Below are 115,343 nucleotides of genomic sequence, written 5' to 3'. Positions count from 1 at the left end.
GTATTAGGCGGTGATGAAGGTTTATCTTTGAGCAGTATTATGAATAACCTCTATAGCAATCCATTAAGCTATGGGCTGGCTTTTGGCGGGGCAATTATCTGGGCGATTTACTGCGCGGTGACAAAGAAAATTGCTAACGGCGCAAACGGTATTACCCTCTTCTTTATCCTGACGGCATTAACGCTGTGGGTTAAATATCTACTCGCTCCTCAACCTGAATTTATTATCAGCACGCCTGTTATCATCAGTTTGATTCTCGCCGCCGGTGCGATGGGGTTTGGTTACGCTGCGTGGAATATCGGTATTCTGCACGGTAATGTCACCGTTCTGGCGACCGCGTCTTATTTCATCCCCGTTATTTCCGCTGCGCTTGCGGCATTTATTCTTAATTCGACGTTAACCGTGGCCTTCTGGCAAGGTGCGGCAATGGTCAGTCTGGGATCGCTGCTGTGTTGGTGGTCAACCCGCTCCGCTACATTGAAAAACGTCTCGGAGCAGGCTAATTAATGCGCCAAGATGCAGGGCAAACTAATACGAATATCCCGGTTTTTTCGGCAACGTATCCAACTGCGGTTTGATGAACGGGTCGTAAACGTCATCTTTCCAGCGCTCCGGCTGGATTTCATTTAACGCGACAGAAAGCGATTCGTCGGAAGAACCGAAATGCTTCTTCAGGACCGCAGCAAGATCTTCCGCGACGGCTTTCTTCTCTTCTTCAGACAGATTCCTTGGGAAGTGTTTGACATCGATATGGGGCATGGAATGGTCCTTTTCATTGATGAAACAGCACGTTGGTTAAGCTAGCCAGTGAGTTAAGATAGCTAGTGTGCATGAAGACGGCAATAGGATAGTTCGCCCGATGATAAACAACCCGCTTGAGACAAATTGGCCTAAACTCATCGAAGTGTGTCATTCAGGCCACTGTTAACGATCTGCCAGATTCTTATACTGCTCCTGTTTGGCGCGTAACAGCGCTGCCAGTTAACCGGATATGGGAGCAATAAGATGAAAATAATGCAGATTCGCAATGCGACATTACGACTGGAATTTGGTGGGAAAACGTTTCTGATTGACCCGATTAACGCTGATCAAAACGTCTGGCCAGCACGGTTCTGATGAAACCTATGCTAATCCACAGATGGCGGAACGACTGGGTGACGTCTGCGGGATTATCTTCCAGCATGCGCATGAGAGATCGTTTTATCTGGCTGGTGATACCGTCTGGAATCAGCATGTTATTGCTGCACTGACGCATCACACGCCCGATGTGGTGGCGCTGAATATCGGCAATGCGGTCATTCCCGGCTTCGGTTCCATTATCATGGGAAAAGAGGATGTACGGCGTGTGCATCAGCTCGTACCCAATGCGGCGATAGTCGCAACACATATGGAAGCGGTGAACCATTGCCTTCTGAGTCGGGCTGAACTGCGTGACTATTTGCATGAAGAAAAGCTTCAGTCCGTCGCGCACGTACCGAACGATGGCGAAAGCGTGCAATTCTGAACCGGACAGTAACCGGAACCTATTGATGATTTGATGAGGGCTATTATGGCTGTGCTAACCGTCGCGGTGGTTGTCTCCGAGAATTTTAGCCCGTTTCATTTATCTATACCGGGTATGGTTTTCAGCGACATGCTCTATGAAGAAAAACAATTTGAGCTTTTTTTCTGTGCGGAAAAACCGGGTATGGTGGCATCAGAGCACGGGTTTTCTATCAACGTTGATCACGGATTTTCCGCATTAGAAAACGCCGATTTGATCGTGGTTCCCTACTGGAGCCATCCAGAGACGCGCCCTTCTGCACCGCTTCTGGATGCATTACGCGCTGCCGCAACCCGCAAAGCACAGATCGCCGGTTTGTGTCTGGGGACTTATGTGCTGGCTTATGCCGGATTGCTAGATGGCCGCCGCGCCTCAACACATTGGGCGTTTGAGCAGGATTTTATCGCCCGCTTTCTTCATGTGCAGTTGGATACCAACGCGCTCTATGTCGAAGATGAACATCTGATTACGTCTGCGGGTACGGTGGCGGCAATAGACTGCTGCCTTTATCTGGTTCGTCAACATTGCGGCAGCGCTATCGCTAACCGCGCCGCCCGTCGTCTGGTGATCCCGCCTTACCGTGAAGGTGGGCAGGCTCAGTTTATTGAACATCCGGTGCCGGAAAATACGCGAGATAGTAAAATCAATCAGCTGCTGGACTATCTGCGCAGCCATCTCCGTTCGCCCCACTCTTTGGATGCGCTGGCAAGCCGCGTGCAGATGAGCCGCAGGACATTTACCCGACATTTCTTCCGGGCCACAGGCATGACGGTTAGCGACTGGCTAACGGCGGAGCGACTCCATCATAGCCAGGCATTGCTGGAGTCGACCTCTCACTCCATCGAAGCGATTGCGGATAGTGTGGGTTTTCAGTCAGCGGTAACCTTTCGCCAGCAGTTCAAACAGCGTTTTAGCGTGAGCCCGACCGACTGGCGTAAAACGTTTCAGGATAAAAGCACCACTCGCTGATATTCATCGTCTGCCAAAAAATAGCCAGATCATTATATTATTGGTGAAGATACAGATTGCCACCTATCTTTAAAGTGTGATGATGATCACGGTCATCAATACTACAAACACAACACCTCACTGACAAACACGCGCCCTTTCTGACTAACGTTAATCGTCCATCGTTACTCTCTGTTTATCCAAGATAAAACATGGAGAACCCATGCAAACGCGTAATAAGAAGCTGATTATTTTCAGCGATCTCGACGGATCGTTGCTCGATCATGAGACTTACCGGTGGGATGCCGCGAAACCGTGGCTGACACGGCTGGCGAATGAGGGAATTCCACTGATTATCACCACCAGTAAAACGGCGGCTGAAGTTGAGCCCTTACGGCGAGCGCTCGGGCTGGAACCGTATCCCTATATTGCGGAAAACGGTGCGATTGCCGTGCTACCGCCGACATGGCAATCACATCCCAATTATCCAAGGAAGAGGATGGGTGCAGGGTATTCCGTTATCCGCACCCAGTTGGAATCGCTGCGCGCATCCGGTTTCTGCTTCAGAGGCTTTGGCGATATGAGCAGTACGGAAATAGCAGAGATGACGGGATTAACCGTGCAAGACGCCCAGCGAGCGCAACAGCGAGAAGCCACTGAACCGCTGCTGTGGCTGGACGAGCAAAATGCCCTACCGCGTTTTTGCCAGTCATTGACAGAGGCGGGTTTGACTCTGACCCAAGGTGGTCGCTTTTATCACGCCATGAGTGCCCAAACGAGTAAGGGATTTATGGTTAACTGGATAAAAACACAGTATATCGAGAAGTACGGTACTGACGTCAAAACGCTTGGTCTGGGTGACGGTCCGAACGATATATCCCTGCTATACGAGGTGGACTACGCCGTATTAATTAAAGGCAAAGGAAATCAAATTGTTAACCTGCCTGAATCGTACAGCGGCAAGCAATATTGCACGCAGAATTCAGGGCCTCAAGGCTGGAGTGAAGGACTGGCGCATTTTATTGGCAACGATCATTTCTCGGCATGACATAGCCGCAATAGGGTATGGGAGCATAGGATGAGCGAATTTTATCAAGATGGCATCATTACCAATTTTCATAATCTCACTCAGAGAAGCACGGAAGAGCTAGAGTATGAACTTAAGGTATTTTCCGGGCAAAACAGTATGGGGCTGATTCTGCCCTCTCTGTACTCGGAGCTGGAAGGCCCTGCGCTGAGCCACATTGTCGATCAGCTATCTCAGGTTTCTTACCTTGGCGAAATTGTGATTGGGTTGGATCGCGCCGATCGGGAACAGTTTCTTTACGCCCGAAAATTCTTCTCTCGCCTACCGCACCGACATCGCATCCTATGGAACGATGGCCCGCGCCTGAAAGCACTCAGCGACGAACTGGCAGAAAAATCGCTGGCACCAGAGGAACCCGGCAAGGGCCGGAATGTCTGGTTTTGTGTCGGCTACACGCTGGCATCGCGTCGTTCTGCCTGTGTTGCCTTACATGATTGTGACATTGTCACCTATGACCGTGCGATGCTGGCTCGCCTACTCTATCCCGTGGCGAATCCGCACTTTAATTACGACTTCTGCAAAGGCTATTACGCCCGTGTTGCAGAGGGAAAACTGAATGGCCGCGTGGGACGTTTGCTGGTCTATCCGTTACTGAAATCGCTGCAAAAAGTCTACGGCAATTCCGACTATCTGGATTACATGCGCAGTTACCGCTATCCACTTTCCGGCGAGTTTGCGATGCGCACCACCATTCTGAACAACCTGCGCATTCCCGGCGATTGGGGACTGGAAATTGGCGTGCTGTCAGAAATTTATCGCGGCACCGCAACCCGCCGCATTTGTCAGGTAGATATCGCCGATTGCTACGACCATAAACATCAGCCAATGTCTGAAGACGATCCTAACGCGGGATTGCAGCGCATGGCGGCGGACATCACAAAAGCCCTGTATCGCAAGCTGGCGATACTCGGCGTGAATATCACCACAGATTCTTTCCGCGTCCTTCGGGCGACCTACTATCGCACCGCGCTTGATATGATCGATGCTTTCGAGCATGACGCACGTATGAACGGCCTGAGTTTCGACCGTCATAAAGAGGAGTCAGCGGTGGAATTATTTTCTGATGTCATCACCTTTGCAGGTCATGCCTATAGCGACGTCCTGGGTGATAAACCGTTTGTGCCAAGCTGGAACCGCGTGCAGTCTGCGTTTCCCGATATCCTTGAGCGGTTGTATGCAGCGGTCGAAGCCGACAATCAGGAAACGTGATGCCTTCCGCTATGTACTTGCTATCTCATAGGGCAAACGCATCATGATGCATCATTGCATGCGTCATGATGGCTCCCTTGCATAAGTAATTCATATCATTCGATTTAATCACTCAATGAATAAACCAATTTTTCTTACCTTTAATCGATACATCAGAAAACGCAGCATTTCCCGCCAGACGGACATACTTGTCGTAAGAAAATGTTATTTCACCTATTTGACAAGGCATTAGCGTTCAGTCGATTAATGAAGTTGGCGCGCTTTATGCTTTAGCTCTCCTGTCATTATGTAACTAAGGAGAGTGTTTTGATGAATTTTTTAATCAATGAAAGCGACGTGTTAAACCCAAAACGCAGAGCATTATTAAAACTTTCGGGCGCCCTGCTGGGAACGGCGGCGGTAACCACAGGGTTAAGTTCGCGGGTTTTTGCCGAGACTCAACCTGAGAACGCTGCATTTACCGCACCGTCGGCCACTAACCCAATCCGTATTAACTTCAATGAGAACCCACTGGGCATGTCGCCCAAAGCGCAAGCCGCCGCGCGCGAGGCTGTCGTGAAAGCCAATCGCTATGCAAAAAATGAAATTTTACTGCTTGGCAATAAGCTGGCGGCGCATCATCAGGTCGAGGCCCCTTCCATCTTGCTGACGGCCGGATCGTCCGAAGGCATCCGGGCGGCCATTGAAGCCTACGCCTCGCTGGATACACAGCTGGTGATTCCTGAATTAACCTACGGCGACGGCGAACACTTTGCGAAAATTGCCGGCATTCGTGTCACGAAAGTCAAAATGCTCGACAACTGGGCATTCGATCTTGAAGGGCTGAAAGCCGCCGTGGCAGGCTACAGCGGCCCTTCCATCGTTTATCTGGTTAATCCCAATAACCCAACGGGCACGATTACGCCAGCGGATTTAATCGAACCGTGGATTGCCAGCAAGCCAGCCAATACGATGTTTATCGTCGATGAGGCTTATGCCGAGTTCGTCAATGACCCACGTTTTCGCTCTATTTCACCGATGATCACGCAGGGTGCAGAGAACATTATTTTGCTCAAAACGTTCTCCAAAATACACGCCATGGCTGGTATGCGCGTTGGGTATGCCGTCGCCCATCCCAACGTTATTGCGTTGATGGGAAGGTATGTCGCAGGCGAAAAAATCAACTTTAGCGGCGTGGATGCCGCATTGGCCTCCATGGACGATTCGGCATTCATTACCTACAGCAAAAAGAGTAATGATGTGTCGCGCCAAATCCTGCTGAAAGCGTTGGATGACCTGAAACTCCCTTACTTACCGTCAGAGGGAAATTTTGTGTTCCACCAGTTGGTCGTGCCGCTTAAGGATTACCAAAAGCATATGGCAGACGCGGGCGTGCTGATTGGCCGCGCGTTTCCTCCGGCGGATAACTGGTGTCGTATCTCGTTAGGGACACCGCAGGAAATGCAGTGGGTCGCGGATACTATGCGTGAATTCCGCAACAAGAACTGGATTTAATCCTCCGCCATACCAACCTTGTCGCACCGTCGTGGCCGACATTCGCCTCTCGTTCTGAGGGGCGATGATTCCTGAACCGCATCGTTGAAACCGGAGTAACGCTTGACCCACGGGGAATTGCGCGGCTAAATGATCGTATGCCTTTCATTATTTATATTGATATCAGGCACAAGCAAAATATGAAAACGGTCAGGGAGAAATAAGAGCATGATTATTTTTGTTACCGGTGCAACGGCTGGGTTTGGTGAGTCAATTACGCGTAAATTCATTAGTGCGGGCCATAAAGTGATCGCGACCGGCCGCCGTCAGGAACGTCTGGATGCGCTGAAGGCGGAACTGGGTGATGCGCTGTATCCGTTAAAACTGGATGTGCGCGACCGTCAGGCGATCGAACAGGCCGTTGCTGCCCTGCCAGCCGAATGGCGGACCATTGATGTGCTGGTTAACAACGCTGGACTGGCGCTGGGTCTGGAGCCTGCGCATAAAGCCTCGGTAGACGATTGGGAAAACATGATCGATACCAACAACAAAGGACTGGTGTTCATGACGCGCGCGCTGCTGCCCGCCATGGTGGAGCGCAATATCGGTCATGTCATCAATATCGGTTCTACCGCAGGAAACTGGCCTTATGCGGGCGGTAACGTGTACGGAGCCAGCAAAGCGTTCGTGCAGCAGTTTAGCCTGGGCTTGCGTGCCGATCTGTCTGGCACCCGAATCCGCGTAACGAATATCGAACCGGGCTTGGTCGGTGGAACGGAGTTCTCGGCCGTGCGCTTCAAGGGTAACGACGACAAAGTCAGTAAAACCTATGACAACACGACGCCGCTGACCGCCGAAGATGTGTCTGAAGCCGTTTTCTGGGTAGCGACTCTGCCAGCACACGTCAATATCAATACGTTGGAAATGATGCCGGTCAGCCAGTCTTTTGCTGGGTTAAGCGTACACCGCGAAGGTTAATCATTACTGAAACACAAGAATTAAGGGCATGAACGCAGTTTCATGCCCTTTTCTATTGGTTCACAAACCGCTTTTACCAGATGCTGCACGGTTATAGTGCCGTTGAAGCGAAGGATGTATACTTCTCGTTATAGGTAACCTTCCTTTTTGCACAAAGCTCGGGGGTTACAGGGAACGGCGATCGCCTTTTGTTGTCTATCGCTTGCCGTGCGCTTTATCGTTCTGCTGCACCGGCGTTTGTTTTTATCATTCGTTCTGTCAAGGTGAAACATGAACCACTACTCTTTCTCTTCTTTGATTCGGGCCTTCATCCCGCTTTCTCTGGTTATCGTTTCCGCTGCCTGGCAGCCTGCCGCACTGGCAGAGACACGCCACATCATTGTTGATTCCGGCGACAGCGCGCTGTCGAAAGAAGCCGCGCGTCAAAGCAAAGAGCAATGGGACTCAACTCGCTCACTGCGTAATAAAGTGAACAACCGCGTTGAGAAAGAATTCGATAAAACGGAAAAAGCGATTGATGGGCGTGAAAAATGCAACGCCAGCTATAACGTCAATGCTTACTGGGAAAACACGACAGAACGCTGTCTCGACCGCCGCAGTGGCCGCCCCGTTACCCCCTGATTTTTCACCCACGCCTTCTGGCGTGGGTTTCCCCTTTTCTCTTCATATTGCAGCAAAATAGTGCAGCAAATTAGCCTGCACCCGAGGGGACATCACCGTTAAACTCAACGATTATCGCTGTATCGTACCAACACGCATTGTTATCCAAAATGGAGTGCATCAGGATGAATATGGATCTCGTGCAGTTACTTTCACGCCCTTTTCACATTAAACTGTGGGGTGTGTTTATCATGTGTCTATTGGTCAGTTCGTGTGCAAGCACCTATCCGAAGACGGATAACATCACGAATATCACCAATGACAATGGGATGCTTATCGCTGAGTCTGCTACTTACGTTTATAAATTCTCTGACGCCCGCGCTCAAAAAGAGTATCAGGACTATTACGCGTTTTATCGTGATTACAAAGACATCATCACTGGCGTGAGGGTCGATTTTTCTCTCCGTAATGGCCAGGTCTACGCGAGATATAAAAACGTGATTGATACTCGCCGATTGACCCAAAAGCAGGAAGTGGATTTACGCGAACTCTACGCGGCGCAAATTCCTACGACAATGGGAAAAGGTGAAGTCACCTTTAGTGCGAACGGCACATTCAGTGAGAAAGACGGCTCATTGATCAGCCCGACAACAAACGGTCGCCTGCCACAGCCCATTCCGGTAGTGATCAACAGCAGTGATAACTCTGGCAAAGAGGTGCTGCTTGCGCCCCTCATGATTCCAGCCGTTGCCCTTTTCCCGCTATTTATGATGTATGGCTGTGCGACCGGGCCCTGTGTTTAACCTTCTCCGGGCCATCACTGGTGGCCTGATTTCGCGGCTTTTTCGCGTTATCGTCATCGTTTGATATACTCAAAGGGACTTTTTTCAGAGAAAAGGATCGAAAGATGAAAAAAACCGTCATTTTTGGTGCCGCGTTATTCCTGGTTACTCCGCTGGCTGCACTGGCATCTTGCGAGAGCGTGAAAACGGATATTGCCCAGAAAATCATCGCCAATGGTGTACCAGAATCCGGTTTTACGCTGGATATCGTCCCGAACGATCAGGTGAATCAGGCCAGTGGTCAGGTGGTTGGTCACTGCGAGAGTGATTCATACAAAATTGTTTACACCCGCCATGCTGAGGGCGACGCCAATACGGAAAGTGCGCCAGCGCCAGCAGAAGGTCAGCCGACGACCACACCGTAACCCTTCCTCTGGATGTTCAAAAGGCGCTTTCGCGCCTTTTCTTTTGTCTTATTTTTGTCGGGTTTCAGCCTGCCCCGGTCGCTGGCTTGCCGGGATCATTCTGGCGGAAAACAGCGTGATAGCCGCGATCAGTGCAGAAACGATAAATACGCCGTGGATAGACGAGGCGACTTGCGATGCCAGCGTATCGAGCTGGTTGACGCTCAGCAGGATACGCTTGGCTGGATCCATTAGCGTTTGGAGTGGATCGCTCACGTCCGGCAATCGCCAGTGCAGACTGATGTTCAGCGTCGCACCAAGGATTGCCGTTCCCAGCGCGGAACCCAGCATGCGGGTAAACATGGCGGAAGCCGTTGCAATGCCGCGGATGGAATAGTCCACCGAGTTTTGTATCGATACCAGAAACGTTGTGCTGCTTAGCCCCATTCCCGAACCGATCAGAAATGCCGCGAGCCGCGCCCACATAAGGTTGCTGTCCGGCTGAACGGTTAGCAGCGTCAGACTGCCGATAATCAGTACAATACCGCCGAGCATTGCTGTAAAGCGATAAGACGTCCACAGCATTAAGCGCCCGCTCAGCGTGCTGGCCAACGGCCAACCAATCGACATCATCGCCAGTATACTGCCCGCTTCCAGCGGCGTTTTACCCATTACGCCCTGAATAAACGTCGGCAAAAAGGCGCTCACGCCCATCATGGCGGCACCGACGACCAATCCGCCGAGATTACCGGCGATAATGACCCGATTGCGCCACAGCGCCAGCGGAAACAGCGGCTCCGGCGTGCGTTTTTCCTGTCGAACTAACAGAATGCTGCCCACGGCGGAGATCGCAAGCAGCGGGATCACCCAGTAACCGAACACCTCAGCCTGTAGCAGCGCCATCAGCAAACTGGCGACGGACACAATCAGATAGAACGCCCCCATCCAGTCCAACTGATGCTGGCGCACGGCATTCATCGTCGGCAGATAACGAGCCAGCAGGAAGATGGAGAACAGCCCAATCGGCACGTTGACCCAGAAGACCAGCGCCCAGTTGAAATGTTGCACGATAAACGCCCCCAGCAGCGGGCCGATAATCGCGGAAAAGCCCCACACGCTGGACAGATAGCCCTGTATTTTCGGGCGCTCGGTCGAGCTGTACACATCGGCAACAATGGTGAAGGCAATCGGCGTAATCGCGCCCGCGCCCAGCCCTTGTAAGGTGCGGAAGACGATCAGCCAACCCATCTGCGTTGAGAATCCGCACAGAATCGACCCCAGCAGGAACACGATCATGCCGAAGAAGAATATCTTTTTGCGTCCATACAGATCGGCCAATCGGCCATAAATTGGAATACTGATCGACTGCGTCAGCAAATAACCCGCAAAGACCCAGCCCAATAGGGAAAACCCGCCTAAATCCGCGATGATGGTGGGCAGCGCGGTGGCGACAATCGTCACTTCAATCGCAGCCGTGAACATAGCCAACATACAGGCAATTAAAATCCAATGGCGATGTGGGACAGGTGTTTGCTGCAGGTTATTCTCTGTTTTCATTATATTTTCAGGATAAGAAGAAAAACTGCCTGTGAGTATAACAGGTGGCGTGACGGAGAAAATTTATTCCCGCAGAGAAGCGGGAATAGAAGACAAAAGAAATTAATAGCTGACAGCAGAAAGATCGATATAAGACGAGAGATCCCGCTGTTCGGCGCGTGGCAAGTAAGGCAATTCACCCAGCTGTGGTGCCGGAATTTTTTTCCGCAGAACGTGAATGATTTCTGCGTAATTTGCCAGTCCGGGGTTAATACGGTTAGCAACCCAGCCGACCAGCGGTAAACCATCGTTGATGATCGCCTGTGCCGTCAGCAGCGCATGGCTGATACAGCCCAGTTTGATGCCAACAACCAGCACGACAGGCAGCTGTTCCTGCACCACCCATTCGGAGTACGGACGCAGATCGTTCATAACAGTTCGCCATCCGCCTGTTCCTTCAACCACCACGATATCCGCCGTCTCGCCCATGTGGCGCAGGCCTTGCGTCATCGTGCAGTAATCAATGGTTCCTTCACTGGCGCTGATTTCATCTTCCCGCAGTGCGATAGGATTAACCATGTTATAGGGCAATTCGAGTGTCGAAGCCGCTTGTAGCAGCAGCGCGTCTTTATTACGCAGGCCCGCTTCCGTCTCTTCGCACCCTTTTGCTATCGGTTTGTAGCCCGCAACCGATTTGCCTGCCAGCGCCATTTTTTGCAGTAGCGCCTTGGATACCACTGTTTTGCCAACGGCGGTATCAGTACCAGTGACAAAAATACGTTTCAACATGGGATAACTCCAGACCACCTGAATACCAAAAAACAAGCACAGCCAAAATGCTTTCCAAGCGTGAAAGTCTAGGCTATGCCTCATTCAGGCAGTTTGCGTTAGCGCAATGTTTTGTTGCTCTACGCCTTTATGGTTATCCCTGTAGCAGTTTAACCAGCAGCGATCCGTTATAGAGCGCGTCTTTTACCAGTGCCGCACCAGGCATCGTGCCCTGATTGTAGAACTGGGTCGCCTCCACCTGAATGTTGTGGCTATAGGGCGGAAATGATTGCTGTTGAATACAGCCTAAAATGGCGGGATGTAAAATGCTGGCCGCTTTATTCAGGGGGGAGCCCACCAGAATTTTATCGGGATTGAAGAGATTCACCATGATGGCGACAATGCGGCCTACGTTATGGCCGACATCGTTAATGATATCTTTGGCTAACTGATCGCCTTTGAGCGCGGCATCACACAGATTCTCAACGCTGAGTGGTGAACCGTGCAGGAGTGAACTCATAGACGTATTCATGCGTTGCTGCGCCAGTTCCAGCATATTTTCCGTGCTGGCGACCGTTTCCAGACAGCCGTGATTGCCGCAATAACAACGCTTGCCATAAGGATCGACCTGCGTGTGCCCGATTTCGACCAGATTTCGGCTTCCTGCGTGCAGGATACGGCCACCGGTAATCACGCCCGCGCCGACGTTATGGTCGATCACCACTTGAATCACATTTTGGCAATCGCGCGATGTGCCGTATAGCGCCTCGGCCATCGTCCAGGCGCAGATATCGTGCTGCAAATACACGGGCAACCCCGTGCGCTGCTCCAGCGCGGGGCCAATCGCCATTTCCTCAACGTCATAAAACGGCATCCGGTGAATCATGCCCTTGCTGGCATCAATCATGCCCGGCGCGGTAATTGCGATTGCGGTTAGTCGCTCCAACCGCTTTTGGTGCCGAATAAAAAACTGGTCGATTTCATTCAGAATACGCTCAAGCAGCGGCTGTGACGACGTCGCGGGAAGCGGGATTTCCTCTTCCACAACCAGCTTGCTGCTGAGATCGCGCAGCGCCAATAACAGAGTATTGTGGCTAATGCGTGCGGAAAGATAGTGCCAGGCCTCGGTATCGAGAATCAGGCCGATAGCGGGACGCCCTCTGCTGCCCACATCCTGATATTCAGTTTCCTGTACCAGATGGGCTTCCAGCAGTTCGCGGACGATTTTGGTAATACTGGCGGGCGCGAGCTGAGCACGTTTGGACAGTTCGATACGTGATATCGGGCCGTACTTATCGATCAACCGATACACTGCACCGGCATTCATTTGTTTGATTTGATCGATGTGTCCTGGTTGACCGTCGGTTATCACAAACCTGGCTCCTACTGATTCGCATTATTGCTGGCACTGCTGTTGAAAAATTTATCTTTATTATTACGGCATGACTATTTTTCACGCTGCAAAATAAAAAAACTGCGGGTATGGTGGGGCTTTTCACTAAACTCGTCAAATATTTGATTCGTTATGTGATTTAGCGCGCATATTTTAACGATTATCCGCCCAGCATCAGCGACATCAGCACTTTCGCTGCTGCACTTTGCGGCTGATGTCGTGCCGTCACCAGCCAGACTTCAGTTGTAGCGTCCTCTTCTTCCAGCAGCAAATATTTCACGCCATCGACCCGAATACGCAAAAACGACGCAGGCAAGATAGACACACCCAATCCCGCGGATACCAGCCCAACAATGGTCATCGCCTCGCCCACTTCCTGCGTAATGTAGGGGCTGATGCCATAGCGTTTCAGCAGCGTCAGCGTGTCGTCATACAGCGCCGTTCCGACCGCACGCGAGAAGAAAACGAACGGCTCATTTGCCAGCTGTGTGATGTTGATGGCCCGCCCAGTGTCCTGCTGCGCTAACGGATGGGATTCCTGCACGACAGCAATCAGCGGTTCACGCAGCAGCAACTGATGATCCAGCGCGTCCGGCAACGGGTTATTGCGCATAATGCCGATATCGAGCTTACCGTTCAGCAGCGGTTCAATTTGCTGTTTGGTGTTAAGCTCCATCATCTGAATATGCACTTCCGGGTAGGTTTGGCGAAAACGCAGCAGGCTGCTGGAGATCTTTTTGATAAACGGCGCGGAGGACGTAAAGCCGATCGTTAATTCCCCAATCTCGCCACGTTGAATGCGGGACGCCCGTTCCGCCGCCTGATCGACCTGACTGATAATCGACCAGGCCTCTTTCAGGAACATCTCGCCTGCTGGCGTGAGTTGGACATTCCGGTTGTTGCGCGCCAACAACTTTGCCCCCACCTGCTCTTCCAGAATTTGAATCTGTTGGCTCAGTGGCGGCTGTGAAATGCGTAATCGCTCTGCGGCTCGGCCAAAATGCAGCTCTTCCGCGACCGCAATAAAATAGCGAAGGTGACGTAGTTCGATATTCATACTTTAAACATATCAATCATGATTATTAATATATTATACAAAATAATATCACTCTTCTATGATCCTCTCATTGTTGTTTTACGCCTGATTTACCCTTTCCGGTAAGGAATTATTGTGAGTAACCTGCCATCTTCTGCACCGAACGACTGGCCTCTTTCTACGGCCGACGATGCAGATGATATTGCCCCGAAACATTCTGGTAAAACGCCTTATATTACGCGTGGTACGCCACAATTTATGCGCGTCACGCTGGCGCTGTTTTCTGCCGGGTTAGCAACGTTTGCCCTGCTGTATTGTGTTCAGCCGCTGCTGCCGGTGCTATCTCAGGATTTCGGTATTTCGCCAGCGACCAGTAGCCTGTCGCTTTCCGTCTCGACGGTGATGCTGGCGTTTGGGCTGCTGTTTACCGGACCGCTCTCCGACACCATCGGTCGTAAGAATGTGATGGTCGTGTCCTTGATGCTGGCTGCGATCTGTACCGTGATTTGCGCTTTTATGACCAGTTGGAACGGCGTATTGATCATGCGGGCGATGATGGGCCTGTCTCTAAGCGGTGTTGCGGCCGTCGCCATGAGCTACCTGAGTGAAGAAATTCACCCCAGCGTGCTGGCGTTTTCGATGGGGTTATATATCAGCGGTAACTCAATCGGCGGCATGAGCGGACGTCTGGTCAGCGGGGTCTTAACCGACTATTTCCCGTGGCGAGTCGCCATCGGTACAATCGGCGTACTGGCGCTCATTGCCGCGATTACGTTCTGGCGTATCCTGCCGGAATCACGCCATTTCCGACCCGGTTCGCTGCGCCCAAAAACGCTGCTGCTGAATAGCAAACTGCACTGGCGCGACGCGGGCTTGCCGCTGCTGTTCCTTCAGGGATTTTTGCTGATGGGCGCGTTCGTTACCCTGTTTAACTACATTGGGTATCGGTTGCTGGCACCACCTTATTTACTCAGTCAGGCGGTGGTCGGCTTACTTTCCGTCGTTTATCTCACCGGAAGCTACAGCTCGCCGAAAGCCGGCGCATTAACGGCCCGCTACGGACGCGCTCCGGTGCTAAGCGTCGCAATCCTCCTGATGCTAGCGGGACTGGGAATGACGGCACTGAGCCCACTCTTCGCGATCTTTGGCGGGATGATGCTCTTTACCGCCGGTTTCTTCGCCGCCCACTCGGTAGCCAGCAGTTGGATTGGCCAGCGGGCGCGGCGCGCGAAAGGTCAGGCGTCATCAATGTATCTCTTTTCTTACTATCTGGGCTCCAGTCTGGCCGGCACGCTGGGGGGATTCTTCTGGCATTCATTCGGCTGGATGGGGATCACCGTGTTCCTGAGCGCCCTGTTACTTCTCGCGCTGGTCGTTAGCCTGATACTCAAGCATCGCCTTTAAACTCCTTTCTTACCGGAGTTTGCCTGAATCAGGTAAACTCCGCGTTGTTTCCGCTTACACCCTCAATGTCCCCGTCAAACCTGCTTGAAATAATGACGATCACGATTGCTGAAGTGTCCATTTATCAGTATAAAGATAAGTATGTTGTAACTAAAGTGGCTTTTACTATGAACCGCTATACGCTAATCGATCGCATGAACCACTGTTTCCGGACGTTAGAGCAGAAACTTGCGCTGATGCAGCAACAGTTTGCCGAGTATCGACTGCTGGCCGGGCGCGTCTATTCCCTTCCGCATGTGGAAAAAGGAACGGAGCACGACCCTATCGAACATATCGCCGTCACGCAGTACGTTGGGCAGGAGGCGCGCGATAAAGGGTTAGCGCACTTTCAGCGTCTGTTCATTCACCACTACCCCGAAACACTCAGTAGTAAAAGCGCGATACGCTTACCGGGCGCACTCTGTTTTTCCGTCAACGCCGCGCAGTATCAACAGGCACAGTTGCTCATCGCGGAAATTAACGCGCTGAAAAAAGAGCTGGAACAGATTATTACCGTCGAATCGGGGCTGGAACCGGAACAGCGCTTTGAGTTCGTCCACACGCATTTGAAAGGATTGATCACGCTGAGCGCTTACCGTTCGCTGACGCTCATAACGAACCCCGCGTCAGTCCGTTTTGGCTGGGCGAATAAGCACATCATTAAAAATATGACGCGTGTGGAATTACTGGAGAAACTAACCAAGAGCCTGAATGCGGCAAAAAACGCAGCACCGTATACCAAAGCGCAGTGGATTGAGCATGTCGAGCAAGAGATTGACGCGGTATTGTCGCTGCCGGAAGACGCCGTTTTGAAGATCAAACGCCCGGTCAAAGTACAGCCTATCGCCCGCGTGTGGTATCCCGAACAGCAGAAACAGGTTCAGCATCCATGCCCGTCTCCCCTGCTCGTGCTTTGTCAGCAGGAATCCGGCGGCGACATCCCTATTATTGGCGAACTCAATCCTTATGACGCCAACAACATCAAGCATAAACACAAGCCGAAAGCAGCCGAACTTCGCCTGCTCATTCCGCGTTTACATCTGTATACCGATGCACCTGAATGAAAAAGAAAAAGCCTGCCGGTGTTTACCCGCAGGCTACAGGATAAAACGCTGACTATCGCGCCATTACTTTTTCAGGCTACCGACCATCTCTTCCGGTCGAACCCACTCATCAAACTGTGCTTCGGTTAGGTAGTTCAGTTTGAGCGCTGCGGCCTTCAGCGTCAGCCCTTCTTTGTGCGCTTTTTTAGCAATTTCTGCCGCTTTGTCATAGCCAATATGCGTATTCAGTGCCGTCACCAGCATCAGCGATTCGTTCAGCAACTGATTGATGCGATCGCGATTCGGTTCGATACCTACCGCACAGTGCTCATCGAAGCTCTTCATGCCATCAGCCAGCAGGCGAATCGATTGCAGGAAGTTATGAATCACCATCGGGCGATATACGTTCAGCTCAAAGTTACCAGACGCGCCGCCGATATTCACCGCGACATCGTTGCCCATTACCTGACAACACAGCATCGTCAGCGCTTCGCACTGGGTCGGATTGACCTTGCCTGGCATGATGGAGCTACCCGGCTCGTTTTCAGGAATGCTCAGTTCGCCGATACCACAGCGCGGGCCAGACGCCAACCAGCGTACATCGTTAGCAATTTTCATTAACGATGCGGCCAGCCCTTTCAAGGCACCGTGCCCGTGAACTAACGCATCACAGGTCCCCAGCGCTTCGAATTTATTCGGCGAAGTCACAAACGGCTGACCGGTCAATTTCGCCAGCTCGGCCGCCACGCGCACCGCATATTCGGGATGCGTGTTTAATCCCGTACCGACCGCAGTACCGCCCAGCGCCAGCTCGCAAATGTGTGGCACGCTGTTTTCGATATGCTTCAGGTTATGCTGCAACATCGCGGCCCAGCCGGAGATTTCCTGCCCCAGCGTCAGCGGCGTGGCATCCTGTAAATGCGTACGGCCAATCTTGACGATATCCTTAAACTGCTCAGCCTTCGACGCCAGCGTGGCGTGTAGCGCCTTCAATTCAGGAATCAGGTGTTCGTTGATCGCGACGACAGCGGCGACATGCATCGCCGTCGGGAAGACGTCGTTGGAACTCTGACTTTTATTGACATCGTCATTGGGATGAACCAGACGATTGTTGCCCCGCTCTCCCCCCAGCAGTTCGCTGGCGCGGTTAGCCAACACCTCGTTCATATTCATATTGCTTTGCGTGCCAGACCCCGTCTGCCAGATCGCTAACGGGAATTCCCCAGCATGCTGACCAGCCAACACTTCATCCGCCGCCTGAATAATCGCATTTCCCCGATCGGCAGGCAGAAGCGTGAGATCCATGTTGACGCGGGCCGCCGCTCGCTTGGTTTGCGCCAGCGCATAAATCAACGCGCGGGGCATTTTCTCTTCAGAAATACGGAAGTGTTCCAGCGATCGCTGTGTCTGTGCACCCCATAACCGTTCAGCAGGAACATCAATCGGTCCCATTGAGTCTTTTTCACTACGCGTCGTGCTCATTACCTTTCCTCCTTAAAACACACATTCAAATAGTAGAAGACATCGAATCACATCGCTGGGCCTATTCTGATAACACTCACTGGCCTTATCACGCTTATTGGTCGACTAACACTGTCTGGCATCGCGCTACATAAAACATTACCATGAAGCGAAGAAGATGCAGTGTATTCATAATCACTCAAGTAATTAACAGCCAGCATCACAGAAATTAACAATTAATGTAATAGCAGGGAGCCGACATGCAAAAAATGCTCAATTGCGTCCAGCACTACGCCTGGGGCAGCAAACACGCCTTAACTGAGCTATATGGCATTGATAACCCTAATGATTTACCGATGGCGGAACTTTGGATGGGTGCCCATCCTAAAAGCAGTTCGGCGATTATTGATGAAAAAGGCAACACCCGCAGCCTGCGAGACGTGATTGCCGAAGACGCGACCGCCCATCTTGGCGCAACGATCGCGCAACGTTTTGGCGAATTGCCCTTTTTGTTTAAGGTATTGTGCGCGGAACAGCCACTTTCCATTCAGGTTCACCCCAGTAAATCGTCGGCAGAACAAGGCTTTGCGAAAGAAAATGCCGCGGGCATCCCGCTCGATGCAGCAGAAAGAAACTACAAAGATGCCAATCACAAACCGGAATTGGTCTACGCATTAACGCCCTTTCAGGCTATGAATGGGTTCCGAGAATTATCTGAAATTGTACAGTTGCTGGAGCCCGTCGCCAGCGCACATCCGTCCATCACCGCGTTTTTACAACAGTCCGATGCAAAGAATCTCGCCATGCTGTTCACCAACCTGCTGAGCATGGAAGGTGAGCAAAAATCGCGCGCGCTCGGCGTATTGAAGGCCGCGCTAAATAGTCAAAATGACGAGCCCTGGGCGACCATCCGTGCGATCACCCAATACTATTCCGACGACAGCGGATTGTTCTCCCCGCTGCTGCTGAACGTCATTACGCTGCAACCCGGCGAAGCCATGTTCCTGTTTGCGCAAACGCCACATGCTTATCTGAAAGGTGTGGCATTAGAAGTCATGGCGAACTCAGACAACGTGCTGCGTGCTGGGCTAACGCCGAAATACATTGATATTCCAGAGCTGCTGGATAATGTCGTGTTCGAAGCCAAACCCGCAAACCAGCTGCTGACGACGCCACACCGTCAGGGTAATGAACTCAGTTTCCCGATTCCTGTTGAAGATTTCGCTTTTTCGCTGCACGAACTGAGCCAGAGCCCGCAGACGCTCAGCCAGAATAGTGCCGCCATTGTATTTTGTATTGACGGCCATGCCGTCCTGCAAAAAAATGAGCAGCGGCTCTCGCTACGTCCGGGAGAGTCCTGCTTCATTTCCGCCAGTGAGTCACCGATAACGGTTGAGGGACAGGGGCGTCTCGCTCGCGTATTTAACCGATAACTTGTTCCATACGCTGCGGTTACCTGTGGGAAGTTGCCAGCGTTTCGCGTTGAAAACGCGCATTTTTTTACTAAAGGATGAATAAAAATGAAGAAGTCGTTAGTCGCCGTAGGCGTTATTGTTGCTCTGGGTGCCATCTGGACCGGCGCATCCTGGTACACCGGCAAGCAGATGGCTCAGCAAATTGATGGTTTTACCGATACGCTGAATACCAAGCTCAAGGAAGCCTACCCGAACGCGGGCCTGAAAGTCGTCTATCGCGACTATAAGGGCGGCGTATTCAGCAGCACCCTATCCTATGTGCTGCAAGCAGATGGCTCGATAGGCACAGCAGAAGGCGCGAAGATCCTTGCGCCAGGTGAAGAACTCGTCTTCAACGAAACCGTGTCTCACGGGCCGTTTCCGCTAGCACAACTCAAGAAATTCAACCTCGCTCCGGCGATGGCGTCTGTCCATACCGAGTTAGCCAACACGCCGGCCGTCAAAGCCTGGTTTGAGCTGACGAAAGATAAGCCGTTCTTTACGGCCGAAACTCGCGTCGCTTATAGCGGTGATACGCAGTCACTCGTTACGCTGGCCCCTATCGACCATCAGACGCCAGAACAGAAATTCTCCTTCAGCGGCGCGGAAGCCGTGGTAGATATTGGGCACGACTTGCGCAGCAGCAAGCTGGATACCACCATCAGCAGCGTGAAGATGGAAAGGAAAAATGCCTGGGGCCAAACAGAGAACGTCGATCTCACCGATTTCTCGATCAAGGGAACCAATCAAAAAGGCAAATTCGACCTTGATTTAGGCGACGGTAACCTGTCCTTTAAAGCGATGACGTTTATCGTAGAAGGTGGCGATGCTGTTACCTTGAACGACTTCTCTCTGCAAAGCAGCGCCACGGAAGATGATAAGAATCTGGCTGGCAAACTGGCCGTAACGCTGGGATCGTTAATCATCGGCGACCGCAATCTGGGTTCTGGTAACGTCAGCATGTCCATTTCGCAGCTTGACGGTGCGGGCACCAAACAGTTCCTCACCGCCTATCAGGAAAAAGTGCAGAAAATGTTGCAGGATCCGACCGCTATCAATCCTGACACTTACCAGCACGACGTTGCCATGTCGGTTCTGCAATATCTGCCACAGCTGCTGAAAGGCAACCCGAGCATTGCCATCTCCCCGATCAGCTGGAAAAACAGCAAGGGTGAAGGCACGTTCACGCTGGCGCTGGATTTAACCGATCCGTTGCAGAGCACGGATAAAGCGAACGATGCAACCCAGTCAGATGAAGAAAAAATCATTCGTCAGTCGGTCAAAAAACTCGATGCCAAACTCAATCTGCCGCTGGATATGCTAGCGGAATTGATGGTACAGAGCGGGCCAAAAACGACCACTGCGGAAGAGCAAAAACAGCTTGCGGATATGGCGAAGCAACAGGTTGAAGCGATGGCCCAGATTGGTGAAGGTAACCAACTGAGCGTCACAAAAGACAACGCCATTACCAGTTCACTGCACTATGCCGATGGTCAAATTGATTTCAACGGCAACAAAATAGCGCTGGCTGATTTCATCGCACCGTATTTCTCCGTTCCAACGGAACAAGGTGAAGAGTCTCTGCCTGGCGCACCGCAAGAGCCGATCGTTCCACCGGCACAATAATTCGGTAGCATTACGCCCTAAAACACACGGTGGCCGCTCCAGCAGCCACCGTTTTTTCTGCCCTACACGTTCTGCTTCATATTGAGATGACACCATGTCCGCGTTGAAACCCTTCATGGAAGCCCATCAGACTGCGATCTATTTTGTTGCCGTGATAGCGGCAGTGGCAACCGCCCTCGTGCTGCCGGGAACGGAGCAATGGGATGCCGTGATTAATCCGGCGCTAGCGCTGATGCTGTTTGTCACATTCCTGCAAGTGCCGCTGACCACGATCGGAAAGAGCATCACTCAGGTCAGATTTATTGGCGCGTTGCTTGTGGCCAACTTCATCGTGATTCCTTTACTGGTCGCGGCGCTGCTGCCCTTTCTCCCCGCCGAACCGCTGGTGAAGCTGGGCATCATATTGGTGTTACTCGCTCCCTGTATTGACTACGTGGTGACATTCGCGCACCTGGGGCGCGCAGATGCAGCCCGCCTGTTGGCCGCAACGCCTATTTTATTGATGCTGCAAATGTTGGCGTTGCCTTTCTACCTGACGCTATTTCTCGGCCACGACGCCGCCGGCCTTATCGTCTTCGCGCCCTTTATCGACGCGTTTATCTGGCTGATTGCCGTGCCTTTAGCGCTGGCCGCGCTTCTGCAATGGCTAGCGGCGCGACAGCGTACAATGGCAACATTTTCGGATGCATTGAGCTATCTTCCCGTTCCGGCTACCGCTCTGGTGCTGTTTATCGTCGTTGCGGCGGTCATTCCTCAACTGCGCACCACCTGGGCAGCGGTATTACTCGCGGTGCCATTTTATGTGCTCTTCGCTCTGCTGGCACCGCTACTCGGCTGGTTCACTAGCCAACTGTTCCAGTTAGATTCGGCTGGCGGGCGCGCCGTGGCCTTTAGCGCCAGTACGCGAAATTCTCTGGTTATTCTGCCGCTGGCGTTGGCAATACCCGGCGCACTACCACTACTTCCAGCCGTTATCGTAAGTCAAACGTTAGTAGAATTGCTCAGCGAACTCATTTATATCCGCGCGATTCCTAAGCTGAACGCCCGTTCTACGGGTCAGAAAAAGCAATAACAGGTTGTTTTTGCTCAAGGATTGTTCAGGACGGTTGAGTTTTGACGCTAACTGTTGGCTATTTACCTCGATTTCTTTTTATACTTTGTCGTACGAAAAACAGTAATCAGACAATAACATTATGATTGATTCACTCCTGCCGTTGACGGATATCCACCGCCATTTAGATGGTAATATCCGCGCCCAGAGTATTCTGGAACTAGGGCGCCAGTACAATATAGCGTTACCCGCCAGCAATCTTGACGCGCTCCGCCCTCACGTCCAAGTCACCAAGAACGAACCTGACTTACTGAGTTTTTTACAAAAGCTCGACTGGGGCGTGGCCGTGCTCGGTTCACTGGATGCCTGCCGCCGCGTGGCTTACGAGAACGTTGAAGATGCCGTGAAAGCCGGGCTGGATTACGCCGAGTTGCGTTTCTCTCCCTACTATATGGCAATGAATCATAAACTGCCGGTTGCTGGCGTTGTAGAAGCGGTGATCGACGGCATTACCGCAGGTTGCCGTGATTTCGATACCGATATCCGTCTGATTGGTATCATGAGCCGGACATTCGGCACTGAGGCCTGCCAGCAAGAGCTGGATGCCCTGCTGTCCCAGCGCGATCGCATCGTTGCACTCGATCTGGCAGGTGATGAATTGGGTTATCCCGGCGCGCAGTTTACTTCGCATTTCCGACAAGCCCGCGATGCTGGCTGGCACATTACGGTTCACGCGGGTGAAGCGGCTGGGCCAGAAAGTATCTGGCAGGCGATTAACCATCTGGGTGCTGAGCGCATCGGACACGGCGTCACCGCCATTATCGATCCTCGCCTGATGACACACATGGCGGAGCATGGGATCGGCATTGAATCCTGCCTGACGTCTAACATTCAAACCAGCACCGTGGAATCACTGGATAAGCATCCGCTCGTCCACTTCCTGCGTTATGAAATTCCCGCCACGATTAATACGGATGACCCGGCGGTTCAGGGCATAGAGATCCGTCACGAATATGAAATTGCGGCGCCACTTGCTGGCCTGACGGCGGTAGAAACCCGCAAAGCGCAGGAAAATGGCCTGAACATTGCGTTTATCAGCGAGCAGGAAAAGCAGCAGTTGCGTGAAAAGGTTCTGCGTAAACACGGTACTACGCAGTAATTTTTATCATCAGCACATAAAAAACGGCTAACTTTTGTTAGCCGCTTGATGCGTAATTGTTAAAAATAAATTACAGAGATCAACTGGCAGGGTTCGCTGAGGAGTGGTGCGACGTAATCAACCACTTCTTCTGTTTCACGTCCCAACCGTAAGTGTAGGTATAGCGCGCTTTGGCTACGCTACCATCACCGAATGTGAAGGTGTAGGTTCCGGTATCAACGGCCTTATTACAGCCGATACGGATCGTGCTGGTGTCAATCTTACCAACCGGCTTTTTCGCCAGGAAATGTTCGAAGTAATCAATGCGCTCTGCGTCAGTCGTACGCGGTTGATCGGACAGCGTTGGCAGCAGCACCGCGTCTGACGCATAGTTTTTCGCAACTTGCTTCGCATCGCCCGTTTTCAGCGATGCATTCCAACGGTCAAATAACGACGCTATCTCTTTTTGACTGGTTTTTACACATTGTGCACTCTGAGCAGCCTGCACAGATGCAGAAGCCAGCGTCCCTAACATCGCTAAAGTTAACACCGTTTTTTTAAACATATTTCCCTCGATCTCAAAATAATAATTATCATTAACTGTGTCTTGCTCTATCGCAAACACATCTCGATGAGCGATTATTGTTATAACGTAACGCAACAAAAAAGTAACACCACAATGAAACTATCACTGTAATAGATTATTTCTTGTGTTTCCGCGGAGTTACAAGTGTTTGTTACAAATGACAACGCCCTCGGCCTGTGTAGACCGAGGGCGTTTTGTATGATGCGAGAGACCGATAATCTCTTACTGGCGAGGCGTATCCTGTTCCTTGTTTATACGCTTGGCATAGCGCTGAGCCAGTGCAGCGCAGACCATCAGCTGAATTTGGTGGAAAATCATCAGCGGCAGCACCATCGCACCGACAGCGGCGGCAGGAAATAGCACGTTTGCCATCGGAATCCCATTCGCCAGGCTCTTCTTCGAGCCGCAGAATACGATGGTGATCTCATCGGCGGTATTAAAGCCCAGCTTCCGAGCAACCAGCGTATTCACCACCAGCACAATCGCTAGCAGCACTATCGAACAGCCGACAACAGCGAGCAATGACCAAACGTTGATCTGTCCCCAAATCCCCTGCACAACCGCTTCGCTGAAGGCGACATACACCACCAAAAGAATCGATGACCGGTCAGTAATATTAATCAGCTTACGGTTGCGTTCAACCCACTTGGCAATCAATGGACGAGACAGATGTCCAATCACGAAAGGCACCATTAACTGCATGATAATAGAACCAATAGCGTGCAGCGTGTCCGTTTCGCCCCCTTGCGTATGCATCAGCAAACCGACCAGAATCGGCGAGAGAAATACGCCCAAAATACTGGATGCCGAGGCGCTACAGATCGCCGCCGCGACGTTCCCCCCCGCCATTGAGGTATAAGCAATCGCCGACTGCACCGTCGCCGGTAGCGCACACAGATAGAGGAAACCCAGATACAAGGTCGGCGTCAGCACAACGGGCGACAGCAGACTCATGCCGATTCCCAGCAGCGGGAACAGAATAAACGTGCTGGCAAACACCACCAGATGCAAACGCCAGTGCCCCATACCAGCACTAATCGCTTCACGCGATAGCTTCGCGCCGTGCATAAAGAACAGCAGAGCAATCGCCGCAGTGGTCAAGTGCTCAAAGAAAACCTTCACGGAGCCTTCAGCAGGAAGAACCGACGCCGTCACCACCACCAGAATCAGAACCAATAAGAATTTATCAATGCGTAACCGTTGTAACCACCCCATGCCCGACACCTTTCCCCTAGCCTGTTATTAGCCGAATGAACACCCTAACAAGACGGGCGATCCGAGGATCGCCCAAAGTTATCTATGACTAAATGTAAATCTAGAAATCTGAGCCGATAAATCTGTTTACAGACAGAAAACGGTAGTAATGAGATAAAGGCATCAGAAGCGCCTTCCGAACATCGTAAATTGAGCGTAAAAGACGCATGTACCGCATTTTTACCCTCGACCATTATCACCGTTCGATTGATTTTCTCAGCAGTCTAGGGCGATCCTAAGATCGCCTGTTTAAACAAACCATTAACTATCTGGAATAAAACGCGGTAAATCTAGCTATTTTTCACCGTGACGGCTTTTTTCTGCTCGTGGGAAAGCAGCCCCAGCTCAATCAGTTCCATCACCTGAATCGCCTGATGCACGCTGACGGGGTTTTCGCCTTTACCCGTCAGCGCATCGCGCACTGCCGCATAGTAGGCCGGATAATTACCCGGAATCGTGGCGATCGTTTGTTCCGCCGTTATGCCATCGCGAGACAGCGTCAGCACGCCATCGTGCTTATCCTGCCCCCAGTCGGCCAGCGGTGGACGTTCACCCGCCTTCAGGCGATCTTCCTGTGGGTCAAGGCCGTATTTTACAAAGCTGCCGCGTGTGCCATGCACGATATAGCGGGCAGATGCGGCTGCCACCAGCATACTGGCATGCAGGACAACCCGGCGTTGCGGGTAAATCAGCGTTGCGTGGAAATAATCTATTGCCTTACTGCCAGGTCTCAACCGTGCCATATCAACCTGAATCGCCACCGGCAAGCCAAACAGCTCCAGCGCCTGATCCAGCAAGTGCGGCCCAAGATCGTACCAAATCCCGCTGCCTTCACTGCCATCTTCACGCCAGCGCTGGCGCACTTCGGGGCGGAAGCGATCGAAATGCGATTCCATATACACCACATTTCCTAACGTTCCCGCCGCCAGCAGCTGTTTGAGCGTCAGAAAATCGCTGTCCCAACGGCGGTTATGGAAAACAGAAAGCATCTTTCCGACACGGTCGGCGATGGCGCCTAAGTCGTATGCTTGTGACAACGTCACCGTAAAAGGTTTGTCAACGACGACATGCTTGCCCGCTTCCAGCGCCTGTTTCGCCAGCGGGAAGTGCGTGTCATTGGGGGTAGGAATAACAATGAGGTCAATATCGGGATCGTTAAATAACGCCTGAGGGTCTTTCTCTACTCGCAGATTTGCCCAATCTGCATGCACTTTTTCAGCACTGCTGCTGGACACGGCCACCAGCTCCATACCCGTCGTACCTGCAATCAACGGCGCGTGGAATGTCTTACTGGCATAGCCATAGCCCAGCAGTCCAACACGAACGGTCTCACTCATGACGATTCCCCTTAGCTTATTTTGACTTTGTGATTTCTCACTCAGTATATACCCGTCATCCGCCAGATTGCAGAGAGGGATAATCGCCAGGGGAATCTGATGCGTTTTAGTTCGCTAGCCGCTCACGGCGCTGGGCATCCGCTCTCCCCATGCCACGGGCAGCGTTTTGGCGGCCGGATAGTTGATTTCACTGCTGCGGCGGCGGAAATCGCTGGGGCTAACGCCGACCCGCTTACGGAACACGCGTGAGAAATACAGCTGATCGTCATACCCCACCACGCGACCGATGTTGGCGATAGATTCCTGCGTCGTCTGCAATAACAGCTTGGCGCGAATCACGCGCTGATCTTCACGCCAGCGCAGAATATTAATGCCCACTTGTTCGCGGAACAGATGCGCCAACCGCGAAGGCGACAGACAAACGTGCCGCGCGACTTCGTCAATACGCAGCTCTCCTGCCAGATTGCTGGTAATAAACTGGCAGGCCTCTATCACACGCGGATCCATAATCTTCTGCGGGCTTTGCGGATCTTCTTCCATCGCGCGGAGCAACAGCCGCTCCAGCAGATTCATACCCAGCTCTTCCGAAAAACGACGTCCGGAACGCTGCGTCTGCTCAATATTGGCAAACAGCCTGTCGAATTCCAGCAGCAGTTGGTTATTCGGCAGGCTCATGCGACCAATGCCGCTGCTTTTGGTGTGCCATTCCAGCCAGTCAGCCCAGTAGGCGCGCGGGCGAAAATAGACCCAACGGTGATACCAGCAATCGCTGCTCGGCGATCGACCATAAAAATGCTTCGATTTCGGCGGGAACAACAGCAGGTCACCGGGATTACAGAAAAAGGTCTCATCGCCATCAAAGACCTGACCCTGTCCTTTCATGGTGAGGTTAATGATGTAGCCTTTCATGCCATCGGGACGATCGATAAAGAAGTCGAGCGGCCCTTCTGCCAGAATCGGCGTCAGGCCAGCCACAAGATAAGCGTTGAACGAATATCCCGGCAGCAGCGGATTAGGCTGAGATTCATGCGCCATACGGTGATACATCGAGCCTCCGGTACACGCTAGTAATGAGAGAAAGCGGCAGGGCAATTCACCTGCCGCGAGGCATTTATACCGTTTTCTTCGCCAGCTGTTTGTAGCGGTCGAAGATAACCGCCGCCAGCAGAATCAGGCCGCGTACCACATACTGGGCAAACGGAGAGATGTTCAGCAGGTTCATCGCGTTCTCCACCGTCCCCAAAATCAGCACGCCGGCCACCACGTAAGAAATTTTACCGATCCCGCCTTTCAGCGACACGCCACCCAGCACGCAGGCGGAAATCACGATCAGCTCATACCCGATGGAGGTCATCGGCTGGCCGCTGGTCATACGCGATGCCAGAATGATCCCCGCCGCCGCCGATACCAGACCGGACAAGGCGAAAATAATGATCTTGGTGCGTACCACCGGCACCCCAGCCAGACGCGCTGCCTCTTCATTGCCGCCAATCGCCAGCGTGTTGCGGCCAAAGGTGGTTTTGTTCAGCAGCAGGCCAAACAGAATCATGCAGCCGATGGTGATCCAGATTGGCGCAGGCAAACCCAGCCAGTTGGCATAGCCCAGTTCGAAGAAACGCTCATCCTGAATCCCTACCGCTTTACCATCGGAAATGATGTAAGCCAGACCACGGGCGATCTGCATCGTCGCCAGCGTGGTGATCAGTGCATTAATCTTCAAACGGGCAATCACGAAACCGTTGAGCAAACCGAACGCCACGCCCAGCAGCAGCCCGGCACTGACCCCGATCCACAGGCTTTCACTGATGTTGATCACCACCGCCGTCGCCACGCCAGCACAGGCAATGATTGATGCGACCGAGAGGTCAAAGTCACCGGAAGCCAGACAGAACAGCATCCCACAGGCCACCATACCGGACATGGAGATCGCCAGCCCCAGTCCTTTCATATTGATAAACGTCGCGAAGTTCGGGACAAAAATCGCACAGCCAAGAAACAGCACGGCAAACACCACCAGCATGCCGTAGTTATCCCAAATGCGGGACAATCCCATACCGCTTTTCTTCTTTTCTGAGGTTGTAGACGTAACCGTTGACATTATTTTGCTCCTTCGCGGTCAGGCAACCGCAGATTCGATATCGGGGGTTCGTAACATAGCCAGACTGAGCACCTTCTGCTCTGTGGCATCGGTATGCAGCAGTTCGCCAGAGACGGCACCTTCGCGCATGACGATAATCCGGTCGGCCAGCCCAAGCACTTCTGGTAAATCGCTGGAGGCAAACAGCACCGCGATCCCCTGATTCGCCAGTTCATAGATGACATGATAAATTTCGTGCTTCGCGCCGACGTCGATGCCGCGCGTAGGTTCATCGAGCAAAATGACCTTCATCTCTTCGGACAGCCAGCGGCCAAGAATGGCTTTCTGCTGGTTTCCCCCGGAAAGATTCATAATCAGCTGTTCATCGGACGGCGTTTTGATGTTCAACGCCGCAATGCGCTTCGAGGCGTTATCCGCTTCCCACTGATTATTAATAATAAAGCCGGCTTTCAGGCTCTTACGCCTTGCACTGATATTGATGTTGTCACGTACCGAGTGCACCGGGATGATGCCGTCTGCCTTACGATCTTCCGGACAAAGCATCACGCCCTGCCGAATCGCATCGATGGGGGAATTCACCACCAGCGGTTTGCCATCCAACAGCACCTGGCCACTGGTGATTTTGGTCGCGCCAAACAGCCCTTTCATCAGTTCGCTGCGGCCAGCGCCTACCAGACCAAATAGCCCGACAATTTCCCCCTGCTTCACGTTCAGGGAAACCGTGGATTTCACGCCCGGCGCTTTTACGTCTTTCAGCGTCAGACGTTCTTCGCCGTGCGGACGCGGCGTATAGCCATAGATATCCCCCAGGTTACGCCCTACCATCGCCTGTACCAGCGATTCATGGTTCACCTGCTGCATATCGTCGAACGTGCGCACGTAGCGGCCATCTTTAAACACGGTAATGGCATCGCTCAGCGCAAAAATTTCTTCCATCCGGTGCGAAACGTACAAAATGACCCGGCCTTCACTGCGCAATTCCGTAATCACGCGGAAAAGCTGCTCGATTTCACGGGCAGACAGCGAACTGGTCGGTTCATCAAAAGCAATAACCTTGGCGTTACGGGCCAGCGCTTTGGCGATTTCCACCATCTGCCATTGCCCGATAGAGAGGTATTTCAGCGGGGTATCAGGATCGATATCCAGTCCCAGATGCTGCAACTGAAGTTTGGCTTCATAGCGCAGTATCGAATTGTTCACCATGCCGTATTTATGCGGCAGCTGACCTAAATAGATGTTCTCGGCGACCGTCATTTCCGGCACCAGATGCAGTTCCTGATAAATGATGGCAACGCCCGCATTCAGGGCATCCATCGTGTTGTTGAACTGTACAGGTTTACCCTGAATATGAATTTCGCCCGCTGACGGTGAATAGTTACCGCTCAGGATCTTTAACAGCGTCGACTTGCCCGCCCCGTTTTCCCCCATCAATGCATGGATCTGGCCGGCATGGCAGGAAAAACTGATATCCGAAAGCGCCTTAACACCGGGAAATTCTTTACCAATCCCATGAAACGACAAATAGGGTGACTGTGCTGTCATGTCTGTTTCCTCATAACGATGCAGGTAGAGCGCGGATAACTTCGATCAGGATAACGTCGACCAGCGTCATGCTGACCGACGTTATCCGCGTCTTTACGAAATCAGGCGTGATTACATCAGGCCTTTTTTCTCCAGTTCGACCTTAAAGTTGTCACGAGTGATCAGCACCACGTCGGTCACTTCGGTGAATTTCTCCGGCTCAACGCCTTTGGTCACCCAGTCATTCAGCATCTGGATACTCTTGTAACCGTGGATATCCGGGCTCGGGAGCAGTGAACCAAAGAAGCCCGTTGCCTGACCTTTAGACAGCTCGCTCACCGCATCCACGCCGTTGATACCGATACCAATGACGTTTGCGGCTTTAAAGCCCTGACCTTCCGTTGCACGCACGCCACCCAGCACGGTGTTGTCGTTCATGCCGATAATCAGCCAGTTTTTCACGCCCGGATGCTGCACCAGCATGGAGTTAGCGGCGTCAAATGCACCGGGGATATCGTTAGATTTGGTCGGCACTTTGTAGATCTGTTTTTCCGGGAATCCTGCAGTTTTCAGCGCGTCCATGGAGCCTGTCGTGCGGCGACGTGCGGTATCCAGCTCATCAGCGGTAATCGCCATCACGGCGGTTTCCTCTACTTTCCAGCCGCGTTTGGTCATCTCTTTATACAGTTCCTGACCCTGACGCTCGCCAATTTTGGTGGCTGCCATCATCACCAACGGCACCGTATCCATCGGTTGGCCTTTGGCATTCACGAACTGGTCATCAACCGCGATCACTTTCAGATCGTAGCTGCGCGCTTTCGCCATAATGGCTGGCCCCAACTTCGGATCCGGCGTACAGATAACGAAGCCTTTCGCGCCACTGGCCGCCAGACTGTCGATCGCGTTCAGAGTCTTCTCACCATCGGGAACCGCAATTTTTATCACATCAAAACCAAGGTCTTTTCCTGCTTTATCAGCAAACTTCCATTCCGTCTGGAACCACGGTTCCTCCGGCTGTTTAACCAGAAAACCCAGCTTCAAGTTCTCTGCCATAGCTGATTGTGACATAACAGCGGCCAACCCGATTGCTGCCAGCGCCTTAGTGAATTTATGCATGATGTTCTCCGGTGTAATTATCTTTTCATTCGTCAGCAACGCTGAAACGAGTTCGAGTTCCTGGTAGGGTATTTCCGGTCTGGATAAAGGAAAAACACAGACTTAGCACGATTCCTTTACTCAGTAGCATTCAGACGCTTTATGTTTTAGTCGTTATTCCCGGCAAGAATGTAGAGCTTTATCACAGTCCGGAACAATGACAGGTTTGTGCATACATTTAGCGAATTTAACCAATCATTAACCTTTGACCAGCTTCACAAAATGGCTGCTGGCGACAGAAAAATACATACTTCCAGCTAACCGCTCCTCACCGCCTCTCGTTATCCCTGCCATCGTAAACACCAACGATCTGGGATTAATGAGGAGCAAAGCATGAGTGCGGGCGCTATTACGATTGGTCTCGACTTCGGCAGTGATTCGGTGCGCGCCTTAGCCGTTGACTGCCAAAGCGGACAAGAGCTGGAAACAGAAGTGGTCTACTACCCCCGCTGGCGCGAGGGGAAATATTGTCAGCCTGCCAACAACCAGTTCCGACATCACCCACTGGACTATATTGAATCGCTGGAACAGGCGGTTAAGGTCGTGGTTTCACGCCTGACGAACGAACAGCGGCAGAGCATCATCGGTATTGGCGTGGATTCAACCGGGTCAACTCCCGCTCCGATTGATGAGCAAGGTCAGATCCTCGCACTACGTCCCGAGTTTGCCGACAACCCCAATGCGATGTTCGTGCTGTGGAAAGACCACACGGCAATAGAAGAAGCAGAAGCCATCAACGCGCTGTGCCGTAGCGGCCAATTCCCGGATTACACCCGCTATATCGGCGGCGTTTATTCGTCCGAATGGTTCTGGGCCAAAATCCTGCATGTTTCCCGCGACGATGCGGCGGTGCGTCAGGCCGCCGTTTCCTGGATCGAACTATGCGACTGGGTGCCCGCCCTGCTTTCCGGTACGCAAGCACCTGCCGATATTCGCCGCGGACGGTGCAGCGCCGGACACAAATCACTTTGGCACCCGAGCTGGGGTGGACTGCCGCCGAAAGATTTCTTACACGCGCTCGATCCTTGCCTGACCGAGACATTGCAGTACCCACTGTTTACCGATACCTGGACCGCCGAACAGCCGGTCGGCACCATCACCGCCGAGTGGGCACAGCGGCTTGGCATCCCCGAAACAGTCATTCTCTCAGGCGGCGCGTTTGACTGCCACGTCGGCACCGTCGGCGCGGGCGCACAGCCTTATACGCTGGTCAAAGTGATTGGCACGTCCACCTGCGACATTCTTATCGCCGACGACGCACGCATTGCCGATCGCACCATCGCCGGTATCTGTGGGCAGGTCGACGGCAGCGTTGTTCCTGGTTATATCGGCCTCGAAGCCGGACAGTCCGCCTTCGGCGACATGTACGCCTGGTTTGGGCGACTGCTGGGCTGGTCGTTACAGGAAGCCGTGAAAGATCATCCTGAACTCAAAACCTCATTACAGGCGATGGAAGCCAAACTGCTGGAGCGACTGACGCACAGTTGGGCGGAAAACCCGACGCTGGATCACCTGCCTGTCGTGCTGGACTGGTTCAACGGCCGCAGAACGCCGTTTGCCAATCAGCGACTGAAAGGCGTGATTACCGATCTTAATCTGGGCACTGATGCCCCCACGCTGTTCGGCGGTTTCATTGCTGCCACGGCCTTTGGCGCGCGCGCGATTATGGAGTGCTTTGAAGATCAGGGCGTTCCCGTCGAGAACGTGCTGGCGCTGGGCGGTATCGCCCGGAAATCCCCCGTCATCATGCAGGTGTGTACCGACGTGATGAATCGTCCCTTGCAGATCGTCGCTTCCGATCAGTGCTGTGCTCTGGGTGCCGCGATCTTTGCCGCCGTCGCCGCTGGCGTTCACGGCGATATCCCAACGGCACAGCAGCATATGGCCAGCGGCATAGAACGCACCTTAATGCCGGATAGCCAGCGCGTTGCCCGTTATCAGCAGCTTTATGAGCGCTATCAGCAGTGGTGCCGCCTCGCGGAACCGGCCTATAGCCCAACGTCTACGGCAAAAAACTAATTTTTATCCCTCTGGGGATCACGTTACAGGAGTCATCATGGATCATTTTAAGCAGCTTGAAGTCTGGTTTGTCATCGGTAGCCAACACCTCTACGGGCCGGAAACGTTACGTCAGGTAAAAGAAAACGCGGAAAAAGTCGTCGCCGGATTAAATCAACAGGCCAACCTGCCAGTTAAGCTGGTGCTGAAACCGCTGGTGAAAACGCCGGACGAAATTCTGGCACTGTGTCGCGATGCCAACTATCAGGATAACTGTATCGGCCTGCTGACCTGGCTGCATACCTTCTCTCCGGCCAAAATGTGGATTGGCGGCCTGAGCGTACTCAGTAAACCCCTGCTGCAATTCCACACCCAGTTCAATGCCGAAGTGCCGTGGGACACCATGGACATGGATTTCATGAACCTGAACCAAACCGCACACGGTGGACGTGAATTTGGCTTCATCGGTGCCCGAATGCGGCAGGCGCATCAGGTTGTCGTCGGCCACTGGCAGGATAAGAACGCCCATGCCCGTATCGGCAAATGGATGCGGGTTGCCGCCGCCATTCAGGAAAGCAAACAGCTGAAGGTTGCGCGCTTTGGCGACAACATGCGTGAAGTCGCCGTCACTGAAGGCGATAAAGTCGGCGCACAGATCCAGTTCGGCTACTCCGTCAGCGCCTGGGGTCTGGGCGATTTAACCGCCGTGGTTGATGCCGTATCCAAAGGCGATATCGATGCGCTGATCGAAGAGTACGAAGCCAGCTACCAGTTGACGGATGCGGTGAAACTCAACGGCGCGAACCGTCAGAACCTGCTGGATGCGGCACAGATTGAACTCGGGATGAAACGCTTTCTGGAACAAGGCGGTTATCACGCGTTCACTACCGATTTTGAAAACCTGTATGGCCTGAAACAGCTACCAGGGCTGGCGGTGCAGCGTCTGATGCAGCAAGGCTACGGCTTCGGTGGCGAAGGCGACTGGAAAACCGCCGCGCTGCTGCGCATTATGAAAGTGATGGCCGGCGGGTTGTCGGGCGGGACGTCCTTCATGGAGGACTACACCTATAACTTCCAGAACGGTAACGATCTGGTCGTCGGCTCCCACATGCTGGAAGTCTGCCCGACGATTGCGAAAGAACAGAAACCGATTCTGGATGCGCAATACCTTGGTATTGGCGGCAAAGCCGACCCTGCCCGTTTGATTTTCTCAACGCCGGCTGGGCCGTCCCTCAACGCCAGTGTGATCGATATGGGCGACCGTTTCAGAATGCTGGTTAATCTGGTCGATACCATCGAACAGCCGCGCCCGCTGCCGAAACTGCCGGTTGCCCGTGCTATCTGGAAAGCCCAGCCGTCGCTGGAGGTGGCGGCCGAAGCCTGGATTCTGGCTGGCGGGGCGCATCACACCGTCTTTAGTCAGGCGTTGGATCTTGAACACATGCGGCTCTACGCTGAGATGCAGAACATTGAACTGCTGGTGATCGACAACGAAACCCGACTCCACGAATTCAAAGATGCGCTGCGCTGGAACGAGGTGTATTACAAACTTTGTAGCCGCTAAGCCCGCTCTCAGGGGCCGGTTGTCTATGGATAAGTCGTCCGTGAACAGTCTGCCCCTTTATCGGTACTTTTTATCTATAAGCCTTTTCCATCCCACGCTCTGATTTTCCATCGCCCTGTTGCCCGACATTGCCCAAAACGCCATCACATTTTTCTGTCAATCCGTTATTTTTCATTTTCATTTGTTTGTTGTTGAAAAATAAGCGTACTTTATTACATCGCCCTCTAGACAGGCTTTTTTGCTTGAATATACTTAGTCATCTCAATCACATAACTATTAGACCAATCACGATGACCGTTCATGACTATTTGCTCAAATTCAGGAAAGTCAGCTCAACAGAAAGTCTGGAAAAACTCTTTGATCACCTCAATTATTCTCTGACAGACAGTCAGGAAATCATCAACATGTATCGTGCTGCGGACCATCGGCGGGCTGAGTTGGCATCCGGCGGGCGCTTGTTCGATCTCGGCTGCGTGCCAAAATCCGTCTGGCATCACGTTCTGTAGTTGTTCGCAACAAAAAGAATAGTTATGCAATAATTTCCTTCCGGGATATTACGCAGAACGCTCCGCTCGTTACTGTATAATAGCCCGGCGCTTCTGTTATTAAGCGAATCTGATCTTCCGCCCCTTGAAGGGGACGGCGATAACCCTACTTTGGGTATGTTGTCGAAAACCCAACAATGCCTGATAATAGTCCGGTTTTGTTTTCTAGGCACCGTAATGACCGAATACGCATTGCTCTTTGTTAGCATCCTTCTGGTAAATAATTTCGTCTTAGTGAAGTTTCTTGGGCTGTGCCCCTTTATGGGCGTGTCCAAAAAACTCGAGGCGGCGATTGGCATGGGCATGGCGACCACGTTTGTGATGACGCTGGGCTCCATGTTCTCTTGGCTTATCAACGAATTTATTCTCGTTCCGCTCGATATTCTCTATTTGCGCACCATGGCCTTTATTTTGGTGCTCGCCGTGGTGGTGCAGTTTTCCGAGATGTTCGTGCGCAAAGTCAGTCCTGAGCTATATCGCCTGCTGGGGATCTTCCTGCCGCTGATTACCACCAACTGTGCGGTGCTTGGCGTGGTTCTCCTCAACATCAACCTGTCACACGGTTTCCTGCAATCGACGATTTATGGTTTCGGCGGCGCGGCCGGCTTCTCGCTGGTGATGGTACTTTTTGCCGCCATTCGTGAACGCCTTGCCGTGTCGGATATTCCTGCGCCGTTCCGCGGTTCGTCTATCGCGCTGATCACCGCTGGCCTCATGTCGCTGGCGTTTATGGGCTTTACCGGACTGGTGAAATTCTGATGACCGCTATCTGGATCGCCATTGCGGCATTAAGCGCCCTCGCGCTGGCATTCGGTCTGGTGCTCGGCTACGCCTCCCGTCGGTTTGAAGTCGAAAACGATCCGATCGTGGAAGAAGTGGAAGCCATGCTGCCACAAAGCCAGTGCGGTCAGTGCGGCTACCCTGGCTGTCGGCCGTACGCCGAAGCGGTCGCGCTGAACGGTGAAAGTATTAATAAATGCGGCCCTGGCGGCGAAGCGATGATGCTGAAGCTGGCTGAAAAACTCAATGTCGATCCGCAGCCGCTGGAAGGTGACGCCGATGTTCAAGCTCCCGCACGCCATGTTGCCTGGATCGATGAAAGCAACTGCATCGGCTGCACCAAGTGCATTCAGGCCTGTCCGGTTGATGCCATCATCGGCAGTACCAAAGCGGTACACACCGTCGTCAGCGATTTGTGCACCGGCTGCGATCTCTGCGTCTCCCCTTGCCCGACGGACTGTATCGAATTACGTCCTATCGCGCCGACTCCCGCTAACTGGAAATGGGATCTCGATACGATTCCAGTACGCGTTATTCAAGTAGAACGACATGCTTAAGCTGTTTTCCGCCTTTAAAAAAGACAGGATCTGGGATTTCGACGGAGGTATTCATCCGCCGGAAATGAAGACGCAGTCCAGCCAGACGCCGCTGCGCCAGATCCCGCTGCCAGAACAGTTCATTATTCCGCTCAAGCAGCATCTTGGCCCAGAAGGCGAGATCTGCGTCAGCGTCGGCGATAAAGTCCTACGCGGCCAGCCGTTAACGCGGGGAAAAGGCCGCACGTTGCCCGTTCACGCCCCGACGTCGGGAACGGTGAACGCGATTCGTCAGCACACGACGGCACATCCGTCTGGTCTGTCCGAACTCAGCATCATCATCGTGCCGGATGGCGACGATCGCTGGTGCGAACGCCAAACCTTGACGGATTACCGTGAACAAAGCGTTGATACCCTGCTTGCCCATCTGCATCAGGCTGGCATTGCGGGCTTAGGCGGCGCAGGTTTCCCTACCGCGGCCAAGTTACAAGGCGGGATGCGCGGGATTGAAACCCTGATTATCAACGGCGCAGAGTGTGAACCCTATATCACCGCTGACGATCGACTCATGCAGGAGTGCGCCGAAGAGATTATTCAGGGCGTCGAGATTCTGTCATTCCTGTTGCAGCCGAAACGTATTCTGATTGGGATCGAAGATAACAAACCGGAAGCCATCAGCGCCCTGCGACTGGCATTGGGTGAACGCAGCGACATGCAGTTGCGCGTCATCCCAACCAAATACCCATCAGGCGGTGCCAAGCAGCTCACCAAGATTCTGACTGGCAAGGAAGTCCCATTCGGTAAACACTCCGCCGCCATTGGCGTACTGATGCAGAACGTCGGAACGGCTTTCGCCATCAAACGCGCCGTGATCGACGGCGAGCCGCTCACTGAACGTGTGGTCACACTGACCGGCGAAGCGTTGCGCCAGCCCGGCAACGTCTGGGCACGACTGGGGACACCGGTGCGCCATCTGCTCAAACAGGGCGGCTTCCACGTCAATAAGCAGCCGATGGTGGTGATGGGTGGACCGCTGATGGGCTTTACCCTGCCGTCGCTGGATGTCCCTATCGTTAAAATCAGCAACTGCCTGCTCGCGCCGTCACATACGGAAATGGAGCCGGTTGCTGAAGAACAATCCTGCATTCGCTGTAGCAAATGTGCCGATGCCTGTCCGGCAGGACTGTTACCGCAGCAGCTTTACTGGTTCAGTCGCGGGCAAGAACACGAAAAAGCCCGCAATCACCATCTGTTTGACTGCATCGAATGCGGTGCCTGTGCTTACGTCTGCCCCAGCAATATTCCGCTGGTGCAGTATTACCGTCAGGAAAAGGCCGAAATTCGTGCCATCGACGAAGAGGCACAGCGTGCCGCGCAGGCCAAAGTGCGCTTTGATGCCAAACAGGCTCGTCTGGAGCGGGAAAAAGCGGCACGCGAACTGCGCCACAAAAAGGCGGCGGCTAGCGTCTCCACCACGGATAAAGATGCCGTTCAGGCCGCACTGGAGCGCGTACGCCGTAAGCAAACCGCCGCAACAGAGGTCGGTTCGCCAATCGAGGTCATCCCCGATGCACAGCCGGATAACAGTGCCGCCATCGCCGCGCGTGCTGCCCGCAAAGCACAGGCTCGTGAAGAACAGTTACGCGAAGAACGTTCACGTGAACAACAGACGCAGCAGGAAGCGCCTGCGGTCGAGGTTCCCTCTGCCGAGCTTGACGATCCCCGCAAAGCCGCCGTGGCCGCTGCCCTGGCACGGGTTAAAGCGCGTAAGGCTGCACAGCAATCTGAGGCCGTGAGCCCAGAAAGTACGGACGAAGCGGCAACTCTTGCGGTTTCCAACGTGGTGGCAGAACCTATCGCCGCCGTTGAAGCACAAGAACCAGAAGATCCGCGTAAGGCTGCTGTTGCCGCTGCTATCGCACGCGTTAAAGCCCGCAAAGCCGCACAACAGCCTGCAACAACCAAGGAAGAGCCTGTTTCGGCGGCTGCTCCTGACGTAGTCGCAGAACCGACTGCTGTTGTTGAAGTACAAGAGCCGGAAGATCCGCGTAAAGCTGCCGTTGCCGCCGCTATCGCTCGCGTTAAAGCTCGCAAAGCCGCGCAGCAAGCTGCAACAAATATGGAAGCGCCTGTTTCGGCGGCTGCTCCTGACGTAGTAGCAGAACCGATTGCCGTTGTTGAAGTACAAGAGCCGGAAGATCCGCGTAAGGCTGCCGTTGCCGCCGCTATCGCTCGCGTTAAAGCCCGTAAAGCCGCGCAGGCATCGTCATATCAAGAGGAATAAATGGCTTTTAGAATTGCGAGTTCACCGTTCACACATAACCAGCAGCGCACGCAGCGCATCATGCTGCTGGTCATTCTAGCCTGTCTGCCGGGTATGTTGGCGCAGTATTACTTCTTTGGCTACGGTAACCTGATTCAGGTCGGGCTGGCGTCTGCCACCGCGCTTGTCGCAGAAGGTGTGACACTGTCACTGAGGAAGTTTGCCGTACGCACCACGTTGGCAGACAACTCCGCACTATTGACCGCCGTGCTGCTCGGCATCAGCCTGCCGCCACTTGCTCCCTGGTGGATGGTGGTCATGGCAACCGTCTTCGCTATCATTATCGCTAAACAGCTGTATGGCGGCTTAGGGCAAAACCCTTTTAACCCCGCGATGATTGGCTATGTGGTGCTGCTGATCTCTTTCCCGGTTCAGATGACAAGCTGGCTGCCGCCCGTTCCGCTGCAAACCATTCCCGTCGGTTTCCATGATGCGTTAGTTATCATTTTTACCGGACACACGCCTGACGGGTACACCATGCAGCAGCTGATGCACAACGTTGATGGCGTCAGTCAGGCTACCCCGCTGGATACGTTTAAAACCAGCCTGCGCTCTGGCCAAACGCCGCAAGACATTCTGCAACAGCCGATGTTTGCTCAATCGCTGTCCGGTATTGGCTGGCAATGGGTGAATATCGGTTTTCTTATCGGCGGACTGTTTTTGCTGATGCGCGGCACCATTCGCTGGCATATTCCGGTCAGTTTCCTGCTGTCGTTGATGTTCTGCGCCTCGCTAAGCTGGATCATTTCGCCAGAGAAATTCGCGCCACCGATGCTACATCTGCTGTCCGGGGCAACGATGCTCGGCGCATTTTTCATCGCAACCGATCCCGTTACCGCATCAACCACCAACCGGGGGCGCCTGATTTTCGGGGCACTGATTGGGTTACTGGTTTGGCTGATTCGTACCTACGGCGGCTACCCGGACGGCGTCGCGTTTGCCGTTCTGTTGGCAAATATCACCGTACCGCTGATCGACTATTACACCAAGCCACGCGCTTACGGCCACCATCGCTGAGGAGACGCCCATGATGACGACAATGCGCCGCCACGCGACAACACTGGCCCTGTTTGCTGCTGGCACGACAGCATTAACCGCCGTGGTGAACATGTTAACGGAACCGACGATCTCGCATCAGGCGATGCTGCAGCAAAAAATGCTGTTGGATCAGGTGGTTCCTGCCGAGTTATACAACAGTGACATGCAAAAAGAGTGTTACGTTGTCACTAATCCTGCACTCGGATCGTCAGCGCCGCACCGCGTGTTCATCGCCCGTCAGAATGGTGAACCGGTTGCCGCCGCACTGGAAAGTACCGCGCCGGATGGCTATTCTGGTGCTATTCGGCTGCTGGTCGGGGCTGATTTTCACGGTAAGGTACTCGGCGTTCGCGTTACCGAGCATCATGAAACGCCGGGGCTGGGTGATAAAATCGAAGTACGAATTTCTGACTGGATCACCCGATTCAGCGGACAAACGGTACAGAACGAGCAGGATGCCCGCTGGGCAGTGAAGAAAGAAGGCGGAATGTTTGATCAATTTACCGGCGCCACCATTACGCCGCGCGCCGTCATTAACAGCGTAAAACGCAGCGCCCTTTACCTGCAAACGCTGCCGTCACAAATCAACACGCTGTCCGCCTGTGGAGAGAACCAATGAGTCAGACCAAAGCACTTTTCATTGAAGGGTTATGGAAGAACAACTCGGCACTGGTTCAATTGCTGGGCCTTTGCCCCCTGCTGGCCGTGTCATCAACCGCGACTAACGCGCTGGGATTAGGGCTGGCAACCACGCTGGTTCTCACCTGTACCAACATGGCCGTCTCCGCGCTGCGTCGCTGGGTACCGGCGGAAATCCGTATTCCCATTTACGTCATGATCATCGCCTCGGTGGTCAGCACCGTACAGATGCTGATCAACGCCTACGCCTATGGCTTATATCAATCGCTGGGGATTTTTATCCCGCTGATCGTGACGAACTGTATCGTTATCGGCCGGGCAGAAGCCTTTGCCTCCAAGAATGCAGTTTTCCCTTCCGCCATTGACGGTCTGGCAATGGGTTTGGGCGCGACCAGCGCACTGGTGGTGCTCGGTTCTTTGCGCGAAATTCTGGGTAACGGCACGCTATTCGACGGCGCAGATTTGCTGCTGGGCAGTTGGGCTAAAGCGCTGCGCATTGAGGTTGTTCACCTCGATTCCCCTTTCCTGCTGGCGATGCTGCCACCGGGCGCGTTTATCGGTCTGGGACTGTTGCTGGCGGTGAAATATTTGATCGATGAGAAAATGAAACAACGCCGAGTCCGTGCCGCTGCCGCCGAAGGGAAAACCACGCCAGTGACGGGTGCCGTAGGGGAATCGTTGTGAATAAGACCAAGCGGATTGAGATTTTAACGCGTTTACGCAACAACAATCCCCATCCGACGACTGAATTACATTTCAGCACGCCGTTTGAACTGCTCATTGCCGTGCTGCTTTCCGCTCAGGCAACCGATGTCAGTGTGAACAAGGCAACCGCAAAGCTCTACCCTGTTGCCAACACGCCGGAAGCCCTGCTTGAGCTCGGCGTAGACGGCGTGAAAGGCTACATCAAGACAATCGGCCTGTTTAACAGCAAAGCGGAAAACGTCATCAAGACCTGCCGTTTATTGCTGGAAAAACATCAGGGACAGGTTCCTGAAGATCGCGCCGCGCTGGAAGCCTTACCCGGCGTAGGACGAAAAACGGCAAACGTCGTCCTGAATACCGCGTTTGGCTGGCCGACGATTGCCGTTGATACGCACATCTTTCGCGTCAGTAACCGGACAGGATTCGCTCCGGGTAAAAATGTCGAACAGGTAGAGGAAAAACTGCTGAAAGTGGTTCCGGCAGAATTTAAAGTCGACTGCCATCACTGGCTCATCCTGCATGGTCGTTACACCTGTATTGCCCGTAAACCGCGCTGTGGTTCCTGCCTGATTGAAGATTTATGTGAATTTGGCGAAAAGGTCGACGTCTAATCTACTGTGGTCTGGTGGAATCTCTCTCACCAGACCTTCTTCTCCGTTATTCCTCACTCCGCCTCGTCTTTTACTCTCTCACTCGCAAAGCGAGCCACGTGCTGTCCGCATCTTACTGCTCAAACAACGATGCGCTCAGGCGGTTTATTCGATGTGCTGTAGCGTATTCTTCTATCAAAAAACCTGTATAAAAGTACAAGTAACCACTATTTAAGGCTAATAAGTTATTTTTAATAGAAAATTTAGTGATTGAAAATCACATGAAGTGATTATATCGATATTTATCTTATTGCTTGCTATTGATGTATTTTTATACTCACTGCATATTTAGTGATATGCAAAAGATTAAACCGCATATTCATTCATAGTTAATGATATTGTCTTGATTTTAAGTAAAAGGCAGATTATATCCCTTTTATGAAAAACAAATAGGTAAAACCAATATAATCATTTGAAGCAAAAGAAAGTTATGAAATTAAACTCTGCATAATATTTAATTTCTAGTTTTATCCAACAACCAAAACCACTTGTAACAAAACATGTCAAATGACTTGCCTGTCCGTAAAATCACGTCAATATAGCGCCGTTTTTCCTCCCCATAACTAGTCAAAAGAGGTGGCAGTTTCACTGTTTCACTCTTGTTATTTTCTCGTTAAAAAAAACGAGATAGGTAAAATCAGAGGTCTTTGTGTCAACAGCAAACAACAACAGCGAATCCCCTGAAAGCGTCAGCATGAACGCTTTCAAACAACCAAAAGCGTTTTATCTCATCTTTAGCATCGAGCTGTGGGAGCGTTTTGGTTACTACGGTCTGCAAGGCATTATGGCGGTTTATCTGGTCAAAATGCTGGGCATGTCCGAAACCGACTCCATTACCCTTTTCTCCTCATTCAGTGCGCTGGTATACGGTTTCGTCGCCATTGGCGGCTGGCTGGGTGATAAAGTCCTCGGCACGAAACGTGTGATCGTACTGGGTGCCATCGTGCTGGCGATCGGGTACACCATGATTGCCTACTCAGGCCACAGCGTGACGTGGGTGTATATCGGTATGGCGACCATTGCCGTCGGTAACGGATTGTTTAAAGCCAACCCGTCAGCCCTGCTGTCTACCAGCTATGCGAAAGACGACCCGCGCCTGGACGGTGCTTTCACCATGTACTATATGGCGGTGAATATCGGCTCCTTCTTTTCTATGCTGGCGACACCGGTACTTGCCGCGAACTATGGCTGGAGCGTGGCCTTCTCCCTGAGCGTAGTGGGTATGATTCTGACGCTGGTTAACTTCATGTTCTGCCGCAAGTGGGTCAGAACACAAGGTTCTCAGCCAGATTTCCAACCGATCAATCTGCCGAAGCTTGCGGTCACGCTCGCGGGTATTGTCGCGCTGGTCGCCCTTTCCACCTGGTTGCTGCACAACCAGAGCATCGCACGTTGGATTCTGACACTGATTTCACTGGCCGTTGTCGCCATCTTCATCAAAGAGATGCTGGCGGTGCGCGGAGCAGAACGCCGGAAAATGATTGTCGCGCTTCTGTTAATGCTGGAAGCGGTCGTCTTCTTTGTGCTGTACAACCAGATGCCAACATCGCTGAACTTCTTTGCTATTCGCAACGTTGAGCACTCGATCTTAGGCTTTACCTCTGAACCAGAGCAGTATCAGGCGCTCAACCCGTTCTGGATTATGGTTGCCAGCCCGATTCTGGCTGCGGTTTACAACAAAATGGGCGACCAGCTGCCAATGGCGCACAAGTTTGCGATTGGTATGGTGCTGTGCTCTGGCGCGTTTCTGGTGCTGCCGTGGGGCGCTAGCATGGCAAACGAACACGGTATTGTGTCCGTCAACTGGCTGATCCTCTGCTATGGCCTGCAAAGTATCGGGGAGTTGATGATCTCCGGTCTGGGTCTGGCGATGGTCGCTCAACTAGTACCACAGCGTCTGATGGGCTTCATTATGGGTGCCTGGTTCCTGACGTCAGCCGGTGCCGCCATTATCGCAGGCTACGTTGCTAATATGATGGCCGTACCTGAGAACGTCGTAGACCCGCACGCGTCTCTGGAAATTTATAGCAATGTCTTCATGCAGATTGGTATCGTCACGGGCATCATCGCCGTTCTGATGCTGCTGACTGCGCCGAAACTGACGCGCATGACGCAGGATGTCGCCACTACGACAGCATCCGCCTGATAACCAGCCTGAGCCCCTCACGCCGATATGTGCGTGAGGAGTGATGAGCAAAGCGTTTGAATGATAAAAAGCCAGACAGTGTCTGGCTTTTTTACGTTGGTTGGTCCGTCCTGAATGACGTTTACTTCACGGGCAGCGTCACATCTTTGAACATCGCTTCAATTTCATCATTCGAACGCAGCGCAACGGCAGAATCGACGACGTCACGCGTTAAGTGCGGCGCAAAGCGCTGGATGAAATCGTACATGTAACTGCGCAGGAACGTGCTGCGGCGGAAGCCAATTTTCGTCGTGCTGTAGCTGAAGATGCTGTTCGCGTTGATGGTCACCAGATCGGTTTCCGTCTGCGGATCGACCGCCATATTCGCAATAACCCCGACACCCAACCCTAAACGCACGTAGGTCTTAATCACATCGGCATCCGTGGCGGTAAAGACAATGCGCGGCGTAAGGCCAGCGCGGTTAAACGCGGTATCCAGCTCAGAGCGCCCGGTAAAACCAAAGGTATAGGTGACGATAGGATAAGCGGCCAGTTCTTCGATGGTGATATCGGTCTTAGACGCCAACGGATGATCCGGTTTGACCACCACCGCGCGATTCCAGTGGTAGCACGGCAGCATGATCAGATCGTCGTACAAATGCAGCGCTTCGGTCGCAATAGCAAAATCCGCAGAGCCTTTCGCAACGGCCTCAGCAATCTGCGTCGGCGAGCCCTGATGCATGTGCAGCGACACGCGAGGATAGCGATCGATGAAGCCTTTAATGACGCTTGGCAGCGCGTAACGCGCCTGCGTGTGCGTGGTCGCTACATACAACGACCCTTTATCGGGATAGGTGTGCTCTCCGGCAACCGCTTTGATGGCATCGACTTTCGACAACACTTCACGCGCGATGCGGATGACTTCCTGTCCGGCTGGTGTCACCTGTGTCAGGTGTTTTCCACTACGGGCAAAAATCTGAATGCCCAACTCATCCTCCAGCATGCGGACCTGTTTACTGATCCCCGGCTGGGAGGTGTACAACCCTTCTGCGGTAGAAGACACATTCAGGTTGTGATTAACAACTTCAACAATATAACGAAGCTGTTGTAGTTTCATAATTTATCCCATTCCCAATTGAAGTGTGCGCGTGGCATCTCACAACGTTCTGACGACGTTCCGTTTTATTGATTTTGATTGCGTCTTAACCATCTGGCGCATATTTCCATCAATTAATGTCATTTAATCATAAAAACTATTTTTATATAACCATTTCTGCATGGCGGCAGCGATAAAGAATGCGGTGCAGGCGATTATCACCGAGGTAAACCGCATCATTCTCTATCACGGATCAACAATCGTCATGCTACCGCAGGACAATCTTCATACATCTGTTTTATCTGGATATTTTCTGCGATCAAAAAAGCCAGCCTCGCGGCTGGCTTGATGTAGCGATGTTTTACACATAACTCAGTATGCGCAAGGTTACTGAAAAGAAATTACTTCTTCCCTTCAACCCATTTTCCATCGATGTAAAACGCTGACCAGCCCGTTGCCTTACCGTCTTTCTCGGACGAGACATATTGCTGTTTGGTCTTACGGCTGAAACGCACCTGCGTTTTGTTGCCGTCTTTATCGACCGCTGGCGCTTCCGCCAGATAGCGCAGTTTTTCCGGTAAACGATCTTTGAATCGCATCAGTTCTTCTACCAGCGGAGCCCGCGTTTCGCGAGATTTCGGGAACGTATTGGCCGCAAGGAAAACCCCTGCTGCGCCATCACGCAATACGAAATAGGCATCAGACTTCTCGCAAGGCAGCTCAGGCAACGGCACCGGATCTTCTTTCGGTGGCGCAACATCGCCATTACGCAGGATCTTACGCGTGTTACTACAGGTCTCGCTGGTGCACGCCATGTATTTACCGAAACGACCCATTTTGAGATGCATTTCGGAGCCACACTTCTCGCACTCAACAATCGGGCCATCATAGCCCTTGATGCGGAACTCACCAGCTTCGATCTCATATCCGTCACAGGCTGGGTTATTCCCGCAAACATGCAGCTTGCGCTGATTATCAATCAGGTAGCTGTCCATCGCCGTACCACATTTTTCGCAGCGACGACGGGCACGCAACGCGTTGGTTTCGGCGTCGTCGCCTTCCAACACGTTCAGTACTTCAGTTTCCGGTATCAGGTTGATCGTGGTCTTACAGCGCTCTTTCGGCGACAGTGCATAGCCGGAACAGCCCAGGAACACCCCGGTACTGGCAGTACGGATACCCATTTGACGAGAGCAGGTTGGGCAATCAATGCTGGTCAATACCATCGCATTGGGGCGCATACCGCCTTCTTCAGGATCCTGCTCTGCTTTTTCCAACTGCTGGCTAAACTCGTTGAAGAATTCATCCAGTACCGCTTTCCATTCTGCCTGATTATTGGCGACCTGATCGAGGCGGCTTTCCATCCGTGCGGTGAAATCGTAATTCATCAGTTCGCGGAAGTTTTCTTCCAGTCGATCGGTAACGATTTCCCCCATTTTCTCGGCATAGAAACGGCGGTTTTCCACTCGAACGTAGCCGCGATCCTGAATGGTGGAAATAATAGAAGCATAGGTAGACGGACGGCCAATCCCACGTTTTTCCAGCTCTTTAACCAGAGAGGCATCGCTGTAACGTGCCGGTGGTTTAGTGAAGTGTTGCCCTGGCAGCAGTTTCTGCAGCGACAGAGGCTCGCCCACTGCCACGGTCGGCAACGTGCGATCTTCATCATTCTTACGCAGCGCAGGCATGACTTTCGTCCAGCCATCGAAACGCAGCGTACGGCCTTTGGCACGCAACTGATAATCGGCAGCTTCCACGATTAACGTGGTGGAATCGTATTGCGCAGGCGTCATTTGGCAGGCGACGAACTGACGCCAAATCAGCTGATACAGCTTCTGCGCATCGGCTTCCATATCTTTCAGATTGTCAGCCAGCACGCCGACATCAGAAGGACGAATTGCTTCGTGCGCTTCCTGCGAGTTTTCTTTGCTGCTGTAAAGGTTCGCTGACTCCGGCAGATAGCGCTTGCCGAACTCTTCGCCAATATAACCGCGCACCATCGTCAAGGCATCCTGACTGAGGTTCGTTGAGTCGGTACGCATGTAGGTAATGTAACCCGCTTCGTACAGACGCTGCGCCATCATCATGGTCTTTTTCACGCCGAAGCCAAGGCGCGTACTGGCAGCCTGTTGCAGCGTGGAGGTGATGAACGGCGCGCCCGGTTTGCTGCTGGTCGGCTTATCTTCACGATCGGCAACCACATAACGCGCGTTTTCAAGCAGGCTGACCGCTGCATGCGTTTGTTCTTTATTAACCGGTTTAAACGGCTTGCCGTTGTGGTGCGTCACCTGCATTTGCAGTTGAATATCGCTGCCGGCTAGCAAATCAGCGTGCAGTTCCCAATATTCTTCCGGCACGAACGCTTTGATTTCACGTTCGCGATCGACAATCAGACGCACTGCAACCGACTGCACGCGCCCAGCGGACAGGCCACGGGCAATTTTTTTCCACAGCAGCGGGGAAACCATGTAACCCACCACACGATCCATAAACCGGCGCGCCTGCTGGGCATTCACGCGGTCAATATTCAACGTATCGGGTTTTTCAAACGCCTGTTTAATGGCATTTTTCGTGATTTCGTTAAACACCACGCGGCTGAAACGCTGATCGTCACCACCAATGATTTCCCGCAGGTGCCAGGCAATGGCTTCCCCTTCGCGGTCAAGGTCGGTTGCGAGATAGATGTGGTCGGCATTTTCCGCCAGCGTTTTTAATTCGGAGACAACCTTCTCCTTACCCGGCAGTATTTCGTAGTTGGCTTTCCAGCCATGATAAGGGTCGACGCCCATACGATTAACTAGCGCGGATTTCTCATCCTTTTTGACTTTCTTTTTCGTTTTATCTTTAGTCGTTGAGTCCGCGCTCTTTTTACTGACTGAGCCACTCGTCGGCAGATCGCGCACATGACCGACGCTGGATTTCACCACGTAGTCATTGCCTAAATACTTATTGATCGTTTTGGCTTTTGCCGGGGACTCGACGATAACGAGAGCTTTACCCATATGTACTATTACCTGCTGAATTCTTCTGAAAATCAGATATTTTTCGGGGCATCCAGAGCGGATTCTACTGACTGCGCAAAATCCCACACTCTACCTGATAAATATTGCCACGCAACCTAATTAGCATGGAAACCCTGTTTTATCCGCCTCCTGCCACACTGAATATCGGCAGGTAAGCACCTAAAATGTAGTCCATTTGTATCATAATCTACGCTTTACGCTGAAACCGTATCGCAGTACCCTTTCTCTTGATGCGACTTTGAAATAACCGCATTGCGTTTTGAAATCGCGGTATTGATTTTAGAAATAGCCTTGTTGATATAGTGCAACGCCCCCTTTTTTCAAGGGTGAGTACAGGAGTAACAATCATGTCACCTGAACATCAGGTTAACGAAGAAAAGCGTCCTATTGACCGCCAGAGCTTATTAATTGAAGCCAATGACATCATTAAGCATCACGATGATTATTTGCATGGCATGGTCGCTGATAGCGTAGAACAAAAAAACGGCGTGCTGGTTTTTCGCGGTGAGTTTTTTCTCGATGAGAACGGAATACCGACCTTAAAAAGCACCGCGGTATTTAACATGTTCAAGCATCTTGCGCATGTTTTATCCGAAAAATACGACTTGATCGATTAAATAGCTTATCGATTAAATGCAAATGCCCGCAAATTCGCGGGCATTTGATTGTTTACAGCTTAATATTTTATTCATTACAGCAGAGGTTTCGAACCACGTTGCCACCAGCGCAACATCAGTCGTTCTGCGGTATCGCCAGCGCTGCCCGTCAGACGATCCAGTAGGCGTTTACGCCGCGTATAGCGAACGCTTAGCACTTCATGGTTGGCCATTTCAGCAATCAGCAGATCGTCACTGGTACCGATAGCGTCAATCAATCCCAGATCTTTCGCCTGAGTACCAAACCAGTGCTCTCCCGTCGCCACCGAATCAATATCCAGCGAAGGACGCATCTGCTGTACAAAATCCTTAAACAGCGTGTGCGTGACATTCAGATCTTCACGGAACTTCTCACGACCTTGTTCGGTGTTCTCACCAAACAGCGTCAGCGTACGTTTGAATTCACCTGCGGTGTGCAGTTCCACATCAATGTCTTTGTTTTTCAGCAAACGGTGGAAGTTGGGGATTTGCGCCACAACGCCAATAGACCCGACAATCGCAAACGGTGCCGCTACGATGCGGTCAGCCACGCAGGCCATCATATACCCGCCGCTGGCAGCCACTTTATCCACGGAGACCGTCAAGCGTACGCCGCCCTGACGTAAACGTTGCAATTGCGAGGCCGCCAACCCATAACCGTGAACCACACCGCCGGGGCTTTCCAGACGCAGCAACACCTCATCTTTCGGTTTTGCCACGGCGAGCACGGCGGAGATCTCTTCACGCAGCGAACTGACTTCGCCCGCATCCATACTGCCGTTGAAATCGAGCACGTACAGACACGGTTTAACACTCTTTTCTTCACCACGTTTGGCGCGCTGTTTATCTTGCTTCGCGGTTTCTTTTTCTTTCTTCTTTTCTTGTTTCGATAACAGCTTACGCTCGGTGTCGCTCATGCAGGCGGTCTGCATTTCACGCTGCATTTCCTGATATTGTTCACCCAGATTCGTGACCTGCAACTCACCTTTATGTGGGCGCTTACGCTGCGTCATCCCGAATGCCAGAACGACTAATGCACCAATAGCCACCACGATGGTGAGTACTTTAGCCAGGAATAAACCGTACAGAGAAAGTAATTCCACAAACACCGTCCTCATTGACTGCGTATTAATTAATGTTGGTTTACTCACCAACCATGGCGTTGACGTCGTGCGCCATTCCCTTCCTATAACCTAACTGATGGCACGCAATATGGCGATGTTATTCCTGCGGTTTTTACGCCTGTTGCTGCTTTTTACAACAGGACGGGGATAAATAGAGGCAGTCTCATTGAAAACAGTCGAAATTTGAGGCATAACACCCCCATTCACCCTGCCCGGATGCGCCATTATCTGACGTTCCGAGCGGCACGACCGACGCACCTCGTCGTGCTGACACACGATAGCAGGTCTATTATCTGAAGCGTGGCTGCTTTGCGCCACGGCAAGAGGAATTCATTGTGCATTACCAGCCTAAAATCGATTTACTGCAAAACCGCATCATTCTGGTTACCGGTGCTGGCGACGGCATTGGCCGGGAAGCCGCGCTGACCTACGCTCGCTACGGCGCGCACGTCATCTTATTAGGGCGGACAGAAAGTAAACTTCAGTCGGTTAAACAGCAGATCGAGCAGGAACACGGTACGCCAGCGCACGTTGTTGTCTGCGATATGCTGGCCTTATCCTCCGCGCAGTGCTTTCAACTGGCTGACGAACTGGCGCAGGTAGTACCGCACCTGGATGGTGTTCTCCACAACGCCGGATTACTCGGGGAAATCACCCCTATCACACAGCAAACGCCTGAGATCTGGCATCAGGTTATGCAGGTCAACGTCAACGCGACCTTTATGCTGACACAGGCGTTGCTGCCTCTTTTATTGAAATCGCCTTGTTCTTCTCTGGTTTTCACCAGTTCCAGTGTGGGCCGCGAAGGTCGCGCCGGCTGGGGAGCCTATTCCGTATCCAAGTTCGCAACAGAAGGTCTGATGCAAGTGCTGGCAGAAGAGTATCGTTCACACAATCTGCGCGTGAACTGCATTAATCCTGGCGGGACGCGTACCGGAATGCGTGCGTCAGCCTTCCCCAACGAAGATCCGATGAGACTGAAAACGCCAGCAGATATTATGCCGCTGTATCTCTACCTGATGGGCGATGACAGCCGCCGTAAGACGGGGATGAGTTTTGACGCACAGCCGGGCAGAAAAGCCGGTCCAGCAGAATAATAGAGAAGAGCACGCACGATGAGCGATGAACGCCACCAGCAACGCCAACAGCGCCTGAAAGAAAAGGTCGACGCCCGCATTGCCGCCGCGAATGAAATACGCGGTATCCTGATCGTCTTCACCGGTAACGGGAAAGGCAAAACCACGGCGGCCTTTGGCACCGTCACGCGAGCGATAGGCCACGGATTACGGGCAGGCGTGATCCAGTTTATTAAAGGTGAATGGCCTAACGGTGAGAAGAATCTGCTGCAACAGCACGGCGTGGAATTTCAGGTCATGGCGACGGGCTTTACCTGGGATACGCAGAATCGCCAGACGGATACCGAAGCGGCACAGCACGTCTGGCAGCATGGCAAACGGATGCTAGCCGATCCACAGCTCGATCTCGTCGTGTTGGACGAACTGACGTATATGATTAGCTATGATTACCTGGATTTAAGTGACGTTGTCACTGTATTAAAACAGCGCCCTTCTGGGCAGACGGTCATTATTACCGGACGAGGTTGCCATCGTGATTTGTTGGAAATGGCCGATACCGTGACGGAAATGCGTCCGGTAAAACATGCGTTTGATAGCGGGATTCAGGCGCAGCAAGGCATTGACTGATAGTCGTTAGACTTATTGCTGACAAAGGCCGGTGCGCGGGAGTAACGGATAGATCGTAAAGACGCTGCAAGTACGTCCATGTAAGCTCGGATTGCGCAGATATGAATCTCATCCCTGAGATTCACCCTTTCAGGGCCGTCGCTAGCGACGTTCAAAAGCGTTCCTTACGCTTTTGTCCATGGCGCAAACGCTTTACTCTTCTATTCCGTTACTCCCGTTTTCATTCGGTAAATAACAACCTATTCGGGCAGCGAAAGCTGCCGGTGAAGCGTAGAGATAACGATATTAGCCGTTGCGCTTAGGTTTTGGCGAGGTACGGCGTGCCGGCGCAGTATTGGTCTGGCTGTGACGTTTTACTGCACGACGGATCTGGTTCGCTTTCACCCGGCGGCGCTCGCGCTCAACCGGCAGTTTCGATACCGTTTCTGCCGGAAGCTGCACTAATTCACGCAGATAGTTCAGCTGTTCCAGTGGCATTTCTGTCCAGCCACCGCGTGGAATACCTTTCGGCAGCGTAATGTCGCCGTAGCGCACGCGAATCAGGCGACTAACCTGCACGCCAACCGCTTCCCACAGACGGCGAACTTCACGGTTGCGCCCTTCGGTCAGCGTCACGTTATACCACTGGTTCAAACCTTCACCGCCCTGGTAGCGGATAGTGCGGAATGATGCCGGGCCGTCTTCCAGCTGTACGCCTTTGCTCAGCTGTTTGATTTTTTCGTCGTCAACTTCACCGAAAACACGCACGGCGTATTCACGCTCAACCTCACGGCTAGGGTGCATCAGGCGGTTGGCTAACTCACCGTCGGTCGTGAACAGCAGCAGGCCGGAGGTGTTCACGTCCAGACGCCCTACGGCAACCCAGCGAGAACCCTGAATCTTTGGCAGACGGTCAAATACTGTCGGGCGGCCATCAGGATCGTTACGGGTGCATAACTCACCTTCCGGTTTGTAATACATCAGTACGCGGCACACAGACTCTTCGGTTTCCTTAACGGTAACCACATGACCATCGATACGGATTTTGGTGGCTTTCGTCACTTCAACGCGATCGCCCAGAGTGGCAATCTTACCGTCAACGCTGACGCGTCCAGCCTGAATGATAACTTCAATTTCGCGGCGCGAGCCATGTCCGGCACGCGCCAGAACTTTTTGTAACTTTTCGCTCATTGAGCAACCTCTAGTGTCGCCTTCCCAGGCGTCGGGGGGGAGTCATAACTGCTTATAAAATTCAGCTAGTTACGTAAAAATAGTGTGTACGTAAAAATCATTCGTCGTAGTAAAAACTGGCGCGATTATACCGATCTTCGCGCCATTTGTATTCCGATTGTTACCGCTCGTCGCTGCGTTTATAGGAACGGCGTGACATCACCGGTACCTTCACGGGCGACGCGTGGCACGGACTCGGTCAAATCGATAACCGTCGTCGGCTGTTGACCCAGCGAACCGCCGTGAATAATCAAATCCACCTGTTTTCCCAATCTGTCCTGAATTTCTTCTGGATCGGATTCGGCGAAATCATTTCCCGGCAGCATCAGCGTCGTCGACATCAGCGGTTCATTCAGCGCGGCCAGCAGCTCCAGTGCGATAGGATTGGACGGCACGCGCAGGCCGATGGTTTTACGCTTTTCATTCATTAAACGGCGAGGCACCTCTTTCGTCGCTTTCAGAATAAACGTGTAATTACCGGGTGTGTTATTTTTAATCAACCGGAAAGCCGAGTTATCAACATGGGCATACGTCGACAGTTCGGACAGGTCGCGACACATCAGCGTGAAGTTATGATCGCTCCCCAGATCGCGAATCCGGCAGATGCGTTCCAGCGCGTTCTTTTCGCCCAACATACAGCCCAACGCGTAACCGGAATCCGTTGGATAAACAATCACCCCACCTTTATGCAAAAATTCCACCGACTGATTGATCAATCGCGGCTGCGGATTCTGTGGGTGAATATAGAAAAACTGGCTCATGACCCTACCTCGTACGTCTGACATTTCGCGGCGCTGTTCATTCCAGCCCGCTTCATCGTGCAATAAGGATTATTATAGAACGTGTTGGCGGTAAAAGATTGTTATTCCATGAATTTGTTATTTCAAAAAGAGCATCATGACATCAACGCGGCTATGCGTTGCCAGCCTCCACCAATAGCGGATGGTGCCAAACGGGTTCGACATCGGCAGGTAGCCACAGTTTGCGGCCCAGTTCAATCCAGGCGCACGGCAGGTGGAAATCCGATCCTTGCGACGCCATCAGGTTGAAGTCGCGCGCATAGCGCCCCAGTTGCGTACGCTCATCCGGTGCCTGTTGGCATTGCGCCACTTCCATCGCGATCCCGCCGCTTTCTGCGAAGGTAGCTAGCAGACGCTTTAGCCATTTGGCCGTCAAATCGTAGCGCCCCGGATGCGCCAACACCGACACACCGCCGGATTGATGAATCGCCTCAATCGCTTGCGGGATGGTGCACCACTGCGGTGGCACGTAACCGATTTTGCCTTTCGCCAGATATTTTTTGAACACCTGATTCATATTCGCTGCGATGCCCAGTTCGATCAGATAACGTGCAAAATGCGCGCGTGTAATCTGCCCTCCCGTCGCCAGACGCTGTGCGCCCGCCAGCGCATCGGGAATGCGGTTTTTTTCCAGTCGAGCCGCGATCTGCTCCGCTCGACTCTGCCGACACGCCGCCTGCTGTTGCAGCAACCCCGTTAACGCTGGGTGTGCACTATCCATCCCCAATCCGACAATATGAATCTCATGATTTTCCCACAGCGTGGAGATCTCCACGCCGGGAATCAATCTCAGCGGCAGCCCTTGTTGTGCAATTGCATGTTGCGCTTCGTCAAGCCCAGCCGTCGTGTCGTGATCGGTAATAGCCAGCACGCTCACCCGCATGTCTACCGCCCGGTTGACCAGCGCCGTCGGCGTTAAAAGGCCATCAGATGCCGTAGTATGGCTATGCAAATCATAAAGTGGGAACGACGATATCGGTTGAGAGTCTTCTGGCACAAGCCTATCCATTAACAAGAATAATGCGAAGGCCGCATGATGCCATCAATAGGGCGTAAATGGTAATGCCCGCCGTTTCCCTGAGTAATAAAATAATCATATTGAAGGTGTTGACATTTTATCGCCGAACCAGTTAACTAGTACGCAAGCGCAGTGCGCGGACAGTAATCAGTATACAAACAGTGAGATGATGATAATGGCAACGCAGAAAATGATGAAGCATGGTTGGTGGCGCTCTTCCCTCTCGCGGGTGGACTAATCACGCATCGCTGTTATCACACATGCAGATATTCCCAGGCCCGCTTAACTAAGCGGGCTTTTTATTTGATGGGCACAACATTAAACGGGTAGCAAGAATGCAAACAACACAACCTAAACTGGAACTGCTGCGTATTGAGGCCGTTTACCGTAACGACCCCAGCGCCATCTTCCATCAGCTCTGCGGTGCCAGACCAGCAACGTTGTTGTTAGAGTCGGCTGAAATCGACAGCAAGGAAAACCTGAAAAGCCTGTTGATCGTCGATAGCGCGCTGCGCATCACCGCACTGGGTCAGCAGGTTTCTATTCAGGCACTAACGACAAACGGCGCCAGCCTCCTGCCGCTTCTGGATGCCGCGTTGCCAGTGGAGATTATCAATCAACCACGTCCGAACGGTCGTGAACTCACGTTCCCACTGGCAGACGCCATGCAGGACGAAGATGCTCGCCTGCGTTCGCTGTCCGTGTTTGATGCCTTACGTCAGATTCTGACGCTGGTCGCCTGCCCGACAGATGAGCGTGAAGCTATGTTTCTCGGCGGCCTGTTCGCCTACGATCTGGTCGCTGGGTTTGAAGAATTACCTGCGCTGAGCCAGCAGCAGCGCTGCCCAGATTTTTGCTTCTATCTGGCAGAAACGCTGCTGGTGCTTGACCACCAAAAACGAGTGACCGCTCTACAAGCCAGCCTGTTTACACCGAACCACAGCGAAAAGCAGCGTCTGCAACAGCGTCTGGAACAATTGCAACATCAGCTTACTCAGCCCGCGCCTGCACTGCCGCGCCAGTCCATCGAAGACATGACGCTGAGCTGCAATCAGAGCGATGAAGCCTTCGGGGAAGTCGTCAGCCAGATGCAGGAAGCTATCCGCATCGGTGAAATTTTCCAGGTCGTGCCGTCACGTCGTTTCTCTCTGCCGTGTCCTTCACCGCTAGCTGCCTACCAAACGCTGAAGGATAGCAATCCAAGCCCTTACATGTTTTACATGCAGGATCAGGACTTCACGCTGTTCGGTGCCTCACCGGAAAGCTCGCTGAAATACGATGCCGACAGCCGCCAAATCGAAATCTACCCTATTGCCGGTACTCGCCCGCGCGGTCGCCGTGCCGATGGCTCATTGGATCGCGATCTCGATAGCCGTATTGAGTTGGAAATGCGTACCGACCATAAAGAGCTGGCTGAGCATTTGATGCTGGTCGATTTAGCCCGTAACGATCTGGCGCGCATTTGTCAGCCGGGTAGCCGTTACGTTGCTGATTTGACCAAAGTTGACCGCTATTCCTTTGTTATGCATCTGGTCTCCCGCGTCGTGGGCACATTGCGTGAAGATTTAGATGTTCTGCACGCCTACCGCGCCTGCATGAATATGGGCACGCTGAGCGGCGCACCGAAAGTCCGGGCCATGCAGCTGATTGCCGAGAGTGAGAAAACCCGACGCGGCAGCTACGGCGGCGCGGTGGGCTACTTCACCGCTCACGGCGATCTGGACACCTGCATCGTCATTCGCTCCGCCTATGTCGAAGACGGTATTGCCACCGTTCAGGCCGGTGCGGGCGTGGTGCTGGATTCTAACCCTCAGGCCGAAGCCGACGAAACGCGTAATAAAGCCCGGGCCGTACTGCGAGCCATTGCCAGTGCGCACCATGCAAAGGAGATTTTCTGATGGCCGACATCCTGCTGCTCGATAACATCGATTCATTCACCTACAACCTGGTGGATCAGCTGCGTGCCAGCGGTCATCAGGTCGTGATTTACCGTAACCATCTGCCTGCCGACGTCATCATCGCGCGGTTACAGCAAATGGAAAAACCGATCCTGATGCTCTCCCCCGGCCCCGGCACGCCAGCCGAAGCGGGTTGTATGCCGGAGCTGCTGCAACGTTTGCGCGGTCAGTTACCGATTATCGGCATTTGCCTCGGCCATCAGGCCATCGTGGAAACCTATGGCGGCCATGTTGGTCAGGCAGGTGAAATCCTGCACGGCAAAGCGTCTGCCATCGACCACGATGCCAGCGGCATGTTTAGTGGTTTACCGCATCCGCTGCCCGTTGCCCGTTACCACTCGCTGGTCGGCAGCAACATTCCGTCGACGCTGACCGTCAACGCACACTTCAATACGATGGTCATGGCCGTGCGGAACGATGCCGATCGCGTCTGCGGTTTTCAATTCCACCCTGAGTCGATCCTGACCACGCACGGCGCTCGACTGCTGGAACAAACGCTGGACTGGGCGTTGGCTTAACGAGGGATACGATTATGCAACTGTCTTCTACACAACAGTCTTTTAAGACACAGGAACCGTCTACTGCTCAGGATGTCATGACCATGCAACACATATTGGAAAAATTATACGGCGCGAACCCTATCAGCCGTCAGGAAAGTCAGGCGCTGTTTGGTGCCATTATTCGCGGTGAACTGGAAGCCAGCCAGCTAGCAGCGGCGTTGATTAGTATGAAAGTGCGCGGCGAACATCCCGATGAGATCGCCGGTGCGGCCACGGCTCTGCTGGCCGATGCGCAGCCGTTCCCACGCCCTGACTATTTATTTGCCGATATCGTCGGTACAGGCGGTGACGGCACCAACAGTATCAACATTTCGACGGCCAGTGCCTTCGTTGCCGCCAGCTGTGGTCTGAAAATCGCCAAGCACGGCAACCGCAGCGTCTCCAGTCGTTCCGGTTCCTCTGACTTACTCTCCGCTTTCGGTATTAAGCTGGATATGAGCGCGCAGGATTCCCGTCAGGCGTTGGACGACCTAGGCGTGTGTTTCCTGTTTGCTCCGCAATACCATCTGGGCTTCCGTCATGCCATGCCGGTACGTCAGCAGCTCAAAACGCGTACCGTCTTCAACGTGCTGGGGCCGTTGGTTAACCCCGCTCGCCCGCCGCTGGCGCTGATTGGGGTGTATAGCCCCGAATTGGTTCGCCCTATCGCCGAAACGCTGAAAGTGCTGGGCTACCAGCGTGCCGCGGTTGTACACGGTGGCGGAATGGATGAAGTCGCGATTCATGCACCGACGCAGGTTGCCGAGTTGAACAATGGCGAGATCGAAACCTACGAACTGTCGCACCGCGATTTCGGGCTGGATGCGTATCCGCTGTCGGCATTACAAGGCGGTACGCCAGAAGAAAATCGTGACATTCTCGCGTCACTGCTACAAGGTAAAGGTGAACGCGCGCACGCCGCTGCGGTTGCCGCCAACGTTGCGCTGCTCCTGAGATTATTCGGACAAGAAGATCTGCGCCAAAATGCGCAACAGGCGCTTGAAGTCATTCATAGTGGACAGGCTTATCAGCGCGTTATCGCCCTGTCCGCCAGAGGATAATGGAACCATGCAGGAAACCGTATTACATAAAATTGTGCGTGATAAAGCGCTTTGGGTTGCGGAACGAGAAAAAGCACAGCCGCTGGCCTCTTTTCAGCATGAGATCGTTCCCAGCCAGCGTGATTTTTATCAGGCGCTGAAACAAGATAAGCCCGCCTTTATTCTTGAATGCAAAAAGGCTTCACCGTCGAAGGGATTGATTCGCGATGATTTCGACCCGGTAGCGATAGCTCAGGTCTATAAAGATTACGCGTCTGCTATTTCCGTTTTGACTGACGAAAAGTATTTTCAGGGCGATTTTGCCTTTCTGCCGCAGGTTAGCGCAGCAGTACATCAGCCAGTGCTGTGCAAAGACTTTATTATTTCGCCTTATCAGATCTATCTGGCTCGCTACTATCAGGCCGATGCCATTCTGCTGATGCTGTCCGTGCTGGACGACGAGCAGTATCAGCAACTGGCCGAGGTGGCTCACAGCCTGAAGCTGGGCGTGTTGACAGAAGTCAGTAATGAAGAAGAGTTGCTCCGAGCCATTCAGCTCGAAGCACGCGTCGTTGGGATCAACAACCGCGATCTGCGCGATCTCTCTATTGACCTCAACCGTACCCGGACGCTTGCACCGCGTCTGCCCGCTGGCGTCACCGTGATCAGCGAATCCGGTATAAACTGCCAGGCACAGATTCGTGAACTCAGCGCCTTTGCTCAGGGCTTCCTGATCGGCAGTTCACTGATGTCTGAGCCGGATCTGAACGGCGCGGTACGCCGCGTTATTCTGGGTGAGAACAAAGTCTGCGGCCTGACGCGCGCAGCAGATGCACAGGCCGCCTATCAAGCGGGTGCACTCTACGGCGGTTTAATCTTCGTCGCCAGTTCTCCACGCTATGTTGACGCCAAACAAGCCGCCGACGTTATGACAGGCGCCCCACTGCGCTATGTCGGTGTTTTCCGCAATGCGCCCGTCGAACACATTGTTGCCATCACAACGCAGTTAGGGCTAGCGGCCGTTCAGTTGCACGGTGATGAAGATCAACAGACCATCGACCGACTACGTCAGCAATTACCAGCGACCTGCCAGATTTGGAAAGCGCTGAGCATCGCGGATGTGCTGCCGGAACGTAATCTCACCCACGTCGATCGCTACGTGTTTGACAACGGTCAGGGCGGCAGCGGGAAAACCTTCAACTGGTCGCTGCTGGCGAATCAGTCATTGAATAACGTGCTGTTGGCCGGTGGCCTGAATAGCGATAACTGCGCACTAGCGGCACAGCAAGGTTGCGCAGGACTGGATTTCAATTCCGGGGTAGAAAGCGAACCGGGAAAAAAAGACTCACATAAAATTGCTGCGGTTTTTGCGACATTACGTCAGCCGCAACACTAAAACAGACGGGAAAATTATGACATTACTCAACCCTTACTTCGGTGAATTCGGCGGACAGTTTGTTCCGCAGATCCTCATCCCGGCGTTACGCCAGCTGGAAGAGGCTTTCGTCAGTGCACAAAAAGATCCTGAATTTCAGGCCGAATTTACCGATCTGCTGAAAAACTACGCGGGTCGCCCGACAGCGTTGACCCTGTGTAAAAACCTGACGGCTGGGACGAAAACCAAGCTGTACCTGAAACGCGAAGATCTGCTGCACGGCGGTGCGCACAAAACCAATCAGGTACTCGGACAGGCGCTGCTGGCTAAGCGCATGGGTAAAAGTGAAATCATCGCCGAAACCGGTGCGGGCCAACACGGCGTCGCGACGGCACTGGCTTGCGCCCTGCTCGGCCTGAAATGCCGCGTTTATATGGGTGCCAAAGACGTTGAGCGCCAATCGCCAAACGTGTTCCGCATGCGTTTGATGGGTGCAGAAGTCATTCCCGTTCACAGCGGTTCTTCCACGCTGAAAGATGCCTGCAACGAAGCGCTACGTGACTGGTCCGGCAGCTATGAAACGGCACACTATCTGCTGGGAACGGCCGCAGGCCCGCATCCTTATCCAACTATCGTGCGTGAGTTTCAACGCATGATTGGTGAGGAAACCAAAGCGCAGATTCTGGAAAAAGAAGGTCGCTTGCCGGATGCGGTACTGGCCTGTGTTGGCGGTGGATCTAACGCGATTGGGATGTTCGCTGATTTCATCGACGATACTAGCGTCCGTCTAATCGGCATTGAACCAGGTGGCTTGGGCATTGAATCCGGACAGCACGGCGCGCCGTTAAAACACGGTCGCCTCGGTATCTATTTCGGTATGAAGTCTCCAATGATGCAAACGTCTGACGGGCAAATTGAAGAATCTTACTCGATTTCTGCCGGACTGGATTTCCCGTCCGTAGGGCCGCAGCACGCCTACCTGAACAGTATTGGCCGTGCCGACTATGTCTCGATTACCGATGATGAAGCGTTGGATGCTTTCAAAGCACTCTGCCGTAGCGAAGGGATTATTCCCGCGCTGGAATCCTCCCACGCGCTGGCACACGCCTTGAAGATGATTAAAGCGGAGCCAGAGAAGGAGCAACTGCTGGTGGTCAACCTGTCCGGCCGTGGTGATAAAGACATCTTTACCGTGCACGATATTTTGAAAGATCGGGGAGAAATCTAATGGAACGCTATCAACAGTTATTTAACCGCCTGTCAGAGAAAAAGGAAGGCGCGTTCGTTCCGTTTGTTACGCTGGGCGATCCCTCTCCCGAGCAGTCCCTAAAAATTATCGACACGCTGATTGCGGCCGGTGCCGATGCGTTGGAGCTGGGCGTGCCCTTCTCTGACCCGTTGGCGGATGGCCCGACTATTCAGGATGCCAACCTGCGCGCCTTTGCGGCAGGCGTCACACCAGACCAATGCTTCGAAATGCTGGCAGCTATACGTCAAAAATACCCGGAAATCCCGATTGGCCTGCTGATGTATGCCAATCTGGTCTTCAGCAACGGTATTGATGAATTTTATCAGCGCTGTGCGCAGATTGGCGTCGATTCAGTTTTGGTAGCAGATGTGCCAGTGGTTGAGTCTGCGCCTTTCCGTGCGGCTGCCCTGCGACACGGCATTGCCCCCATTTTTATCTGTCCGCCCAATGCTGACGATGAACTGCTGCGCGAGATTGCCTCTTATGGACGTGGATATACCTATTTAGTGTCGCGCGCAGGTGTTACTGGGGCAGAAAAGCGCGCGCAACTGCCGCTGAATCATCTGGTTGCCAAACTGAACACGTATCATGCTGCCCCGCCGTTACAAGGATTTGGCATTTCCGATCCTGCCCAAGTGCGGGAAACGTTAGCCTCAGGTGCAGCGGGTGCCATTTCTGGCTCCGCGATCGTGCGGATTATCGAAAAAAATCTGAACCAGCCCGACGTCATGCTGTCTGAATTACACGCCTTTGTAAGTGAAATGAAAGCCGCTACGCGTTCATAACACGTTTCAGGTGCGCGATTTGTGCTTCACACAAGTCCTATCGCGCGCCGAATAATGTTTCAAATTATTTCTTATTTAATTAACGCGAAACATCTTCAATTATTATTTAGTTTCCACTTCATTATAATTGTAAGAAATGTTTTCAAATTGAAATAATTATTTAATTCCGCATCAACAAAATAAATTAATTACCCCTTAATTTTTAAACCGCATAAATCCCACTAATAAAATACGAAGAAAATCACAGAACTGAGATCATTTAAAATTTTCTCTTTTTAACGATCTTGTTCACATTACTGTAAGAAATAATAAATAGAATGGAACCGCTGAACAAAAGTGGCAGCGCGTTTTAAATAATAATTCTCTTTGACTTGGGATAATAAAATGAAAGTTAAAATATTGACGATGGTGGTAACCTCCTTAATCAGCTTAAGCTCCATGGCTGTGACGATTGACTATCGTCATGAAATGCAAGATACGGCAAAGAACGATCATAAAGATCGCCTGCTGATGTCCCACCGTTTTGACAACGGTTTTGGCCTGTCACTGGAAGGCAAATGGGGTCAATCCAAAAACGATACCACCCCAAATAAACCGTATAACGAAACGGTCAGCAACGGTACAGAAGTTACCGCCAGCTATCAGTACAAATTCGATAAAACTTTTGGACTGGAAACCGGCCTAAACATGGTTACCACTTCAGACGACAACAATTACCGTCCTTACATCAAAGGCACGGCCAACATTACCGATTCCTTATACTATGGTCTGCGCTACCGTGCATCTTACCTGCGTAAAAGTAACAACATCGGTAATACCAACACAGCTGCGAACCCTACCGATATTAAAGGCTACACCATCACCAGTACGCTGGGTTATAAACTGCCTGCGAACTTTGTGGTTGAATACGAATTTGAATACGACAAGAAGACCAAAGCTGGTGCTCCTGGTTACATTGCCGACAACGACAACTATGGCCTGACTCACAACGTTAAATTAGCGTACAAATACGACAAAAACTGGACGCCTTATGCTGAAGTCGGCAACGTTGTTGGTAGCAAAAATACTGACGAGCGTCAAACTCGTTACCGTGTTGGTGTGCAATACAATTTCTAATGGCTAATGCCATTTAGATAATTGTTGTAATAAAAATAGCGTTCTCTTTATTGGTTTGTTATTTCCTGTCTATAAAAACGGCGACGTTATTCACGTCGCCGTTTTTTTATAGCGTGCCATCCCTGGCCGCCACCCTTACGGGCCGTTGCTAATGCAACGTTAAAAATTTCTCCCGGAAATTTTTTATTCTTCACATCAAACTAAATTAACAATCAGAAGCGATAGCCTACGCCAAACATAAAGGCCCAGGGATCAAGTTTAGTATGAATGCTTTGCTGATCGTTACCGGCTTTAAATTTCACATCGGTATCAATGTCCATCCACCACACGGACATATTAAGCAGCCAGTTTTTATCCAGGTTGTAATCCAACCCTGCCTGCGCAGCAAGGCCCCAGGAATTCTTCAGGCTCAGATCGCTCAATCCTGCCCCTTTCCCCGTGTCATTAAATTTCTCATCGAAGAACAAGGTGTAATTCAGGCCAACGCCTAAATAGGGACGTAATTTATCTTGAGTATCACCAAAATAGTACTGCGCGACCAGTGAAGGCGGCAGGTGTTTAACTTCCGCAATAGTCCCCGTACCCGGTGTTCCGACTTTATGTTTGAACGGCGTGGCGGCAAGTAATTCAACCCCAATATTGTCCGTCACCATGTAGCTAAACGTCAGACCCAGTTGAGTATTATTACTAACCTGAAACTCACCTAAACCCAGTACGTTGTCTGAGCTTTCAGCAGGCCGTACGGTTGTTGAACCTGCCCGAACAATGAAATCACCCGCTTGATGAGCCTGTGCCAATGCAGGCATGAGCGCCGCTGCCAACAATAATAAAGATGTCTTTTTCATTACCCACTCCATTTATAGGGTTTAAATTTCGAGCGAAATATACCCCTAAGTAGGTATTCTTGTTTTAAGCCAGATCACATCTTTTAAAGATTTTACGCCCAAATTGAACTGAATCATTTCTTGCTAAGTCATTAAAAATAATGAAATTGATCTAGATCAATAATGATGTAGGGCATCAAATACGCCTCAGACGACGATAAGCGCCACGATGGTAGCCATGCCACACTAACCTCATAGTGAGGGGAAAAGCAGCATTGCATCGTTGACGGGGTGCCACAGCGCGAATTAACAGGTTACAATTGGGAGTTAAGTTCTCTCTGTCGATTTATCTTTTTTCAAGGAGCCTGCATGCCTATCACGGCTAACACGTTGTACCGTGACACAATGAATTTCACCCGCAACCAGTTCATCAGCATCTTAATGATGTCACTGTTGACGGCATTCATTACTGTCATACTGAATCATGCACTATCGCCTTCTGGAGACGAGTTACAGATTCTGAGCAGTTCCAGCAGCGATCTGTCATCTTCTGTCGAAGCTGGCTTGATGGATATGATTCAGCAGATGACGCCGGAACAACAAACCGTGTTACTGAAAATGTCGGCAGCAGGTACCTTTGCTGCGTTAGTGGGCAATGCGTTGCTGACGGGCGGGATTCTGATGCTGATCCAGCTGGTTTCTGACGGACAGCGCACCAGTGCACTGCGAGCTATTGGCGCCTCTGCTCCCTTTTTACTGCGTCTGCTTATCCTGATCCTGCTGTGCACCCTGCTCATCCAGCTTGGCATGATGCTTCTGGTCATTCCTGGCGTGCTGCTCGCTATTGCGCTGAGTTTGTCACCCGTGATTGTCGTCACGGAAAAAAGCGGGATTTTCAATGCCATTAAAGTGAGTACCAAACTAGCTTACGGCAACCTGCGTGCAACCGCGCCTGCCATCGTGATGTGGCTACTGGCTAAAATCGCTATTTTGCTGATCGTGTCGAAGTTACCGGTTTCCTCACCGACCGTGCTCGGCGTGGTTCTGAATGGTTTGGGCAACCTGATCTCCGCGATCCTGCTCATTTATCTGTTCCGCCTTTATATGTTGCTGCGCGCTTAATTACCGCCCTTTGCCTATGCCACCGCTCTGGTGGCATAGGTTCCGCCAGATCTCCGTTCGCTATCTACCCAATCGTAATTTTCTGCAAATTATTACAATATCTCGGGAATGGTGTTCCACAATAAAGGATAATGGCATGAGCTATCGGATAACTCTCGCGGGTTATGATTACGACACTGTTGAGTGATGGATTGACATAATGAAGCAACTTCTTGATTTTATACCGTTGGTCGTTTTTTTTGCAGCCTATAAACTTTATGACATCTATATCGCATCGGGTGCACTGATTGCGGCAACGGCGCTGTCACTCGTGGTCACCTGGGTGATGTATCGTAAAATAGAAAAAATGACGCTGGTCACCTTTGCCATGGTCGTCGTTTTCGGTTCGCTTACGCTGGTGTTCCATAACGATCTGTTTATCAAGTGGAAAGTCACCATCATCTACGCCTTGTTCGCCATTGCCCTTCTGGTTAGCCAGTTTGTGATGAAACAGACCCTGATTCAGAAAATGCTGGGTAAAGAGTTAACCTTGCCGCAATCCGTCTGGGGGAAACTGAATTTCGCCTGGGCAATGTTCTTTCTGGTGTGTGGACTGGTTAACATCTATATTGCTTTCTGGTTACCGCAAAACGTTTGGGTTAATTTCAAAGTCTTTGGTCTGACCGGTGTGACGCTGCTGTTTACGCTGATTTGTGGCGTTTATATCTATCGTCACTTGCCTAACGATCAGGAAAAGTCAGAAGAAGAAAAAAGCGAGCAACAGCAATAGCCAAAGCGAGATAGACACAATGAGCACACAAAACGTGTTACCACAGGGCGAACTGGTTCTCCGCACGCTGGCAATGCCAGCCGATACCAATGCGAACGGAGATATTTTTGGCGGCTGGCTGATGTCGCAAATGGACATCGGTGGCGCGATTTTGGCGAAAGAAATTGCCGAGGGACGTGTCGTTACCGTACGGGTTGATGGGATGTCGTTCTTAAAACCTGTCGCCGTCGGCGATGTGGTTTGCTGCTATGCACGTTGTTTACGTACTGGCCGTAGCTCTATCAACGTCAACGTTGAAGTGTGGGTGAAGAAAGTCTCCTCTGAGCCAATTGGTCAGCGCTATCGGGCTACCGAAGCGTTATTCACTTACGTTGCCGTAGACGAAGAAGGCCACCCGCGTGAGCTGCCCGCAGGTAAAAGCAACTTCACGCCAAGCGAGTAACGTCTGGCATCAGACTAAAAACTCGCTGATAAGTATCTACATTATTACCGGATATAAAGGCATAACGAAAACGGGGCGCTATCTACACAGATAGCGCCCCGTTTCTTTTTCATATCGGCGTGAATTATTCGACTGCCGCCCCGCCATCAATTTTAAAGACGATGGTCACAACCAAATCTTTGCCCGGTTTACCTGCTTCATAACGCCATTTACGCATGGCCTGCTTGATATCACGCTCGAACATATTGCGTGGCTCAGCAGAAAGCACGCGCACGTTGTCAACACGTCCAGACTCGTCCACATCAAACTGCATTTTTACCCGCCCTTCAACGCGCAGAGAAAACGCGCGAGCCGGATACTGAGGCTGTGCGCGGCTCAACGGACGTGGCCCGCTTGACTGCGTGCTTGCTGCGGGTGCCGGTGCCTGCTTCACTGGCGCGTTAGTCACATTGCGCGTTGGCTCTGTGCTGGTAAACGGCGAAGGCGGCTGTTTTTCAACCGTCGGTTCACGTTTAACCGGCTTCGGTTGCTCAACCTTCTTCACCGGCTTAGGCTCCGGTTTAGGTTTCGGCGGCTTGGGCTTTGGCTCAGGTAATGGCATAGGAACCGGCTGCGGCAATGGCTCCGGTTCTGGAATCGGTTCCGGCTCAGGTTCAGGTTCTGGCTGCTTAACCGGCTCTGGCTCCGGGGCAGATTTAGCAGCAGGTGCAGCTTCATAGGCCGCAGGGTTCACCATCACAACGCTGATGGGCTTAGATTCCTGCGGTAATTCGATTGAATTATTAAATGATGCGTACAGCAAACCTGCAATCAGTGAACCGTGAAAACCGACTGAAAGTATGAATGGCCATGAGTAACGGCGGGTCAAAAAAAACTTTTTTTGCGGCATAGTCTGTCTTTATCCTCTTATGCCGCCCAAGTTTAAATGCAAATAGCAATCATATTCAATAACAACCCGTGGAATTGTTAAAAAAACAGAAATCGTGGGGGGATTACTCTGGCAAATCAACCTATTGTCCTCGTACTATTGTCTTCAAACAACATCACGTATGATGATAGAAACTCGTTTCTCTTACCCGATAGCGTTTGACCGCTGGGGTTCTCAAACCCGGCACCCCAAACGATAAAGGGTACCTTCCCACCTGTGAGGTCGCTATGCTCTATGTCATTTATGCTGAAGATAATGTTGATTCATTAGCAAAACGCCTGTCGGTCAGACCGGACCATCTTGCCCGTTTACAGGCATTGCGCGATCAGGGTCGACTGATTACCGCGGGCCCTTTGCCTGCTATCGACAGCGAAGATCCCGGTCAGGCTGGCTTTAGCGGCTCCGTGATTATCGCCGAATTCACATCGCTGGATGAGGCAACGACATGGGCCAACGCCGACCCTTACATCGCTGCGGGCGTCTATAAACACGTCAGCGTGAAGCCATTCAAGAAAGTGTTTTAAGGGTCATACTCTAAATAATTCGAGTTTCAGGACAAACGTTAACGTTTGAACAACGCAAAGCGTTGGCCCATTAGGGCAATGGTTTATTTATAAACCTTGTAACGCGGCAAGAGAAGGAATCCCGATGAGCTTACTTGAGTAAGTGATTCGGGTGACTGACAAATCTGCCAGAGGCAGGTTTGAACGCTGCTTGCAGCGGCCCCAACGGGGCGAGGTCCACGCAAGTGGAGCGAGTAGCGCAGTCAACGCACATGCAACTTGAAGTATGACGAGTAATTGATACAGGTCATGGTTGTACTAGAAAATCATGACCCTTTTCGCCCCCGCCAAAAGCTGAAATATTTTAGTCATTTAACAGTGATAATTTGACCGCTATTCATTTATAGAGGGTCAGCAATCATGTTAATGCCTGCGATTTTGCGAAACGGAGTTGCTACTATCCGCCGCCGTCATCGCCTCAGTATTCTCTCCGGATTGTTATTGATCATTGGGTTATTTTCTTTATTGCAATTGGTTTCCGTCGGCGTCATTTCTCAAACGATGACGCAGGTTCGACAGGATATTTCCGCTAACGAGAGCCTTCGCCAGCAACAAGCCTTGATGGATAAAGCACGGATGGAAGTGATGAATGCCAGCGACAAGCTCAACCGCGCGGGCATTTATTTGTTGGTAGACAAAGATACGGGATCTGAAGGTAGCTGGCACAGCCTGATGGATGAAGCGGAAGTGTCTCTAAAACAGGCGCAGGAGCACTACCAACTACTGGGGACGGTCACAACGGCTGAAGCAGACACCGCGGCTTTTATCGATTTGAAAAAGAGCTACAGTCAGCTTTATTCCGGGCTTGTCGAGCTGGCCGAGGGCATAAAGACCACGAATCAGATCGATATTTTCTTTGCCGTTCCGGTACAGGCTTACCAAAGCGATTTTACCCAGAAGTATTCACACTATCTGCAAGATACCGATGCGCTGCAAAAGCAGCATGGCCAACAATTTTTATCCTCACTCGATAACGCAAAAACGATTTTCATTACGGTTCTTGGCCTCTTGCTGGCAATTGCCATCGCCGTGTGGATTGGCGTGAGTCGGATCATTATTCGCCCGCTGACGCACATTATTGCCCACTTAAAACTGATCGCCGCGGGTGACCTTTCGCATGCGGTCAATACAAAGACGCGCGGTACACGCGAAATTGAACAGCTTAATAACAGCGTCATTCAAATGCAGGAAGGTCTGGTGAACCTGGTCAATCAGGTTCGTCAGGGCGTTGACCACATGGTGACGCAGGTCGATCGGGTCGCGGCAGATAACCATCGGCTTTCCGAACAGGCAAATCGCCAATCCCACGAGCTCAAAGTCACCACAGAACATATTATTCAGCTTAGCCAGCATCTGGAACAAAATACCCAGCATACCCAACAGGCTAATTTGCACGCGGAAGATACCAGCAAGATCGCTGCTCAGGGTGAAACAATGATGAATGATGTCAAGGTGGCGATGTCAGACATAGCAGGCAGAACGCGTGAGATGACAGAAGCCATTGGGATGATAGAGAACGTGGCGTTTCAGACGCACATTTTGTCGTTGAACGCCGCCATTGAAGCCGCACGCGCTGGAACGATGGGACGCGGCTTTGCCGTTGTCGCGCGGGAAGTCGGCACGCTGGCGTCGCAAAGCAGCCATTCTGCACAAAGTATTAATGTGCTGATTCGTGATTCCGATAACAGCGTCACCGCCGGAACACGACTGGTGAACAAACTGAATGACAGCCTGCAACACATCATTCAGACCGCGAAAGGCACGGGCACGTTTCTGAGCGAGATTTCGGAGATATCGCACCAGCAGAACGAAAGCATCCATGAAGTCACCGCACGGCTCAGCACGCTGAACGACACCGTCAGGGAAAATGCGGGACAGGTTGAAGCCTCCGCGCACACCTTCGCCTCATTGCTGGAGCAAACGGAACGCTTAAATACGTCAGTATCGCTGTTTATTCTACCCTCGACGGAAGATGACATTAACCTGATGATTGATCAGCGTGAAATGGCACAGCGCATTCCAGTCATGGGATAAGTCGATGAGGGAATAAACCCTGCGTGTGGTAAACCGTGTGATAAAAAAATAGCGACCAAACCTCGGGTCGCTATTTTCCTCACTGGCTTACCAGTCGTAGGTTACCGCATAGAGCAATGCACGTCGTTGCTGCTTTTGTTGCAGATAACGGGCAGAGCGAATATGACGATACGTACGTGATTGAGCCTCCAACCAGCGACTTCTTCTACGCTGGACCTGACGTAACATCCGCCAGCGACCCACTTCATTCCGACTGCGTTTCATTATGCGACTCTTGTTAATACACTCGCGCTGGGCATTATACCCCCCTAATACACGACGACAACCAGTGAATCCCCCTCTCCGACATTCTCTTCTTAGCCAGCTACGCTATTTTATTCAGAGGAAAGGCATTTCCCCTTTTATAAATCTATGCGTACACTTTGTTAATTCTTTGCAGAAGGGAACTGTGCTGCCTTTATGTCGACATTTTATACCGTAATAAGTTGGTTACTGGTTTTTAGCTACTGGTTGCTGATTGCAGGTGTGACCCTGCGTATTTTGATGAAACGTCGGGCGGTGCCTTCTGCGATGGCTTGGCTGTTGGTGATTTATATTCTGCCACTTGTCGGTATTGTCGCTTATCTTTCGTTTGGCGAACTCCATCTCGGCAAACGCCGAGCCGAACGTGCCAGCAAAATGTGGCCATCAACGGCAAAATGGCTGCGCGAATTAAAAGAATATCGCCGTATTTTCGCGACGGAAAACAGTGAAGTCGCCAGCGCGTTATTTCAGCTGTGTGAGAGACGGCAAGGGGTTGGCGGCGTAAAAGGCAATCAGTTGCAGTTGATGACCACGTTTGATGACACCATTAAAGCGCTATTGCGTGATATTGAACTCGCACGCAGCAACATCGAAATGGTGTTCTACATCTGGCAACCCGGCGGCCTGGTTGAGCAAGTCTCCTCTTCTCTTATCGCCGCGGCACGACGCGGGGTACACTGCCGTATTCTGCTGGACTCTGCCGGCAGCGTACAATTTTTCCGCCAGCATCACCCCGAACTGATGCGCACCGCCGGGATCGAAGTGGTCGAAGCCCTGAAAGTCAATCTGTTCCGTGCTTTCCTTCGCCGCATGGATTTGCGGCAGCACCGTAAAATCATCCTGATCGACAACCGTATCGCCTATACCGGCAGCATGAATATGGTCGATCCCCGTTTATTCAAACAAGATGCCGGCGTTGGGCAATGGATCGACCTGATGGCACGTATTGAAGGCCCGGTGGCGACCACGCTGGGGATTATTTACTGCTGCGACTGGGAAATGGAGACAGGCAAGCGTCTGCTTCCGCCACCGCCGGACGTTAACGTTATGCCGTTCGAGCAAGAGAGCGGCCACACCATTCAGGTTATAGCCTCGGGCCCCGGTTACCCGGAAGAAATGATTCATCAGGCGCTGCTGACGTCCGTCTATTCGGCACGTAAGCAGTTGATCATGACGACCCCCTACTTCGTACCCAGCGACGATTTGCTGCACGCCATTTGTACCGCCGCTCAGCGCGGGGTTGATGTCAGCATTATCGTTCCCCACAAGAATGACTCCGTGCTGGTCGGCTGGGCCAGTCGCGCGTTCTTCACGGAACTGCTGGCCGCTGGCGTAAAAATTTATCAATTCAAGGACGGACTGCTGCACACCAAAAGCGTACTGGTTGATGGACAGCTCAGCCTGGTCGGCACGGTGAATCTGGATATGCGCAGTCTGTGGCTGAATTTTGAAATTACGCTAGTGATTGACGATGCCGGGTTCGGCAGCGATTTAGCCTGCGTACAGGAAGATTATATCGCCCGTTCACGCCTGTTAAACGCGACGCAGTGGCAAAACCGCCCTTACTGGCAACGCATCGTCGAGCGGCTGTTCTACTTTTTCAGCCCCCTGCTATAAATACGCGTTTTCCCGTGTTCTAATAAGGCTATTGGGAATTAACAGGAATGACGTTATGGATTTGAATAATCGCCTGACCGAAGACGAAGCATTGGAACAGGCCTACGATATCTTTTTGGAACTCGCGGCTGATAATCTCGATCCGGCAGATATTCTGCTGTTCAACCTGCAATTTGAAGAGCGCGGTGGTGCAGAGTTATTCGACCCTGCTGAAGACTGGGCTGAACACGTTGATTTCGACCTGAATCCTGACTTTTTTGCCGAAGTCGTCATTGGGCTGGCCGAAGAAGACGGTGAAGAGATCACGGATATTTTTGCCCGCGTGCTGATTTGCCGGGAAAAAGACCACAAACTTTGCCACATTTTGTGGAAAGAATAATTTTTCTTGCTTAAACGTAAGGCGTCTCCCACAGGAGACGCCTTTTTTACATCAGTAGCCGATAAAATGGATTACTGTGATTCTGCTTCTGCCACCGGTAACAGCGCCTGCGGATCGACCTTCAAACACGACACCGCGTGCGTAAAGCTCCCTTCCAGCAATGGCCGGGTTTTCGAACACTCAGGGCCGACAATCGGACAACGCGTGCAGAACACACAGCCCGATGGTGGGTTGATCGGTGAAGGCAAATCCCCTTCCAGCAGCTGTATCTTCTTGTTTCGCTCCTGATCGGGATCGGGAATCGGCACAGCAGACATCAGCGCACGCGTATACGGGTGCTGCGGGTTTTGGTAGACCTGATCGTACGTTCCCAGCTCTACGGCATGACCCAGATACATCACCAGCACGCGATCGGAAATGTGCTTCACGACCGATAGGTCATGGGCGATAAAAATCAGCGACAGGCGCATTTCACGCTGTAACTGACGCAGCAGGTTAACCACCTGTGCCTGAATCGACACGTCCAGCGCGGAAACCGGTTCGTCACAGATAATCAGCTTCGGTTCCAGAATCAGCGCACGCGCGATGCCGATACGCTGGCACTGCCCGCCAGAGAACTCATGCGGATAGCGGTTGATCAGATTCGGCAGCAGCCCAACCTTCAGCATCATCGCTTTCACACGATCTTTCACCGTTTGTCGATCCAGCTCTGGATGATAAACCTTTAACGGCTCGGCAATAATCTCGCCGATGGTCATACGCGGGTTCAGCGATGCCAGTGGATCCTGGAATATCATCTGAATGTCACTCCGCGCGGCGCGCCATTCATCAGCGCTCATCCCCAGCAGATCTTTTCCCAGCCAGGTGACGCGTCCGTCGGTCGCTTTTACCAGCCCGATAATAGCACGCGCCAGCGTAGACTTACCGCAGCCGGATTCCCCCACCACGCCCAGCGTTTCGCCTTCATATAAACGCAGCGTCACACCATCGACCGCTTTCAATTTTTTCGGTGGCTGCCAGAACCACTGCTTATCATCTCTGACATCAAAGTGGACTTTCAACTCGTCCACTTCTAACAACACCTTCTTCTCGTCCGCGTTGTTCATACCACCTCCTCAATCGCTCTAAAGCAGGCGCGCAAGCGGCCATCACCAAAAGATTCCAGCGCCGGTGCGCTATGGCAGACATCCATCGCATACGGGCAGCGTGGTTGGAACGGACACCCTTTCGGCAAACGTAATAAGTTAGGCGGATTACCCGGAATGGTCGCCAGCACGTCATCTTCCGCATCCAGACGCGGCACGGCATTGAGCAGACCAACGGAATACGGGTGGCTCGGATGATAAAAGACATCGCGTGCAACGCCGTATTCCATCGTGCGCCCGGCGTACATCACCAGCACTTTGTCACAAATACCGGCAACAACCCCCAGATCATGGGTAATCATGATGATGGCGGTATTAAACTCGCGCTTCAGCTCGTTCAGCAACGTCATAATCTGCGCCTGAACCGTCACATCCAGTGCGGTTGTCGGTTCATCGGCAATCAGCAGCTTCGGACGGCACAGCAGCGCCATGGCGATCATCACGCGCTGACGCATCCCACCGGAAAACTCATGCGGATACATCTTCATACGCTTGCGCGCTTCCGGCATTTTGACCGCATCCAGCATTTTGACTGATTCTTCAAACGCTTCGCTTTTGCTCAGGTGTTTGTGCAACATCAGCACTTCCATCAGCTGTTCGCCGACGCGCATGTAAGGATTCAGCGACGTCATCGGATCCTGGAAGATCATACTGATTTCTTCAGCACGCAGCTTATTCAGTTGGCTTTCAGGCAAATTGAGAATTTCTTTGCCACGAAAACGTGCCGAGCCGCCGATACGACCATTGCGAGCCAGCAGCCCCATCAACGCAAACGCCGTTTGTGATTTACCGGAGCCTGACTCACCAACAATCCCCAGCGTTTCACCGGCGTTAAGCGTGAAGTTCAGGTCGTTAACGGCCGTCACGTCGCCATCCTGCGTTTTGAACGTTACCCGGAGATCCTGAACATGTAGCAGCGCGTCGTGCGCGCCAGTTAACTCAATCTTGCTCATGTCGATATTCCTCAGCGATCTTTCGGGTCGAGGGCATCACGCAGGCCATCGCCGATAAAGTTAAAACAAAACAGCGTGACAACCAGAAACGCCGCCGGATAGAACAGTAACCACGGCGACACTTCCATCGAGTTCGCACCATCATTCAGCAAGGCGCCCCAGCTGCTTAACGGTTCCTGCGTTCCCAAACCCAGGAAGCTCAGGAAGGATTCGAACAGGATCATACTTGGTACCAGCAGAGAGGCGTAAACGACCACCACGCCCAGCACGTTAGGCACAATGTGGCGCAACACGATACCGCGCGTGGACACACCGGAAACCATCGCCGCTTCAATAAACTCTTTACGTTTCAGGCTCAGCGTCTGGCCACGCACGATACGCGCCATATCTAGCCAGGACACCATGCCGATAGCCACGAAGATCAGCAGCATGTTCTGCCCGAAGAACGTCACCAGCAGAATAACGAAGAACATGAACGGAAATGAGTTGAGGATTTCCAGCAGACGCATCATCACTGAATCCACTTTCCCGCCCAGATAGCCGGACATCGCGCCGTACAGCGTTCCGACGATCACCGCAACCAGCGCCGCCGCGACGCCAACCATCAGCGAGACGCGGCCCCCGATGGCAACACGGACCAGCAGATCACGACCGGAGGAATCCGTACCAAAATAGTGGCCAGACGTCATGTCCGGCGCAGATGACATCATTCCCCAGTCCGTATCCGCATAGTCAAATGCAGACAGCATAGGGGCGAAGATCACGAACACGGTAATCACGGCCAAAACAAGCAGACTGGCCAGCGCCGCACGGTTGTGGATAAAGCGCAGACGCGCATCCTGCCACAAACTGCGCCCTTCAATTCTCAGCCTGCTCGGTGAAGTTCTCTAACGCTTCAACGTTTTTTCGATTCCAAAACATAACGCCCCCAATTAATAGCGAATTTTCGGATCGATAACAGCGTAGAGCACGTCAATGATCGCATTAAATAGAATGGTTAAGCCGCCGACCAGAATCGTCAGGCTCAGTACCAGTGAATAGTCGCGGTTCAGTGCACCGTTTACGAACAGTTGCCCAATACCGGGTAAACCAAAAATGGTTTCAATCACCATCGAACCGGTAATAATCCCCACAAATGCCGGCCCCATATAAGAGAGCACAGGCAGCAGCGCAGGCTTTAGCGCATGGCGCAGGACGATGCGGCGCATCGGCAGGCCTTTGGCGCGCGCGGTGCGAATAAAGTTAGAGTGTAAAACCTCGATCATCGATCCTCGGGTAATACGCGCGATGCTGGCGATATAAGACAAAGACAGTGCCACCATCGGTAAAATCATGTATTTGGGTGCCCCACCGTTCCACCCACCGCCGGGCAGCCACCGCAGCGTGATGGCGAAAATCAGCACCAGCAACGGCGCAACAACAAAGCTGGGTATCACCACCCCCGTCATGGCAAAGCCCATCACGGTATAGTCCCATTTCGTATTCTGATTCAACGCGGCGATCACGCCTGCACTCACACCAAAAACAACAGCCAGAATGAATGCCGCAGCCCCCAGTTTTGCAGAAACAGGGAAAGACGTCGCGACCAGATCGTTCACGGAATAGTCTTTGTATTTAAAAGAAGGACCGAAATCACCCTGCACCAATTGCAGTAGGTAGTTGCCGTACTGCGTCATAATGGGGTCATTCAGATGATATTTGGCTTCAATATTCGCCATCACTTCCGGCGGTAAATTACGTTCACCGGTAAAAGGGCTACCGGGTGCCAATCGCATCATGAAAAACGAGATGGTGATCAGGATAAATAGTGTCGGAATCGCCTCTAAGCAGCGGCGAAGAATAAATTTTAACATTGCTCGTACCTATAAAAGGCTGGCAGCACAACCGCGTGCGCCAGCCATTATTATTAGTGCTTGATGATATAAAGATCTTTCACGTAAACATTATCCTGCGGATCGTTACCCGTTAATCCACCAACATAAGGTTTCACCAGTCGGGTATTCGCATAGTAATAGACCGGTATGGTGACAGCGTCTTTATCCAGCTGCGATTCCGCCTGCTGGTAAACCGCAGCGCGCTCCTCATCGGTTTTTACCTGCAAGGATTTCGCCACCAGTGCATCAAACTCTTTGCTCTTATAGTGCGAGGTGTTACTGCTGCTGTCAGACAGCATGCTGTTCAGGAAGGTTGAAGGTTCGTTATAGTCGGCACACCATCCGGCGCGAGCAACATCATAGGTTCCCTGATGACGCGTGCTGAGGAAGGTTTTCCATTCCTGGTTTTCCAGCTTAACGTCCACACCGATATTCTGTTTCCAGATAGAAGCCGCTGCGATCGCCATTTTCTTGTGCAGATCGGAGGTGTTATACAGCAGGTTCAGCGTCAGCGGTTTGTCTGCGGTATAGCCCGCTTCCGCCAGCAGTTTTTTCGCTTCTTCATTACGTTTCGCCTGTGGCCAGGTGAACCACTCTGGAACGGATGCTTTCAGGCCATCGATATACGGTGGAACAAAGCCATAGGCAGGAATATCGCCCTGATTTTTAACCTTGTTGGTCAGAATATCCTGGCTCAGACCCAGACGCAGCGCGGTACGGACTCGTACATCGTTAAATGGCGGCTTCTGGTTGTTAACTTCGTAGTAATAGGTACACAGGTACGGGTTAACCTTCACTTCATCCGGGATTTCTTTCTTCAGCTTTTGGAAGAGCTCAATTGGCAGGTTGTTGTACGTCATGTCGATCTCACCGCTGCGGTAGCGGTTAACGTCCGTCACTTCAGACGCAATCGGCAGATACGTCACCTGATTAATCACAGTGTGGGCATTATCCCAATATTGCGGATTACGCTCCAGCACCATTTTTTCGTTTACGACCCAGCTTTTCAGCTTGTAGGCACCGTTACCGACCCAGTTTTGCGGCTGCGTCCATTTTTCACCGAATTTTTCAACGACGGCTTTATTGATTGGGGACATCGCGACGTAAACAGGCAGCTTATAGAAGTAAGGCACCGCTTCGGAAAGCGTCACCTCAAAGGTATGATCGTCGATCGCTTTCACGCCCAGCGTATCCGGGGATTTCTTGCCGGCGATGATGTCATCGATATTCAGCAGATGACCATATTGCAGATAGCTGGCGTAAGGCGATGCTGTCTTTGGATCAGCCAGACGCTGCCAGCTATAGACGAAATCTTGTGCGGTAACCGGCTCACCGTTGGACCATTTGGCATCTTTACGCAGGTGGAATGTCCACACTTTAAAATCTTTGTTATCCCAACTTTCCGCTACGCCAGGAACAGTTTTGCCATTGACGTCGGAAATAACTAACCCTTCCAGCAGATCGCGCGACACGTTGGATTCCGGCACACCTTCGATTTTATGCGGGTCAAGGGAGGAAACTTCAGCACCGTTGTTACGGACCAATTCCTGTTTTTCTGCTAACTGAACGCCTGCGGGAACGGTCGCGGCGAAGGCAGAAACAGCCATCGTGCTACTTAATGCAGCGATAATAGCGGCAGCTACTCTTTTTTTAGTTGTGATGTGTGTCATTATTTTCTCCTGTAATGTTGTCGTGCTAGTTATCCCAGCACGATTCCTAAATTAGAGCCCGGTGAGAAAGCGATTAATCGATTCGACTCACGACCCATTCCCACATGGCAGAAATGGGTAACCAGAGATTAAACACCAAATTAATCACTGCTCGCTCACTTCATTTGCATCAAACCGTAAACAACCGCGGATTAATGCTTAATGATGTAGAGATCCTTCACCCGTAGATTATCCAAAGGATCCTTGCCAGTCACACCGCCGACATAAGGTTTGATCAACCGGGTGTTCGCGTAGTAATAAACTGGAACAATGGCCGCATCTTTATCCAACTGCGATTCCGCCTGCTGATAAACTTGCGCACGCTCATCGTCCGTTTTCGCCTGAACCGCCTGCTCCATCAGCTTGTCGAACGCCGCGCTCTTATAATGCGCGGTGTTGTTGCTACTGTCTGATAGCATGCTGTTCAGGAACGATGTCGGTTCATTATAGTCCGCACACCATCCGGCACGCGCAACGTCATAATTGCCTTGATGGCGCGTGCTGAGATAGGTTTTCCATTCCTGATTTTCCAGCTTAACGTCGACGCCTAGATTCTGTCTCCAGATCGAAGCCGCCGCTATCGCCAGCTTTTTATGCAGATCCGACGAGTTATAGAGCAAACTAAACGTCAGAGGTTTCTCGGCGGTATAGCCTGCCTCCGCCAGCAGTTTTTTCGCTTCGTCATTACGTTTCGCCTGTGGCCAGGTAAACCACTCTGGCGTCTGTGCTTTCAAGCCGTCCGTAAACGGCGGAATATAGCCATAGGCAGGAATATCGCCCTGGTTTTTCACTTTATTGGTCAATATATCTTGATCAAGCCCCATGCGCAGAGCCGTACGGACCCGGACATCGTTAAACGGCGGTTTCTGGTTGTTGATTTCGTAATAATACGTACAGAGGAAGGGATTAACTTTAACTTCTTGTGGGATTTCTTTTTTCAGCTTCTGGAATAGCTCAATGGGTAATTTATTATTGGTGATATCAATTTCACCCGCACGGTAGCGGTTAACATCCGTCACTTCAGAAGCAATCGGCAGATAGGTGACCTGATTAATCACAGTCTTGGCGTTATCCCAATATTGGGTATTACGCTCTAGCACAAGCCGCTCATTTACGACCCAGGATTTCAGGCGGTAGGCGCCATTCCCTACCCAGTTTTCCGGCTGGGTCCATTTATCACCAAACTTCTCCACCACCGCTTTATTTACCGGGGACAGGGACGAGTGATTCAGTAATTTATAAAAGTAAGGGATCGGTTCGCTTAATGTGACTTCCAACGTATGGTCGTCGAGGGCTTTTACGCCCAGCGTATCAGGAGATTTTTTGCTAGCGATAATGTCATCGATATTCAGCAGATGACCATATTGTAAATAGCTGGCGTAAGGAGAAACGGTTTTCGGATCGGCCAGACGCTGCCAGCTATAAACGAAATCTTGCGCGGTAACAGGTTCGCCATTGGACCACTTGGCGTCTTTGCGTAGATGGAATGTCCAGACTTTAAAGTCGCTGCTTTCCCACCGCTCAGCGACGCCAGGAATCGGGTGTCCATCAGGATCGGAAATCACCAACCCTTCATATAAATCGCGCGCGACGTTGGATTCCGGCACACCTTCTATTTTATGCGGATCCAGTGATGACACCTCAGCGCCATTGTTTCTCACCAGAACCTGCTCTTTCGCCAGCTCAACACCGGCAGGTACATTAGCAGCCTGAACATTCACGCATGACGCCATCACTGCTGCGGCAATCATACTGGTAACAAAGCATCGTTTTGTTTTGCGAGTTTTCATTTTATAAACGCCCCTGTCTTGATACAACGCCATACCGGACTCTACGCGTAAAAATCGCCGTCACATAGAGCAGAAAAGATCGCCCATTATCCAAATAAATCATAAAATTAATTTATGAGTGAATAACGAATAGCAGGTCGACACTCGAAGCTATCAAAAGCAGACACATTCGCCAATATTTTTACATTGATGTTGCTTAATTTTCTTTACTACAGCCCGGAAAACGTTTTATTTCAATCATTCGACACAACCATTAACCACATGATAAACAATGCTTTTTCTATTAATTTGCAGATATTTTTTAAATATTCAGCAATTTATATATTTTGAACAAAAAAACATCGTAGTGGGTTTTATCATTTTCACAGCACAAAAATGATGATGCACGCTTACCTGTCCGCGTCATTATCTGACCGGAATGTTATTATTTTAACAACTCCGTTACTCATCTTGCACGATAATAGCACGCGATTTCTTTACGGTAGGCTGCGCGTAAAATAACTAACTCGATTAAGATATAAGCGTCGTTTATACGAATATGTTTTATACGAACTGGTCATTCTCGTTATGTGCACAACATCGTGCCCGGAATGTCCCCCTAACAATGTCCCACTCCGATGCCCCCATTCCTTACAATCCTTTTTGGGTAGAAAAACCGCTAATTATGTCCGGTTAATGATAGTCATTATCAATATCAAATTACTGAATGGTGTCAGCTTAAAGAAAATTCGATATTGATCACAAAAAAGGCACCTACAAATAGGTATGCTCATTTCATACCGTAACGGACGCGCAGATCGTCTTAATTTTGACGTAATTTCAAAACAATATTTCAAAAATCTATGATATCGACGGTTACAGTATTTTAAAAAGCAACAATCGCGCCACAACGGTGGCTGACAAGCTCTTTGAGTCAATTAATGCGAAATAGGCAGAAAAGAATAGCCAGGTAACGAAAACGCCTCCCGCTCATTTATCTATACTGTTCTATCCGGCGAACAATTGACTGAAAGAGTTTAACATTTATCAGGAGAGCATTATGGCCGTAACCAACGTTGCTGAACTTAACGCATTGGTCGAAAGAGTGAAAAAGGCACAGCAGGAATTTGCCACTTACACTCAGGAACAAGTGGACAAAATCTTCCGCGCTGCCGCACTCGCTGCATCAGATGCCCGTATCCCGCTAGCAAAAATGGCGGTTGCCGAATCTGGCATGGGGATCGTGGAAGACAAAGTCATCAAAAACCACTTTGCATCCGAGTACATTTATAACGCCTATCAGGATGAAAAAACCTGCGGCATCCTCTCTACTGATGACACTTTTGGTACCATTACGATTGCCGAGCCGATTGGCCTGATTTGCGGCATTGTTCCCACCACCAACCCCACTTCTACCGCAATTTTTAAAGCGTTGATCAGCCTGAAGACTCGTAACGGGATTATCTTCTCCCCCCATCCACGTGCAAAAAATGCGACCAATAAAGCTGCTGACATTGTTCTGCAAGCGGCAATTGCGGCAGGAGCACCGAAAGACATCATCGGCTGGATCGATCAGCCTTCTGTCGACCTGTCCAACCAGCTAATGCATCACCCAGATATCAACCTGATTCTGGCAACTGGCGGTCCGGGCATGGTCAAAGCCGCATACAGCTCCGGTAAACCGGCAATTGGTGTAGGTGCTGGTAACACGCCTGTTGTCGTTGACGAAACCGCAGATATCAAGCGTGCCGTGGCGTCTATTCTGATGTCGAAAACCTTCGATAACGGCGTAATTTGTGCGTCAGAACAATCCGTCATCGTGGTAGACAGCGTCTATGATGCCGTGCGCGAACGTTTTGCCACCCACGGCGGCTACATGCTGAAAGGCAAAGAACTGCATGCCGTACAGGGTATTCTGCTGAAAAACGGTTCACTGAACGCCGACATCGTGGGCCAGCCTGCACCGAAGATCGCAGAAATGGCGGGTATCACTGTCCCTGCGAATACCAAAGTGCTGATTGGTGAAGTGACGGTCGTCGATGAATCCGAACCGTTTGCCCATGAAAAACTGTCTCCGACGCTGGCGATGTACCGTGCGAAAGACTTCAACGATGCCGTCATTAAAGCGGAAAAACTGGTCGCAATGGGTGGCATCGGTCACACATCCTGCCTGTATACCGATCAGGACAATCAGCCAGAGCGCGTGAATCATTTCGGCAATATGATGAAAACCGCGCGTATCCTGATTAACACCCCTGCTTCTCAGGGCGGTATCGGCGATCTCTACAACTTCAAACTCGCTCCGTCTCTGACGCTGGGCTGTGGCTCCTGGGGCGGAAACTCCATCTCCGAAAACGTCGGTCCGAAGCACTTGATCAACAAGAAAACGGTAGCCAAGCGAGCAGAGAATATGTTGTGGCATAAACTTCCTAAATCCATTTATTTCCGTCGCGGCTCACTGCCAATCGCACTGGAAGAAGTCGCTTCCGATGGTGCAAAACGTGCATTTATCGTGACCGACCGCTTCTTATTCAACAACGGCTATGTCGATCAGGTGACGTCTGTACTGAAACAACATGGACTGGAAACCGAAGTGTTCTTCGAAGTTGAAGCTGACCCGACGCTGAGCATCGTGCGTAAAGGTGCAGAGCAAATGCATTCCTTCAAACCGGATGTAATTATTGCGCTGGGTGGTGGTTCTCCAATGGATGCCGCGAAGATCATGTGGGTAATGTATGAGCACCCAACGACGCATTTCGAAGAGCTGGCACTGCGCTTTATGGATATCCGTAAACGTATCTACAAGTTCCCGAAAATGGGTGTTAAAGCCAAAATGGTGGCGATTACCACCACATCCGGTACCGGTTCCGAAGTGACGCCGTTCGCCGTAGTGACCGACGATGCCACCGGGCAAAAATATCCGTTAGCGGACTACGCGCTGACGCCAGATATGGCGATTGTTGATGCCAATCTGGTGATGAATATGCCGAAATCGCTGTGTGCGTTTGGCGGGCTCGATGCCGTAACCCATTCGCTGGAAGCCTATGTTTCTGTGCTGGCAAACGAATATTCAGATGGACAGGCATTACAAGCGCTGAAACTGCTGAAGGAAAACCTGCCAGACAGCTACCGCGACGGCGCGAAAAACCCGGTTGCCCGTGAGCGTGTTCATAATGCCGCGACGATTGCAGGAATTGCGTTTGCCAACGCCTTCCTCGGCGTCTGTCACTCCATGGCGCATAAACTGGGCTCGGAGTTCCATATTCCGCACGGCCTGGCTAACGCCCTGCTGATTTCAAACGTGATTCGCTATAACGCGAACGACAACCCGACCAAGCAGACGACGTTCAGCCAGTATGACCGTCCACAGGCTCGTCGTCGTTACGCGGAAATCGCCGATCACCTGCGTTTGACAGCACCAAGCGATCGTACCGCGCAGAAAATCGAGAAATTGCTGAACTGGCTGGAAGAAATGAAGACCGAGCTGGGGATCCCAACGTCCATTCGTGAAGCGGGCGTACAGGAAGCCGATTTCCTGGCTAAGGTCGATAAGCTGTCAGAAGATGCGTTCGACGATCAGTGTACTGGCGCTAACCCGCGTTACCCGCTGATTTCCGAACTGAAACAGATTCTGCTGGATACTTACTACGGCCGTAAGTTCTCTGAAGAAGAAAAAACGGAAGCGGTTGAGCCTGTAACAAAAGCCGCTAAAACCGGCAAGAAAGCCGCACACTAACGTTCTTGCTGTACCGCCTTAGCCTAAAGGCGGTTTATCTTTCAACGATGCCCAACCCTTTTAAGGTTGGGCATTTTTATTACTCGTACTCAGCATAGACACGCATCAACACGCCGTTTATTAATCGCCCTGTCTGCCGGATATTTAACCGCCTTACTCGCTTTCTTTACGGGTTAATCCCAGCGCAATTTTATAATGCTTACGGCACACGGAAACATAGCTCTCATTGCCGCCAATAACGACCTGCTCACCTTCGTGAACGGCATTACCTTGTGCATCTAACCGCAATACACAGTTGGCTTTACGGCCGCAGTGACAGACCGTTTTTAACTCAATCAGCTTATCTGCCCACGCTAATAAATAGTGACTCCCAGAAAACAAATCGCCACGAAAATCAGTACGCAACCCGTAGCACAATACCGGGATATCTAATTGGTCCACGACATCGGAAAGCTCGCTCACCTGCTCACGGGTTAAAAATTGACATTCGTCAATTAATACACAATCTACGGGCTGAGCGCGGTGCTCTTTCTCCAGCAATCCAAATAACGATGTCTGCGGATTAAACAATAATGCTGGAGAAGAAAGGCCGATCCGTGAACTTACTATCCCCACGCCATGCCGATTATCTATTTCTGCGGTGAACACCAGCGTGCGCATCCCACGCTCCTGGTAGTTATATGACGACTGCAATAGCGCCGTCGATTTCCCTGCATTCATTGCAGAATAATAAAAATAAAGTTGGGCCACTCGGTTACTCCAAAAGGCAGGCTATATACTCGTAATACTTCAAGTTGCATGTACGTTGGCGACGTTTAAATACTCGGCCCGTCGTGGGACTCACCCTAAAGAGCCGCTGCTAGCAGCGTTCAAATCTGCTCCTGGCAGATTTGTCACCTGAATCACTTACCTGTGTCAGCGCATCGGGATTAAATGAGAGAAATCCTGTCTCTCTCCGGAGACCAGCCGTTGGCTGGTTAAATTCGTTCCCGACGAATTTGTCCGTCTCTTGCCGCCTGTCTGAAACTCGAATTATTTGGAGTATATGATATTCGTGTCGTAAACACTTATTGTAACAACTCGTCTTCACGCTGCGCAATGGGCTATTCCTCGGCCACATTTTGTCCATACGCCCACCAGCGACGGTCTGTTATGATAAAAGATATAAACGTTCCTTATAACAACGGCACGGCATCAATAAGTCATTCTCTGCCGTCTGAGGTAGAAAAGCGGCATACCAAATGTATTTTTTTGATAACAGGAAAGTATTTATATTTATGTAACATACGATGTGAGATCTGTTTTAAAAATGATGTTTTTTAACAAACTTACAAATTTGACTATTGCAGAAAGGAAAATAGCACTCTATTATCACACTACACGCCACCAATAATATTATTTGAGATTATCACAATGAGCGAAGCACTAAAGATTCTTAACAACATCCGTACTCTGCGTGCCCAGGCAAGAGAATGCACCCTGGATACTTTGGAAGAAATGCTGGAAAAACTGGAAGTCGTGGTTAATGAACGCCGCGAAGAAGATAGCCAGGTTCAGGCTGAAGTTGAAGAACGTGCGCGTAAATTGCAGCAATATCGCGATATGCTGATTGCAGACGGTATTGACCCTAACGAATTATTGCAGTCTTTAGGTTCAGTTAAGGTTGCAGGTAAAAGCAAGCGCGCTGCCCGCCCGGCAAAATATCAATACACTGACGAAAACGGCGAACTTAAAACCTGGACTGGCCAGGGTCGTACACCGGCAGTAATCAAGAAAGCAATCGAAGAGCAAGGTAAATCTTTAGACGATTTCCTGCTGTAATCGTTTATAAGTACTGAATACGAAAAAACCCCCGATAACTATCGGGGGTTTTTCTTTAGTAACGCATATTGCAAAGAGAAAACAGATATGTCGCCATTTTTGGCTGCTCTCTGTTTTTTGTAAACAGAGAGCAATCATTACATTCTGTTATTTTTCTTCTGCTTCAATCGTTTCCTGCAGCCACTGCGCAAATTCCTGGCCTAAACCATCATGGCGTAAACCATATTCCACGAATGCCTGCATATAGCCTAATTTATTACCACAGTCATGGCTCACACCTTTAAGGTGATACGCTTCTACTGTTTCTTTTTCCATCAACATTGCGATGGCATCAGTTAACTGAATTTCATTACCTGCGCCTGGCGGTGTTTTCTCCAGCAGAGACCAAATATCCGCAGAAAGGACATAACGGCCAACGACGGCTAAATTAGACGGTGCTTCGGAAGCTTTAGGTTTTTCAACCACACCAACCATAGGTGCGCTATCCCCTGCTTTTAATTCCACGCCTTTGCAATCAACCACGCCATAGCTACTTACATTTTCAACGGGCTCAACCATAATCTGGCTATGGCCTGTCGTAGAAAAACGCTGCAGCATTTCGCTCAGGTTATCTTTCTTCAGATCGGATTCATATTCATCAATAATCACATCCGGCAGAATAACCGCGACAGGTTCATCTCCGACTAACGGATGCGCGCACAATACGGCATGGCCCAGCCCTTTGGCTAACCCCTGACGCACTTGCATAATAGTGACGTGCTTAGGACAGATAGATTGAATCTCTTCCAACAGCTGACGTTTAACGCGTTTTTCCAGTATGGCTTCCAGTTCAAAACTGGTATCGAAATGGTTTTCGATAGAATTCTTAGAAGAGTGTGTAACGAGAATAATTTCATTAATCCCTGCTGCGATACACTCATTAACAACATATTGGATCAGCGGTTTATCTACCAACGGCAGCATCTCTTTAGGAATGGCTTTGGTGGCCGGCAGCATACGCGTCCCTAAGCCAGCAACCGGTATGACCGCTTTTTTTACTTTTTTATTCACAATAGACATAAACAGCCTCTTATATACCGTTCAAATAATGAACTTTATTTATCTAATCAAGATAACCGCAAGAGTATAACGACTTTAACAAGAGCACGCTTGTCCCAACGTTACCGTTCAATAAAAATAAGATAACTCCCTACATAGTAGGAAATAAAAAATAATACCGAAAGATGGGTATTACCTGAACCCCGTACCATCTCGCGCTATCAGACTATTCTGTAGTCAACATCAGTCGTAAACGGCCACCGCCGCCCCATATCTGGCATTGCCACGCTTCGCACTGATAATTCAGCTGGTTGAGATAAGCGCCTTCAAGCGTGCCTAAAGGGACGCCACTATTCAACGCTATCTGCTGTTCGTTAACATTCAGCGTCGCGTTTAGCCCGGCGGAAATCAATATCAGCTGTTTTAACTGCTGATGGTAATACCCCACAAGTAAAGGAAAACGACCGTCCAGGCTCGCTTGCCGCAACAACTGGTTCACCTGCTTTAACAGCGTCGGCAGATACGGCAAACGGTGTTGTTGATCGGCCAAATGCTCCTGAAGCACCCCATTGAACAAGGTTCTAAGCAGTAACGCTGCCAGCGTCCCACTATTATTGACACCCTGAGTGACATCAAGGCAATAGAACGCTAACTCAGTCTCCGAAAGCGCGGCAATATCCAGCACCAGCCCCGGTTGTTCCGCCGCCGTTAACTGACGATAGTTGACACGGCAACGAGCAAGCGTTTGCTGAACGGGCGGCTGTAGCTGAGCAAGCAGTTTGGTGACTGCTTCAGGAGATTGATTCAGGGAGTCCATGTCCTGCATGAGTTGATCCATCTCATTCAACTGTGAAGTGAACATATCGGGATACAGGCAGGACATCACGGCTTCACGCAAACGAGCATAATCACGAATCGGTTTTAGCAACACATCCTGAACACCAAGCCGCAAGACTTTGGCAATGTCCGCCATCTGGCTGGTTGCAGAAATGATCAGTATTGGCGTGTCGTTGTCTTTCAGGCGCAGACGTTCAAGGAACTCGATTCCTCCCATCGTCGGCATATTCAGATCGCAAATCATTAAATCGGGTTGGTAATGTTCAAGAGTACTCAGCGCATCTAATCCGTTAATCGCTTCCTGAACTGAAGCCCCAAGAGAAGTCAGATAACCAGCGAGCACAGATCGAAAAACGGCCTCGTCATCAATGACTAAAATATGCTTACCCGCTAGTGGTTGTTCCATCAGTACCCCTTACTTCAAACACCGAATAATCACACCTGCTTTAGCGCCAGTGTGCCGGATAGGCGGCACACCCTGTCTTCTTCACTGCATGTGCGTTAGCGCAATGCAGCACGCTTCACTATGCCTCTTTCACTAGCGGCAACAATTCATCACGCATCTTTCCCACCGCCTTATAACCCGCCTCAATCGCCTCCTGCGCCCGATGAAAATCTAAGGTAGCAATCTGGGGACAATGCGGTTGCAGCAACACATCAGGCGGATCGCCCGCCATTCGCGTCATCTTCAACCGATTTTCCAGAATTTGGATCGACGTACTCATTATCTCCATCGCCGTTGGCGAACTTTCCGCTGGCTGACGACGGCCACGCAGTAAGCGTTCCCGGATTCTGCTACGCCAGCCTTGCGGAACATTCTCCACATCAATGTCTGACGCCGTCGGTTTGATCGACAGCAAATCCTGATGATTAAGGCTAGCGTCGTGCTGGAGATCAACCGCGATCACGATATCAGCTCCCATTGCCCTCGCCAGAGAAACGGGGACAGGGTTAACCACCGCGCCATCCACCAGCCAGTAATCGTTAAATCGAACGGGGGATAGCAGGCCTGGCATACTGCAAGACGCACGCATAGCCTGATGCAAGTCGCCTTCCGTCAGCCAGAGCTCACGCCCAGTACTGAGGTTTGTCGTCACTACGCCGTATTTGATATCACAATCTTCAATCTGTGTTGTATGTAACAAATGCTTCACACTATTAAAGACACGATCGCCACGCAACAAACTACCGCGCTGCCAGGAGAGATCCATCAGTCGAATCACGTCCCAGTAACCAAACGCTCTCACCCAGCGATCCATCGAAGATAGATTGTTTGTGGCATACGCCGCGCCAACCAGCGCACCGATAGAACAACCCGCCACAACATCAACCTTTACTCCCATTTCGGTTAATGCATTAAACACACCAATATGCGCCCATCCTTTCGCTGCCCCTGATCCCAAGGCTATTCCAATTTTTTTCCGCTGCATGCTCAATCCACCTGTCTTCATTTTAGCGCACATTGCTACACGTAGAGCTTCTTAGGTAACATATCGGCATCCTGCATAGTGATCTGTTTATTATCTATCAGTTTTTATCTTAAATTTTCTTCAGGAGACGTCGTGTCAGAATCTTGCCCCTGTTGCAGTGGATTGCAGTATAACGCATGCTGTCAACCCTACCTCACGCATGCCGCAACAGCGGCTGAGCCCGCCATATTAATGCGATCGCGCTATACCGCCTATGTCAAACACGATGTCGATTACCTTATCGCCACCTGGCATCCCGACCTTCAGCCCGAGAAATGGCGCGAGTCCCTCGCGGAAAGTTGCCAGAATTCGCAATGGCTCGGCCTTACTATACTGGCAACGTCTCCCGGAAAAACGCCCGATGAGGGCTATGTGGAATTCGCCGCACGTTATATATCTGAAAGCGACAACCAGCGAACAGAAGTGATGCGAGAGCGCTCACGCTTCCTTCGCCAGCATAATCACTGGTACTATATAGACGGCGTTCATTTGCAGACAGGCAGAAATGAACCTTGCCCGTGTGGTTCCGGCAAAAAATACAAAAAATGTTGCGGACAATAGAACACAGGCAGTCGCCCACGCGGCCTTATTGCTGCGTTACCATAAGATCGTTATTTTAGTTTTTGGACAGGATCCACACGCTCATGCAATCCCAAAATATACAAAGAAAAGTATTACGAACCATTTGCCCCGACGCAAAAGGGCTCATCGCGAAAATTACGAATATTTGTTATAAGCACGAACTGAACATCGTGCAAAACAATGAGTTTGTCGATCATCGCACAGGTCGCTTTTTCATGCGGACCGAGTTGGAAGGGATTTTCAACGACACCACGCTGTTAGCCGATCTGGATAGCGCACTTCCCGAAGGCTCTTCTCGCGAATTAACCGCAGCAGGACGTCGTCGCATCGTCGTTCTGGTGACGAAAGAAGCCCACTGTCTGGGCGATCTGTTGATGAAAAGCGCCTACGGTGGTTTGGACGTAGAAATCTCTGCCGTTATCGGTAACCACGATACCTTGCAGACGCTGGTTGAGCGGTTTGATATTCCTTTTCATCTGGTCAGTCATGAAGGACTGACTCGCGAAGAGCACGATCAAAAGATGATCGCGCAGATCGATCAATACAAACCCGATTACGTCGTGCTGGCGAAATATATGCGAGTTCTGACACCGGCGTTTGTTCAGCACTACCCGAATCAGGTGATCAACATTCACCATTCGTTCTTACCCGCCTTTATCGGAGCTCGCCCGTACCATCAGGCTTATGAGCGCGGAGTAAAAATCATTGGCGCGACGGCACACTACGTCAACGATAATCTGGATGAAGGCCCGATCATCATGCAGGACGTTATTCACGTCGACCATACGTACTCAGCGGATGACATGATGCGTGCAGGCCGTGACGTTGAGAAAAATGTCCTGAGTCGTGCGCTGTATCGCGTGCTCGGACAGCGTGTTTTTGTCTACGGTAACCGCACCATTATTCTGTAATTGGTTGATCGGGCATCTTTTTGTATAAGGATGCGCCGAACGGAATAAAAAAACGGCAACCGCATTTATTTTTGATATATACCGCTTTACAGGGGCGCGTCATTTGATATGATGCGCCCCGCTTGAAGCGAAAGCTTCTTGTAGCAAGGCCAGTGGTGGGGTTCCCGAGCGGCCAAAGGGAGCAGACTGTAAATCTGCCGTCACAGACTTCGAAGGTTCGAATCCTTCCCCCACCACCATTTCACAGCAACACCTCTGAATTATCCCCCAACACCAAAGTATCAAATTCCTATCAGGGGAAGGTGAGAACCTTCGACCAAGGTTCGACAAAACCGGCACGGTTTTGAGCAACGCGCGCGTTGACCCGCAGGGTGAGGTACGAAGCACCGAGTTATCCTTCCCCCACCACCATTTCACAGCAGCACCTCTGAATTACATCCCAACGCCAAAGCATCAAATTCCCATCAGGGGAAGGTGAGAACCTTCGACCAAGGTTCGACAAAATCGACACGGTTTTGAGCAACGCGCCGCGTTATTTCCCCACCACCACTCGCACCAATAATCAGCGCGCTATAGGGAATGGGGAAAAATAGCCTTACGCCTTCCCTTTCCAGCGCCCAGGAACATAAGAGAACACGGGAAGCTGCCACGACCAGCGGATTGCAGCCAGACGCACGGCCAAACCAATGCTGAATGACGCCAGCAGGTTAATATCGTGATTAACGTTAAGCGACTTTAGCCCAAGATAGAGAAGTGCGACTAAAAGCGAGACGCTGGCATACAGCTCTTTTTTCAGCACCATTGGCGTACGGTTACAGAAAATATCACGCAGTATCCCACCGAAAATTCCAGTTACGATACCCGCCATAACCACCACCGTCGTTGAATAATTCAGTTGCAGTGCGACGTTGCAGCCAATAACCGTAAAGGCAATCAGCCCCATCGCATCCAGAACCAGAAAGAGTCGGTGCAGATGATGCATGAAGCGCGCAATGATAATCGTGAAAAGACCCGCACCAATGGTGAGGTAGATATAGCCGGGATGCTGCGTCCAGCCGATGGGATAATTACCAAGGAGAATATCGCGAACGGTGCCACCGCCAAGCGCGGTGATAAAGGCAATCATGCCTACGCCAAAAATATCCATATTACGGCGTCCAGCGGCCAGCGCCCCGGACATCCCCTCTGCCGTAATCGCGATCAGATAGATGTAAGTCAGCACACAAGTTATCCTGTGAAATGTGCCACTCCCTCTGTCCGCTTTACCTGAGAGTTTACGCAGCAGTGCTGCTTGCCCCTTCGGTGGGTTGCATTGCAACCTCTCTCCAGTTGGCTTCAATGGAATTCGCAGTTAGGGTAGCCTGAGCGATTATGGGAGTTTGCGCCTTCGGCGGAGCGCCATAGTATTACTGATACTATACGCCCTCTCTCCTGCGAGGTGCGGAGTATAACGGTCGACAAGCCTCGTGTTCAACTGAATATAAGTGAATCTTATTTTTAACGATTCTCATCTGCGCCAACCGTCTCTGAAGCCACAGCAATAAGCCCATCATCGCCGTTAGAAAGCACAGCCTCACCGTGACGGCATCCCTCATTTTCTGCTACCATCTGGTCACATTTTTTAGCGAATGGCAGCGAACATGAAAGTTGTATCTTTTAATATCAATGGCCTGCGGGCGCGCCCTCATCAGTTGGCCGCCATTATCGAACAACACCAGCCGGATGTGATCGGGTTGCAGGAAACCAAAGTCCACGATGACATGTTTCCGTTAGAGGATGTCAGCCAATACGGCTACCACGTTTATTACCACGGACAAAAAGGTCACTACGGCGTCGCGCTGCTGTGTAAAACGCAGCCGATTGCGGTGCGTCGCGGTTTCCCAACGGATGAAGACGATGCGCAGCGCCGGATCATCATGGCAGACTTCGCCACCGAGCATGGCACGCTTACGGTCGTTAACGGGTATTTCCCACAGGGAGAAAGCCGCGACCATCCGGTGAAATTCCCCGCGAAGACACGCTTTTATCAGGATCTACAAACCTATCTGGAGCAGCACCACAGCGCGACACAACCGCTGATTGTGATGGGTGATGTCAATATTAGCCCTACCGATCTGGATATCGGCATCGGCGAAGAGAACCGTAAGCGCTGGTTGCGTACGGGTAAATGTTCTTTCCTGCCGGAAGAGCGTGAATGGATGGCGCGTTTGCAAGGCTGGGGGCTTATCGACACCTTCCGTGCCGCGAATCCAGACAGCAACGATCGTTTTTCGTGGTTTGATTACCGTTCTGCCGGGTTTGATGACAACCGAGGCCTGCGTATTGACCTGATTCTCGCCAGTACGTTCCTGGCCGAACACTGCGTCGCTACCGGTATTGATTACGATATCCGAGGGATGGAAAAACCGTCTGACCATGCACCGATCTGGGCGCAATTTTCGTTGTAGATACTTTCGTTGCAGAAATAGTACGTTGTAAAAGATCGTACGTAGTAAAAATTACATCACCGCTGTGCATCAAAGCCACAGCGGTGATTAAAATTAGCAAAAATATTAGTCGTAGTGCTTTTTAACGCACGATTATTGCTTAACCAACTGCCATATCAGGTTATTCGTTCCCAGCGTTTGCTTGTCGCGCACGCATTGCAGAATCACCCCTTCAACCTTTACCACCGCGCCCTCAGAATAGTTCCGGTTTTCATACACACAGCAGCGCAGGCAGTTGTTACTTTGCTCACGCACCGCGGTCCCAGCGCCCCACACTTCCGGAGGAACTGGAACAACAATATCCGTTCCGCCACGATTAGCCTGTGCCAGCGTAGGCAGTACCAGCATCACACTGGCGAAACACAAAGACACTAACGATTTCATTGCTCCTGCTCCTTCGCTTTTTTAGTCTGAGGCTTACGCCGTTTTGAAGCACCTGACGGCGGCGCTGAAAGCCCTTTAAATGCTCTCACCGCACCGTTCTGTTTCGCTTGCTGAATCAGCTCCTGCAAGGAGTGGGTCAACGGTTGCATAAAATCCTGATAGCGACATTTCTTCTCGCTGATTTGCGTCAACGTGGCTTCCCAATGTGCGGTCATGTCAGGATGCGCCGCGCTCGCAGGCAGTGAGTGAATCAACGCCCGCCCCGCTTCACTCGCGTGAATATAGCGGGCTTTCTTAAACAGAAATGTCCGTTTAAACAATAACTCGATAATACCCGCGCGCGTCGCCTCGGTTCCTAACCCATCGGTCGCCCGCAGGATTTTCTTTAGTTCTTTATCCTGCACAAAACGCGCGATGCCCGTCATCGCCGATAACAGCGTGGCATCGGTAAACGGCCGCGGCGGCTGTGTTTGGCGCTCAACCACCTCGCCGCGTTCGCACAGTAACTCATCGCCTTTTGCCACCACGGGCAACGGCATGCCTTCGTTTTCTTCGTCCCGCTCTTTGCCGCCTAACAACGTGCGCCACCCGGCTTCGGCCAGGAACCGCGCTTTGGCAATAAATTTACCACCCGCGATATCCAGTTCAATGACACACTTGCGAAACACGGCGTCCGGGCAGAACTGCATGATGTACTGCCGCGCGACTAAACCATAGACCTTGCGCTCATTCTCCGTCAGCGAGGCACTTGCACTTCGGGCTGTGGGAATAATCGCGTGGTGAGCATCGACCTTACCATCGTCCCAGCAGCGATTACGTCGATCCACATCCATTACCGGCTGTGGCAACAGATCCGGCTGGTGTACGGATATCGCATTCAAAACAGCATGACGCCCGGCAAAATGTTCCTCTGGCAGATAGCGACAGTCAGAACGCGGGTACGTAATCAGCTTATGGGTTTCATAGAGCTTCTGGCACACGTCCAGCACCTGCTGCGCACTCAGCCCGAAACGCTTCGCGGCTTCGATCTGTAACGTCGACAGCGAATAAGGCAACGGCGCGGTTTCTGATTCCCGCTTATCATTATAGCTGGTGACAATCGCGGGCTGGCCTTCGATACGCTTGACGACATGTTCCGCCAACGAGCGATGCAGCAATCGTCCTTCTTCATCCTGATAAGGTTCACAGGATTCGCTGGGCTGCCACATCGCCACAAAACGCTCATCGGCAGGCGTCACGATATGGGCTTTCACTTCAAAGTAATCTTTGGAAACGAAGTTTTCTATCTCTTCATCTCGTCGTACCACCAGCCCTAGCACCGGCGTCTGCACGCGGCCAACCGACAGCACGCCGTCATATCCCGCATTGCGCCCTAATATCGTATAGGCACGGGTCATGTTAATGCCATAGAGCCAATCTGCGCGGGAACGCGCCAGCGCCGACACGCACAAAGGGATGAACTCTCGGTTCTCACGAAGACGAGAAACGGCACGTTCTACCGCCTGTGGATTGAGATCGTTAACCAGGCAACGACGTACCTGCTGGCGTTTTTCTTCCGGTAGGGAAAGGTATTCCAGCACCTCATCCACCAGCAGTTGTCCTTCACGATCGGGGTCTCCCGCGTGAATCACTTCGGTGGCATCATTCAGGAGCTTTTTTATGGTGTTGAGCTGCTTACTGACCGAGGGTCGCGGCTGCAAAAGCCATTTCTGGGGAATGATAGGGAGATCGGCAAGCGACCAGCGAGCATAGCGCGCATCATAAACATCCGGCTGCGCCTGCTCCAGCAGGTGCCCCACGCACCACGTCACAACATCATTCTGACCGCAGGCAATAAAGCCATCGCCGCGTCGATGCGGTTTGGGTAACACGTCTGCAATCGCCCGCGCAAGGCTGGGCTTTTCGGCAATAAAAAGTCGCATTATTCACCATCAAGCAGACTGGGCATTTCCCGCGCAACTCGCGGGAAAGCACGCTGTAAAACGGGGTGGAAATCGATATTATTCAAGAGATGACGATCAGAAGTAGTGAACAAACGCGTCGGTATCAAGCGACGTAACCGTCGTCGAAGCTTTGAGCACGGGCGTCCCCAGATAGAGGAAGCCGACAATTTCATCCTGCTCACGGCAGTTGAACGCTTCACGCACCAGCGAATTGTGCGTCCAGGCACCGCTACGCCAGATACCGTTAAAGCCCTGCGCCAATGCCGCCATCTGCATGGCCTGAACCGCACAGCCTGCGGAGACAATTTGCTCCCAAAGCGGGACTTTCGGGTTCTCTTCACAATGCGCAACAACGGTGATAATCAGCGGTGCGCGATAAGGTGCCTGACGCGCTTTATCGATACCGGCTTCGTCCAACCCTTCCTGCTGCGCCGCACGCGTCAGTAGCGAACTAAAACGATCCAAACCGTCATTTTCGATCATAAAAAAGCGCCACGGCTTCATTGCGCCATGATCCGGCGCACGCATACCAGCGTGGATAATGTTATTCAATGCGTCACCCGTCGGTGCTGGCGCGGTCAGGCGCGAGGCCGAACGACGATTCAATAGCAATTCAAGAGCATCCATCGCACATCTCCTGTCTGGCAATATAATTTCTGCGGTACAACCCATTTCTACGGTAGAAACGACTGAACGGCAACGTTGCGCGCCACGTTAGCACAAGTAGAAGTTTTGTTACAAGATAACCCCGACAGGGCGCGCTTCTGCGGCGATTTAATGCTGACTTTTTACTGTCCGCTCATTAGGATACTATCACTCCTTGTGCTTCATCACTTGCCAGAGGGCGAGTTGAAGGACGTAGGGCACACGCTGTTTACCCGTTCATGGAGATATCATGCGCACATTGTGGCGAATTTTTAGCGGATTTTTTAAGTGGACATGGCGTCTGCTTAATTTTATCAGAGAATTTATTCTCAATATTTTCCTTATTGCTCTGATTTTAGTTGGTGTTGGGATCTACTCACAGGTAAAAACGACGCCGGAAGAAGCCACGAAAGGGGCGCTGCTGGTCGATTTAACGGGCGTGGTCGTTGATCAACCCACCGTTAACAACAAACTGCGTCAATTAGGACGTGAATTCTTCGGCGCATCGAACAACCGTCGCCAGGAGAACTCTCTGTTCGATATTGTCGACAGTATTCGTCAGGCAAAGAGTGACGACAACATCACGGGAATGGTGCTGGATCTCAGCGACTTTACCGGTGCCGACCAACCGTCTCTGCAATATATCGGCAAGGCGCTGCGCGAATTCCGCGATAGCGGCAAACCTATTTATGCAGTCGGCGACAGCTATAACCAGTCTCAATACTATTTGGCCAGTTTTGCCAATACAGTGTCATTGACGCCACAAGGCAGTGTTGATCTACACGGTTTCGCGACCAACAATCTCTACTTCAAGTCCATGTTGGACAAACTGAAAGTGACCACCAATATCTTCCGTGTGGGAACCTATAAATCAGCCGTTGAACCGTATCTGCGTGACGATATGTCACCGGCTGCACGCGATGCCGATGGCCGTTGGATCAATGCCCTGTGGCAGCAGTATTTAAATACTGTTTCTGCTAACCGCCAGATTACACCTCAGCAGCTCTTCCCTGGCGCAACCAGTATCCTTGCAGGCCTGCAGGCCGTTCAGGGCGACACCGCGCGCTATGCGCTGGATAACAAGCTGGTCGACGAAGTGGCATCACGTTCCGTGACCGAGCAATCGCTGGTTAAAGCGTTCGGCTGGAATAGTCAGAAGAACAATTTTAATTTCATCAGCATTTACGACTACACCATCAAACCGCCGGTGCAAAACAACAACCAGATCGCGGTTGTGTTTGCCAATGGCGCAATCATTGATGGCCCGGAAACGCCGGGAATGGTCGGTGGTGATACCACGGCGGCACAAATCCGCGCCGCGCGCCTCGATCCTAAAGTCAAAGCGCTGGTACTGCGCGTCAATAGCCCTGGCGGTAGTGTCACCGCATCGGAGTTGATTCGCTCAGAATTGATGGCGCTCCGTTTGGCAGGTAAACCGATCGTGGTATCCATGGGCGGTATGGCGGCATCGGGCGGCTACTGGATCTCAACGCCAGCGAACGCAATCATCTCCAGCGCCAGTACGCTGACAGGTTCTATCGGTATTTTTGGCGTGATTACCACGTTCGAAGATTCGCTGGAAAACCTTGGAGTCCACACGGATGGCGTTGCCACTTCGCCACTGGCCGATCTGTCGATCACGAAATCACTGCCGCCTGAATTCTCGCAGATGATGCAGTTAAGTATCGAACGCGGTTATAAGAACTTCATTGATATCGTAGCGCAGGCGCGTAAGAAAACGCCTGAGCAAATCGATCAGATCGCGCAAGGTCACGTCTGGATCGGTAGCGACGCGAAAGAAAATGGTTTGGTCGATCAGATCGGCGATTTTGATGATGCCGTGAAGAAAGCGGCCGAGCTGGCAAAACTGGGACAGTATCAGTTGAACTGGTATGCCGAACAGCCAGGTTTGCTCGACACGATGCTGAATCAGGTGAACGCCTCCGTTTATGCCCTGCTGCCCGTTGCCGTCCAGTCTATGCTGCCAGCTCCGGTCGCACAGCTGGCGGAAGCCATGCGGTCACAGCCGTCCATCATGAATAACCTGAACGACCCGCAGAACCGGTACGCATTTTGCCTTACCTGCGGAGAAGTCCGGTAGCGTTTAGACAAACCTCAAGTCTAGCCCGGTAATAGTCATTACTTATGGTGATATTACCGGGCTGTTTTTCCCTCTATAATTCTCGGTTTAACCCTGACTCACACCACCATGCGAAAGAAATCCATTTATGTCGCCTATACGGGCGGCACCATCGGCATGCAGCGCTCTGCTAATGGCTACGTCCCGGTATCCGGTCATTTACAGCAGCAGTTGGCAAAAATGCCGGAATTCCACCGCGAAGAGATGCCGTCGTTCACGATTCATGAATATGACCCGCTGATCGACTCGTCTGATATGACGCCAGCGGATTGGCAATCCATCGCGGACGATATTCAAAACCATTACGATGACTACGATGGTTTCGTGATTCTGCATGGTACTGACACGATGGCGTTCACCGCATCCGCGCTCTCGTTTATGCTGGAAAATCTTGCTAAGCCGGTTATCGTGACAGGGTCACAAATTCCGCTAGCGGAATTGCGCTCGGACGGTCAGACCAACCTGCTGAACGCGCTGTACGTTGCAGCTAATCATCCGATTAATGAAGTCGCCCTCTTCTTCAATAACAAACTGCTGCGCGGCAACCGAACCACCAAAGCTCACGCGGATGGCTTTGATGCTTTTGCCTCCCCCAACTATCCACCGCTGCTCGAAGCCGGTATCCATATTCGTCGGCTGGCACCGACCGTGGAATGTAACAACTGTCCGCCGCTGAAAGTGCATCACATTACACCGCAGCCTATCGGGGTGATTACGATTTATCCCGGCATTTCTGCCGATGTCATCAGCAATTTCCTCCGTCAGCCGGTGAAAGCGCTTATCCTGCGTTCCTACGGCGTTGGCAACGCGCCGCAAAGCCCCGGACTACTGCACGAATTACGTGAAGCCTCCGCACGCGGTATTGTGGTCGTCAACCTGACACAGTGTATTTCTGGGCGCGTAAACATGGGCGGTTATGCGACAGGCAATGCGCTGGCGCATGCGGGCGTTATCAGTGGTTTTGACATGACCGTCGAAGCCGCGTTGACCAAGCTGCATTACTTACTGAGCCAGCAAGACCTAAGCGCCGATGAAATTCGCCAGCTGATGCAGCAGAACCTGCATGGGGAATTGAGCGATAAAGATTGAGTCAATCACGGAGTCGTAATGAAAAAAGCATTGCTATTAGTTGATTTACAAAACGATTTTTGTCCCGGCGGCGCACTGGCCGTTAACGAAGGCGACCATGTTGTTGCGGTTGCCAACTGTGCGATTGAGGCCTGCATCGCCGCTGGCGTTCCAGTAATTGCCAGCCAGGATTGGCACCCTGCCAATCACGGCAGTTTTGCGGTTAATGCGTATACCAAGGTCGGAGAACTCGGCGAGTTAAACGGATGGCCGCAGATCTGGTGGCCCATTCACTGCGTACAGGGAACAACCGGCGCTGATTTTCATCCAGCACTGAATCAGTCAGCCATTCAGTGGATCGTACAAAAAGGGATTCAGCCGGAGATCGACAGCTATAGCGCTTTTTTCGATAACGGACATCGAGTGAAAACCGAATTGGATGCGTGGCTACACGCCAACCACATCACCCATTTAACCATTCTGGGGCTGGCGACTGATTATTGCGTCAAGTTCAGCGTGCTGGATGCGATTGCGCTGGGCTATCACACCGAAGTCTTGGTGGATGGCTGTCGCGGCGTGAATCTTTCGCCTGATGACAGCGAATTCGCATTACGGGAAATGGCACAGCGTGGGGCGACATTGACGGATATGACGCAGTTTCTTACTACGTTGTCTGCCGCTGACTAACGCGACTAACAACCGAAATAGCGGCAGCCGTGCGGCTGCCTGCTTCTGTTTTACGCGTCGGGTTTTAACGTAATAATAGCGTCAGCGATGTTAAACTCGCGCTTCAGCTCCTGCTTGCTCTTCATCACGATTTCGCCATCAGTGCCAATCGTCATGTGCTCAGCCTGTTCATTATGGCGAGCCTGCCACATCATCACCATTTGCAGGCAGTTTTCTTTCTGTTCCGCCGTCAACGCGACACCGTCTGGCCATTTGCCCAACTCCACCGCCGTGACTAACCGTTGGTAAATTTCTGGCGTCATGGCGTCGATCAGATCATTGAGTTCCATATCCGGTTTCTGCTCCGAGAAAGGTCAGATTTATTCTTACTGGGTTCTTGTGCTAACAGCGTTTTTAGTAGCTGAATCGTTTAAAGCAAGCTATCATCTAGCTTATCGCCGTCGCACCTATCGCAGACAGATTACCCGTCAACGCGTTCGCCATCAACGTCGTCGATGAAACTCAGTGAAGCCGAATTCACGCAGTAGCGTTCACCCGTGGTTTTCGGGCCATCAGGGAACACGTGCCCCAGGTGCGCATCACACTGCCCGCAGCGGATCTCGATACGGCGCATATTGTGTGAATCATCTTCCAGATAGCGAATAGCCTCTGAGGAGACCGGCTGATCGAAGCTCGGCCAGCCACAGCCAGAGTCGTATTTGCTGTCGGAATAAAACAGCGGAGCCTGGCAGCACAGGCAGTGATAAGCGCCAGTGCGCTTGTTATGCAGCAATTTGCCTGAAAACGCAGGTTCCGTACCACGTTGCTGGGTGACATAGCGCTGCATCTCTGTCAATTCAGTATTGTCGGATGGGGTACGCGAAGCAGAGTCGTTAGTCATAGGAAGTCTCACGGCGGGTATTATCAATTCAATTAATCATTGATTATAACAAAAAATTAACAACCTAACAGGCTGTTCTGGCCTAATATTAGGAATGTTATTAGCATGAATATTTAATTGTGATGTGCATCACATATTGAGATCACACAGGCTTTATATGATGCATTTCACCCTCATATCAGTCTTAGATGTTACTTAGTTACAGGGTCGAGCGGTTTTCGCACAAAGTTTGGTCATAGGTTTGACTTACAGCAACTATTGACACGATTCCGCTTGACGCTCAGCAAGGTTTTTGTAATTTTACAACCAACCTTTTATTCACAAACCAATAGCTGGTGGAATATATGACTATCAAAGTAGGTATCAACGGTTTTGGCCGTATCGGCCGTATTGTTTTCCGCGCTGCGCAAGAGCGTTCTGACATCGAGATCGTTGCAATCAACGACCTGTTAGATGCTGAGTACATGGCGTACATGCTGAAGTACGACTCAACTCATGGTCGTTTCAACGGCACCGTTGAAGTTAAAGATGGCCACCTGGTTGTTAACGGCAAAACCATTCGTGTTACCGCAGAGCGCGATCCTGCAAACCTGAAGTGGAACGAAGTCAACGTGGACGTTGTTGCTGAAGCAACTGGCCTGTTCCTGACTGACGACACTGCACGTAAACACATCGCTGCTGGTGCGAAGAAAGTCGTTCTGACTGGTCCATCTAAAGATGACACCCCGATGTTCGTTATGGGCGTAAACCACAAAACTTACGCTGGTCAGGAAATCGTTTCTAACGCATCTTGCACCACCAACTGCCTGGCGCCACTGGCAAAAGTCATCAACGACAACTTCGGTATCGTTGAAGCACTGATGACCACCGTTCACGCAACCACTGCAACGCAGAAAACCGTTGATGGCCCGTCTCACAAAGACTGGCGCGGCGGCCGCGGCGCAGCACAGAACATCATCCCATCTTCTACCGGTGCTGCTAAAGCAGTAGGTAAAGTGATTCCTGAGCTGAACGGCAAACTGACTGGTATGGCGTTCCGCGTTCCTACCCCTAACGTTTCTGTTGTTGACCTGACTGCACGTCTGGAAAAACCAGCGTCTTACAAAGAAATTTGTGCAGCAATCAAAGCCGCTTCTGAAGGCGAGCTGAAAGGCGTTCTGGGCTACACCGAAGACGAAGTGGTTTCTACCGATTTCAACGGTGAAAAACTGACTTCCGTATTCGATGCTAAAGCGGGTATCGCTCTGAGCGATAACTTTGTGAAACTGGTTTCCTGGTACGACAACGAAACTGGTTACTCAAACAAAGTTCTGGATCTGATCGCTCACATCTCTAAATAAGCGTCAGCGATGATTCTGTGAAAAAAGGGCGACGTGATGTCGCCCTTTTTTATTGTCTATTGCAGATTTCTTTTTACCACGAAAAACAATCAAAAAAAGGCACTATCATGCATAACACAATGTTCTCACTCCCTGTCATGAAGCAAATTAGCGCGACCCTCACCCAGCGTCAGTTGGACCAATTACCTATCATCGTCGTCGATCACCCTGAAGTGCGCGCCGCAGTCGCATTACAAGGTGCGCACCTGCTCAGCTGGCAGCCAACAAACGAAGAGCCGGTGCTCTGGCTGAGCGACAATACGCCTTTTACTCATCACGTTGCGATTCGCGGCGGTGTCCCGATCTGTTTCCCTTGGTTTGGCCCTTTCGCCGATCCTAATCACGGTTTTGCCCGCCTGCTGCCGTGGGAATTTACCGACCACAGCGAAGATGAACACGGCGTACAGCTCACCTTTACGCTGAAAGACAATGAAGAAACGCGCAAGAGCTGGCCGCATGCGTTCACGCTCATCGCCCGCTTCAAGCTGGGCAAAGAATGTGGCATTGAACTGGAAGCGCATGGCGATTACAGCATTACCAGCGCGCTGCACACCTATTTCAATATCGGCGATATCAGCGATATCCGCATTGCGGGTCTGGGTGAGACATTCGTTGATAAAGTGGATCAGGGCAAGCTGGCAACGCAGCAAGGCGATCTGGTCTTTACCGACCGTACAGACCGCATTTATACCCGCCCGCAGGACACCAGCGTGGTACATGATGCAGTACTGAAACGTGCTATCGAAGTGCACCATACGCACCATAGCGATGTCGTGTCATGGAACCCCGGTGCTGAACTCTCTCGTACGATTAGCGATATGACCGATGAGGGATATAAAACGTTCGTGTGTGTTGAAACTGCGCGAATTAATCAACCGTTTGTCGCATCCGCCAACGCACCGGCGCGTCTGGCGACAGTTATCCGTATCAAGAAATAATCACGCGATAGGCGTATGACGATGTCGCCATACGCCCTATTTATTCTGCAAATTCTTTTCCGTCAATCCTTTCGCTACACCACATCCAGATGCTGTTTACGCGTCGGCGGTGGAAAAGCCTGATCGAGCTGTGCGATATCTTCCGTCGATAGCACCACGTCCAGCGCTTTGGCATTTTCCTGAACATGCTTCACAGAACTGGCTTTAGGAATCGCGATCACGCCCGGTTGACGAATTGCCCACGCCAGTAGCAGTTGAGCAGGCGTGATACTATGTTCACATGCAATGCGGTTCACTACCGGATGCGAGAATAATCCATCACGTAGGCGTCCAGCCTGCGCCAGCGGACAATACGCCATCACTGGAAGTTGCTGTTGCTGACACCACGGTAGCAAATCAAACTCAATACCTCGCGATGCCAAATGGTAAAGCACCTGATTGGTCATGCAGCGCTGCCCGCCATTTAGCGACCACAGCTCCTGCATATCCTCAAGGTCGAGATTGGAGACGCCCCACTGGCCGATTTTTCCCGCCTGCTGCAATCGCTCCATCGCCGCAATCGTATCCACTAACGGGATACCGCCGCGCCAGTGCAGCAGATACAGATCGATACGCTCAGTTTGCAGTCGCTTCAGGCTGCGTTCACACGCCTGTATCGCCTTTTCGCCTCCCGCATTGTGCGGATAGACTTTCGACACCAGATAAACGCTGTCACGGCGGCCACGTATCGCTTCACCGACGACCTCCTCCGCCCGGCCTTCCGCATACATTTCGGCCGTATCAATCAGCGTTAAGCCAAGGTCGATCCCCGTTTGCAGCGCCGTCACCTCCTGCGCTTTCATTCGGGCATCTTCGCCCATGTACCACGTTCCCTGACCGATCGCCGGTACGTGGGTGTCATCTGGAAAACGAATCGCTTTTGTCATGCGTTCCTCCCTGTTTGCCGTCAACGTAACGAGTTTGCCATTAAACCTAACATGGCATTCAGCGCACCATAAACGTGCAAATGGGGTGATATCACCCCATTATTGTACGGCAGATGCACTATGCTTACGAAGAGCATTAAAAGCGCTCACGAAAAGCATCAGAAGCGATAGCTGACGCCTGCGCTCATTAAGATACTGTGGTTACTATCAACAATCGGGCTGTCTTTCATTTCGTCAGACAGACGCGTGTAGCGGCCCACAGCCCAGGCGCTCCAGCTTTGGTTAATCTGATAACCGGCGCTCAGTTCAAGATACGGGGCCCAGCCATCGCCAGGGCTATACTGGTTAAAGCCAGAACGGGCGGACTCCTGTGCGCTAACGCCGTAGTAATACTGGTTCATGTTTTCACTGAACCAGGTGGCACCGATACCGGGGGTGATACTCAGATCGCCCATGGAGAAGCGGTAAAGGTAAGCGGTATCCCACGCAAAGCCGTTGCTGTAATCCAGCGTATCCCCGGCCAGCACAGTACGAATTTCACCCCAATCGGCAGTATGACGATAAGCCGCACCCGCCATCAGCGTACCGCGGCGTTTGTCCAACTGCTTCATACGCAGATCGTCGCTATCTCCCGGCTTAAACCCTAAAGGCAGGTAGTAGGCCGTTAAAGAGAAACGATTTGCGCCGTCATTCCACAGGTAGTATCCACCACCCAGCCCGCGGAAATAAAAATTTTCACTTTCATAATTCAGTACAGGAAGCGGATAAACGTCATTATCAACACCACGGTACACGGACGTTGAACCCGCAGCGCCAAGGCCCAGAGAGACATCTGCGGCATAGGCTGAAGGCAGGAGCACAGCACCAGAAACCAGTGCGGCCAGCATACATAGTTGAGGTTTTTTCACAGTTTTCTATTTCCTATTACAGATAAATATCATGAAACATGATAAGCCAATTACACACGTTCGCGTTCAGGTTATATAAAAATAACATTAACGAATAACCTATATATTCGATAGGTTTTACGTGCGCTAACGTCGGTAATAGGCCGTGTTCTGAAGGCTGAACGCCCATTCTCTATAATGGTACACGGATTTTCCTGAAAGTGAGTCCTTGAAATATCTTAAAAATACGCCTGTGGACTAGAGGAAATTTTACGGATGCAAACTACGCTTTAATACAGAAGGTGACGTCTTCCTGACCAGCAGGAATGAATAAAATCACGACGCCCCGACGCTACAAGTTGGCATAAGGGTTGCTGGACTCAGGAGATTTCTTCTTTCGGGGGGCAATACATTAATAGGCATATATTCCACACGCTCTCTTAATCTGTGCTAATCGACGAAGGACGGGCATCGCTATGAACATATTTGATCACTACCGCCAGCGCTACGACGCTGCCAAGGACGAAGAGTTCACTCTGCAGGAATTCCTTACCATCTGTCAGCAGGATCGCAACGCTTATGCGAACGCGGCTGAACGATTGTTAACGGCTATCGGTGAGCCTGTAATGGTGGATACCGCCCAAGAATCACGAATGTCGCGCCTATTCTCGAACCGGGTGATTGCTCGCTATCCTGCTTTTGAAGAATTTTACGGTATGGAAGAGGCCATCGAACAGATTGTCTCTTACCTGAAACATGCCGCGCAGGGATTGGAAGAGAAGAAACAGATTCTGTATCTGTTGGGGCCGGTCGGCGGCGGGAAATCCTCTCTGGCCGAACGCCTGAAAGCGCTCATGCAACGCGTACCAATTTATATCCTTAGCGCCAACGGCGAACGCAGCCCGGTGAATGACCATCCGCTCTGCCTGTTCAACCCGCAGGAAGATGCCGCGATACTTGAGAAAGAGTATGCCATCCCGCGGCGCTACCTCGGCACCATCATGTCACCGTGGGCAGCCAAGCGCCTTCAGGAATTTGGCGGCGACATTACCAAGTTCAAAGTCGTCAAAGTGTGGCCATCAATTCTGGCGCAAATCGGGATCGCGAAAACCGAACCTGGGGATGAGAACAATCAGGACATTTCAGCGCTGGTCGGTAAAGTCGATATCCGCAAGCTGGAGCATTATGCTCAGAACGATCCCGATGCCTACGGCTACTCCGGCGCGTTGTGCCGGGCGAACCAGGGCATTATGGAATTCGTCGAAATGTTCAAAGCGCCGATCAAGGTGCTTCATCCTCTGCTGACGGCAACACAAGAAGGCAACTATAACGGGACGGAAGGCATTGCCGCCCTGCCGTTCAACGGGATTATTCTGGCGCACTCCAATGAATCCGAGTGGGTACAGTTCCGTAACAACAAGAACAATGAAGCGTTTCTTGACCGCGTGTATATCGTGAAGGTGCCGTACTGCCTGCGCGTGTCCGAAGAGGTCAAGATCTACGACAAACTGCTGGACCACAGCGAACTGACTCATGCCCCTTGCGCGCCCGGCACGCTGGAAACGCTGGCCCGTTTCTCCATTCTGTCGCGTCTGAAAGATCCGGAAAACTCCAGCATCTACTCCAAGATGCGGGTTTACGACGGAGAAAGCCTGAAAGATACCGATCCGAAGGCGAAGTCCTATCAGGAGTATCGCGATTATGCGGGCGTCGATGAGGGAATGAACGGCCTGTCGACCCGCTTCGCGTTCAAGATTCTGTCGCGCGTTTTTAACTTCGATCACAGCGAAGTCGCGGCCAACCCAGTACACCTGTTCTACGTGCTGGAGCAGCAGATCGAGCGCGAGCAGTTCCCGCAGGAGCTGGCAGAGAAGTATTTAGAGCACCTGAAAGGCTATCTGACGCCGAAATACGCCGAATTTATCGGTAAAGAGATCCAGACCGCCTATCTCGAATCCTATTCCGAATATGGCCAGAATATTTTTGACCGTTATGTTACCTATGCGGATTTCTGGATTCAGGATCAGGAGTACCGTGACCCAGATACTGGCCAGCTGTTTGACCGAGAGTCGTTGAACGCCGAGCTGGAAAAGATCGAGAAGCCCGCAGGCATCAGCAACCCTAAAGACTTCCGTAACGAGATCGTCAACTTTGTCCTGCGCGCCCGTGCCAACAATAGCGGCCGGAATCCAAACTGGACCAGTTACGAGAAGCTGCGCACTGTCATTGAGAAGAAGATGTTCTCCAATACGGAAGAGCTGCTGCCTGTGATTTCGTTCAATACCAAAACCTCAACGGATGAACAGAAAAAACATGATGACTTCGTCGATCGCATGATGGAGAAAGGCTACACCCGGAAACAGGTGCGTTTGCTGTGCGAATGGTATCTGCGGGTGAGGAAGTCATCATAATGACGCACGATGCTGGCAACAGCGTTTGGGGGAAACATGGCCTATTTTATTGACCGACGACTGAACGGCAAAAACAAAAGCACGGTGAACCGCCAACGCTTTCTGCGCCGCTATAAGTCGCAAATAAAACAGTCGATTTCCGAGGCCATTAATAAGCGTTCGGTGACCGACATCGAAAGCGGGGAGTCGGTGTCGATCCCCAATGCAGACATCAACGAACCGATGTTCCATCAGGGCCGTGGAGGACGCCGCCACCGCGTCCACCCGGGCAACGATCACTTCGTACAGAATGACAAAATCGAGCGGCCACAAGGAGGTGGCAGCGGTGGTTCCGGTCAGGGGGATGCCAGTAAAGATGGCGAAGGCGAAGATGAATTTGTCTTTCAGATCTCCAAAGACGAATATCTGGATCTGCTGTTTGAGGATCTGGCGTTGCCGAATCTGAAGAAGACCCAGCATCGGCAGATGAACGAGTACAAAACGCACCGAGCCGGTTACACCGCTAACGGCGTTCCTGCCAATATCAGCGTGGTACGTTCGCTGCAAAACTCGCTGGCACGCCGTATGGCGATGACAGCGGGTAAACGGCGCACGCTGCATGAGTTGGAAGAGACGCTGGAACAGCTGGCGCACACCGAACCCGCACAATTGCTGGAAGAGGAACGGCTGCGGCAGGAAATTAACGAACTGCGCCAGAAAATCGCCCGCGTGCCTTTTATCGATACGTTTGACCTGCGCTACCGGAATTACGAGCGCCGAGCCGAGCCGTCGAGCCAGGCCGTGATGTTCTGTTTGATGGACGTATCCGGTTCTATGGATCAGGCGACGAAAGACATGGCGAAGCGCTTTTATATTCTGCTGTATCTGTTCCTCAGCCGAAATTATAAAAACGTCGACGTCGTCTACATTCGCCACCATACCCAGGCCAAAGAGGTCGATGAACAGGAGTTCTTCTACTCTCAGGAAACCGGCGGCACCATTGTTTCCAGTGCGTTAAAGCTGATGGAGGAAGTGGTTCGCGAGCGTTACGACCCATCGCAGTGGAATATCTACGCAGCACAGGCGTCGGATGGTGATAACTGGGCTGATGACTCACCGCTGTGTCACCAGATTCTGGCAAATCAGCTTTTGCCGATGGTACGTTACTATAGCTACATTGAAATCACCCGGCGTTCACACCAGACGCTCTGGCGCGAATATGAAACACTGCGCGATACGTTCGATAATTTCGCCATGCAGCATATCCGCGATCAGGATGATATCTACCCTGTCTTCCGTGAACTCTTCCGTAAACAAACTGTAGGGCATTGACCCGCCTCTCAATCAGCCAGTTATCTGTTAATGATTAATCGTTAGCTGGCTGATTTTCTCTTTCTGGGCATTTTTCTATAAACATGCATTTAAAATACATGTATTATAAATCGCATTATACCTGCACAGAGAATCGCTTATGAACATTGATAAATTCAAACACCAGCACAACGAAATACTCGAAAGCATTGATACCCTGCGTCAGCTATCCCGGGCCGGTGTGACAGAAAATGCCACTGACATCGCCCGCGCCATCGTCGCTATGAGTTCAACCATCAAGCTGCACCTTTCCGCAGAAGATCGCGTGCTGTACCCTTCGCTTCAGCGCAGCGGTGACGAACAGTTAACGAAGATGAGTCAGCATTATCAGAATGAAATGCAAACCATTGCCGCAGATTACGATGCGTTTTCCCGTCGCTGGAATACGGCTTCGCAGCTGGTGGGGCACGACAGGGATTTCCGGGCGGATGCCAATAACGTGTTGCGCAAGGTCTATGAACGCATGCAGCGGGAGAATCATGATTTTTATCCCCGCATTGAAACGGCCTGAGTGGATTAAGCACGTTTGACTAAAGGGCGGAAAATCTCTGTTCCGCCCTGTTGATTCTGTTGATTAGCGCCTTCATGCAACCTCGCCACGCCATTTTCCTTCACATTATCGTGACATTGTCACAAAGATAACGCTTTCTTTCCGCCAGTGTGCGCATTACCCTGTCGAACCCATAAAACATAGATTTCTGCTTTTGTTATGCAACGATTTGTTCTGATTTTACTGACTCTGGTTCTACTCGGCCCTCTGGGCATCGACATCTATTTACCGCTTATTCCCGCTATCGCCGTGGCGCTGAACAGCCCTGAATCGCTGATTCAATCCACCGTCGCCCTGTTTATTCTGATCATGGGATTAGGCCAACTGCTGGCGGGGCCGCTGGTCGATAAATACGGCCGACGCCCTATGGCGCTGGCTGGCGTGATTATCTATCTCATCGGTGCGATCATGGCTGCGCTAGCTACCAGCGCCACGCTATTTGTCCTCTCACGTCTTTTTCAGGGGCTGGCCGTCTGTTGTACCGCCGTCGCCATTTTCAGCAGCGTGCGTGACAAACTGAACGGCGACGATGCCGCCAGAACCTATGGCTTTCTTAACGGCACGTTGAACATTGTGCCGGCGCTGGCGCCGCTATTAGGTGGGCTTTTGGCCGAAGCCTTCGGCTGGCGTGCGCCCTTCTGGTTCCTCGCAGGCTACAGCATTCTGGTACTGGCACTCGTCATCCGCTTCCTGCCCGAAACGCGCCCGGATTCAACGTTGCCCGTACACGGCTTGCCGCTCCGCCAATACGCACGCCTGTTATCCGATCGCCAATTTCTGGGATTCGCCTCAGTCAACGCGGGCGCCATGGGGATGGCATTGACCTATGTCACCTTCTCTCCCGTGGTATTGATGAACGAGGCTCAGCTCACGCCGCTTGAGTTTTCCATTGCCTTTGGCGTCAACGGTTTTTGGATCATGCTGGTCAGCTTCTTTGCAAATCGCATTATTCGCAAAGTCGGCCGACCGCGCTGTCTGGCTATCGGTAGCCTGCTGATGGGGGCTGGGTTTCTTTCGCTGCTTGGCGGCGTCGTTCTCTTACCCGACGCGATGCAAGACACCTGGCCAACCTACATGCTTCCCGTCGCACTGGCCTGTGCCGGTCTGGCATTTTTGATCGGCCCGTCCACCAGCTACGCGCTGGAGCCTTATTCCAATGAGGCGGGGATTGCGTCGGCGATGGTAGGATTTGTGCAGATGGCGGGCGGCGCAGCGCTGGGCTTGATGGCTATGGCGCTCCCTCTGCCGTCAAAAGTATCACTGGCGCTGGTCATGCTCTGTGCCGCCCTGCTGGCGATACGCGCCCGCCTGCTGACGCGGCACCACAAGGGCAGCATTACGTCACTGCCCCGCGCGTAGTTCAAAACTAAGTAATTAAAAATTAAGTAGTTAAAAAATAAGCAGTTCCAAACTAACGAGCATACCTTTCCACGGACAAATCATCGGACTCAATCTCCGGTGATTTGTTCGACAGAATATCTGCCAGCAATTTTCCCGATCCACAGGCCATCGTCCAGCCCAACGTGCCATGTCCCGTATTCAGGTACAGATTTTTCAGAGGTGAGCGCCCTACCAGCGGCGTGCCGTCTGGCGTCATCGGACGCAATCCCGTCCAGAATGTTGCTTGCTCAATCGGGCCGCAATGGGGATACAGATCGCGCACCACCATTTCCAACGTTTCACGGCGCTTGGGGTTCAGTTCGGTATTAAAGCCTACAACCTCTGCCATGCCTCCGACGCGAATGCGACGATCAAAGCGAGTAATCGCTATTTTATAGGTTTCATCCAATACGGTAGAAACCGGTGCAAAAGCGTCATCCGCCAGCGGAATCGTCAGTGAATAGCCTTTCAGCGGATAAACCGGAATATCGAACCACTGACGCAGTAATCCGGTGGAATAGGAGCCGCACGCCATCACATAGGCATCTGCCACGATCATTTCATCGTCGCACTGGACGCCTGTAACGCTTTGCCCTTCCACCCGCAGTTGACGAACGTTACGCCCCAGTTTAAAGGTGACGCCAGCATCGGCAGCCATCGCCGCCAGTTGGCGAGTGAACAGCTGGCAGTCGCCCGTCTCATCATGCGGTAAACGCAGCCCGCCGGTCAGTTTTCCCGCCACGTGCGCCAGCGCAGGTTCAACCGTGGCCAGCTCATGACGAGTCAGCAGTTGATACGGTACGCCAGCCTCTTCCAGCACGGCGATATCACGTGTCGCGTTTTCATACTGCTGCTCAGTGCGGAACAGTTGCAGCGTTCCGCCTTGCCGCCCTTCGTACTCGATACCGGTATCTCGCCGCAGCGCTTGCAAACAGTCGCGGCTGTATTCCGCCAGACGCACCATCCGCGCTTTATTCGTTTTGTAGTGGCGCGCGTCGCAGTTGAGCAACATTTGCCACATCCAGCACAGCTGCGCTGCCGTGAAATCCGGCCGGATGGCCAGCGGCGCATGGCGCTGAAACATCCACTTTATCGCTTTCAGCGGTATGCCCGGCGCAGCCCAGGGCGCGGCATAGCCGGGGGAAATCTGTCCGGCATTCCCGGCGCTGGTTTCCAACGCGGGCTCCGGCTGCCTGTCGATCACGGTAACATCATGCCCTGCCTGCGCAAGATACCAGGCGGTACTTACGCCAACGACGCCACTTCCCAGAATCACAACCCGCATGCTACCGCTCTCCCTTTTTCTCCGTTAAAGACCGTCTAATCTACTGGAAAAATGCTTATTTTATGGAATAAAACACTAGTTAAAAGGTAAAACTGAAGACTACTCTAGCATTTGGGAAGGAATTGTCACCCGTCTCGACGATAACATTTATCTATTGTTCTCTCTTCGATCCGTCGAGTCTCCACTGAGATCGTAACGAAATAACTGTGAAATCATTCACAAAATACGTATTCGTTTTTTAGCTGAAAGGCATAAGAAAAATAAAAAAGATGAAAATGTTAAATGCCAAATTAATTAACCAGTTAGTTAGATTGCTTATTTTTAAATCGTGATAATCATCACAACAATAGAATCAACGACATCACTGTCAAGACAATCAGCCCCGTAGTTAAATACAAATTTGCGACATTCATCAAAAAAACACCTTATCAGTTTAATAACATTGTGTTCACACGGTGGTTATTCATATTTCCAGAGGGCGACGATGAAAATTGGATTAGTCATTAGCGGCGGCGACGTTAGCGGAATAAATAACTTCATCTTTCAGGTGAACAGAATGACTGCCTCTGACATCGTCATTTTCGATGGTGGAATTAATGGCCTGATCGATAACTGCTGTAAAGTCCTCACTCGCCGCGATTTAGTGGATTATTCCATCTCAGCAATGCCCCTGATTACTTCAGGGAGAAAAACCGGAAAGTGTAGAAAGACAGACTACGAGCAAATCGTCAAAAACATTCAAAAACAAAAACTCGATGCGCTCATTATGGCCGGCGGAGATGGCTCATTTCAATTTCTAAAAAAACTCAGTCACTATGGCGTTCATTGCTATGGCGTAGGAATGACGATTGATAATGATATCTCAGGGAATAGCTATACGATCGGCTTTTCCACCGCCTGCGAGCAGGTCATGAGTGAAGTGGAAAAATTGCGAAATACAGGCCGGGGATTACAAGGTCGGGTATTCATGATCGAATTACTCGGTGGTTATTGCGGCGAATTAACCTTGCAGGCGGCATTAAAGAGCAACGCAGATATCGCACTCATTCCAGAATCACCGTGGGAGATTGATAAATTATCACAATGTATTCGGGAGAAAATCGCAGAACAAAACAGTGTGATCATTTTATGCTCTGAAGGCTATACCCATGAGTATACTCCTGGCTTTCAGGGCGCTATCGATACCATTATCAAGAAACTAGAGCATAAGATTGGCATCCGTATCCGAAAAACTATTTTGGGATATGGTTTACGAAATGGCGCGCCCACCGGGGAAGAAATTATTCAGGGCACCCTGTTAGCAGAAGAAGTGGTTCGGTGTATTAACGCCGGACTGACTAATAAAATTATCATTATCAATAATAACAACAAGGCTATTCCTATCGACCTGGAGGATTCCGAACGACGTTTGGTTGATGTCGAAAGTCACTTTTATAAGCTCGCGAAAGCCCATCACCTTATATGAGGCCATGATTATGTTGAAAGTACTTTGCGTTTGCGGTTGTGGATTAGGTTCAAGTTTCGCTATCGAAATGACAGCCAAATCCGTACTAAAAAAATTAGGTATTGATGCAGAAATAAATCACACCACGATTTCAGAGGCCTCTGCCTTCAAATATGACGTTATCCTAACCCAGAAAATATTTGCTGACATCCTGAATAGCGATGCCAGTGAAGATGAGAAAAAAAGAGTCATCATTCTTAATAAATTGACGGATAAAGATGAAATAGAAGAAAAAATTTTAACTTATATCCAGGCTCATCAATAGCATGAGGTGAAATATGAACACCGTTATCAATTTCATTGTGAAAGATTTATTAGGCCAGGCATCCATATTAATCGCACTGATCGCCATGATCGGGTTGATTTTACAGAAGAAATCAGTAGGGAAAATTGCAGAAGGGACATTCAAGACGCTGTTGGGCTTCCTCATCATGATGGCAGGGATTAACATCATCGTTGATACCCTGACTTATTTGAACAACATATTTACCCAAGGCTTTGGCATGAAAGGCTACATCACCGATGTCGCCGCCATCGCCGGGTTGGCAAACCGCGAACTCGGGTCAGAAGTTGCGTTGACGCTCATGGTGATCTTTGCCGTCAACATCCTTATTGCACGCATTACTCCCTTTAAATATATCTTCCTAACGGGACAGGCTCTGCTGTGGATGGCAACAATCGGTACCGTGATCGGCTATAAGTCGGGCTTGACCGGCGCGACACTGATCCTAACCGGCGGCATATTTGGCGGCATTATGGCCGTGCTGATGCCCGCGCTGGCGCAGCCGATAGTCCGTAAAATCACGAATTCCGATGATGTGGCGCTGGGGCATTTTTGTACCATCGGGTATCTAGTGCAGGCCGCCGTCGCGCGGTTAGTCGGCAAAAACTCCAAATCCACAGAAGACTTAACGCTGCCTGATAATTTCAAATTCTTGCAGGATACCTACTTGTCGATGGCCGTCGTCATGGTGCCAATGTACCTCATCCCGGCCGTGGCGGCGGGACCGACCTACATTGCGCAGTACGCCAACGGCGTCAACTATCTGATGTATTCCTTCATGCAGTCCATGCAGTTTGTCGCGGGCGTTTTCGTTCTCTACAGCGGTGTCCGTCTGCTGCTTAATGAGCTGGTTCCCGCATTTCGAGGTATCGCCATGCGGCTGGTCCCTAACGCCAAACCCGCGTTGGATTGCCCGGTGCTCTTCCCCTATGCGCCCAACGCCGTCATTGTCGGGTTCCTCGCCACCACCGTCGGTTCTATTCTCGGGATGCTGATTTTCCCGATGTTTGGGCTGGCGATGATTTTGCCGGGTTTATTGACCAACTTCTTTGCGGGCGGCACAGCCGGTATTTTCGGTAATGCGCTGGGAGGACGGCGCGGCGCAGTCATCGGCGGTGTCGTTCATGGCCTTTTCATTACGTTCTTGCCCGCCATTCTGGTGCCATTATTGGAAGTCTTCGGATTTACCGGCGTCACCTTCAGTGATTCCGATGTCATCGGTACTGGCCTGATATTAGGACACGCTTTCCAGCAAGACTGGTTATTTGTCGCCGCCTTTGTCGCGTTCGTTGCATTCATTGCCTTGATTGCGAATCGTAAACTATCGCAATAGCGTATTGGCCTGTAGTCATGATGCAAACAGCTTAAGGAGTCACTATGTTTTCTCTACTCAAACGCTTTTTATCCCCGGGTCCCTCTTCCGACCATCGCGATAATAAGGATGACAATCGCGTCAGGGAAATTGAGGAAGAATTAGCGGAGCTTGAGTTTCGTTTAGTTCAAGATCCAGCTCATAGTGAAACGCAAAAAGCGCTAATGATTAAATACAATCAGGCCATTCAGGTATTTTCTTCTCATCCTGACTATCGGAATCGCGTTGATGATATTTTTATTCAGATAGATGAACTCAGAAACACCATTCGGAAAAATATATGAGGATTTATGAGCATAAAAAATTTCCTTTTGCAGCACGATTGCATTCAACTGGGCGTGATATGTAAAACATGGGAAGAGGCCATTTATTGCGCCGCACAACCGTTAATCCGTGCAGGGTGTATTACGAAGAATTATCCCGTCGCGGTAATAGAAAGCACGAAGGAATACGGGCCTTATTATGTTTTTGATGAAGGTATCGCTATTCCTCATGCGCGCCCTGAGTGTGGGGTTCAGGAGAATTGTTTCAGTTTACTGACGCTACAGACTCCGCTCTCTATTCAGGGAAGTGAACCGGTGGATATTTTAATTATGTTCGGCGGCGTTAACAGCGATGCGCATATTACGGAAGGTATCGCCTCAATCATCAATCTATTGGAAAAGGACGACATGCTCTCTCGTATTCGAAGCGCCACTACGGCAGATGATATTGTCGGAGTATTATGAAAAAGCTTATTTTAGTAAATGGTATTCCCGCATCTGGGAAAAGTACGGTAGCACGTATCATTGCGGATGAATTGAGCTTCCCACGGTTAAGCCTTGATGAAATAAAAGAGCCGTTCATGATGCAGTTCTGCGATGTGATTGATAGAACGTTAAACAGAAAATTGGGATACGCCGCGTATCAGGCCATGTTTAATATTGTTAGACAGGCTCCTGAAAATAATATTCTGGTTCTTGATGCCTGGTTCGGATTTCGCGAGAGAACCGTACTACAGGACTATCTGGCTTCGTGTGGCATCCATCATACGCTTGAAATATGGAATGCTATCTCATCTGATCGGGTAGCAGCACGATATCAAGCCAGAATTAATGAAAGAATAAAAGGCCATCCCGGCAATGAGTATCTCCCGGAATTAATGTCACTCGCGCATCAGGCGAAACCGATGTGTATTGGAAAGTGTTACACGGTTGATCAGGATAAGGAAATTAATCATCAGGAATTAATTCAATGGATCAAAACCCACCTGGATTAATCGCTTATTTATATTACTTTTTATGAGGGTAATTATTATGAACACCATGACAACAGCTGAACACCGAGGATATCAATTAATTTGTAACGCGACAGGCGCCATGATGGTTATTGCCTGCGATCAACGTGGCGGCATGCGAACATTATTGGCTCCGACATCAGAAGCCCAGGCCGCGATTACCAATGAAACATTAGGAAAAACAAAATACGACATCACTCGCTATCTGGCGGCGGAGGCAGGCTGTGTGCTGGTTGATCCGATCTGC

The 115,343-nt window shown here is 51.4% G+C and carries 105 protein-coding genes, 1 tRNA gene, 1 other RNA gene, 1 pseudogene, 1 riboswitch and 1 other annotated feature (2 of these 110 only partly in view); of the genes and pseudogenes, 67 read left to right on the top strand and 41 right to left on the bottom strand.

The features are described 5' to 3' along the window. Positions 1-507, top strand: the 3' portion of a protein-coding gene (gene yddG, locus HP572_RS08630) for an aromatic amino acid DMT transporter YddG (protein WP_240585341.1). 405 nt of this gene lie to the left of the window's left edge; only the last 507 of its 912 coding nucleotides appear in the window; the start codon falls outside the window, past its left edge; its stop codon occupies positions 505-507. Between the two features lie 21 nt (positions 508-528). On the opposite strand, the gene pptA is transcribed toward yddG, so the two are convergent. Beyond that, a complete protein-coding gene (gene pptA, locus HP572_RS08625; RefSeq protein ID WP_014915392.1) occupies positions 529-759 on the bottom strand; it encodes a tautomerase PptA in 231 nt (76 codons plus the stop codon). A 310-nt stretch (positions 760-1,069) separates the two neighbouring features. Here pptA and HP572_RS08620 point away from each other — a divergent pair, with 310 nt between their 5' ends. The 9 genes from HP572_RS08620 to HP572_RS08580 all read left to right on the top strand — a co-directional run bounded on the left by HP572_RS08620 (position 1,070) and on the right by HP572_RS08580 (position 9,045). After that, complete coding sequence (locus HP572_RS08620) at positions 1,070-1,504, top strand: MBL fold metallo-hydrolase (RefSeq protein WP_240585340.1); 435 nt, start codon at positions 1,070-1,072, stop codon at positions 1,502-1,504. Between the two features lie 45 nt (positions 1,505-1,549). After that, positions 1,550-2,512 (top strand): GlxA family transcriptional regulator, encoded by a 963-nt coding sequence (locus tag HP572_RS08615; RefSeq protein WP_240585339.1) that lies wholly within the window; start codon positions 1,550-1,552, stop codon positions 2,510-2,512. 202 nt (positions 2,513-2,714) lie between these two features. Beyond that, positions 2,715-3,539 carry a mannosyl-3-phosphoglycerate phosphatase-related protein gene (locus HP572_RS08610; protein ID WP_240585338.1) on the top strand — a complete coding sequence of 275 codons (825 nt, stop codon included), beginning with the start codon at positions 2,715-2,717 and terminating at the stop codon, positions 3,537-3,539. A 30-nt stretch (positions 3,540-3,569) separates the two neighbouring features. After that, complete coding sequence (locus HP572_RS08605) at positions 3,570-4,787, top strand: glycosyl transferase (protein ID WP_240585337.1); 1,218 nt, start codon at positions 3,570-3,572, stop codon at positions 4,785-4,787. Positions 4,788-5,096: 309 nt separating this feature from the next. Beyond that, positions 5,097-6,281 carry a histidinol-phosphate transaminase gene (locus tag HP572_RS08600; RefSeq protein WP_240585336.1) on the top strand — a complete coding sequence of 395 codons (1,185 nt, stop codon included), beginning with the start codon at positions 5,097-5,099 and terminating at the stop codon, positions 6,279-6,281. Between the two features lie 207 nt (positions 6,282-6,488). Further along, positions 6,489-7,238 carry a bifunctional NADP-dependent 3-hydroxy acid dehydrogenase/3-hydroxypropionate dehydrogenase YdfG gene (gene ydfG, locus HP572_RS08595; protein WP_014915384.1) on the top strand — a complete coding sequence of 250 codons (750 nt, stop codon included), beginning with the start codon at positions 6,489-6,491 and terminating at the stop codon, positions 7,236-7,238. Between the two features lie 270 nt (positions 7,239-7,508). Continuing rightward, positions 7,509-7,859: a DUF1283 family protein gene (locus tag HP572_RS08590; RefSeq protein ID WP_174865612.1), complete on the top strand. Its 351-nt coding sequence runs from the start codon at positions 7,509-7,511 to the stop codon at positions 7,857-7,859. Positions 7,860-8,023: 164 nt separating this feature from the next. Then, a complete protein-coding gene (locus tag HP572_RS08585) occupies positions 8,024-8,641 on the top strand; it encodes a hypothetical protein (RefSeq protein ID WP_240585335.1) in 618 nt (205 codons plus the stop codon). Positions 8,642-8,745: 104 nt separating this feature from the next. After that, complete coding sequence (locus HP572_RS08580; RefSeq protein WP_240585334.1) at positions 8,746-9,045, top strand: DUF1161 domain-containing protein; 300 nt, start codon at positions 8,746-8,748, stop codon at positions 9,043-9,045. Positions 9,046-9,093: 48 nt separating this feature from the next. Here HP572_RS08580 and HP572_RS08575 read toward each other — a convergent pair whose 3' ends face one another. The 4 genes from HP572_RS08575 to HP572_RS08560 form a co-directional block, all read right to left on the bottom strand. Beyond that, entirely contained in the window at positions 9,094-10,581 is a 1,488-nt protein-coding gene (locus HP572_RS08575) for an MDR family MFS transporter (protein ID WP_240585333.1), read from the bottom strand. Between the two features lie 102 nt (positions 10,582-10,683). Further along, entirely contained in the window at positions 10,684-11,349 is a 666-nt protein-coding gene (gene bioD, locus HP572_RS08570; protein WP_174865615.1) for a dethiobiotin synthase, read from the bottom strand. A 133-nt stretch (positions 11,350-11,482) separates the two neighbouring features. Continuing rightward, complete coding sequence (locus HP572_RS08565) at positions 11,483-12,700, bottom strand: ROK family transcriptional regulator (RefSeq protein ID WP_240585332.1); 1,218 nt, start codon at positions 12,698-12,700, stop codon at positions 11,483-11,485. Positions 12,701-12,881: 181 nt separating this feature from the next. Then, positions 12,882-13,778, bottom strand: a complete 897-nt coding sequence (locus HP572_RS08560) for a LysR family transcriptional regulator (RefSeq protein ID WP_240585331.1) — start codon at positions 13,776-13,778, stop codon at positions 12,882-12,884. Between the two features lie 114 nt (positions 13,779-13,892). Here HP572_RS08560 and HP572_RS08555 point away from each other — a divergent pair, with 114 nt between their 5' ends. Together HP572_RS08555 and tus are read left to right on the top strand one after the other, a co-directional pair. After that, entirely contained in the window at positions 13,893-15,161 is a 1,269-nt protein-coding gene (locus tag HP572_RS08555) for an MFS transporter (protein WP_240585330.1), read from the top strand. Positions 15,162-15,328: 167 nt separating this feature from the next. Further along, a complete protein-coding gene (tus, locus tag HP572_RS08550; protein WP_240585329.1) occupies positions 15,329-16,264 on the top strand; it encodes a DNA replication terminus site-binding protein in 936 nt (311 codons plus the stop codon). A 63-nt stretch (positions 16,265-16,327) separates the two neighbouring features. Here tus and fumC read toward each other — a convergent pair whose 3' ends face one another. Continuing rightward, positions 16,328-17,725, bottom strand: a complete 1,398-nt coding sequence (gene fumC, locus HP572_RS08545; protein ID WP_095699458.1) for a class II fumarate hydratase — start codon at positions 17,723-17,725, stop codon at positions 16,328-16,330. Between the two features lie 239 nt (positions 17,726-17,964). Between fumC and manA the strand changes: the two genes are divergently transcribed. The 4 genes from manA (at position 17,965) to add (ending at position 22,994) form a co-directional block, all read left to right on the top strand. After that, positions 17,965-19,137, top strand: coding sequence for a mannose-6-phosphate isomerase (manA, locus tag HP572_RS08540; protein WP_240585328.1), 1,173 nt, complete (start codon positions 17,965-17,967; stop codon positions 19,135-19,137). 87 nt (positions 19,138-19,224) lie between these two features. After that, positions 19,225-20,784, top strand: coding sequence for a YdgA family protein (locus HP572_RS08535; RefSeq protein ID WP_240585327.1), 1,560 nt, complete (start codon positions 19,225-19,227; stop codon positions 20,782-20,784). A gap of 94 nt (positions 20,785-20,878) precedes the next feature. Then, positions 20,879-21,856 carry an arsenic resistance protein gene (locus tag HP572_RS08530; protein ID WP_240585326.1) on the top strand — a complete coding sequence of 326 codons (978 nt, stop codon included), beginning with the start codon at positions 20,879-20,881 and terminating at the stop codon, positions 21,854-21,856. 121 nt (positions 21,857-21,977) lie between these two features. Continuing rightward, positions 21,978-22,994: an adenosine deaminase gene (gene add, locus HP572_RS08525; protein WP_240585325.1), complete on the top strand. Its 1,017-nt coding sequence runs from the start codon at positions 21,978-21,980 to the stop codon at positions 22,992-22,994. Between the two features lie 79 nt (positions 22,995-23,073). Here the strand turns inward: add and HP572_RS08520 are convergent, their stop codons facing one another. From HP572_RS08520 to HP572_RS08490, 7 genes are all read right to left on the bottom strand, one after another. Then, positions 23,074-23,538 (bottom strand): SgcJ/EcaC family oxidoreductase, encoded by a 465-nt coding sequence (locus tag HP572_RS08520; protein ID WP_205550457.1) that lies wholly within the window; start codon positions 23,536-23,538, stop codon positions 23,074-23,076. Between the two features lie 243 nt (positions 23,539-23,781). After that, positions 23,782-24,774: a bile acid:sodium symporter family protein gene (locus HP572_RS08515; RefSeq protein ID WP_174868350.1), complete on the bottom strand. Its 993-nt coding sequence runs from the start codon at positions 24,772-24,774 to the stop codon at positions 23,782-23,784. Between the two features lie 329 nt (positions 24,775-25,103). Continuing rightward, complete coding sequence (locus HP572_RS08510) at positions 25,104-26,150, bottom strand: oxidoreductase (protein ID WP_014915368.1); 1,047 nt, start codon at positions 26,148-26,150, stop codon at positions 25,104-25,106. 114 nt (positions 26,151-26,264) lie between these two features. Beyond that, complete coding sequence (gene araC, locus HP572_RS08505; protein ID WP_010275170.1) at positions 26,265-27,197, bottom strand: arabinose operon transcriptional regulator AraC; 933 nt, start codon at positions 27,195-27,197, stop codon at positions 26,265-26,267. Between the two features lie 64 nt (positions 27,198-27,261). Beyond that, positions 27,262-28,248 (bottom strand): L-arabinose ABC transporter permease AraH, encoded by a 987-nt coding sequence (gene araH / locus HP572_RS08500; RefSeq protein WP_205550463.1) that lies wholly within the window; start codon positions 28,246-28,248, stop codon positions 27,262-27,264. An 18-nt stretch (positions 28,249-28,266) separates the two neighbouring features. Continuing rightward, positions 28,267-29,790 (bottom strand): L-arabinose ABC transporter ATP-binding protein AraG, encoded by a 1,524-nt coding sequence (gene araG / locus HP572_RS08495; protein ID WP_240585324.1) that lies wholly within the window; start codon positions 29,788-29,790, stop codon positions 28,267-28,269. A 111-nt stretch (positions 29,791-29,901) separates the two neighbouring features. After that, positions 29,902-30,885 carry an arabinose ABC transporter substrate-binding protein gene (locus HP572_RS08490; protein ID WP_205550467.1) on the bottom strand — a complete coding sequence of 328 codons (984 nt, stop codon included), beginning with the start codon at positions 30,883-30,885 and terminating at the stop codon, positions 29,902-29,904. Positions 30,886-31,257: 372 nt separating this feature from the next. On the opposite strand from HP572_RS08490, the gene HP572_RS08485 reads away from it, so the two are divergent. From HP572_RS08485 to dtpA, 11 genes are all read left to right on the top strand, one after another. Next, on the top strand, positions 31,258-32,943 hold the full coding sequence (locus HP572_RS08485) for a ribulokinase (protein ID WP_240585323.1): 1,686 nt from the start codon (positions 31,258-31,260) through the stop codon (positions 32,941-32,943). Positions 32,944-32,980: 37 nt separating this feature from the next. Beyond that, the gene (gene araA / locus HP572_RS08480; RefSeq protein ID WP_240585322.1) at positions 32,981-34,486 is read left to right on the top strand and encodes an L-arabinose isomerase; all 1,506 of its coding nucleotides are present in this window, start codon (positions 32,981-32,983) and stop codon (positions 34,484-34,486) included. Positions 34,487-34,776: 290 nt separating this feature from the next. Continuing rightward, entirely contained in the window at positions 34,777-34,992 is a 216-nt protein-coding gene (ydgT, locus tag HP572_RS08475; RefSeq protein ID WP_010275188.1) for a transcription modulator YdgT, read from the top strand. A gap of 216 nt (positions 34,993-35,208) precedes the next feature. Continuing rightward, positions 35,209-35,790: an electron transport complex subunit RsxA gene (gene rsxA / locus HP572_RS08470; protein WP_010275190.1), complete on the top strand. Its 582-nt coding sequence runs from the start codon at positions 35,209-35,211 to the stop codon at positions 35,788-35,790. After that, positions 35,790-36,368 (top strand): electron transport complex subunit RsxB, encoded by a 579-nt coding sequence (gene rsxB / locus HP572_RS08465; RefSeq protein WP_039473065.1) that lies wholly within the window; start codon positions 35,790-35,792, stop codon positions 36,366-36,368. Before rsxA ends, rsxB begins: the two co-directional genes overlap by 1 nt. Beyond that, positions 36,361-38,631, top strand: coding sequence for an electron transport complex subunit RsxC (rsxC, locus tag HP572_RS08460; RefSeq protein ID WP_240585321.1), 2,271 nt, complete (start codon positions 36,361-36,363; stop codon positions 38,629-38,631). The genes rsxB and rsxC overlap by 8 nt, the downstream gene beginning before the upstream one ends. After that, positions 38,632-39,687 (top strand): electron transport complex subunit RsxD, encoded by a 1,056-nt coding sequence (gene rsxD / locus HP572_RS08455; RefSeq protein ID WP_240585320.1) that lies wholly within the window; start codon positions 38,632-38,634, stop codon positions 39,685-39,687. It begins immediately after the preceding gene. A 10-nt stretch (positions 39,688-39,697) separates the two neighbouring features. Then, positions 39,698-40,327 carry an electron transport complex subunit RsxG gene (gene rsxG, locus HP572_RS08450; RefSeq protein WP_240585319.1) on the top strand — a complete coding sequence of 210 codons (630 nt, stop codon included), beginning with the start codon at positions 39,698-39,700 and terminating at the stop codon, positions 40,325-40,327. Next, complete coding sequence (locus HP572_RS08445) at positions 40,324-41,031, top strand: electron transport complex subunit E (RefSeq protein WP_240585318.1); 708 nt, start codon at positions 40,324-40,326, stop codon at positions 41,029-41,031. The genes rsxG and HP572_RS08445 overlap by 4 nt, the downstream gene beginning before the upstream one ends. Further along, entirely contained in the window at positions 41,028-41,663 is a 636-nt protein-coding gene (nth, locus tag HP572_RS08440; RefSeq protein WP_240585317.1) for an endonuclease III, read from the top strand. Before HP572_RS08445 ends, nth begins: the two co-directional genes overlap by 4 nt. Positions 41,664-42,351: 688 nt before the next feature. Next, positions 42,352-43,848, top strand: a complete 1,497-nt coding sequence (gene dtpA, locus HP572_RS08435; protein ID WP_240585316.1) for a dipeptide/tripeptide permease DtpA — start codon at positions 42,352-42,354, stop codon at positions 43,846-43,848. A gap of 121 nt (positions 43,849-43,969) precedes the next feature. On the opposite strand, the gene cysB is transcribed toward dtpA, so the two are convergent. Then, complete coding sequence (cysB, locus tag HP572_RS08430; RefSeq protein WP_005968651.1) at positions 43,970-44,944, bottom strand: HTH-type transcriptional regulator CysB; 975 nt, start codon at positions 44,942-44,944, stop codon at positions 43,970-43,972. Between the two features lie 380 nt (positions 44,945-45,324). Then, entirely contained in the window at positions 45,325-47,925 is a 2,601-nt protein-coding gene (topA, locus tag HP572_RS08425) for a type I DNA topoisomerase (protein ID WP_240585315.1), read from the bottom strand. Between the two features lie 368 nt (positions 47,926-48,293). Between topA and HP572_RS08420 the strand changes: the two genes are divergently transcribed. After that, positions 48,294-48,563: a YciN family protein gene (locus HP572_RS08420; protein ID WP_039276201.1), complete on the top strand. Its 270-nt coding sequence runs from the start codon at positions 48,294-48,296 to the stop codon at positions 48,561-48,563. Positions 48,564-48,637: 74 nt separating this feature from the next. Here HP572_RS08420 and sohB read toward each other — a convergent pair whose 3' ends face one another. Beyond that, positions 48,638-49,684: a protease SohB gene (sohB, locus tag HP572_RS08415; protein ID WP_014915355.1), complete on the bottom strand. Its 1,047-nt coding sequence runs from the start codon at positions 49,682-49,684 to the stop codon at positions 48,638-48,640. Positions 49,685-50,040: 356 nt separating this feature from the next. On the opposite strand from sohB, the gene HP572_RS08410 reads away from it, so the two are divergent. Together HP572_RS08410 and cobO are read left to right on the top strand one after the other, a co-directional pair. Beyond that, on the top strand, positions 50,041-50,802 hold the full coding sequence (locus HP572_RS08410) for a YciK family oxidoreductase (protein WP_205560828.1): 762 nt from the start codon (positions 50,041-50,043) through the stop codon (positions 50,800-50,802). An 18-nt stretch (positions 50,803-50,820) separates the two neighbouring features. Continuing rightward, the gene (cobO, locus tag HP572_RS08405) at positions 50,821-51,408 is read left to right on the top strand and encodes a cob(I)yrinic acid a,c-diamide adenosyltransferase (protein WP_240585314.1); all 588 of its coding nucleotides are present in this window, start codon (positions 50,821-50,823) and stop codon (positions 51,406-51,408) included. Positions 51,409-51,693: 285 nt separating this feature from the next. Here the strand turns inward: cobO and rluB are convergent, their stop codons facing one another. From rluB to HP572_RS08390, 3 genes are all read right to left on the bottom strand, one after another. After that, positions 51,694-52,578: a 23S rRNA pseudouridine(2605) synthase RluB gene (rluB, locus tag HP572_RS08400; RefSeq protein WP_205550519.1), complete on the bottom strand. Its 885-nt coding sequence runs from the start codon at positions 52,576-52,578 to the stop codon at positions 51,694-51,696. Positions 52,579-52,757: 179 nt separating this feature from the next. Beyond that, on the bottom strand, positions 52,758-53,378 hold the full coding sequence (locus HP572_RS08395) for an L-threonylcarbamoyladenylate synthase (protein WP_014915351.1): 621 nt from the start codon (positions 53,376-53,378) through the stop codon (positions 52,758-52,760). Positions 53,379-53,529: 151 nt separating this feature from the next. After that, positions 53,530-54,414, bottom strand: coding sequence for a PHP domain-containing protein (locus tag HP572_RS08390; protein WP_305852622.1), 885 nt, complete (start codon positions 54,412-54,414; stop codon positions 53,530-53,532). Between the two features lie 220 nt (positions 54,415-54,634). Next, positions 54,635-54,739 (top strand) — a sequence feature (Trp leader region). Between the two features lie 31 nt (positions 54,740-54,770). Here HP572_RS08390 and HP572_RS08385 point away from each other — a divergent pair. The 7 genes from HP572_RS08385 (at position 54,771) to HP572_RS08355 (ending at position 62,497) form a co-directional block, all read left to right on the top strand. Next, positions 54,771-56,333: an anthranilate synthase component 1 gene (locus HP572_RS08385; RefSeq protein WP_240585312.1), complete on the top strand. Its 1,563-nt coding sequence runs from the start codon at positions 54,771-54,773 to the stop codon at positions 56,331-56,333. Beyond that, the gene (locus HP572_RS08380) at positions 56,333-56,911 is read left to right on the top strand and encodes a gamma-glutamyl-gamma-aminobutyrate hydrolase family protein (protein ID WP_240585311.1); all 579 of its coding nucleotides are present in this window, start codon (positions 56,333-56,335) and stop codon (positions 56,909-56,911) included. The genes HP572_RS08385 and HP572_RS08380 overlap by 1 nt, the downstream gene beginning before the upstream one ends. Before the next feature lie 83 nt (positions 56,912-56,994). Beyond that, positions 56,995-57,993 (top strand): anthranilate phosphoribosyltransferase, encoded by a 999-nt coding sequence (trpD, locus tag HP572_RS08375; protein WP_240585725.1) that lies wholly within the window; start codon positions 56,995-56,997, stop codon positions 57,991-57,993. A 7-nt stretch (positions 57,994-58,000) separates the two neighbouring features. Then, on the top strand, positions 58,001-59,368 hold the full coding sequence (gene trpCF, locus HP572_RS08370; protein ID WP_240585310.1) for a bifunctional indole-3-glycerol-phosphate synthase TrpC/phosphoribosylanthranilate isomerase TrpF: 1,368 nt from the start codon (positions 58,001-58,003) through the stop codon (positions 59,366-59,368). 13 nt (positions 59,369-59,381) lie between these two features. Then, entirely contained in the window at positions 59,382-60,575 is a 1,194-nt protein-coding gene (trpB, locus tag HP572_RS08365) for a tryptophan synthase subunit beta (RefSeq protein ID WP_240585724.1), read from the top strand. Then, positions 60,575-61,381, top strand: a complete 807-nt coding sequence (gene trpA / locus HP572_RS08360) for a tryptophan synthase subunit alpha (RefSeq protein WP_240585309.1) — start codon at positions 60,575-60,577, stop codon at positions 61,379-61,381. Before trpB ends, trpA begins: the two co-directional genes overlap by 1 nt. Before the next feature lie 384 nt (positions 61,382-61,765). Beyond that, positions 61,766-62,497, top strand: coding sequence for an oligogalacturonate-specific porin KdgM family protein (locus tag HP572_RS08355; protein WP_240585308.1), 732 nt, complete (start codon positions 61,766-61,768; stop codon positions 62,495-62,497). 212 nt (positions 62,498-62,709) lie between these two features. On the opposite strand, the gene ompW is transcribed toward HP572_RS08355, so the two are convergent. Further along, positions 62,710-63,342, bottom strand: coding sequence for an outer membrane protein OmpW (gene ompW / locus HP572_RS08350; RefSeq protein ID WP_240585307.1), 633 nt, complete (start codon positions 63,340-63,342; stop codon positions 62,710-62,712). 348 nt (positions 63,343-63,690) lie between these two features. On the opposite strand from ompW, the gene HP572_RS08345 reads away from it, so the two are divergent. The 3 genes from HP572_RS08345 (at position 63,691) to yciA (ending at position 65,654) form a co-directional block, all read left to right on the top strand. Further along, positions 63,691-64,443: a YciC family protein gene (locus HP572_RS08345; protein WP_240585306.1), complete on the top strand. Its 753-nt coding sequence runs from the start codon at positions 63,691-63,693 to the stop codon at positions 64,441-64,443. Between the two features lie 199 nt (positions 64,444-64,642). Continuing rightward, positions 64,643-65,212 carry a septation protein A gene (locus HP572_RS08340; protein ID WP_240585305.1) on the top strand — a complete coding sequence of 190 codons (570 nt, stop codon included), beginning with the start codon at positions 64,643-64,645 and terminating at the stop codon, positions 65,210-65,212. Positions 65,213-65,231: 19 nt separating this feature from the next. Continuing rightward, complete coding sequence (gene yciA, locus HP572_RS08335; protein ID WP_010275288.1) at positions 65,232-65,654, top strand: acyl-CoA thioester hydrolase YciA; 423 nt, start codon at positions 65,232-65,234, stop codon at positions 65,652-65,654. A 124-nt stretch (positions 65,655-65,778) separates the two neighbouring features. Here the strand turns inward: yciA and tonB are convergent, their stop codons facing one another. Beyond that, positions 65,779-66,543, bottom strand: coding sequence for a TonB system transport protein TonB (tonB, locus tag HP572_RS08330; protein ID WP_205550535.1), 765 nt, complete (start codon positions 66,541-66,543; stop codon positions 65,779-65,781). Positions 66,544-66,809: 266 nt separating this feature from the next. Between tonB and HP572_RS08325 the strand changes: the two genes are divergently transcribed. Both HP572_RS08325 and HP572_RS08320 read left to right on the top strand, forming a co-directional pair. After that, complete coding sequence (locus HP572_RS08325; RefSeq protein WP_205550537.1) at positions 66,810-67,106, top strand: YciI family protein; 297 nt, start codon at positions 66,810-66,812, stop codon at positions 67,104-67,106. A gap of 399 nt (positions 67,107-67,505) precedes the next feature. Beyond that, entirely contained in the window at positions 67,506-69,179 is a 1,674-nt protein-coding gene (locus HP572_RS08320) for a Tar ligand binding domain-containing protein (protein ID WP_240585304.1), read from the top strand. An 87-nt stretch (positions 69,180-69,266) separates the two neighbouring features. Here the strand turns inward: HP572_RS08320 and HP572_RS08315 are convergent, their stop codons facing one another. Then, positions 69,267-69,443 carry a YciY family protein gene (locus HP572_RS08315; RefSeq protein WP_085996914.1) on the bottom strand — a complete coding sequence of 59 codons (177 nt, stop codon included), beginning with the start codon at positions 69,441-69,443 and terminating at the stop codon, positions 69,267-69,269. Positions 69,444-69,638: 195 nt separating this feature from the next. Between HP572_RS08315 and cls the strand changes: the two genes are divergently transcribed. Together cls and HP572_RS08305 are read left to right on the top strand one after the other, a co-directional pair. After that, positions 69,639-71,099 carry a cardiolipin synthase gene (cls, locus tag HP572_RS08310; RefSeq protein ID WP_010275301.1) on the top strand — a complete coding sequence of 487 codons (1,461 nt, stop codon included), beginning with the start codon at positions 69,639-69,641 and terminating at the stop codon, positions 71,097-71,099. A gap of 55 nt (positions 71,100-71,154) precedes the next feature. Next, complete coding sequence (locus HP572_RS08305) at positions 71,155-71,478, top strand: HI1450 family dsDNA-mimic protein (RefSeq protein ID WP_010275303.1); 324 nt, start codon at positions 71,155-71,157, stop codon at positions 71,476-71,478. Between the two features lie 71 nt (positions 71,479-71,549). Here HP572_RS08305 and oppF read toward each other — a convergent pair whose 3' ends face one another. The 6 genes and pseudogenes from oppF to oppA (HP572_RS08275) all read right to left on the bottom strand — a co-directional run bounded on the left by oppF (position 71,550) and on the right by oppA (HP572_RS08275) (position 78,910). After that, positions 71,550-72,584: a murein tripeptide/oligopeptide ABC transporter ATP binding protein OppF gene (gene oppF, locus HP572_RS08300; RefSeq protein WP_205550540.1), complete on the bottom strand. Its 1,035-nt coding sequence runs from the start codon at positions 72,582-72,584 to the stop codon at positions 71,550-71,552. Beyond that, positions 72,581-73,576 (bottom strand): ABC transporter ATP-binding protein, encoded by a 996-nt coding sequence (locus HP572_RS08295; protein WP_205550542.1) that lies wholly within the window; start codon positions 73,574-73,576, stop codon positions 72,581-72,583. Before HP572_RS08295 ends, oppF begins: the two co-directional genes overlap by 4 nt. An 11-nt stretch (positions 73,577-73,587) precedes the next feature. Continuing rightward, positions 73,588-74,497, bottom strand: a pseudogene (oppC, locus tag HP572_RS08290) (oligopeptide ABC transporter permease OppC). 11 nt (positions 74,498-74,508) lie between these two features. Beyond that, positions 74,509-75,429 carry an oligopeptide ABC transporter permease OppB gene (gene oppB / locus HP572_RS08285; RefSeq protein ID WP_205592806.1) on the bottom strand — a complete coding sequence of 307 codons (921 nt, stop codon included), beginning with the start codon at positions 75,427-75,429 and terminating at the stop codon, positions 74,509-74,511. Positions 75,430-75,482: 53 nt separating this feature from the next. Then, complete coding sequence (gene oppA, locus HP572_RS08280; RefSeq protein WP_240585303.1) at positions 75,483-77,120, bottom strand: oligopeptide ABC transporter substrate-binding protein OppA; 1,638 nt, start codon at positions 77,118-77,120, stop codon at positions 75,483-75,485. 191 nt (positions 77,121-77,311) lie between these two features. Beyond that, the gene (gene oppA, locus HP572_RS08275; protein WP_371745328.1) at positions 77,312-78,910 is read right to left on the bottom strand and encodes an oligopeptide ABC transporter substrate-binding protein OppA; all 1,599 of its coding nucleotides are present in this window, start codon (positions 78,908-78,910) and stop codon (positions 77,312-77,314) included. 1,078 nt (positions 78,911-79,988) lie between these two features. Between oppA (HP572_RS08275) and adhE the strand changes: the two genes are divergently transcribed. Then, positions 79,989-82,664 (top strand): bifunctional acetaldehyde-CoA/alcohol dehydrogenase, encoded by a 2,676-nt coding sequence (gene adhE / locus HP572_RS08270; protein ID WP_240585301.1) that lies wholly within the window; start codon positions 79,989-79,991, stop codon positions 82,662-82,664. A 153-nt stretch (positions 82,665-82,817) separates the two neighbouring features. Here the strand turns inward: adhE and HP572_RS08265 are convergent, their stop codons facing one another. After that, positions 82,818-83,414 (bottom strand): thymidine kinase, encoded by a 597-nt coding sequence (locus HP572_RS08265; protein WP_015840216.1) that lies wholly within the window; start codon positions 83,412-83,414, stop codon positions 82,818-82,820. A 663-nt stretch (positions 83,415-84,077) separates the two neighbouring features. Between HP572_RS08265 and hns the strand changes: the two genes are divergently transcribed. Next, positions 84,078-84,485, top strand: coding sequence for a histone-like nucleoid-structuring protein H-NS (hns, locus tag HP572_RS08260; RefSeq protein WP_010275331.1), 408 nt, complete (start codon positions 84,078-84,080; stop codon positions 84,483-84,485). 147 nt (positions 84,486-84,632) lie between these two features. Here the strand turns inward: hns and galU are convergent, their stop codons facing one another. From galU to rssA, 3 genes are all read right to left on the bottom strand, one after another. Beyond that, entirely contained in the window at positions 84,633-85,544 is a 912-nt protein-coding gene (galU, locus tag HP572_RS08255) for a UTP--glucose-1-phosphate uridylyltransferase GalU (RefSeq protein ID WP_010275334.1), read from the bottom strand. Positions 85,545-85,749: 205 nt separating this feature from the next. Next, positions 85,750-86,766: a two-component system response regulator RssB gene (gene rssB, locus HP572_RS08250; RefSeq protein WP_010275338.1), complete on the bottom strand. Its 1,017-nt coding sequence runs from the start codon at positions 86,764-86,766 to the stop codon at positions 85,750-85,752. A gap of 118 nt (positions 86,767-86,884) precedes the next feature. Continuing rightward, positions 86,885-87,790, bottom strand: a complete 906-nt coding sequence (gene rssA / locus HP572_RS08245) for a patatin-like phospholipase RssA (RefSeq protein WP_205550552.1) — start codon at positions 87,788-87,790, stop codon at positions 86,885-86,887. Between the two features lie 132 nt (positions 87,791-87,922). Between rssA and HP572_RS08240 the strand changes: the two genes are divergently transcribed. From HP572_RS08240 to HP572_RS08225, 4 genes are all read left to right on the top strand, one after another. Beyond that, positions 87,923-88,390 carry a YchJ family protein gene (locus HP572_RS08240; RefSeq protein WP_240585300.1) on the top strand — a complete coding sequence of 156 codons (468 nt, stop codon included), beginning with the start codon at positions 87,923-87,925 and terminating at the stop codon, positions 88,388-88,390. An 83-nt stretch (positions 88,391-88,473) separates the two neighbouring features. Further along, positions 88,474-89,322 (top strand): formyltetrahydrofolate deformylase, encoded by an 849-nt coding sequence (purU, locus tag HP572_RS08235; protein WP_010275347.1) that lies wholly within the window; start codon positions 88,474-88,476, stop codon positions 89,320-89,322. A gap of 154 nt (positions 89,323-89,476) precedes the next feature. Then, positions 89,477-89,561 (top strand) — tRNA-Tyr (locus HP572_RS08230). Positions 89,562-89,604: 43 nt separating this feature from the next. Further along, a non-coding RNA gene (locus HP572_RS08225) (RtT sRNA) lies at positions 89,605-89,733 on the top strand. 184 nt (positions 89,734-89,917) lie between these two features. Here the strand turns inward: HP572_RS08225 and HP572_RS08220 are convergent. Then, a complete protein-coding gene (locus HP572_RS08220; RefSeq protein ID WP_039277547.1) occupies positions 89,918-90,544 on the bottom strand; it encodes a trimeric intracellular cation channel family protein in 627 nt (208 codons plus the stop codon). Between the two features lie 21 nt (positions 90,545-90,565). After that, a riboswitch (glycine riboswitch) is annotated at positions 90,566-90,661 on the bottom strand. Between the two features lie 301 nt (positions 90,662-90,962). Between HP572_RS08220 and xthA the strand changes: the two genes are divergently transcribed. Further along, on the top strand, positions 90,963-91,769 hold the full coding sequence (gene xthA / locus HP572_RS08215; RefSeq protein ID WP_240585299.1) for an exodeoxyribonuclease III: 807 nt from the start codon (positions 90,963-90,965) through the stop codon (positions 91,767-91,769). Between the two features lie 132 nt (positions 91,770-91,901). Here the strand turns inward: xthA and HP572_RS08210 are convergent, their stop codons facing one another. The 3 genes from HP572_RS08210 to HP572_RS08200 form a co-directional block, all read right to left on the bottom strand. Then, the gene (locus HP572_RS08210; RefSeq protein ID WP_095994509.1) at positions 91,902-92,192 is read right to left on the bottom strand and encodes a YnjH family protein; all 291 of its coding nucleotides are present in this window, start codon (positions 92,190-92,192) and stop codon (positions 91,902-91,904) included. Beyond that, the gene (locus HP572_RS08205) at positions 92,189-94,114 is read right to left on the bottom strand and encodes a DNA topoisomerase III (RefSeq protein WP_205550554.1); all 1,926 of its coding nucleotides are present in this window, start codon (positions 94,112-94,114) and stop codon (positions 92,189-92,191) included. The genes HP572_RS08210 and HP572_RS08205 overlap by 4 nt, the downstream gene beginning before the upstream one ends. 96 nt (positions 94,115-94,210) lie before the next feature. Then, a complete protein-coding gene (locus HP572_RS08200) occupies positions 94,211-94,762 on the bottom strand; it encodes an NAD(P)H nitroreductase (protein WP_205550556.1) in 552 nt (183 codons plus the stop codon). Positions 94,763-95,030: 268 nt separating this feature from the next. Between HP572_RS08200 and sppA the strand changes: the two genes are divergently transcribed. The 3 genes from sppA (at position 95,031) to pncA (ending at position 98,675) form a co-directional block, all read left to right on the top strand. Then, the gene (gene sppA / locus HP572_RS08195) at positions 95,031-96,881 is read left to right on the top strand and encodes a signal peptide peptidase SppA (RefSeq protein ID WP_240585298.1); all 1,851 of its coding nucleotides are present in this window, start codon (positions 95,031-95,033) and stop codon (positions 96,879-96,881) included. A gap of 108 nt (positions 96,882-96,989) precedes the next feature. Further along, complete coding sequence (ansA, locus tag HP572_RS08190) at positions 96,990-98,009, top strand: asparaginase (RefSeq protein ID WP_240585297.1); 1,020 nt, start codon at positions 96,990-96,992, stop codon at positions 98,007-98,009. Positions 98,010-98,027: 18 nt separating this feature from the next. Further along, complete coding sequence (gene pncA, locus HP572_RS08185; protein WP_240585296.1) at positions 98,028-98,675, top strand: bifunctional nicotinamidase/pyrazinamidase; 648 nt, start codon at positions 98,028-98,030, stop codon at positions 98,673-98,675. A 50-nt stretch (positions 98,676-98,725) separates the two neighbouring features. Here the strand turns inward: pncA and HP572_RS08180 are convergent, their stop codons facing one another. After that, positions 98,726-99,004, bottom strand: a complete 279-nt coding sequence (locus HP572_RS08180) for a YeaC family protein (protein ID WP_010275380.1) — start codon at positions 99,002-99,004, stop codon at positions 98,726-98,728. A gap of 131 nt (positions 99,005-99,135) precedes the next feature. Continuing rightward, positions 99,136-99,555, bottom strand: coding sequence for a peptide-methionine (R)-S-oxide reductase MsrB (gene msrB, locus HP572_RS08175; protein ID WP_029367374.1), 420 nt, complete (start codon positions 99,553-99,555; stop codon positions 99,136-99,138). Between the two features lie 344 nt (positions 99,556-99,899). Between msrB and gapA the strand changes: the two genes are divergently transcribed. After that, complete coding sequence (gapA, locus tag HP572_RS08170; protein ID WP_048260224.1) at positions 99,900-100,895, top strand: glyceraldehyde-3-phosphate dehydrogenase; 996 nt, start codon at positions 99,900-99,902, stop codon at positions 100,893-100,895. 107 nt (positions 100,896-101,002) lie between these two features. Further along, positions 101,003-101,872 (top strand): D-hexose-6-phosphate mutarotase, encoded by an 870-nt coding sequence (locus HP572_RS08165; RefSeq protein WP_240585295.1) that lies wholly within the window; start codon positions 101,003-101,005, stop codon positions 101,870-101,872. A gap of 74 nt (positions 101,873-101,946) precedes the next feature. Here the strand turns inward: HP572_RS08165 and HP572_RS08160 are convergent, their stop codons facing one another. Together HP572_RS08160 and HP572_RS08155 are read right to left on the bottom strand one after the other, a co-directional pair. Further along, a complete protein-coding gene (locus tag HP572_RS08160; RefSeq protein ID WP_240585294.1) occupies positions 101,947-102,798 on the bottom strand; it encodes an aldo/keto reductase in 852 nt (283 codons plus the stop codon). Between the two features lie 158 nt (positions 102,799-102,956). Next, entirely contained in the window at positions 102,957-103,706 is a 750-nt protein-coding gene (locus tag HP572_RS08155) for a MipA/OmpV family protein (protein WP_205550567.1), read from the bottom strand. 455 nt (positions 103,707-104,161) lie between these two features. On the opposite strand from HP572_RS08155, the gene yeaG reads away from it, so the two are divergent. The 4 genes from yeaG (at position 104,162) to HP572_RS08135 (ending at position 109,355) form a co-directional block, all read left to right on the top strand. Continuing rightward, on the top strand, positions 104,162-106,096 hold the full coding sequence (gene yeaG / locus HP572_RS08150; protein ID WP_010275400.1) for a protein kinase YeaG: 1,935 nt from the start codon (positions 104,162-104,164) through the stop codon (positions 106,094-106,096). Positions 106,097-106,132: 36 nt separating this feature from the next. After that, positions 106,133-107,407 (top strand): YeaH/YhbH family protein, encoded by a 1,275-nt coding sequence (locus HP572_RS08145; protein ID WP_240585293.1) that lies wholly within the window; start codon positions 106,133-106,135, stop codon positions 107,405-107,407. A gap of 139 nt (positions 107,408-107,546) precedes the next feature. Next, on the top strand, positions 107,547-107,957 hold the full coding sequence (locus tag HP572_RS08140) for a hemerythrin domain-containing protein (RefSeq protein ID WP_205550571.1): 411 nt from the start codon (positions 107,547-107,549) through the stop codon (positions 107,955-107,957). A 198-nt stretch (positions 107,958-108,155) separates the two neighbouring features. After that, positions 108,156-109,355, top strand: a complete 1,200-nt coding sequence (locus HP572_RS08135) for a multidrug effflux MFS transporter (RefSeq protein ID WP_240585292.1) — start codon at positions 108,156-108,158, stop codon at positions 109,353-109,355. Between the two features lie 52 nt (positions 109,356-109,407). Here the strand turns inward: HP572_RS08135 and HP572_RS08130 are convergent, their stop codons facing one another. Then, positions 109,408-110,661 carry a D-amino acid dehydrogenase gene (locus HP572_RS08130; RefSeq protein ID WP_205550575.1) on the bottom strand — a complete coding sequence of 418 codons (1,254 nt, stop codon included), beginning with the start codon at positions 110,659-110,661 and terminating at the stop codon, positions 109,408-109,410. Positions 110,662-111,145: 484 nt separating this feature from the next. On the opposite strand from HP572_RS08130, the gene HP572_RS08125 reads away from it, so the two are divergent. The 7 genes in view from HP572_RS08125 to HP572_RS08095 are tightly spaced (at most 44 nt apart) and all read left to right on the top strand, a layout consistent with a single transcriptional unit that may run on beyond the window. Further along, positions 111,146-112,126, top strand: a complete 981-nt coding sequence (locus tag HP572_RS08125; protein ID WP_205550578.1) for a 6-phosphofructokinase — start codon at positions 111,146-111,148, stop codon at positions 112,124-112,126. 10 nt (positions 112,127-112,136) lie between these two features. After that, positions 112,137-112,430, top strand: coding sequence for a PTS sugar transporter subunit IIB (locus tag HP572_RS08120; protein WP_205550579.1), 294 nt, complete (start codon positions 112,137-112,139; stop codon positions 112,428-112,430). Between the two features lie 13 nt (positions 112,431-112,443). Then, positions 112,444-113,781 (top strand): PTS sugar transporter subunit IIC, encoded by a 1,338-nt coding sequence (locus HP572_RS08115; RefSeq protein ID WP_240585291.1) that lies wholly within the window; start codon positions 112,444-112,446, stop codon positions 113,779-113,781. Between the two features lie 44 nt (positions 113,782-113,825). Then, positions 113,826-114,104 (top strand): hypothetical protein, encoded by a 279-nt coding sequence (locus HP572_RS08110; protein ID WP_205550583.1) that lies wholly within the window; start codon positions 113,826-113,828, stop codon positions 114,102-114,104. Positions 114,105-114,110: 6 nt separating this feature from the next. Then, positions 114,111-114,548 carry a PTS sugar transporter subunit IIA gene (locus HP572_RS08105; RefSeq protein WP_219681235.1) on the top strand — a complete coding sequence of 146 codons (438 nt, stop codon included), beginning with the start codon at positions 114,111-114,113 and terminating at the stop codon, positions 114,546-114,548. Next, on the top strand, positions 114,545-115,078 hold the full coding sequence (locus tag HP572_RS08100) for an ATP-binding protein (protein WP_240585290.1): 534 nt from the start codon (positions 114,545-114,547) through the stop codon (positions 115,076-115,078). The genes HP572_RS08105 and HP572_RS08100 overlap by 4 nt, the downstream gene beginning before the upstream one ends. A gap of 37 nt (positions 115,079-115,115) precedes the next feature. After that, a protein-coding gene (locus HP572_RS08095) for a tagatose-bisphosphate aldolase (RefSeq protein ID WP_205550588.1) crosses the window boundary here: on the top strand, positions 115,116-115,343 show its 5' end (the start). 672 nt of this gene lie beyond the right edge of the window; 228 of the gene's 900 nt are visible here — the first part of the coding sequence; it begins with the start codon at positions 115,116-115,118; the stop codon falls past the right edge of the window.

The sequence above is a fragment of the Pectobacterium sp. PL64 genome, from assembly GCF_022477975.1.
Classification (GTDB): Bacteria; Pseudomonadota; Gammaproteobacteria; order Enterobacterales; family Enterobacteriaceae; genus Pectobacterium; species Pectobacterium jejuense.
This window is presented reverse-complemented; position numbering and strand designations above follow the sequence as displayed.

Coding starts and splice junctions, on each gene's coding strand:
- pncA (WP_240585296.1), top strand. CDS start 98,028: ATGAAAAAAGCATTGCTATTAGTTGATTTACAAAACGATTTTTGTCCC.
- HP572_RS08515 (WP_174868350.1), bottom strand. CDS start 24,774: ATGGGGTGGTTACAACGGTTACGCATTGATAAATTCTTATTGGTTCTG.
- HP572_RS08380 (WP_240585311.1), top strand. CDS start 56,333: ATGGCCGACATCCTGCTGCTCGATAACATCGATTCATTCACCTACAAC.
- HP572_RS08575 (WP_240585333.1), bottom strand. CDS start 10,581: ATGAAAACAGAGAATAACCTGCAGCAAACACCTGTCCCACATCGCCAT.
- HP572_RS08485 (WP_240585323.1), top strand. CDS start 31,258: ATGAGTGCGGGCGCTATTACGATTGGTCTCGACTTCGGCAGTGATTCG.
- rsxD (WP_240585320.1), top strand. CDS start 38,632: ATGGCTTTTAGAATTGCGAGTTCACCGTTCACACATAACCAGCAGCGC.
- HP572_RS08530 (WP_240585326.1), top strand. CDS start 20,879: ATGTCCGCGTTGAAACCCTTCATGGAAGCCCATCAGACTGCGATCTAT.
- galU (WP_010275334.1), bottom strand. CDS start 85,544: ATGTCTATTGTGAATAAAAAAGTAAAAAAAGCGGTCATACCGGTTGCT.
- HP572_RS08395 (WP_014915351.1), bottom strand. CDS start 53,378: ATGAGCCAGTTTTTCTATATTCACCCACAGAATCCGCAGCCGCGATTG.
- oppF (WP_205550540.1), bottom strand. CDS start 72,584: ATGAACAACGCGGACGAGAAGAAGGTGTTGTTAGAAGTGGACGAGTTG.
- purU (WP_010275347.1), top strand. CDS start 88,474: ATGCAATCCCAAAATATACAAAGAAAAGTATTACGAACCATTTGCCCC.
- HP572_RS08205 (WP_205550554.1), bottom strand. CDS start 94,114: ATGCGACTTTTTATTGCCGAAAAGCCCAGCCTTGCGCGGGCGATTGCA.
- cls (WP_010275301.1), top strand. CDS start 69,639: ATGTCGACATTTTATACCGTAATAAGTTGGTTACTGGTTTTTAGCTAC.
- tonB (WP_205550535.1), bottom strand. CDS start 66,543: ATGCCGCAAAAAAAGTTTTTTTTGACCCGCCGTTACTCATGGCCATTC.
- HP572_RS08160 (WP_240585294.1), bottom strand. CDS start 102,798: ATGACAAAAGCGATTCGTTTTCCAGATGACACCCACGTACCGGCGATC.
- HP572_RS08210 (WP_095994509.1), bottom strand. CDS start 92,192: ATGAAATCGTTAGTGTCTTTGTGTTTCGCCAGTGTGATGCTGGTACTG.
- HP572_RS08420 (WP_039276201.1), top strand. CDS start 48,294: ATGTCACCTGAACATCAGGTTAACGAAGAAAAGCGTCCTATTGACCGC.
- yeaG (WP_010275400.1), top strand. CDS start 104,162: ATGAACATATTTGATCACTACCGCCAGCGCTACGACGCTGCCAAGGAC.
- sppA (WP_240585298.1), top strand. CDS start 95,031: ATGCGCACATTGTGGCGAATTTTTAGCGGATTTTTTAAGTGGACATGG.
- HP572_RS08135 (WP_240585292.1), top strand. CDS start 108,156: ATGCAACGATTTGTTCTGATTTTACTGACTCTGGTTCTACTCGGCCCT.
- HP572_RS08590 (WP_174865612.1), top strand. CDS start 7,509: ATGAACCACTACTCTTTCTCTTCTTTGATTCGGGCCTTCATCCCGCTT.
- gapA (WP_048260224.1), top strand. CDS start 99,900: ATGACTATCAAAGTAGGTATCAACGGTTTTGGCCGTATCGGCCGTATT.
- HP572_RS08125 (WP_205550578.1), top strand. CDS start 111,146: ATGAAAATTGGATTAGTCATTAGCGGCGGCGACGTTAGCGGAATAAAT.
- rssB (WP_010275338.1), bottom strand. CDS start 86,766: ATGGAACAACCACTAGCGGGTAAGCATATTTTAGTCATTGATGACGAG.
- HP572_RS08140 (WP_205550571.1), top strand. CDS start 107,547: ATGAACATTGATAAATTCAAACACCAGCACAACGAAATACTCGAAAGC.
- HP572_RS08110 (WP_205550583.1), top strand. CDS start 113,826: ATGTTTTCTCTACTCAAACGCTTTTTATCCCCGGGTCCCTCTTCCGAC.
- HP572_RS08120 (WP_205550579.1), top strand. CDS start 112,137: ATGTTGAAAGTACTTTGCGTTTGCGGTTGTGGATTAGGTTCAAGTTTC.
- rsxC (WP_240585321.1), top strand. CDS start 36,361: ATGCTTAAGCTGTTTTCCGCCTTTAAAAAAGACAGGATCTGGGATTTC.
- HP572_RS08560 (WP_240585331.1), bottom strand. CDS start 13,778: ATGAATATCGAACTACGTCACCTTCGCTATTTTATTGCGGTCGCGGAA.
- araH (WP_205550463.1), bottom strand. CDS start 28,248: ATGTCAACGGTTACGTCTACAACCTCAGAAAAGAAGAAAAGCGGTATG.
- rsxB (WP_039473065.1), top strand. CDS start 35,790: ATGACCGCTATCTGGATCGCCATTGCGGCATTAAGCGCCCTCGCGCTG.
- araC (WP_010275170.1), bottom strand. CDS start 27,197: ATGTATCACCGTATGGCGCATGAATCTCAGCCTAATCCGCTGCTGCCG.
- rssA (WP_205550552.1), bottom strand. CDS start 87,790: ATGCAGCGGAAAAAAATTGGAATAGCCTTGGGATCAGGGGCAGCGAAA.
- ompW (WP_240585307.1), bottom strand. CDS start 63,342: ATGAAAAAGACATCTTTATTATTGTTGGCAGCGGCGCTCATGCCTGCA.
- HP572_RS08445 (WP_240585318.1), top strand. CDS start 40,324: ATGAGTCAGACCAAAGCACTTTTCATTGAAGGGTTATGGAAGAACAAC.
- ydfG (WP_014915384.1), top strand. CDS start 6,489: ATGATTATTTTTGTTACCGGTGCAACGGCTGGGTTTGGTGAGTCAATT.
- HP572_RS08615 (WP_240585339.1), top strand. CDS start 1,550: ATGGCTGTGCTAACCGTCGCGGTGGTTGTCTCCGAGAATTTTAGCCCG.
- trpD (WP_240585725.1), top strand. CDS start 56,995: ATGCAACACATATTGGAAAAATTATACGGCGCGAACCCTATCAGCCGT.
- HP572_RS08580 (WP_240585334.1), top strand. CDS start 8,746: ATGAAAAAAACCGTCATTTTTGGTGCCGCGTTATTCCTGGTTACTCCG.
- oppA (WP_371745328.1), bottom strand. CDS start 78,910: ATGATTGCCGCAGCAGTGATGGCGTCATGCGTGAATGTTCAGGCTGCT.
- hns (WP_010275331.1), top strand. CDS start 84,078: ATGAGCGAAGCACTAAAGATTCTTAACAACATCCGTACTCTGCGTGCC.
- araA (WP_240585322.1), top strand. CDS start 32,981: ATGGATCATTTTAAGCAGCTTGAAGTCTGGTTTGTCATCGGTAGCCAA.
- HP572_RS08600 (WP_240585336.1), top strand. CDS start 5,097: ATGAATTTTTTAATCAATGAAAGCGACGTGTTAAACCCAAAACGCAGA.
- HP572_RS08535 (WP_240585327.1), top strand. CDS start 19,225: ATGAAGAAGTCGTTAGTCGCCGTAGGCGTTATTGTTGCTCTGGGTGCC.
- HP572_RS08510 (WP_014915368.1), bottom strand. CDS start 26,150: ATGAGTGAGACCGTTCGTGTTGGACTGCTGGGCTATGGCTATGCCAGT.
- cysB (WP_005968651.1), bottom strand. CDS start 44,944: ATGAAACTACAACAGCTTCGTTATATTGTTGAAGTTGTTAATCACAAC.
- trpCF (WP_240585310.1), top strand. CDS start 58,001: ATGCAGGAAACCGTATTACATAAAATTGTGCGTGATAAAGCGCTTTGG.
- ansA (WP_240585297.1), top strand. CDS start 96,990: ATGCGAAAGAAATCCATTTATGTCGCCTATACGGGCGGCACCATCGGC.
- HP572_RS08340 (WP_240585305.1), top strand. CDS start 64,643: ATGAAGCAACTTCTTGATTTTATACCGTTGGTCGTTTTTTTTGCAGCC.
- HP572_RS08100 (WP_240585290.1), top strand. CDS start 114,545: ATGAAAAAGCTTATTTTAGTAAATGGTATTCCCGCATCTGGGAAAAGT.
- yciA (WP_010275288.1), top strand. CDS start 65,232: ATGAGCACACAAAACGTGTTACCACAGGGCGAACTGGTTCTCCGCACG.
- HP572_RS08320 (WP_240585304.1), top strand. CDS start 67,506: ATGTTAATGCCTGCGATTTTGCGAAACGGAGTTGCTACTATCCGCCGC.
- fumC (WP_095699458.1), bottom strand. CDS start 17,725: ATGAGCACGACGCGTAGTGAAAAAGACTCAATGGGACCGATTGATGTT.
- pptA (WP_014915392.1), bottom strand. CDS start 759: ATGCCCCATATCGATGTCAAACACTTCCCAAGGAATCTGTCTGAAGAA.
- HP572_RS08200 (WP_205550556.1), bottom strand. CDS start 94,762: ATGGATGCTCTTGAATTGCTATTGAATCGTCGTTCGGCCTCGCGCCTG.
- bioD (WP_174865615.1), bottom strand. CDS start 11,349: ATGTTGAAACGTATTTTTGTCACTGGTACTGATACCGCCGTTGGCAAA.
- HP572_RS08585 (WP_240585335.1), top strand. CDS start 8,024: ATGAATATGGATCTCGTGCAGTTACTTTCACGCCCTTTTCACATTAAA.
- rluB (WP_205550519.1), bottom strand. CDS start 52,578: ATGAGCGAAAAGTTACAAAAAGTTCTGGCGCGTGCCGGACATGGCTCG.
- HP572_RS08115 (WP_240585291.1), top strand. CDS start 112,444: ATGAACACCGTTATCAATTTCATTGTGAAAGATTTATTAGGCCAGGCA.
- rsxA (WP_010275190.1), top strand. CDS start 35,209: ATGACCGAATACGCATTGCTCTTTGTTAGCATCCTTCTGGTAAATAAT.
- HP572_RS08130 (WP_205550575.1), bottom strand. CDS start 110,661: ATGCGGGTTGTGATTCTGGGAAGTGGCGTCGTTGGCGTAAGTACCGCC.
- HP572_RS08180 (WP_010275380.1), bottom strand. CDS start 99,004: ATGGAACTCAATGATCTGATCGACGCCATGACGCCAGAAATTTACCAA.
- oppA (WP_240585303.1), bottom strand. CDS start 77,120: ATGACACACATCACAACTAAAAAAAGAGTAGCTGCCGCTATTATCGCT.
- manA (WP_240585328.1), top strand. CDS start 17,965: ATGCAAAAAATGCTCAATTGCGTCCAGCACTACGCCTGGGGCAGCAAA.
- xthA (WP_240585299.1), top strand. CDS start 90,963: ATGAAAGTTGTATCTTTTAATATCAATGGCCTGCGGGCGCGCCCTCAT.
- HP572_RS08345 (WP_240585306.1), top strand. CDS start 63,691: ATGCCTATCACGGCTAACACGTTGTACCGTGACACAATGAATTTCACC.
- HP572_RS08105 (WP_219681235.1), top strand. CDS start 114,111: ATGAGCATAAAAAATTTCCTTTTGCAGCACGATTGCATTCAACTGGGC.
- HP572_RS08520 (WP_205550457.1), bottom strand. CDS start 23,538: ATGTTTAAAAAAACGGTGTTAACTTTAGCGATGTTAGGGACGCTGGCT.
- HP572_RS08490 (WP_205550467.1), bottom strand. CDS start 30,885: ATGCATAAATTCACTAAGGCGCTGGCAGCAATCGGGTTGGCCGCTGTT.
- rsxG (WP_240585319.1), top strand. CDS start 39,698: ATGATGACGACAATGCGCCGCCACGCGACAACACTGGCCCTGTTTGCT.
- tus (WP_240585329.1), top strand. CDS start 15,329: ATGAACCGCTATACGCTAATCGATCGCATGAACCACTGTTTCCGGACG.
- HP572_RS08165 (WP_240585295.1), top strand. CDS start 101,003: ATGCATAACACAATGTTCTCACTCCCTGTCATGAAGCAAATTAGCGCG.
- trpA (WP_240585309.1), top strand. CDS start 60,575: ATGGAACGCTATCAACAGTTATTTAACCGCCTGTCAGAGAAAAAGGAA.
- topA (WP_240585315.1), bottom strand. CDS start 47,925: ATGGGTAAAGCTCTCGTTATCGTCGAGTCCCCGGCAAAAGCCAAAACG.
- HP572_RS08145 (WP_240585293.1), top strand. CDS start 106,133: ATGGCCTATTTTATTGACCGACGACTGAACGGCAAAAACAAAAGCACG.
- adhE (WP_240585301.1), top strand. CDS start 79,989: ATGGCCGTAACCAACGTTGCTGAACTTAACGCATTGGTCGAAAGAGTG.
- HP572_RS08295 (WP_205550542.1), bottom strand. CDS start 73,576: ATGAGCAAGATTGAGTTAACTGGCGCGCACGACGCGCTGCTACATGTT.
- HP572_RS08610 (WP_240585338.1), top strand. CDS start 2,715: ATGCAAACGCGTAATAAGAAGCTGATTATTTTCAGCGATCTCGACGGA.
- msrB (WP_029367374.1), bottom strand. CDS start 99,555: ATGACTAACGACTCTGCTTCGCGTACCCCATCCGACAATACTGAATTG.
- araG (WP_240585324.1), bottom strand. CDS start 29,790: ATGACAGCACAGTCACCCTATTTGTCGTTTCATGGGATTGGTAAAGAA.
- oppB (WP_205592806.1), bottom strand. CDS start 75,429: ATGTTAAAATTTATTCTTCGCCGCTGCTTAGAGGCGATTCCGACACTA.
- HP572_RS08385 (WP_240585312.1), top strand. CDS start 54,771: ATGCAAACAACACAACCTAAACTGGAACTGCTGCGTATTGAGGCCGTT.
- HP572_RS08605 (WP_240585337.1), top strand. CDS start 3,570: ATGAGCGAATTTTATCAAGATGGCATCATTACCAATTTTCATAATCTC.
- ydgT (WP_010275188.1), top strand. CDS start 34,777: ATGACCGTTCATGACTATTTGCTCAAATTCAGGAAAGTCAGCTCAACA.
- HP572_RS08305 (WP_010275303.1), top strand. CDS start 71,155: ATGGATTTGAATAATCGCCTGACCGAAGACGAAGCATTGGAACAGGCC.
- HP572_RS08315 (WP_085996914.1), bottom strand. CDS start 69,443: ATGAAACGCAGTCGGAATGAAGTGGGTCGCTGGCGGATGTTACGTCAG.
- HP572_RS08325 (WP_205550537.1), top strand. CDS start 66,810: ATGCTCTATGTCATTTATGCTGAAGATAATGTTGATTCATTAGCAAAA.
- HP572_RS08355 (WP_240585308.1), top strand. CDS start 61,766: ATGAAAGTTAAAATATTGACGATGGTGGTAACCTCCTTAATCAGCTTA.
- add (WP_240585325.1), top strand. CDS start 21,978: ATGATTGATTCACTCCTGCCGTTGACGGATATCCACCGCCATTTAGAT.
- cobO (WP_240585314.1), top strand. CDS start 50,821: ATGAGCGATGAACGCCACCAGCAACGCCAACAGCGCCTGAAAGAAAAG.